The following is a 97,031-nucleotide window of genomic DNA, read 5'->3' as shown; positions in this document are numbered from 1 at the left end:
AAACGCCCGGTTACATTCCGAACCCGGAAGCTAAGCCTTTCAGCGCCGATGGTACTGCAGGGGGGACCCTGTGGGAGAGTAGGACGCCGCCGAACAAATCTTCAACGCTGGTCCCTGAACTTTGGTTCGGGGGCCAGCGTTTTTTTGTGCCCGCTCACCTGGCGTTCATGTGGCAAGAGGACGATCCGCTGTCATGAGGATGACAGGAGCGCTCAGGTCTGCCGGTGTCGCGACCGGTGACGAGGTGATCGTGCCGGCCTACGACACCGGCGAGTTGGCCCGGGCCGTCGCCGCCGCCGGGGCGGTGCCGGTGTTCGCCGACATCGATCCGCTGACCTACTGCCTGGCCCCGGAGACCGTCGGCCAGGTCGTCACGACCAGGACCGCCGCTGTCATACTCGTACACCGCTTCGGGCATCCGGCCGAATCCGCGCGGTTCGCCGAACTGGCCGCCGGGCGTGGGATGTTGATCCTTGAGGAACAGGACCGTGCCGGTCTCGACGGGGAGGTGGCTCAACGGCGGGAGCGGGCCCGGTACTTGGACCGGCGGCTCGTCGGCGTGGAGACGCCCGCACCCGCCGAGGGGCATCGCTATCAGCGGTACGTCGTGCGGGTGCCCGGCAACGGGCGGCCCGACCGGGACGCGTTCGCGCGGCTCTTGCGGCGGCGCGGAGTTCAGTGCGAGGTGCCCGTGCCCATTCCCGTACATCGGATGAGGGAGTTCCGGCGGGGCGGGTGGGTGCTTGGCGAGACCGAGCGGGCTGTCGACGAGACGCTCGCGCTGCCTTCGCTCGACGGGCTTTCCGAGGCGGAATTGCGGCGGTTGGTGTCCGTCTGCAACGCGCTCGGCGGGCTGCTGCAACCCGCATAGCCGGAACCCACGACCGTGGTTCGGAACACCGTCTGATTCGGGGTATGCTTTATCTCGTTGGTGAGGGGGAAACCCCGAAACAACAACCGGCCCCTATAGCTCAGTCGGTAGAGCGTCTCCATGGTAAGGAGAAGGTCTGCGGTTCGATTCCGCATGGGGGCTCAGCAATCCGAAAGGCCCCGCCCATTGGGCGGGGCCTTTCGCATACCCTCTGGCGGTTATCGCTTGGCCTGCTCCGGGATGCGCATGGACAGGATCGCCATGTCGTCGGAGGCCGGTTCGGCGGCGAAGCGCTCGACCGCGCGCAGCACACGGGCCGCGACCGCGCCCGCCGTCAGGCCGGTGCACGAGGCGAGCACGTCGGTGAGGCCGTCGTCGCCGAGCATGCGGGTGCCCTCGCGGCGCTCGGTGATGCCGTCGGTCACGCAGAGCAGGACGTCGCCCGGGTCGAGGGTGATCGTCTGCTCGTACAGCTCCAGGTCCTCCATCACGCCGAGCAGGGGCTGCGGGTCCGCGGCCGGTTCGACGGAGCCGTCCTGGCGCAGGCGCAGCGGGAGCGGGTGGCCGGCGCAGACGATCTTCAGGATGGCGCTGCCGTCCTCCTGGGGCCACAACTCCCCGTAGAGGAGCGTAAGGAAGCGGCTGCGGGCGCCCTCGTCGAGGATCGCCGCGTTCAGGCGCTCCAGGACCGCCGGGCCGCCGAAGCCCTCGCGGGCGAGCAGACGCAGGGCGTGCCGGGCGAGGCCGGTGACCGCGGCGGCCTCCGGGCCCGTACCGCAGACGTCGCCGATGGCGAAGCCGTACGCGCCGTCCCGGATGGGGAAGAGGTCGTAGAAGTCGCCGCCGACCTCGTTGCCCTCGCCGGCCGCGCGGTAGATCACCTCGACCTCGACGCCCGGGATCTGCGGCAGGCCGGGCGGCAGCAGCGAGCGCTGGAGGGAGCGGCTGATGGCCATGCGCTCCGAGTACAGGCGGGCGTTGTCGAGGGCGAGGGCGGCCCGGCGGGACAGGTCCTCGGCAAGTTCGAGAATCTCCTGGCGGAAGTGGTCGTCCGACGGCTTGCCGAGTGTCAGCATGCCGATGACGCGGTTGCGGGCGACCAGCGGCAGTACGACGGTCTCGCCGCCCACCGCGGCCGCCGTCGACAGGGTGGTGCCGAGGCCGCCGCCCGTGTGGGGGCTGCCGGAGCGGCTGAGGTCGCGCATGGAGACGCGGAGCGCGGCCTGGTGGGCGGCTTCGCCGGGGGCGGTCCAGACGCGGGCGCCGGGGGTGGGCACCGGCTCCGGCGGGTTGATCTTGGAGAGGAGGGCCTTGAGGCCGTCGATGCGCTCCTCGTCCTCGTGGAGCACGTACGAGAGGTACGGGTCCGAGGCCTGGTCGGCGATCGTGTAGACGGCGCACCAGGTGGCCAGGGTCGGGACGGTCATCTGGGCCATGAGGGCCAGCGTCTGGTCGCGGTCCAGGGTGCCGGCGAGCAGGTCGGAGGCCTCGACGAGGAAGCTCAACGAGCCTCTGCGCAGGCGTTCCAGCTCGCCCAGGCGGGCCGATTCGACGGCGAGGGCGATGCGGTCGGCGGCGAACTGGAGGCGCAGGGCCTCCTCGTTGGAGTAGCGGCCGGGGGATTCGGCGGCGACGCCGAGCGAGCCGGTGAGGCGGCCCTCGACCTTGAGCGGGACGGTGACGACCGAGCGCATCCCGGTGCTTTCGAGCAGCGGTACGGCGCCGGGCACGGCCGCGAGATCCTCGTGGACGGCGGGCATCCGGGCCGAGCCGTACCGCCCGGTGCCGGCCTCGACGGGGACCCGGGCGAAGCGCTGGCGGGCCGAGGGGAGGCCGGTGGTGGCCCGCACCTCCAGCTCGGTCTCGTCGTCCGTGGCGAGCAGCAGGAAGGCGGAGTCGCCGTCCAGCATGTCGCGGGCGCGCTCCACGGTGCGCTGGAGCAGGCCGTCGAGGTCGTCGGGGGCGGGGGAGCCGATGAAGACCTCGAACGGGTCGACGTTGCGGCTCTCGCCCAGGGCGACCGGGTCCGTCGCGGGTTGGCGTACGGGGCTCTGCAGGACCGCCCGCTCGTCGTCGCGTACGAGCAGGCAGACCGTGGACGGCTCGCCCTCGGTGTCGCGGACCCTGAGGTGCGAGGCGTACACGGGGACGACGCGGCCGTCGGCTCCCCTTATCCCGTACGTGCCTTCCCAGCGCGAGAGTTGGAGGGCCTCGACGATGCCGGTGGAGGTGCCGGGGGTGTGCGGCCAGGCCGCGAAGTCGGTGAGTGCCTTGCCGGTGACCTGCTCGGCGGGGTATCCGAAGAGCTCCTCGGCGTCCTCGTTCCAGGCCCGGACGGCGCCGGCTCGGTCGATCTGGACGACCGCGACGCGGACTCTGCCGTCGGTGACGGGGAGGAGCGCGGTCGGCAGGGCCGGGCCGGCGGAGCGGGTGCCCACGGGGCGGTTGGGGAGGTCGAGTTGGAACCAGACATTTTTTCTGGTTGGCGTGTACTCGACGCCCCAGCGGGAGGCGAGGGCGGCGCAGAGCAGCAGGCCGCGGCCGTTCTCGCGGTCGGGTCCGGCGATGTCGGCGGGGGAGCCGAGCAGCGGAACCTCACGTTCGGGGTAGCGGTCGGCCACTTCGACGCGTACGCCGTCGTCGGAGCGCAGGCACAGGACGTCCGCCTTGGTGCCGGCGTGGACCACCGCGTTGGTGACGAGCTCGCTGGTCAGGACCACGGCGTCGTCCACGACGTCCGCATAGCCCCACCCCTGGAGGGTGTCCCGGACGAAGGCGCGGGCGGTCGCGACCGACCGCCCGACAGGGTCGAAGCTGGCTGCCGCCCGCGCGGTGATCACAGAACTCCTCGTACGCGTCTGGTCGCCCGGATTTCCTTGCCGGGGCTCCGGAACGTGCTCTCCGGGAATCAACAGTCCCATGTCGGCCCGCCCCCTCCGGTGTCCCGTGGTCGTCCTTTGTGCCGCCCTCCCCCAAGCTTTACCGAGCAGAAGGGTACGAACCGCCCCCATGCCGGGCGGACCGGGGCGGTTGGACAGCCGGAAGCCAGGTTACTTACCTTCGCTGTCCGAGCGGATGCCGGTCACCAGTGTTTCCGCCCTCCGTGGGCGGGGACGGATATGCGAAGCTGCCGAACTGTTATGGCCTGGTTCGGCCATGGTGAAACACTGGGCATGCTTCCGGAGACAGCCCGGGCAGTGCGGTCAACCCTTGCGGGAGGGACACGGTGGAGTCTGGCGCAGCAGCGCGGGGCGTAAGCACGCGCGCGAAAGACGATCAGTCCCGGACTCAACAGGCCCGGAGTCACAAGCGTGGAAGTAACGGTACGACCGAGGTGGACACGGCGGCGCTGCAGCGGCTGCTCGCGGCCCTCGCGTCGATGCGGGACGGGAATTTCCGCAAACGCCTGACGGTGTCCGGCGACGGTTTGATGACGGAGATCGCGGCCGTCTTCAACGAGGTCGCGGACCGCAATCTGCATCTGACCGGCGAGATCGCCCGGGTGCGCAGGATGGTCGGGCGCGAGGGAAAGCTGACCGAGCGGCTTGAGAACGGCGCCTGTGAGGGCTCCTGGGCGGCCGCGATCGACGCTTCCAACGCGCTGGTGGACGATCTCGCGCGGCCGGTCTCGGAGGTCGGGCGGGTGCTCTCGGCGGTGGCCGAGGGCGATCTGGAACAGCGGATGGACCTGCGGTCGCACGGCAGTGACGGCGCGGAGCGGCCGTTGCGCGGGGAGTTCCTCAAGGTCGGGCGGACCGTCAACAACCTGGTCGACCAGCTGTCCGCCTTCACCGATGAGGTGACGCGGGTCGCCCTTGAGGTCGGCACGGAGGGCAAGCTCGGCGGTCAGGCCCAGGTGCGCGGTATGTCCGGTTCCTGGAAGGATCTGACGGATTCCGTCAACACGATGGCGTACCGATTGACGGCACAGGTACGTGACATTGCTCTCGTCACCACCGCTGTCGCCAAGGGCGATCTGTCGCGCAAGGTCACCGTGCACGTGGCCGGCGAGATGCTCCAGCTGAAGAACACCGTCAACACGATGGTCGACCAGCTCTCCTCCTTCTCCTCGGAGGTGACCCGCGTCGCGCGCGAGGTGGGCACGGAGGGCGAGCTCGGCGGGCAGGCGCAGGTGCCGGGCGTGGCCGGGGTGTGGAAGGACCTCACCGACTCCGTCAACGTGATGGCGACGAACCTGACCGCCCAGGTGCGCGGCATCGCCCAGGTGACGACGGCCGTGGCGAGCGGCGACCTGTCGCAGAAGGTCACGGTCAACGCGCGCGGCGAGGTCGCGCAGCTCGCGGAGACCATCAACCAGATGACCGAGACGCTGCGTACGTTCGCGGACGAGGTCACCCGCGTCGCCAACGAGGTCGGCGCCGAGGGACTGCTCGGCGGGCAGGCGCAGGTGCCCGGTGCCGCCGGGACGTGGAAGGACCTGACGGATTCCGTCAACACCGTGTTCCGCAACCTGACGACCCAGGTGCGGGACATCGCGCAGGTGACGACGGCGGTCGCCAGTGGTGACATGACCCAGAAGGTCACCGTCGACGTGGCCGGCGAGATGCTGGAGCTGAAGAACACCGTCAACACGATGGTGGACCAGCTCCAGTCGTTCGGTTCCGAGGTGACCCGGGTCGCCCGCGAGGTCGGCATCGAGGGCCGGCTCGGCGGGCAGGCGGAGGTGCCGGGGGCCGCCGGGACGTGGAAGGACCTGACGGATTCCGTCAACACCGCGTTCCGCAACCTCACCGGGCAGGTGCGGGACATCGCGCAGGTGACGACGGCGGTCGCCAACGGTGACCTGTCGCAGAAGGTCACCGTCGATGTCGCGGGCGAGATGCTGGAGTTGAAGAACACCGTCAACACGATGGTGGCGCAGCTGTCGTCGTTCGCCGACCAGGTCACGCGCATGGCGCGGGACGTGGGCACCGAGGGCCGCCTCGGTGGCCAGGCGCGCGTCGACGGCGTCTCGGGCACCTGGAAGGAACTCACCGACTCCGTCAACTTCATGGCGGGAAACCTGACTTCACAGGTGCGACAGATCGCCCAGGTGACGACGGCGGTGGCCCGGGGTGACCTGTCGCAGAAGATCGACGTGGACGCCCGTGGCGAGATGCTGGAGCTGAAGAACACCATCAACACGATGGTCGACCAGCTCTCCGCCTTCGCCGAGCAGGTCACCCGCGTCGCCCGCGAGGTCGGCACCGACGGCCGCCTCGGCGGCCAGGCGCAGGTGCCCGGCGTCGCCGGGGTGTGGCGCGATCTGACGGACTCCGTGAACGGCATGGCCGGCAACCTCACGGCCCAGGTGCGCAACATCGCCCAGGTCGCCACGGCGGTGGCCCGGGGTGACCTGTCGCAGAAGATCGACGTGGACGCCCGCGGCGAGATCCTGGAGCTGAAGAACACGCTCAACACGATGGTCGACCAGCTCTCCAACTTCGCCGAGCAGGTCACCCGGGTGGCCCGTGAGGTGGGCACGGAGGGCATCCTGGGCGGCCAGGCCGAGGTGCAGGGCGTGTCCGGCACCTGGAAGGACCTCACCCAGTCCGTCAACTTCATGGCCAACAACCTGACTTCGCAGGTGCGCAACATCGCCGAGGTGACGACGGCGGTCGCCGAGGGCGACCTCTCCAAGAAGATCACCGTCGACTCCAAGGGCGAGATCCTGGAGCTCGTGACGACCGTCAACACCATGGTCGACCAGCTGTCCAACTTCGCCGACGAGGTCACGCGCGTGGCCCGTGAGGTGGGCACCGAGGGCATCCTGGGCGGCCAGGCGCGGGTGCGCGGGGTCACCGGCATCTGGAAGGACCTCAGCGACAACGTCAACCTGATGGCCGCGAACCTGACGACCCAGGTGCGCAACATCTCCCGGGTCTCGGCGGCGGTCGCCAACGGAGACCTCACCAAGAAGGTGACGGTCGAGGCGCGCGGCGAGGTCGCCGAACTCGCCGACACCGTCAACACGATGGTGACGACACTTTCCTCGTTCGCCGAGCAGGTCACCAAGGTGGCCCGCGAGGTGGGCACGGACGGCATCCTGGGCGGTCAGGCCCGGGTGCCCGGCGTCTCGGGGACGTGGAAGGACCTGACCGAGTCGGTGAACTCCATGGCCGACAACCTCACCGGACAGGTGCGCCAGATCGCCACCGTCACCACCGCCATCGCCCAGGGCGACCTCACCAAGAAGATCGACATCGATGCGCGCGGCGAGATCCAGGAGCTGAAGAACACCATCAACACGATGGTCGACCAGCTGTCCTCGTTCGGCCAGGAGGTCACCCGGGTCGCCCGCGAGGTGGGCACCGAGGGCCAGTTGGGCGGCCACGCCCGGGTGCGCGACGTCGACGGGACCTGGCGCGATCTGACCGAATCGGTGAACGAGATGGCCGGGAACCTGACCCGGCAGGTCCGTGCCATCGCGGCCGTCGCGACCGCGGTGACCCGGGGCGACCTCAACCTGAAGATCGACGTGGACGCGGCGGGCGAGATCCAGGCCCTCCAGGACAACATCAACACCATGATCGCCAACCTGCGCGACACCACCGTCGCCAACAAGGAGCAGGACTGGCTCAAGGGCAACCTGGCCCGCATCTCCGGCCTGATGCAGGGCCGCCGAGACCTCGACGACGTCGCCTCGCTGATCATGACCGAGCTGACGCCGGTCGTCTCCGCGCAGCACGGCGCGTTCTTCCTGGCCATGCCCACGGGCGGCGCTCCGGAAGTCAGCGCGGAGGGCGACGGCTCGTACGAGCTGCGGATGCGCGGGAGTTACGGGTACTCGGCCGGGTCCATGCCGACCTCCTTCCGGCCCGGCGAGACGCTGATCGGGACGGCCGCCGAGGAGAAGCGGACGATCCTGGTGGAGAACGTGCCGCCGGGCTATCTCAAGATCTCCTCCGGGCTCGGCGAGGCGCCGCCCGCGCATGTGATCGTGCTGCCGGTGCTCTTCGAGGGGAAGGTCCTCGGGGTGATCGAGCTGGCCTCGTTCCAGCCGTTCACGCACATCCAGAAGGACTTCCTCAACCAGATCGCCGAGATGATCGCGACCAGCGTCAACACCATCTCGGTCAACTCCAAGACCGAGGTGCTGCTCAAGCAGTCGCAGGAGCTCACCGAGCAACTGCGCGAGCGGTCGGCCGAGTTGGAGAACCGGCAGCGGGCCCTTCAGGCCTCCAACGCCGAGCTGGAGGAGAAGGCCGAGCTGCTCGCCCAGCAGAACCGTGACATCGAGGTGAAGAACACCGAGATCGAGGAGGCCCGGCAAGTTCTGGAGGAGCGCGCCGAACAGCTCGCCGTCTCCATGCGCTACAAGTCCGAGTTCCTCGCGAACATGTCGCACGAGCTGCGTACGCCGCTCAACTCCCTCCTCATCCTCGCCAAGTTGCTCGCCGACAACGCGGAGGGCAACCTCTCGCCGAAGCAGGTCGAGTTCGCCGAGACGATCCACGGGGCCGGCTCCGATCTGCTCCAGCTGATCAACGACATCCTCGACCTCTCCAAGGTCGAGGCGGGCAAGATGGACGTCTCGCCGACCCGGATCGCCCTGGTCCAGCTGGTCGACTACGTGGAGGCCACCTTCCGTCCGCTCACCGCGGAGAAGGGCCTCGACTTCTCGGTACGGGTCTCGCCCGAGCTGCCCGCGACGCTGCACACCGACGAGCAGCGGCTGTTGCAGGTGCTGCGCAACCTGCTGTCCAACGCGGTGAAGTTCACCGACAGCGGGGCCGTCGAGCTCGTCATCCGCCCGGCCGGCTCCGATGTCCCGCACGCCATCCGGGAACAGCTCCTGGAGGCGGGCTCGCTGCGCGACGCAGACGCCGACCTGATCGCGTTCTCGGTCACCGACACCGGCATCGGGATCGCGGCCAGCAAGATGCGGGTCATCTTCGAGGCGTTCAAGCAGGCGGACGGCACGACCAGCCGCAAGTACGGCGGCACCGGCCTCGGCCTCTCCATCAGCCGTGAGATCGCGCGGCTGCTCGGCGGCGAGATCCACGCGGCGAGCGAACCGGGCCGCGGCTCCACGTTCACGCTGTATCTCCCGCTGCACCTGAGCGAGTTGCCCCCGCAGGGCTATCCGCAGCTCGCCCCCGGCAGCATGGAGGGCGCGGCCGGGCTCGCCATCGAGGCCGCGCGGCCCGAGTTCGCACAGCACAACGGGGGGCCGCAGGCGGCGGAAGTCTCCCAGCCGGGTACGGCCGGTCTCTTCCGGCGTCGCCGCAAGGCGCTCGGCTCGGACGGGCAGAAGGAGGCCGCGAGGCCCGGGCAGTCCGTCGCCACCGGCGAGAGCTGGGAGGCGACCGAGCCGGAGCGGGCCGCCGCGCGGACGTTCCAGTTCGCCGGCGAGAAGGTCCTGATCGTCGACGACGACGTACGCAACGTCTTCGCGCTCACCAGCGTCCTTGAGCAGCACGGGCTTTCGGTGCTGTACGCGGAGAACGGGCGGGAGGGCATCGAGGTCCTCGAACAGCACGAGGACACCGCGGTCGTCCTGATGGACATCATGATGCCCGAGATGGACGGCTATGCGACGACTTCGGCGATTCGCCGGATGCCACAGTTCGCCGGTCTGCCGATCGTCGCTCTCACCGCGAAGGCGATGAAGGGGGACCGCGAGAAGGCCATCGAGTCCGGCGCTTCCGACTATGTGACGAAGCCGGTGGACCCGGACCATCTGCTCTCCGTCATGGAGCAGTGGATGCGAGGGAAGTGATCGTCGGCTGTACGAATGACCGGGCGTTGCTGACTGACTGTGGCCGAAGGCGTGTGAGGCCGCGGTATTCGGGGAACCTTCTGGTCTCCCACTGCGTTTCTGCTACGTGCACAGTGACATCGCGGTGACAGGGTGTGGCGACAGGCGGGGTGCGGCTACCATGACCGGCACAAGGACGGGCGACACAAGGGAGTCGTCCCCTGGGGCGGCGCCCGGTGCACTGCCGGGGCGAGGAGGACGGGCCATGGTGCAGAAGGCCAAGATCCTCCTGGTCGATGACCGGCCGGAGAATCTGCTGGCGCTGGAGGCCATCCTCTCTGCGCTCGATCAGACACTGGTGCGGGCATCGTCAGGGGAGGAAGCGCTCAAAGCGCTGCTTACGGACGATTTCGCGGTCATTCTGCTGGACGTCCAAATGCCCGGAATGGACGGGTTCGAAACCGCCGCGCACATCAAGAGGCGTGAGCGGACGCGGGACATCCCGATCATCTTCCTCACGGCCATCAACCACGGCCCCCATCACACGTTCCGCGGTTACGCGGCGGGCGCCGTGGACTACATCTCGAAGCCGTTCGACCCCTGGGTGCTGCGCGCCAAGGTGTCGGTCTTCGTCGAGCTGTACATGAAGAACTGCCAGCTGCGCGAGCAGGCGGCCCTGCTGCGGCTCCAGTTGGAAGGCGGCGCCCAGGGCGGCGCGGCCAAGGAGTCGGCGGGTCTGCTCGCCGAACTGTCCGCGCGGCTCGCGGCAGTTGAGGAGCAGGCCGAGGCGCTCTCCAAGCAGCTCGACGACGAATCCGCCGACGCCGCGGCGGTCGCCACCGCCGCCCACCTGGAGCGCAAGCTCACCGGTCTGCGGCGGGCGTTGGACGCGCTGGAGCCCGGCGCCGGCGGCGCGCCCACGCTCCCTTCGCAGAACTGACGACCGGGATCTGACGTCGCGTCCGGCTGACGTGGCGTCAGATCCCTTGGGGTGTACGACACGGACGGGTGAAGCCGTAGGCACACGTGTCCACCGCCGCCGACCCAGGTAACCTCAGCACCATGGCCTCACGTACGTCCGGCAAGGGTTCCCAGGGCACGGCGGGCACCGCGAAGCGCACCGGCCGTACCCCGGCGAAGAAGGCTGCGCCCGCGAAGAAAGCCGCGGCCCCCAAGGCACCCGCGAAGAAGACCGCCGCGAAGAAGGCGGCGCCCAAGCCCGCACCCAAAGCGGCGCCCTCCCCGACCGGGGGCGTGTACAAGCTCGTGCGCGCCGTCTGGCTCGGCGCGGCCCACGGGGTGGGCGCGATGTTCCGCGGAATAGGCCGCGGCGCCAAGGGACTCGACCCGGCCCACCGCAAGGACGGCGTGGCCCTGCTGCTGCTCGCCCTCGCGCTGATCGTCGCCGCCGGCACCTGGTCGAATCTGCGCGGCCCGGTCGGCGACCTCGTACAGATGCTGGTGACCGGCGCGTTCGGCCGGCTCGACGTCGTCGTGCCGCTGCTGCTCGGCGCCATCGCGATCCGGCTCATCCTCTACCCCGAGAAGCCCGAGGCCAACGGACGGATCGTCATCGGCCTGTCCGCGCTCGTCCTCGGCGTCCTCGGCCAGGTCCACATCGCGTGCGGCTCACCCGGCCGGAACGACGGCACCGACGCCATGCAGGACGCTGGCGGCCTGATCGGGTGGGCCTCGTCCAAGCCGCTCGAATTCACGCTGGGCGACGTGCTCGCCGTGCCGATGCTCGTGCTGCTCACCGTCTTCGGACTGCTCGTGGTCACCGCGACGCCGGTCAACGCCATCCCGCAGCGGCTGCGGCTCCTCGGCGTCAAGCTCGGCGTCCTCGAACCGCTCCCGGACGAGGCCGGCGACGAGGAGCCGTACGACGACGAGTGGCGCGAGACCGAGCCCGCGCCGCGCACCCGCCGCCGCTCCGCCACCCCTGTCGAGCGGGCCCCGGAGCGGGCCGAGGAGGAGGCGCTCTCGCGGCGCCGCAAGCCCCGGCGGGCCTCGGTGCAACCGGCGTTCGAGAACGGCCTCGACCCGGTCGACGTGGCCGCCGCCGCGGCCGCGGCGCTGGACGGCGCCGTACTGAACGGCCTGCCCCCCTCGCCCGTCGTCGCCGACCTCACGCAGGGCGTCTCCGTCGAGCGGGACCACGAGCAGGCCACCCCGCTGCCGATCGCCCGGGCCGCCGAGCCCGAGGCACCGGCTGAGCCCACAGCCCCGAAGCCCACGGCGCCGAAGGCCACGCCGGGCGCCCTGCCCGTCGTGCCGGATCTGACGAAGTCCGCGCCCTCGGCCGCCGAGCCGCTGCCCCCGCGCGCCGAGCAGCTCCAGCTCGCCGGCGACATCACCTACGCGCTCCCCACCCTGGACCTCCTGGAGAAGGGCGGGCCCGGCAAGACCCGCAGCGCCGCCAACGACGCCGTCGTCGCCTCGCTGCAGAACGTCTTCATGGAGTTCAAGGTCGACGCCAACGTCACCGGGTTCACGCGCGGCCCGACGGTCACCCGGTACGAGGTCGAGCTCGGGCCGGCCGTGAAGGTCGAGCGGATCACCGCCCTCGCCAAGAACATCGCGTACGCCGTCGCCAGCCCCGACGTGCGGATCATCTCGCCGATCCCGGGGAAATCGGCGGTCGGCATCGAGATTCCCAACACCGACCGCGAGATGGTCAACCTCGGCGACGTGCTGCGCCTCGCGGACGCGGCCGAGGACGACCATCCGATGCTGGTGGCGCTCGGCAAGGACGTCGAGGGCGGCTACGTCATGGCCAACCTCGCCAAGATGCCGCACGTCCTGGTCGCCGGAGCCACCGGTTCCGGAAAGTCCTCCTGCATCAACTGCCTCATCACCTCCGTGATGGTGCGGGCCACGCCCGAGGACGTGCGCATGGTGCTCGTCGACCCCAAGCGCGTGGAGCTGACGGCGTACGAGGGCATTCCGCACCTCATCACGCCGATCATCACCAACCCGAAGCGGGCCGCCGAGGCGCTCCAGTGGGTCGTGCGCGAGATGGACCTGCGCTACGACGACCTCGCCGCGTTCGGTTTCCGCCACATCGACGACTTCAACGAGGCGATCCGCAACGGCAAGGTGAAGCTGCCCGAGGGCAGTGAGCGCGAGCTGACGCCGTATCCGTACCTCCTGGTGATCGTCGACGAGCTCGCCGACCTGATGATGGTCGCGCCGCGCGACGTGGAGGACGCGATCGTCCGCATCACCCAGCTGGCGCGCGCTGCCGGCATCCACCTGGTGCTCGCCACCCAGCGGCCCTCGGTCGACGTCGTCACCGGCCTGATCAAGGCGAACGTGCCCTCGCGGCTCGCGTTCGCGACCTCCTCGCTCGCCGACAGCCGGGTCATCCTCGACCAGCCGGGTGCCGAGAAGCTGATCGGCAAGGGCGACGGCCTGTTCCTGCCGATGGGCGCGAACAAGCCGACCCGGCTTCAGGGCGCCTTCGTCACCGAGGACGAGATCGCGGCCGTCGTCCAGCACTGCAAGGACCAGATGGCCCCGGTCTTCCGGGACGACGTCACCGTCGGCACCAAGCAGAAGAAGGAGATCGACGAGGAGATCGGCGACGACCTGGACCTGCTCTGCCAGGCGGCCGAGCTGGTCGTGTCCACGCAGTTCGGCTCCACCTCGATGCTCCAGCGCAAGCTGCGCGTCGGCTTCGCCAAGGCGGGCCGGCTGATGGACCTGATGGAGTCGCGGAGCATCGTCGGCCCCAGCGAGGGCTCCAAGGCGCGCGACGTTCTGGTCAAGCCTGACGAACTCGACGGAGTGCTGGCGGTGATCCGGGGAGAGGCTCCCTGAGTTTGGCGGGGGGTGAATTGGGGTAGATAGGTGGGCTATCAGAGGGCAGAATCTGTCGGCTGACAGCCGACCGGCCCAAACAGCACTCGTACGGGATCCCCGAGCAACCGTTTCCCTTGGCCGTACGTCAAGTTGAGGGGGACGTGAAAGCAAGTGTGGTCAGTGTTCCGCCGTCAGGGGCGCGGCCATACCGATGGCGTACAAACTCCGCTCTCCCGGTTGCCCCACTCTTTCGTACCCCCCCTAGACTGAACACCCAGCAGGTGGCTCACGCTCGAAAGGCGCCCCCGTGTCCATCGGCAACTCTCCCGAAGACGACCGGCCTCCGATCGAAGACGACGGGCCATCGATCGGCCGCGCACTTCAGCAGGCCCGAATCGCCGCCGGACTGACGGTGGACGAGGTCAGTTCCACCACGCGGGTGCGCATCCCCATCGTGCACGCGATCGAGCAGGACGACTTCTCGCGCTGCGGCGGTGACGTGTACGCGCGCGGACACATCCGTACGTTCGCCCAGGCCGTCCACCTCGACCCCGACCCGTTGGTCGCGCGGTACGACGCCGCTCACGGCGGCCGTCCCGCGCCCACCCCCGCGGCCCCCCTGTTCGAGGCGGAGCGCATCCGGCCCGATCCGCGTCGGCCCAACTGGACCGCCGCCATGGTCGCCGCGATCGTCGTGGTCGTCGGCTTCGTCGGATTCACGATGTTCAGCGGCGGCGACAAGAGCAAGGGCGGCACCTCCGTCGCCGAGGGCCCCGCCCAGCAGAAGCTGCCCACGTCGTCGGCCAGCCCCGCCCCGGCCAAGCCCCCGGCCCCCAAGCCGACGCCGACCGACAGCGCCATCGCCGCGGTCCCGGCCGACAAGGTCACCGTCAAGGTCACCGCGATCAACGACAAGAGCTGGATCTCGGCCAAGGACCACAACGGCAAGATGCTCTTCGACGGCCTGCTCCAGAAGGGCGAGGCCCAGACGTTCCAGGACGGCCAGCAGGTCGACCTGATCCTGGGCAACGCCGGGGCGATCGAGCTCTACGTCAACGGCAAGAAGATCGACAGCAAGTTCGAGGACGGCCAGGTCGAGCGCCTGAGCTACACCAAGGGCGACCCCCAGGCCGGCTGACGCCCCGGGCCCACGACCCTCGCGGCGGGGGCGTGGGCCAGGACAAAGTAGTCTTGAGTCCATGCCCGAACGCCGCACCGTCGCCCTTGTCACTCTTGGCTGCGCCCGTAACGAGGTGGACTCGGAGGAGCTCGCAGGCCGCTTGGCAGCGGACGGCTGGGAGCTCGTCGAGGACGCATCGGACGCGGACGTCGCCGTCGTCAACACCTGCGGATTCGTCGAAGCCGCCAAGAAGGACTCCGTCGACGCCCTCCTCGAAGCCAACGATCTCAAGGATCACGGCAAGACCCAGGCCGTCGTCGCGGTCGGCTGCATGGCCGAGCGGTACGGCAAGGACCTCGCCGAGGCGCTGCCCGAGGCCGACGGAGTGCTCGGCTTCGACGACTACGCCGACATCTCCGACCGCCTCCAGACCATCCTCAACGGCGGCATCCACGCCTCGCACACTCCGCGCGACCGGCGCAAGCTGCTGCCGATCAGCCCGGCCGAGCGCCAGGACGCCCCCGACGTGGCGCTGCCCGGGCACGCCCAGGACAGCGCCCCCGAGGACCTCCCCGACGGTCTCGCGCCCGCCTCCGGGCCGCGCGCCCCGCTGCGCCGCCGGCTCGACACCAGCCCGGTCGCCTCCGTGAAGCTGGCCTCCGGCTGCGACCGGCGCTGCTCGTTCTGCGCCATCCCGTCCTTCCGCGGCTCGTTCATCTCGCGCCGCCCCAGCGACGTGCTCGGCGAGACCCGCTGGCTGGCCGAGCAGGGCGTCAAGGAGGTCATGCTGGTCTCCGAGAACAACACCTCGTACGGCAAGGACCTCGGCGACATCCGGCTGCTCGAAACGCTGCTCCCGGAGCTCGCCGCGGTCGACGGCATCGAGCGGGTGCGGGTCAGCTACCTCCAGCCCGCCGAGATGCGGCCGGGCCTCATCGACGTACTGACGTCGACCGAGAACGTCGTGCCGTACTTCGACCTCTCCTTCCAGCACTCGGCGCCCGGCGTGCTGCGCGCGATGCGGCGCTTCGGCGACACCGAGCGGTTCCTCGAACTGCTCGACACGATCCGCGCGAAGGCGCCGACGGCCGGTGTGCGGTCCAACTTCATCGTCGGCTTCCCCGGTGAGGCCGAGGAGGACTTCAAGGAGCTGGAACGCTTCCTCACGGCCGCCCGCCTCGATGCCATCGGCGTCTTCGGCTATTCCGACGAGGAGGGCACCGAAGCGGTCGGCTACGAGGGCAAGCTGGACGCGGACACCATCGCCGAGCGGCTCGCGCACCTGTCAAGGCTTGCCGAGGAGCTCACGGCGCAGCGCGCCGAGGAGCGCATCGGCGACACCGTGCGGGTCCTGGTCGAGACCGTCGACGAGGAGGACGGGGCGGTCGGCCGGGCCGAGCACCAGGCGCCCGAGACCGACGGCCAGGTGATCTTCACTGAGAGCGCCGGTCTTGCGCCCGGCCGTATCGTCGAGGCCAAGGTGGTCGCTACCGAAGGTGTCGACCTCGTGGTCGAGCTGCTTGACGGGGTTGAGGAGGCGGGCAGATGACCGGAGTCCCGGCATCGGCGGCGGGCGGTACCGGCCGGACGCCGGCGCCCGGCGGCAAGCTGGGCGCTGCGGCCGTCAACCAGGCCAGCCTCTGGAACATCGCCAACATCCTCACGATGATCCGGCTCGTGCTCGTGCCGGGCTTCGTCATGCTGCTGCTCGCGGACGGCGGGTACGACCCGGCGATGCGGGCCTGGGCCTGGGCGGCCTTCGCCGTCGCCATGATCACCGACATCTTCGACGGGCACCTGGCGCGCACGTACAACCTGGTCACCGACTTCGGGAAGATCGCCGACCCGATCGCCGACAAGGCGATCATGGGCGCCGCGCTGATCTGCCTCTCGCTGCTCGGCGATCTGCCGTGGTGGGTCACCGGGGTCATCCTGTTCCGGGAACTCGGGATCACACTCATGCGTTTCTGGGTCATCCGGCACGGAGTGATTCCGGCCAGTCGCGGCGGAAAGCTCAAGACCCTGGCCCAGGGCACCGCGACCGGAATGTACGTCCTGGCGCTGACGGGTCCGCTGGCCACCCTGCGCTTCTGGGTGATGGCCGTCGCGGTGGTGCTCACGGTCGTCACGGGGCTCGACTACGTGCGCCAGGCGATCGTGCTGAGGCGCAAGGGACTTGCCGCGCAGCGCGCCGCCGGGGGATCCGCGTTGTGAGCGAGGCGGCCCGGGTTCTGCGCCTACTCACGGAGCGTGACCAGACGCTCGCGGTGGCGGAGTCGCTGACGGGCGGCCTGGTGGCCGCCGAGCTGACCTCGGTGCCCGGCGCCTCGCGTGTTTTCCGCGGTTCGGTGACGGCGTACGCGACCGAGCTGAAGCGGGACGTCCTGGGTGTGGACGGGACCCTTCTGGCCGAGCGCGGGGCGGTCGATCCCGAGGTCGCGCTGCAGATGGCGGCGGGGGTGCGCGAGGTGCTCGGGTCGAGCTGGGGGATCGCGACCACGGGCGTCGCGGGACCCGAACCACAGGACGGCCAACCGGTCGGGACGGTATACGTTTCGGCCGTTGGTCCGGCGGGAGCCAAGAAAACCGTCGCATTGCGGTTGAACGGCGACCGGGCGGAAATTCGTATGGAGAGTGTACGCAGCGTGCTCGAACTGCTCTCCAGTGAACTCCGCAAGGATGGGCGGGCACAGGATACGGAACAGAACGGGGGGATTTGATGTTTGCAGCCCTGAGTGAACACGACATCGCTCCCCGCACGGCCGCGGCGCGAGGCGGTACGGTGGGGCGTGAAGGATGCGGCTACGCGGTCCGAGGAGGGAGCCACCGATGATTCTGCTCCGTCGCCTGCTGGGTGACGTGCTGCGTCGGCAGCGCCAGCGCCAGGGCCGTACTCTGCGCGAAGTCTCCTCGTCCGCCCGAGTCTCACTCGGCTATCTCTCCGAGGTGGAGCGGGGGCAGAAGGAGGCATCCTCCGAGCTGCTCTCCGCGATCTGCGACGCGCTTGACGTACGGATGTCCGAGCTCATGCGGGAAGTGAGCGACGAGCTGGCACTCGCCGAGCTCGCTGCCTCTGCGGCAGCGAGTGACCCGGTGCCGGTGCGTGCGCCGGTACGTCCGATGCTCAATTCGATCTCCGTGACGTCGGTGACTGGTGTGCCGACGGAGCGGGTGACGATCAAGGCGCCCGCGGAAGCGGTGGACGTCGTCGCGGCCTGATCTTCAGGCTCGCGCCCAGGCTTGTACTGAGCCCCGGTTGGTCACTTGGTGACCGGCCGGGGCTCAGCCCTTTTCCGCCGCGCCCGTTTTAGGGCTTCTGTGGCAGGGTGGTAGGAGATCGCGCAAACGTCCGCATGGTTCGCACGGGAGTTCCCCTCGTTCTGCTTCCGCGGGCGTTCCGTCCGGAGTGGAGGAAATGCATGTCCTACATCAAGAGCCCGCTGTCCGACGCCGACCTCAAGGTGGTCGGTGACGCTCTCCAGGGTGCGCTGGTGGATCTCGTGGACCTCTCGCTGGTGTCCAAGCAGGTGCACTGGAACGTGGTCGGCCCGCGGTTCCGGTCCGTACACCTCCAGCTCGACGAGGTCGTCGACACCGCGCGGCTCCACTCGGACACGGTGGCCGAGCGGGCCTCCGCCGTCGGCGTCAGCCCGGACGGGCGCTCCGCCACGGTGGCGAAGTCCAGTGCGATCGACACCGTGCCGGACGGCTGGATCAAGGACACCGAGGCGGTGAAGGTCCTGGTCGCCGCGCTCGGCGTGGTGATCGGCCGGATGCGCGAGCGCATCGAGGCGACCGCCGACCCGGACCCGATCAGCCAGGACATCCTCATCGGGCTCACGGCCGACCTCGAAAAGCATGCGTGGATGTTCCAGGCGGAAACCGTCTGAACCGCTGCACGCGACCACGCGCCGCCGCGCACGGATACACGGTGCACGGGCCGGGTCGTACGCGGTGAAGCGCGGGCGACCTGGAGCGCTCCGGGCCTGCCCCCGGTGCGCCCTCCCGGCGGGATTGCCGGCGGTCTAGCGTCGGCCCGAGGAGGCGGCCCATGGCGGTGGCGGTGCGTTGGGTGCCCGCGCTGGTCGTAGCGGCGCTGTGGTGGTGGGCCGTGCTGCGCGTGGTGCTGGTGCCCGGCCAGACGGGATTCGTCGAGGGGGCGATGGTCGCGGGCGGCTGGGGGCTGAGCCTGCTGCCGGTCCACGTGGCATCCGAGCCGCGTGCACGGTCCGGCTCTACCAGGGCATCGAGACGCCGCCGTTCGGACGGATGATCTGGCCTGTCGTGAACGCCGAGGCGTCCGCGGCGAGATGCAGTACGGCGTGCGCGATGTCCTCGGGTTCGCCGAGCCGCGCGAGCGGGGAGAGCCGCAGCATCGTCGACTCGATCTGCTCCTGCTGCTCGGCGGCGTGCTGGTCGGTCATGGGGGTGCGGACCCAGCCGGGGGCGATGGCGTTCACGCGGATCCCGTGCGGGCCCAGTTCGCAGGCGAGCGTCCGGGTGAGCTGGACGACCGCGACCTTCGAGACGCTGTAGCAGAACAGGCCCGGCCGCGAGGAGTCCACGGCGCCCGAGGCCATGGTGACGATGGAGCCGCGGATGCCGTGGGCGATCATCGTGCGGGCCGCCTCCTGGCAGGCGTGGAGCACGCCCCGGAAGTTGACGGACAACACCCGGTCGAGGTCGGCGTCCTCGGTGTCCAGGACCGAGCTGGTGTGCATGATGCCCGCGATCGCCGCCACGATGTGGACCGGTCCGGCGGCTTCCAGAGCCGCCTTGACCTGCGCGCGGTCCGAGACGTCGAGCGGGTGGACATGGGCGGTGCCGCCCGCCTTGGTGATCAGTGCCCGGGTCTCCGCCAGGCCCGCCTCGTCGCGGTCCGCGCAGTGCACCGTGGCACCCGCCTCCGCGAGGAGCAGGGCACTGGCGCGGCCGATCCCACTGGCTGCGCCGGTAATGAAAGCCGTGCGGTCGCTGAGGTCGTACGCCGTGAGGGGCATGCCGGGACGGTACGACTGAATCTGACAGGTCGTCAATAAGTTTGGTGGTGTTTGACGGTGCGTCAAAGGGCGGGCGCTGGCTGGCACTTGGGGCACCAGTAGGTGGGGCGCTCGCGGCCCGCGGGGTCGCGCTGGGTGGTGGTACGGATGGGGGTGCGGCAGCGCGGGCATGGCCGGCCGGGACGGCCGTAGACGTATGCCTGGCGGACCGGGCGGTCCTTGTTGGCCTCCAGGAGCCGCTTCGCGGTGGCCACGAGGCGCTCGGGGGAGGGGAGTTCGCCGATCGGCAGCCAGGCGACGGCCCGGATCGCGAAGCAGATCTCCGACTTGTACACGTTGCCGACCCCGGCGAGGTTGCGCTGGTCGAGCAGGGCGTCGCCGATGGTGCGGGCAGGGTCCTGGAGGAGGTTGCGCAGGGCGGAATCGGCGTCCCAGTCGGGGCCGAGGAGATCGGGGCCCAGGTGGCCGACCGCCTTGGACTCGTCCTGGGTGCGGAGCAGTTCGAGCACGGGCAGCCGATAGCCGACGGCCGTGTGCCCGGCGTTCCCGAGAATGGCCCGGATCTGGTGGGCGGGCCCGCCGCCCCAGCGCTCGCCCGGCGCGTAGATCCGCCAGGACCCGTCCATCCGGAGGTGGGAGTGCAGGGTGAGCCCACCCTCGATCCTGGTCAGCAGATGCTTGCCGCGCGGGGTCACGTCGAGGACGGCCCGCCCGGTGAGATCCGCCGTGGCGAACCGCGGCACCCGCAGATCGGACCGGGTCAGGACCTGCCCGGCCAGCGCCGCGTGCAGCCGCCGCGCGGCCTGGTAGACGGTGTCACCTTCGGGCATGAGTCCATTCTGCCGGGGGTGGGAGTGGGGTGCCCCTGGGGTGTTCGGCCTGGTTCGGGCAGCGCCGGCGGGACGGCAGCCGTGCCTCGGCCCGGAGCCGCGTCAGGGTCTCAGGCGCAACCCCCTCGGGGTCGGGACGAAGCCCGCCGTTTCCAGGGGGCGGGCCAGCGGGGACGTCAGAGCGGGGTCGCCGTTGGCCCGCTCCACGGTGATCGTGCCGAGCCGGCCCGCCCGCGCCGCCCCCGCGAGGGCCCCGCAGGCCACGGTCAGTGCCGGATCGTCCGGCTCGGCCGCCCAGGCGAGCAGGGACTTGCCGCCGCGCTCCAGATACAGCACGAGCTCGCCGTCGACCAGAACGACCATGGAACCCGCCTTGCGGCCCGGCTTGTGACCGGCCCCGCCCGGCGGCTCGGGCCAGGGCAGCGCCGCGCCGTAGGCATTGGCCGGGTCGGCGGCCGCCAGGACGACCGCCTGTGGGGCGGTGTGCGCGTCGGCGCTCCGGTCCCGGGCGGTGGCAGCTGCCCGCAGCCGGTCCACCGCGCCGTCCATCGCGAACTGGGCCGCGCCGAGCCCCTCGACCACGTAGCCGCGCCGAGCCTGCCCGCTGTCCTCGAACGCGGCCAGGATCCGGTACGTCGCGGAGAAGCCGCCCTCGACGCCCTCTGCCTGCACCGCACCCCGGGTGACCACGCCGTGCCGGTCCAGGAGGGTGCGGGCCAGGGCGTGGGCGCGGTGGGTCGGGTCGGGCTCGCGGGGCGGGAGCAGGGACCAGCGGCCCGAGACCGTCGGCGGTCCGGTCCGCGAGACCGGGCGGGCCGCGGCGGTCAGGGTGCCGTAACGGCCGCGCGGGACGGGCCGCTTGGCGCGGTGGGCGGTGGAACCCGCGGTGCGCCCGGAGCCGAGCAGGGAACGCAGCGGCGCCAGGGTGTCGTTGGTGAGCCGCCCGGACCACGCCAAGTCCCATACCGCGTCGGCCAGTTGGGGGTCGGTGGCCTCCGGGTGGGTGGTGGCGCGGACCTGGTCGGCGAGCTGGCGGAAGAACAGGCCGTAGCCAGGGGCCAGCGCGGTGAGCACCGACTCGTGGAGCGCGGTCAGTTCGAGCGGGTGCGGGGGCGGCAGGAGCAGCGGGGCCGCGTCGGCCACGTACAGGGAGATCCAGCCGTCCTTGCCGGGCAGTGCGCCCGCCCCGGCCCAGACGACCTCGCCGGTCGTGGTGAGCTCGTCCAGCAGGCCCGTGCTGTAGTCGGCGACCCGGGACGGCAGGATCAGCTTCTCCAGGGCGGAGGCCGGGACGGCGGCGCCCTGCAACTGCTCCACGGCGCGGGCCAGCCCGTCGATGCCGCGCAGGCCGTTGCTGCCCAGGTGCTGCCACTGGGGGAGGAAGGTGGCGAGCGCGGCGGGCGGCACCGGCTCCAGCTCCTGGCGCAGCGCGGCCAGGGAGCGGCGGCGCAGCCTGCGCAGGATCGTCGCGTCGCACCACTCCTGGCCGATGCCCGCCGGATGGAACTCGCCCTGGACGACCCGGCCCGACGCCGCGAGGCGGTGCAGCGCGCCGTCCGTGACCGCGGTGCCCAGGCCGAACCGGGCCGCTGCGGTGGCCGAGGTGAACGGGCCGTGGGTGCGCGCGTAGCGCGACAGCAGGTCGCCGAGGGGGTCCTTCACCGGCTCGGTGAAGGCTTCGGGGACGCCGACCGGCAGCGCCGTGCCCAGCGCGTCGCGCAGCCGGCCCGCGTCCTCGATCGCCGCCCAGTGGTCGGTGCCGGAGACGCGGACCCGGATGGCGCGGCGCGCGGCGCCCAGCTCCGGCGCCCAGCCGGGCTCGGCGCCGCGGGCCGCCAACTCGGCGTCGGTGAGCGGCCCGAGGACCCGCAGCAGGTCGGCGACGCCCTCGGCGTCCTTGATGCGGCGGTCCTCGGTGAGCCACTGGAGCTCCCGCTCCAGCTCGGTCAGGACCTCGGCGTCCAACAGCTCGCGCAGCTCGGCCTGGCCCAACAGCTCGGCCAGGAGGCGGGAGTCGAGGGAGAGCGCGGCGGCCCGTCGCTCGGCGAGCGGCGAGTCGCCCTCGTACAGGAACTGCGCGACATAGCCGAACAGGAGGGAGCGGGCGAACGGGGACGGCTCGGGTGTGGTGACCTCGACCAGACGCACCCTGCGGGCTTCGAGGTCTCCCATCAGCTCGGTCAGGCCGGGGACGTCGAAGACGTCCTGAAGGCACTCGCGGACCGCTTCGAGGACGATCGGGAACGACCCGAACTCGCTTGCCACCTGGAGCAGTTGAGCCGCCCGCTGGCGCTGCTGCCACAGCGGGGTGCGCTTGCCCGGATTGCGCCGGGGCAGCAGCAGGGCGCGGGCGGCGCACTCGCGGAAACGGGAGGCGAACAGCGCGGAACTGCCGACCTGGTCGGTGACGATCTGCTCGATCTCGCCCTTGTCGAACACCGTGTCCGCGGCCCCCACGGGGGCCTGCTCGCTGTCGTACGTCGAGTCGAGGTGCGCCGGGTCCCGGTCGAGGAGGTCGAGGCCCATCAGGTCGGCGTCGGGCAGCCGCAGCACGATGCCGTCGTCGGCGTGCATGACCTGGGCGTCCATGCCGTACCGCTCGGCGAGGCGGGCGCCGAGCGCGAGTGCCCAGGGGGCGTGCACCTGGGCGCCGAAGGGGGAGTGGATGACCACGCGCCAGTCGCCGAGCTCGTCCCGGAAACGCTCGACCAGGATCGTCCGGTCGTCCGGGATGTGGCCGCAGGCGCGGCGCTGCTCGTCGAGATAGCCGATCACATTGTCCGCGGCCCAGGCGTCGAGGCCTGCGCTCAGCAGGCGCAGCCGGGCGTCGTCGGGGGTGAGCGAGCCGACCTCGCGCAGGAACGCGCCCAGCGCGCGGCCCAGTTCGAGCGGACGGCCCAGCTGGTCGCCCTTCCAGAACGGCAGCCGGCCGGGCACCCCGGGAGCGGGCGAGACCAGGACCCGGTCGCGCGTGATGTCCTCGATCCGCCAGGAGGTGGTGCCCAGGGTGAACACGTCGCCCACCCGTGACTCGTACACCATCTCCTCGTCGAGCTCACCGACCCGGCCACCGCCCTTCTTCGGGTCGGCCCCGGCCAGGAAGACGCCGAACAGGCCGCGGTCGGGGATCGTGCCACCCGAGGTGACGGCCAGCCGCTGGGCGCCGGGGCGGCCGGTGACCGTGCCCGCCACCCGGTCCCACACCACGCGCGGCCGCAGCTCCGCGAAGGCGTCGGACGGATAGCGGCCTGCCAGCATGTCCAGGACTGCCGTGAACGCCGACTCGGGGAGCGCGGCAAAGGGCGCGGCCCGGCGCACCAGCGCCATCAGGTCGTCCACCTGCCACGTGTCGAGCGCGGTCATCGCGACCAACTGCTGGGCCAGCACGTCCAGCGGGTTGGACGGAATGCGCAGCGACTCGATCGCCCCCGAGCGCATCCGCTCGGTGACCACCGCCGACTGGACCAGATCGCCGCGGTACTTGGGGAAGACCACCCCGGTGGAGACGGCGCCCACCTGGTGACCCGCCCGGCCCACGCGCTGCAGCCCGGAGGCCACCGACGGCGGCGACTCGACCTGGACCACCAGGTCCACCGCGCCCATGTCGATGCCCAGTTCGAGACTGGACGTGGCCACCACCGCCGGAAGGCGGCCCGCCTTCAGGTCCTCCTCCACGAGCGCCCGCTGCTCCTTGGAGACCGAGCCGTGGTGCGCCTTGGCGAGCAGAGCGGGGGCGCCGGCGGCGGCGCCCGAACCGCCCATCAGATCCGCCGGGGAGTGCGCCTCGGGCAGCGGCGCGCCCATGGCGCGCTCGTACGCGATCTCGTTGAGCCGGTTGCACAACCGCTCCGCCAGACGGCGGGAGTTGGCGAACACGATGGTCGAGCGGTGCGCCTGCACCAGGTCGACGATGCGCTCCTCGACATGCGGCCAGATCGACGGCTTCTCGGCCCCCTCCTGGGCATCGGCCGCAGGTGAGCCGGCCAGCTCGCCCAGGTCCTCCACCGGCACCACCACCGACAGGTCGAACTCCTTGGCGGAGGGCGGCTGGACGATCTCGACCTTGCGCTGCGGGGACAGATAGCGCGCCACCTCGTCGACCGGGCGCACCGTCGCGGACAGGCCGATCCGGCGGGCCGGCTTGGGGAGCAGCTCGTCCAACCGCTCCAGGGAGAGCGCCAGATGGGCGCCCCGCTTGGTGCCCGCGACCGCGTGCACCTCGTCCAGGATCACCGTCTCGATGCCCGCGAGCGCCTCGCGCGCGGCGGAGGTGAGCATCAGGAACAGCGACTCGGGCGTGGTGATCAGAATGTCCGGCGGCCGGCTGATCAGAGACCGCCGCTCGGCGGGCGGGGTGTCTCCGGACCGGATGCCGACCCGCACCTCCGGCTCGGGCAGCCCAAGGCGCACCGACTCCTGGCGGATCCCGGTCAGCGGGGAGCGCAGATTGCGCTCCACATCGACCGCGAGAGCCTTCAAGGGAGACACGTACAGGACCCGGCAGCGCTTCTTCGGCTCGGCGGGCACCGGCGTGGCCGCCAGCCGGTCGAGCGCGGCGAGAAACGCGGCGAGCGTCTTGCCGGACCCGGTCGGGGCGACGACCAGGACGTCCGAGCCCTCCGCGATCGCCCGCCAGGCGCCCTCCTGCGCCGCGGTGGGCGCGGTGAAGGCCCCCGTGAACCAGCCGCGCGTCGCGGGAGAGAAGGAGTCCAGCGCTGTCCTTGCCATGGTCCCCATCGTGCACCCACCCACTGACAATGGCCCGGACCTGCGAGAATGAGGGTATGAACGGGGTCGAGGAATGGGCGCGGCACTGGCAGTACTCCGAGCTGCCCGGCCTCGATCTGCTCCGGGCCCGCTACGTGAGCCACTCCTTCCCCCGGCACGCCCACGAAGGCTTCGTCTTCGGAGCGGTGCGCAGCGGCATCGAGAACGTGATCATGCCCGGCGGGACGATCCCGGCACACCCCGGCACCGTCGTAATGATCAACCCCGAGGTTCCACACGCGGCCCACGCCGGGGTCCCCGAGGGCTGGACGTACGCCACGCTCTACCCCTCGGCGCAGCTGGTCACCGACATAGCGGCCGAAACCACCACGCTGCGCGGCACCGCCGGATTCGCCGAGACCATCGTCGAGGACCCGGACACCGCACTGCTCATCCAGGAAGTGCACCGGGCGGCCGAGCAGGGCAACGCACTGGCCGCCGACAGCGTGTTCCGCATCGCCGTCGCCCGGCTGCTACGCCGCCACGGCTGCGCCCTGCCCGAGCGGACACCCCGGTCGGCGGGTGCGCGCACCGCGACCGCGGCGCGATACCTCCTGGTGGAGCGGCTCGCCGCCCCGCCGTCCCTGGAGCAGCTGGCCAAGGAGCTCGACACGAGCCCGTTCGCGCTGCTGCGAGCCTTCAAGGCGGAGTACGGGCTGCCTCCGCACGCCTGGCTGACGGGCGAGCGCGTACGCCGGGCCGCCCGCCTCCTGGACGGCGGAACCCCGCCCGCCGAGGCCGCCGTCGCCGTGGGCTTCACCGACCAGCCGCACCTCAACCGCCACTTCACCCGGATCGTCGGCGTCACGCCCGGCGCATATCGCCGCGAGCGCGCCAGAACGTAGGCGCGGGCGTGCGCGAAGGCAGCCCTGCGAGGGCGGCGGCGTGGAAGAGCCGAGGCGGGCGAGAGCAACGGCGTGCAAGAACGTACAAGAACCGAAGCGCCGTCTTCTCCTAACGTCCATGGCGTGGCAGCAGAACAGACAGCACCCCCAGAGATACGCCCCGATGCCGAGAAAAAGCCCGATGCGGCCGTCGTCCGCGACGCGCTGGGCGTCGGCGTCGCCGTCGGGCTCTCCGGCTTCGCCTTCGGAGTGACCTCGGCCGGATCGGGACTCACCCTCCTGCAGACGTGCGCGCTCAGCCTGCTCGTCTTCACCGGAGCCTCGCAGTTCGCGCTCGTCGGCGCGCTCGCGGCCGGCGGAAATCCGTTCACCGCGGCGGCCGGCGCCTTCTTCCTCGGTACCCGAAACGCCTTCTATGGGCTGCGCCTGTCCCAACTGCTCGCGCTACCAAGGGCGTTGAGGCCGCTGGCCGCCCAATGGGTGATCGACGAGACCACGGCGGTCACCCTCGCCCAGCCCACCCGGCGGGCCGCTCGGATCGGCTTCACCGTCACCGGCCTCACCCTCTACGTGCTGTGGAACCTGACCACGCTCGCCGGAGCTCTGGGCGCGCAGGCCTTGGGCGACACCGACGCCTGGGGACTCGACGCCGCGAGCCCCGCCGTCTTCCTCGCGCTCCTCGCGCCGATGCTCAAGACCTCCACCGAGCGCATCACGGCCGCCTTCGCCGTCGTCCTGGTCCTGGGTCTGCTGCCGGTGCTGCCGGCCGGTGCGCCCGTCCTGGTCGCCGCACTCGCCGCGCCCGTCGTGCTCTTCCTGAAGGGCCGCGGCGCGCCGGGCGGGACGGGGCCGGGCACCGGGTCCGAGGGGGCCGGCACCCAGGACACCGCCGACCCGGGGCCGTCCGAAGGGGTCGGGAACTTCACGAAGGGAGAAGCGCGTTGAACGTCTGGATCGCCATCGCGGCCACCGCCGTCGGCTGCTACCTAGTCAAGCTCATCGGCCTGCTGGTCCCGGCAGGCGCCCTGGAGCGCCCGCTGGTCAAGCGGCTCGCAGCGCTGCTGCCGGTGGCACTGCTGGCCGCGCTCACCGCACAGCAGACCTTCAGCACCGGCCACCAGGTGTTGCTCGACGCCCGGGCGGCCGGGCTCGCCGCGGCGGCCGTCGCGCTGGTGCTGCGCGCCCCCTTCCTGGTGATCGTCGGCGCAGCCGTACTCGTCACGGCGGGCATACGGGCCCTGGGCGGCTGAGCAGCGGGTGCTCGGGCGGGGCGGGCTCGTACGCCGCCCCGTCCGCCCCTCCAGCCGTCTGTGAGGCGCCGCCGGGGTCACCCGATGGCGCGGCCGTGGGCGCGCAGCGTGCGCAGCGCCTCGATCGTCACCATGGGGCGGCACTCCAGGGCAGTGCCGGGCGCCCACGCACGCCAGTGGATCGGCCAGCCGCCGTCCTCCTCCTGCTCCGCCTCCAGATGATCGAGCGAGCGCTGCATCTCCTGGTCGGTGAACCAGCGGCGGGCCAGTGACTCGGGCACGGCCGCGTAGTGGTGCGGAAAGTGGCGCTCGCCGAGGGCGTACCCCTTGGCGACCGGATAGTCGGCGATCCGGGCCGGATCGAGCACCGCGAGGCCCTGCTCCCTGACGAGCCGGCCGAGCCGGTCCGCGGCCGCCTCGGCCCGGGAACGGTCGGGGGCGCCGTCCAGGAAGGCGACGGCCGCCTCGACCTCATAAGGATGCGACGTCTCCAGCGAGTCGACCATGGCCCAGCAGAAGTCGGTCGCCCGGAAGAGCCACGCGTGCCACACCTGGTTGCGGTGCAGCAGCCCGACCACCGGGCCGGTGGTCAGCAGGGCGCTGGGCGGGTCGTCGACGATCGGGACGAACGGCGCCGCCGGATAGCCGTGCTGCGAGGGGTGCAGTGCGGGCAGCGCGCCGTCCTTCGTGGAGATGTCCGTCAGGTAGCGGCACATCCGCTCCACGCGCTGACCGCCGAGCCGGCCGACCGAGTCCAGGACCCGCAGCGCGTGCGCGGTGTGCAGGGGCTGGCTGACGGGCCCGCGCAGATCGGGTTCGAGGGCGTGGCCGTAGCCGCCGTCGTCACCCTGATAGGCGGAGAGCGCCGCCTCGACGGCGTCGGCGTCCTTGCCGAGGAAGTGGTAGGCGAACCGGCGCTGTTCGAGCACCCTGGCTGTCAGCCAGACGAAGTGTTCGGCGCGTGCCAGCGGTGAGTCGGGGGAGTGGGGGGATGCCCCGGAACCAGCCATGTTTCAGACGGTAGGGCCCACAGAGCCGCGAGCAGGCCCGACCGCCGGGGCTGCACTCTCAGGGGCGGGATACTTGAGTCATGCGGTTGACGATTTTCTGGGAGCGGATGGCCGACCACTTCGGCGCCGGGTACGCGGACTCCTTCGCGCGTGACCATGTGATGACGGAACTGGGCGGGCGCACCGTGCACGAGGCCCTCGACGCGGGCTGGGAGGCGAAGGACGTCTGGCGGGCGGTCTGCGCCGCCATGGACGTACCCGCCGACAGGCGGTGACGGCGGCCCCTCCGGGGGCGTACGGGGTGCCGCCTTTCGGGTGAAGGGCGCGGTTCCGGGTGACGGGGCGGTCACCGCCAGGCGGCAGGAACCGGTGTGGCGGCCCGCTGTCGGACACATGGGCGAGACTTGCTCCGTGGCACCGACTGATGAGATCAACACTGACGACCGCGAAGCCGACCGGGCGGACGACCGCGAAACCCGGCAGGCGAGCGGCCCGCGCGACGACTCGCCCGCCTCCGGCGAACCTCCGACGAGCCCCCTCAGGCTCGCCGCCACCGCACGCATGCCCCGCTGGCTGCCGCGCGCCGCAGTGCTCGTGCTCGCCCTGTACGCCTGTTTCCAGCTGGGCAGTTGGGCCTTCCACCAGCTCATCGGTCTGCTGATCAACATCCTGATCGCGTTCTTCGTCGCGCTCGCCATGGAACCCGCCGTCGGCCGGATGGCGGCCCGCGGAATGCGCCGGGGCGTGGCCACGTTCCTGGTCTTCCTCGCCCTGACGATCGCGACGATCGGCTTCGTCGTGCTGCTCGGCTCGATGCTGGCGGGGCAGATCGTCGACATGGTCGAGCAGTTCCCCAAGTACCTCGACTCGGTGATCAACTGGGTCAACCACACCTTCCACACGGAGCTCTCGCGGGTCGAGGTGCGCGACAGCCTGCTGCACTCCGACTGGCTGCAGAAGTACGTCCAGAACAGCGCGACCGGCGTGCTCGACGTCTCCGCGACCGTCCTCGGCGGCCTCTTCCGGCTGTTGACGATCTTCCTGTTCTCGTTCTACTTCGCCGCCGACGGGCCCCGGCTGCGCCGGGCGATCTGCTCCGTGCTGCCGCCGGCCCGGCAGACGGAGGTGCTGCGGGCCTGGGAGATCGCGGTCGACAAGACCGGCGGCTACCTCTACTCGCGCGGCCTCATGGCGCTCGTCTCCGGCATCGCGCACTACGTCCTGCTGCAGATCCTCGGCGTTCCCTACGCTCCGGCGCTGGCGGTCTGGGTGGGCCTGGTCTCCCAGTTCATCCCCACCATCGGCACGTATCTGGCCGGCGCGCTCCCCATGCTGATCGCCTTCACCGTGGACCCCTGGTACGCGGTGTGGGTGCTCGGATTCGTGGTGATCTACCAGCAGTTCGAGAACTACATGCTGCAGCCCAAGCTCACCGCGAAGACCGTGGACATCCACCCCGCCGTCGCGTTCGGCTCGGTGATCGCGGGCACGGCCCTCATGGGCGCGGTCGGCGCCCTCATCGCGATCCCGGCGGTCGCGACGCTGCAGGCGTTCCTCGGCGCCTACGTGAAGCGGTACGACGTGACGGACGACCCGCGGGTGCACGGCAGGCACCAGTCGCGCGGCCAGGGCCCCACGGTGGTGCCCGAGGCGGGGTCGTAGGCTGGAATTTCCTATTTGTCGCGATTGATGGGCGAGTGGGAACGAAGCGCTCCGCCTCGCGCGGTGTGCTTGACAGTAAAATCGAACATCCATTCTCATGGGAGTCCGGCCCTGTGTTTGCGCGGGTTCCACCGCGTTTCCGGTGGAGTTATCCACAGGCTGGAAGGACGTCGGGGCCCATTGTCAGTGGCAGGGGTTAGCGTCTTTGACGTGAAGCGATCGACTCAAGCAAATCGGGTGGAACCCATGGCAGGAACTGACCGCGAGAAGGCGCTCGACGCCGCGCTCGCACAGATTGAACGGCAATTCGGGAAGGGCGCGGTGATGCGCCTGGGCGAGCGGCCGAATGAGCCCATCGAGGTCATCCCCACCGGGTCGACCGCGCTCGACGTGGCGCTCGGCGTCGGCGGCCTGCCGCGCGGCCGTGTGGTGGAGGTGTACGGCCCGGAGTCCTCCGGCAAGACGACCCTGACCCTGCACGCGGTGGCGAACGCGCAGAAGCTCGGCGGTTCGGTGGCCTTCATCGACGCCGAGCACGCCCTCGACCCCGAGTACGCGAAGAAGCTCGGCGTCGACATCGACAACCTGATCCTGTCGCAGCCGGACAACGGCGAGCAGGCGCTGGAGATCGTCGACATGCTGGTCCGCTCCGGCGCGCTCGACCTGATCGTCATCGACTCCGTGGCGGCCCTGGTGCCGCGCGCGGAAATCGAGGGCGAGATGGGCGACTCGCACGTGGGTCTGCAGGCCCGCCTGATGAGCCAGGCGCTCCGGAAGATCACCAGCGCGCTCAACCAGTCGAAGACGACCGCGATCTTCATCAACCAGCTCCGCGAGAAGATCGGCGTGATGTTCGGCTCCCCCGAGACCACGACCGGTGGCCGGGCGCTGAAGTTCTACGCCTCGGTACGTCTCGACATCCGCCGGATCGAGACGCTCAAGGACGGCACGGACGCGGTCGGCAACCGCACCCGCGTCAAGGTCGTCAAGAACAAGGTCGCGCCGCCCTTCAAGCAGGCCGAGTTCGACATCCTCTACGGCCAGGGCATCAGCCGCGAGGGCGGCCTGATCGACATGGGCGTCGAGCACGGCTTCGTCCGCAAGGCGGGCGCCTGGTACACGTACGAGGGCGACCAGCTCGGCCAGGGCAAGGAGAACGCCCGCAACTTCCTGAAGGACAACCCCGACCTCGCCAACGAGATCGAGAAGAAGATCCTTGAGAAGCTGGGCGTCGGTGTCCGGCCGGAGGAGCCGACGGCCGAGCCCGGCAAGGACGCCGCCGAGACCGCCCCGGCGGCTGACGCGGCCGCGGTTCCGGCCCCGGCCACCAAGGCCAAGACGGCCAAGGCCGCCGCTGCCAAGAGCTAGCGGTGACCCGCAGGACCGAATGGGCCGACCCCGAGGAGCCGGGCCCCGGGCGGGCTCGCTCCCGACGGGGCGGCCCGGATGGAGCGGGCGACGGCACCGACTCGTCGAGGGCCGAGAAGGAGCCGCCGCCGCAGGACCCGGCTGAGCGGGCGCGGGCAATCTGCCTGCGCCTGCTCACCGGGACCCCCCGGACCCGTAAACAGCTCGCCGACGCCCTCAAGAAGCGGGAGATCCCCGACGAGGTCTCCGAAGAGGTCCTCTCCCGCTTCGAAGAAGTCGGACTGATCAACGACGCGGCATTCGCCGACGCCTGGGTGGAGTCCCGCCACCACGGGCGCGGGCTCGCCCGCCGAGCGCTGGCCCGCGAACTGCGCACCAAGGGCGTCGACTCGTCGGTCATCGACGAGGCCGTCGGCCAGCTCGACTCCGACCAGGAGGAGGAGACCGCGCGCGAACTGGTGGCGCGCAAACTCCGCTCCACGCGCGGCCTCGACCGCGACCGCCGGCTCCGCCGCCTCGCCGGCATGCTCGCCCGCAAGGGCTACCCGGAGGGCATGGCCCTCAGAGTGGTCCGCCAGGCACTGGAGCAGGAGGGCGAAAACGCGGACGACCTGTACGAGATGTGAGTCGCCGGTCAGGCGGTGGCGGCCGTGACCGGCAGCCCCGCTGTGCGCCACGCCTGGAAGCCGCCGATCAGGTCGGTCGCCCGGTGCAGCCCCAACTGCCGCAGCGACCCTGCCGCGAGGGACGACGCGTACCCCTCATTGCAGATCACCACCACCCGCAGATCGTGGCCGGTCGCCTCGGCGGCGCGATGGCTGCCCTGCGGATCGAGCCGCCACTCCAGTTCGTTGCGCTCGACGACCAGGGCGCCAGGAATCAGCCCGTCCCTGTCGCGCAGCGCCGCATACCGGATGTCCACCAGGAGCGCCCCGTCGGCGGCCTCGGCGAAGGCCTCCTCGGCCGTCACCCGGTCCAAGCCGACCCTGACCCGGTCGAGGAGGTCGTCGATCCCCACCGGTCGCGTACGCTCCGCACTCACTGCCAGTCCTCCGGACGCTCGACCTGCTCGATGCGGAGCACCGCGCCCGTCCGGCTGTAACGCCGGATCAGAGGCAGCGGCGGATAGTAGGCGTGCACCGAGATCGCGTGCTCGGCCCCCGACTCGTTCCTCACCTCGTGCACATGGTGCGGCCCGAAGGCCCGGCTGCTTCCCGTCCCCAACTGCCGTGAACGGTCGATCCCTTCGGCGAGTTCCAGGGTCTTCCAGCCCTCCGTGGGCAGCCGGGCCGCCAGCGAGTCCTCACGCAGCGCGCCGGCCGCGGTGGCGAAGGCGCCGTGGGAACCGCCGTGATCGTGCCAGCCCGTACCGGTGCCGGGCGGCCAGCCGATCAGCCAGGCCTCACTGCCGCCCGGCCCGTCGAGACGAATCCAGGTGCGCCCCTCTTCGTCGAGGGGCAGTGAGGCGACCAGTGCGGCGTCGGCGGCGGTACGGAGGGCGAAGTCGAGCAGGTCCGCCTCGGTCGGCGCGGAGCCGGATCCGGGTGTGGCGGCGGGAGCGGGCACGGATGTAGTGACAGATGTGCTTACGGAAAGAGACACGGAGGACCGTCCTGAGGAAGTTCGCGAATGCGCGCGTACGGCAACAGCGCCTCAAGGGCGCGGCGGCACGGCGCGAAGGAAAAGGCGAATCAGCAGGACGGACGACACACGCAGCCCGCATAGCGGACGAGGTCCATATGGACCCTCCGCCACAGGCGCACATCGGTGTCGGTCACGTTCCGGAGTAGACCATGTGCGCCTGCGTCGGTCAATCAGTGCTCGGATGACGGATGACGGACGGCAGCCGGTAGGCAGTCGACGACGCGGGCACCCCCAACGTCAGCCGTCACTCGGCGGATCGCGGCTGACAGATTTCAGCTGACAGATTTCAGGCGGCCAACTCCAGGCAACAGCCGACAGACATCACTTGATGTCAGCCGTCCGCCCCTCCGTCTCCTCAACCCCCACCCCAGCACCAGCATCAGCCCCCGCACCCCCGGCACCCGCACCCGCCCCGGCACCCGGCTGGCCCCGGCCGGCCTCTCCCCGCACAGCCTCGGCCGCGGCGTACAACTGCGTGGGCTGTACCCCGTTGAACGCGGCGGCCAGGTGCCCGTCGGGGCGTACGAGAAGGACGGCGTGGGCGGGGGCGCCGGGATAGTCCTCGGCGACCAGCAGTTCCGCGTCCAGCGGCAGCGCCGACACCGCGGCGGCCAGGCGGGGCATGACCCCGGCCGTGAGCCAGTGGCGGCGGTCCCAGACGCCGGTGCCCGGGGCGACCAGGACGACCAGGAGCCTGCCCTTGCCGAGCCGGTCCCGCAGGGAGGCGGTCGAGCCGTCGGGGGCCGTGACGCAGATGTCGGCGGCCGGTGCGCCCAACCCCGTGCCGACCGGGATGTGCGACTCGGTGTACGGGGGCGTGAGGGGGGAGTGCGGGTACGCGGGGGGCGCGCCGAGCGGGCCCCGCCCCAAGTGTCCGTCGGTCACCAGGGCGTCGTGGCCGCGGGTGGTCCCGGGGATCCAGCCGCGCGGCCCCGCACCACCGCGCAGGATCGGCAACGACTGGTCGGCCGCGCGCAGCCGCGCCGCGACCGCCGACCGCCGTTCCGTCTGATAGCTGTCCAGGAACACCTCTGAAGCCCCGTGGTGCCAGGCCTGGGCCAGCTTCCAGGCGAGGTTCTGGGCGTCCCGCAGGCCCTCGTCCAGGGCCTGTGTGCCGAGCGCGCCCAGCAGGTGCGCGGCGTCCCCCGCGAGGAACGCGCGGCGCACCCGCCAGCGCCGGGCCAGGCGGTGGTGCACGGTGTGGACGCCGGTGTCGAGGAGTTCGTACGGCGGCGTCGGCCCGCACCAGCCCGCGAGCGTGTCCCGGATCCGGCCCATCAGAGCGTCGGGCGTGACCAGTTCGGCGCGCGGCGGAAGCAGCCAGTCCAGCCGCCAGATGCCGTCCTGGAGGGGGCGGGCGGTCACCTCGTCGCCACTGGCCCGCCAGGGCGGCAGCCGGTGCAGCAACGCCTCGCCCGGCCAGGGGAGTTCGGTGCGCAGGGCCACGACTGCCTGACGCTCCACCGCCGTACGGCCGGCGAAACGGACGTCGAGGAGCTTGCGAACGGTGGACCGGGCACCGTCGCAGCCCACCACATAGCTGCCGCGCCACCAGGTTCCGCCGGGCCCCGAGGTGTGGACGGAGACGCCCTGCGCGTCCTGTTCCAGCGTGTCCAGGCGGCTGTCCGTGACCACCCGTACGAGACCGGACGCGGCAAGGGCGTCGTGCAGCCCGCGGGTCAGGGCGTGCTGCGGGATGTGCACCGGCGAGGGGCCGTCGTCCAGGGACTCGCCGAACCTGACGTGGCGCACCAGCCGACCGCGCCTCATGGACCGCCAGGCGACCCAGCGCGCACCCTCGTCGCGCACCGTCGTACAGCCGAGGCCCGCCACGAACGAGGCGATGTCCGGGCGCAGGACGACCGTGCGGACCTGGCGGGGCTCGTCCTTGCCCGGGCCCTCGTCGAGGACCACCGACGGCACGCCCTGGGCCGCGAGCGAGAGGGCCAGCGCCAGTCCCACCGGACCGGCGCCGACGACGATCACCGGGTCCACGGCGTGGCTCCCGAGGCGGGTCGGGACGGCTTGCAGGTGGCGCGGGGAACCCGGTGCACGATCACAGAACGTATGCAACCCACTGCGCGTGCTTGCGTCAAGTGACGGAGGCAGCGACGGAGTCGTCGCTGCCTCATATGCCGTCAGTTCGTCGTAGCAGGCGCCACGTCGGGACCATCGGTCCCCTCGGCAACGAGAACGGCGCCCGGGCCGGCGGCCGCGATCGGAGCAGCGGCCGCCCCCATCGCGATGCCGGTCTTCGCCCTGCGCCCCCTCTTCTCGATCCAGGTCGCGAGCGCGGAGAGCACCAGACACATCGCCACGTAGATGGAGCCGATGACGACAATGGTCGAGACGTACGGGTACTGGCCGTTGACCTGGGTGTTGCTCGCGATCAGACGCGCCGTCTGGAGCAGCTCCGGGTACAGGATGATGAAGCCGAGCGACGTGTCCTTGAGGGTGACGACAAGCTGGCTGATGATCGTCGGCAGCATCGCCCGGACAGCCTGCGGCATGAGCACGCTCATCATGACCTGCGACTTGCTCATGCCCAGCGCGTACGCCGCCTCGCGCTGCCCCTTGGGCACGGAGTTGACGCCCGCGCGGAGCACCTCCGCCTGCACACAGCCGTTGTAGATCGACAGGCCGAGAGCCAGCGCCCACATCGAGTAGTCGGTCAGGAAGCCGACCCAGACCGCGTAGATCGTGATGAGCAGCGGGATGGAACGGAACAGCTCTACGAAAGCGGTGGCCGCCCAGCGGACCGGCTTGTGGTCGGAGAGCCGGGCCACGGCCAGCACCAGCCCGAGCACCAGCGAGCCGATGGCGGCGAGACCGAACGCCTTGAGGGTGGCGAGCACCGCGTCGGCGATGTTCTGCCGGATGCCCGCGTAGTTGAAGATGTCCCACATCTCGTAGTCGAGGTTGCCCTTGTCCGCGAGGCGGACGATCGCGACGGCGATCAGCGCGATCAGCGCGAGGGAACCGACGACGGCGTAGATCCGGTTGCGTACGACAGCCTTCGGGCCGGGGGCGTCGTAGAGAACGCTGGCACTCATCGGGCGACCTCCATGCGGCGCTCAAGAAGACGGAAGAGACCGCTCATCGCGAAGGTGACGATCAGATAGCCCAGGGCGACCCAGATGAACACGGGGACGATGTCGTACCCGTCCTCGCTCAGCAGCTTCTGCCAGCCGAACAGTTCGGTGACGCTGAAGGCGCCCGCGATCGCGGAGTTCTTGGTGAGCGCGATGAAGATCGAGCTCAGCGGCGGGATGACCGTCCGGGTGGCCTGCGGCAGCACGATCAGGCGCAGCGTCTGCGTGAAACTCATGCCGATCGAACGGGCGGCCTCGGCCTGCCCCAGCGGCACCGTGCTGATGCCGGACCGCACGGCCTCGCAGACGAAGGACGCGGTATAGAAGCCGAGCGCGAGCGAACCGAGCAGGAACGGGCTCATGCCGGGGAAGAAGATCTCCGGCACGACGAAGAAAAAGACCAGGAAGAGCAGCGTCAACGGGGTGTTGCGCAGCAGCGTCACCCAAGCGGTGCCGAAGAAGCGCAGCGGCGGCACGGGAGAGACCCGGAAACCGGCGAGCAGCAGTCCGAGGACCAGGGCGATGACCGAACTGACGGCGGTGATCTCCACAGTGCCTATGAAGCCGTCGCGGAACTCCGCGAAATGGTCGAGCAGTACGTTCATGGGGTCTCCGCGTCGGCGGGCAGCGGCTGGGGGATCGGGCGGGGCGGGGCCGTGGCGCCCCGTACTGCGTACGGGGCGCGTCGAGCGGGGTCGATCAGTAGCGGACGACGGCCGGCGGGGCCTGGTAGTTGGAGCCGGAAAGGCCGAGCGTGGCGTCGTAGATCTTCTTGTAGGTGCCGTCCTGCTCGTGCTTCTCGATCGAGGTGTTGATGAAGTCGCGCAGCGCCTTGTCGTCCTTGTTCATGCCGATGCCGTACGGCTCCTCGGTGAACGGCTTGCCGACCACGCGGAGCTTGCCGGAGTTCTTGGCGGCATAGCCCTTGAGGATCGCGTCGTCGGTGGTGACCGCGTCGACCTGCTTGGACAGGAGCTGCTGCACGCAGTCCGAGTACTTGGACAGCTCGACGACGGACGCGCCGTACTCGGGCTTCTTGATCTCCTGGAGCGGCGTGGAGCCGACGATCGAGCAGACCTTCTTGCCCTTGACGGTGTCCTTGCCGGTGATCGAGGTGTCGTCCTTGCGGACGAGCAGGTCGGCGCCGGCCTTGTAGTACGGACCCGCGAAGCCGACCTGCTTCTTGCGCTTGTCGTTGATCGTGTAGGTGCCGACGTAGTAGTCGACCTGGCCCTTGGAGATCGCGGTCTCGCGGACGCCGGAGTCAACCGTCTTCCACTCGATCTGGTCGGGCTTGAAGCCCAGGTCGGCGGCGACCATCTTGGCGATCTCGACGTCGAAGCCGGAACGCTCCTTGGTCGACTGGTCCTCGAAGCCGAGGTAGGGCTGGTCGGCCTTGGAGCCGATGACCAGCTTGCCGCGCGCCTTGGCCGCCTTGAAGGTCGGCGAGTCAAGGGTGACGTTGGAGGCGACGGTGTACGTCGGCAGCTGCGGTGCGCCGCTGGAGCCCGGCTGGGCGGACTGCTTGTCACCGGCGGAGCCGGACTTGCCGCCACAGGCGGTCGCGGTCAGGGCGAGCACGGCGATCGCCGCGACGGCGGCGGACTTGCGGAGCATCATGGCGAACATTCCTTGCGTCGTTGGTCGTTGGTCGTCATCGGTCGGCCGGCAGGCGTCACCGGGCGATGCCGACCATCGGGCGGCACACGCCAGTCGACTGCCGGCCGGCTCTCGTCAGTGGTGCAGGATCTTCGACAGGAAGTCCTTGGCCCGGTCGCTGCGCGGGTTGCTGAAGAACTGGTCCGGCGTGGCCTCTTCGACGATCTTGCCGTCGGCCATGAAGACGACCCGGTTCGCGGCGGAGCGGGCGAAGCCCATCTCGTGGGTGACGACGACCATCGTCATCCCGTCCCGCGCCAGCTGCTGCATGACCTCGAGAACCTCGTTGATCATCTCCGGGTCGAGCGCCGATGTGGGCTCGTCGAAGAGCATCACCTTCGGGTCCATCGCCAACGCCCGTGCGATCGCGACGCGTTGCTGCTGACCGCCCGAGAGCTGCGCCGGGTACTTGTCGGCCTGGGTGCCCACGCCGACCCGGTCGAGCAGGGCGCGGGCCTTCTGCTCGGCGGCCTGCTTGTCGGCCTTGCGGACCTTCACCTGGCCCAGCATGACGTTCTCAAGGACCGTCTTGTGCGCGAAGAGGTTGAACGACTGGAAGACCATGCCGACATCGGCACGCAGCCGCGCCAGCTCCTTGCCCTCCTGGGGCAGCGGCCGGCCGTCGATCGAGATCGCCCCGGAATCGATCGTCTCCAGGCGGTTGATGGTGCGGCACAGCGTGGACTTCCCGGACCCCGAGGGCCCGATGACGACGACTACCTCGCCACGGGCGATGGTCAGGTCGATGTCCTGGAGCACATGCAGCGCGCCGAAGTGCTTGTTGACGTTGTTCAGCACGACCAGGTCACCCGACGCTGGTACGGCGTCCTCGGTCCCCCTGGCCACTGATACTCCGCTCATCGGCTTCTTGCTCCGTCCTCCTCGGTTGGGGAGGAACGTAGTGGTGAGTTGTGACCAGCGTCATTACATCTGAGCGGAACTTGAGCATAACGATCCGGTTGCGTGGAAGCACTCTGGGTGAGCGCACACCCCGGCGGAATACCGGCTCCGTAACGGATGATGCGCAGGGGCGGGCGCCCCCTTGACCGGAGTGGCGACCATGGGCGTGGATTCGGGGGTACATGCCGTGAAGCGGCCGATGAACGTTCGGACCGAAAGGCCACAAGGGCCCGAAAGGCCCAGGAACATCCAGGGAGGGGGGCCATGAGACTGCTGCTCGTCGAAGACGACGACCACGTCGCCGCCGCCCTGTCCGCCGTGCTGTCCAAGCATGGTTTCGAGGTGAAGCACGCCCGCAACGGGGAAGAGGCGCTGCAGGCCCTCCTTCCTGACGAGCGCTGCGCCAAACCACCCTTCGGGGTGGTCCTGCTCGACCTAGGACTGCCCGACCAGGACGGCTACGAGGTCTGCGGCAAGATCCGCAAGCGCACCTCCATCCCCGTGATCATGGTGACCGCCCGCGCCGACGTCCGTTCACGCATCCACGGGCTGAACCTGGGCGCCGACGACTACGTGGTCAAGCCGTACGACACCGGTGAGCTCATCGCCCGTATCCACGCGGTCATCCGGCGCCCGCCGCCGGGCGCGCGCCCCGAGTCGGCCGAGGCCGAACTGCGCCTGGGCCGCGTGCAGATCGAACTCCCCACCCGCCGGGTCAGCGTCGACGGCGAGAGCGTCCAACTGACCCGCAAGGAGTTCGACCTGCTCGCACTCCTCGCCCAGCGCCCCGGGGTCGTCTTCCGCCGGGAACAGATCATCAGCGAGGTGTGGCGCACCAGTTGGGAAGGCACCGGCCGCACCCTCGAAGTGCACGTCGCCTCCCTGCGCTCCAAACTGCGCATGCCGGCACTGATCGAGACCGTGCGCGGCGTCGGCTACCGCCTCGTCGCGCCGGCCGCCATCTGAGGCCCGAGAAGCCCGGTGCGCACCCGACTCCTCCCGCTGCTCATCTTCCTGCTCGCGCTCGTCCTGGTCGCGTTCGGCTTCCCGCTCGCCCTGAGCGTGGCCCACGCCCAGCAGCAGCGGGTGGTCATCGACCGCATCGACGACACCGCGCGCTTCGCGGCGCTGGCCCAGTTCGTCACGGCCCCCGACGGCAACGACACCAACAGCGCGGAACGGCTGACCACCCTGGAGGAGGAACTCACCCGCTATTCGACCCTGTACGGGATCAGAGCGGGCGTCTTCTTCCGCAACGGCACCGCCATGGCGAGCGCCCCCACGGGCTGGAGCGTGCCCGCCAAGGGCGAGGGACACATGGCCTTCCAGGAGGCCCTCGCCGGGCGCCGCAGCCACGACCCGGCCCAGGTGTGGCCGTGGCAGCGCGGCCGCCTGGTGGTGGCCTCGCCCGTCGTGCGCGAGGGCGACGTGATCGCGGTCGTGGTCACCGACTCGCCCACCGGCAGCATGCGTTCGGGCACCCTGCACGGCTGGCTCCTCATCGTGACGGGTGAACTGGCGGCCATGCTCCTCGCGGTCGGCGCCGCGTTCCGGCTCACCGGCTGGGTGCTCAGGCCCGTACGCGTCCTGGACGCCGTCACCCACGACATCGCGACCGGCCGCATGAAATCGCGCGTCGCTGCCGCCGGCGGGCCCCCGGAACTCAGAAGGCTGGCCCACTCGTTCAACGAGATGGCCGACAACGTCGAAGAGGTGCTCGAACAGCAGCGCGCCTTCGTCGCCGACGCCTCGCACCAACTGCGCAACCCGCTGTCCGCCCTGCTGCTGCGCATCGAGCTCCTCGCGCTCGAACTCCCCGAAGGGAACGAGGAGATCGCCTCGGTCCGCACCGAGGGCAAGCGCCTCGCCCAAGTACTCGACGACCTCCTGGGCCTGGCGCTGGCCGAGCACGCCGCGGCCGACCTCCAACTCACCGACGTGGGGGCGCTCGTGACGGAGCGGGTCGCCGCGTGGCGGCCGCTCGCCGAGGACAAGGGCGTACGGCTGATCGCGGACGGCTCGACCGCCGCCACCGGCTGGGCGGACCCGGTGGCGCTCTCCAGCGCGCTGGATGCCGTGATCGACAACGCGCTGAAATTCACCCCCGAAGGCGAGGACGTGCGGGTCACCGTCGCCGTCGACGGCCCCCGGGCCACCGTGACGGTGACCGACCGGGGCCCGGGCCTCTCCGACGAGGAACTGGGCCGCATCGGCGACCGCTTCTGGCGCGCCGGCCGCCACCAGAACATCAAGGGCTCCGGCCTCGGCCTCTCCATCTCCCGCGCCCTGCTCGCGGCAGGCGGCGGCACCATCGCCTACGCCCACCACGACCCGCACGGCCTGCGCGTGACGGTCACCGTGCCGCGTACGCGACCGGGGGCGTGAGGGCCGGGGGCGGGCGGTTGACGGCGGTCAGCGGCCACGGGGTGACCGACACCTGACGGCTGACAGATTTCAGCTTTCAGATTTCAGCTCTTGGTCTTCGGGTTTCAGGGTTCAGCGGTCAGCAGTCAGATTCTGACCGCCACCGGTCGTCAGGGCTTGACCGACCGGTAGTAGTTCCGCGCCCCGTCGTGCAACGGCAGCGGATCCGTATAGATCGCCGTCCGCAGATCCACCAGCTGTGCCGCGTGCACCTCACGCCCGATGCGGTCGCGGCTGTTTATCACCGTGCGCGTGAACCCCTCGGTCAGCGCCGCGTCCGTGCGGTCCGTGGTGACCAGCAGGTTGGCCACGGCGATCGTCGGCACCGGGACGCCCCGCTGCGCCTTGGGATAGGCGTCGGCGGGCATCGTCGCCGCCCGGTAGTACCCGGTGCTGCCGTCCGCCTTGTGCAGGGCCGACACCAGGTCGGCGAGCGGGACAAGCCGGATGGGGTACGCCTCGGACAGTTTGAGGACGGCCGTGGTAGGCAGCCCACCGGACCAGAAGAAGGCGTCGATCTGCTTGTTCCGCAGCAGGTCGGGCATGGTGTCGATGCCCGCGGGGACGGGAGTGATGTCCTTCTGCGGGTTCAGCCCGGCGGCCGGCAGGAGCCGGTCGGCGAGCAGCCGGACCCCGGAGCCCTCCTGCCCGACGGCGACCCGCTTGCCGCGCAGATCCGCCACCGAGCGCACGGGCGAGTCCTGGGGCACCACCAGCTGCACGTAGTCGTCGTACAGCCGCGCGCAGCCGCGCAGCCGGTCCGCGCCCGGCTTGTTGTCCTTGCGGAACTTGTCGACGGAGTCGGCCGTGGCGATGGTGAAGTCGGAGATGCCGTCGGCCAGGCGCTGGAGGTTCTGCTGCGAACCCTGGCTCGTGCGGAGGTTGACGTGCACGTCCGGCAGATCACTGGCCAGCGCCTGCTGGAGCAGCTCGCCGTACCGCTGGTAGACCCCGGTGCGGACGCCCGTACTGAAGTCGATGTTTCCCGCGGGCGACCGGCTGCCGAACGGCATCAGCCACCACAGGAGCAGCCCGACGGCCACCACGGCGGCCGCGGACCCTTGCAGGACGCGACGGCGGCCGAGCCGGGACAGAACGGGGAGCATGGCTGGATCCTGCCAGTTCATCGCCCGCGAGGACCAGGGGGCGGCGGGCCCCGTACCCTGGTGTACGAGATGAGTGCGAAGACCTACGAGGTGCGCACCTACGGGTGCCAGATGAACGTCCACGACTCCGAGCGGCTGTCCGGCCTCCTTGAGGGGGCCGGATATGTCCGCGCGCCCGAGGGCGCCGACGGTGATGCCGATGTCGTCGTCTTCAACACCTGCGCGGTGCGGGAGAACGCCGACAACAAGCTGTACGGCAATCTCGGCAGGCTCGCCCCGATGAAGACGAAGCGGCCCGGCATGCAGATCGCCGTGGGCGGCTGCCTCGCCCAGAAGGACCGCGACACCATCGTGCAGCGGGCCCCCTGGGTCGATGTCGTCTTCGGCACGCACAACATCGGCAAGCTGCCGGTGCTGCTCGAGCGCGCCCGCATCCAGGAGGAGGCTCAGGTCGAGATCGCCGAATCCCTGGAGGCGTTCCCGTCCACGCTGCCGACCCGCCGCGAGTCCGCGTACGCGGCCTGGGTGTCCATCTCGGTGGGCTGCAACAACACGTGCACCTTCTGCATCGTCCCGGCGCTGCGCGGCAAGGAGAAGGACCGCCGTCCCGGCGACATCCTGGCCGAGATCGAGGCGCTGGTCGGCGAGGGCGTCTCCGAGATCACGCTGCTCGGGCAGAACGTCAACGCCTACGGTTCGGACATCGGCGACCGCGAGGCCTTCAGCAAGCTGCTGCGCGCCTGCGGCAACATCGAGGGCCTGGAGCGGGTCCGGTTCACCTCGCCGCACCCGCGTGACTTCACGGACGACGTGATCGCCGCCATGGCCGAGACGCCGAACGTGATGCCGCAGCTCCACATGCCGCTTCAGTCGGGCTCGGACACGGTCCTCAAGGCGATGCGCCGCTCGTACCGGCAGGAGCGTTTCCTCGGGATCATCGAGAAGGTGCGCGCCGCCATTCCGCACGCCGCCATCTCGACCGACATCATCGTGGGCTTCCCCGGCGAGACCGAGGAGGACTTCGAGCAGACCATGCACACGGTCCGCGAGGCCCGCTTCGCGAACGCCTTCACCTTCCAGTACTCCAAGCGCCCCGGAACGCCCGCGGCGACCATGGACGGACAGATTTCCAAGGACGTCGTTCAGGATCGCTACATGCGCCTGTCCGCCCTCCAGGAAGAGATCTCCTGGGAGGAGAACAAGAAGCAGGTCGGCCGCGTTCTGGACGTCATGGTCGCCGAGGGCGAGGGCCGCAAGGACGGCTCCACCCAGCGCCTCTCCGGCCGCGCCCCCGACAACCGTCTGGTCCACTTCACCAAGCCGGATCAGGAGGTGCGCCCGGGCGACGTGGTGACCGTCGAGATCACCTACGCGGCCCCGCACCACCTGCTCGCCGAGGGTCCGACGACCTCGGTGCGCCGTACCCGGTCGGGCGACGCCTGGGAGAAGCGCAACGCGGCCCCCGCCGAGAAGTCGGCCGGCGTGATGCTCGGCCTGCCGTCGATCGGCGCCCCGGCCCCGCTGCCGGAGCCCACGGGCGGTTGCTCGGTCCTCTGAGCCCGCACGGTCCCCGCCGCCGAGTCCGGACGGCGGGGCCGGGCCGCCGCAACGGGGCTAGGCTGCGGATCATGCTCGTAGCCGCAGCAGTCTGCCCCTGCCCGCCCCTCCTGGTACCCGAGGTCGCCGCGGGCGCCGCGCCGGAACTCGACGCGGCACGCGACGCCTGTGCCGACGCGGTCGGCGTCCTCGCCGCGTCCCGGCCCGACCTCCTGGTCGTGGTCGGCCCGGCGGAGCAGGGAGGCACCTTCCGGCAAGGGGCGGTCGGCTCCTTCGCCGGGTTCGGCGTGGACGTTTCCGTACGCCTCGGGCCGGGTGAAGCCGGCGGACAGCGGCTTCCGTTGTCGCTGACGGTCGGCGCCTGGCTCCTGGAGCGGGCCGGCTGGGCGGACGCCCCCGTCGAGGGGCTCGCCGTCGCCGAGCAACTGGAACCGGGGCCCTGCATCGGCACCGGAAGGGACCTCGCGGCCAGGGCCGCCCGCGTCGCCCTGCTCGTCATGGGCGACGGCAGCGCCTGCCGCACCCTCAAGGCGCCCGGCTACCTGGACGAGCGGGCCGCGAGCTTCGACCAGGTCGCGTCGGCCGCCCTCGGCGCGGCCGACACCAGCACCCTGATGGGCCTCGACGACCGGCTGGCGTACGAGCTGAAGGTGGCGGGACGCGCACCCTGGCAGGTGCTCGCCGGCGCGGGCGGCGACGCCCGTCTCGCCGGACGGCTGCTCTACGAGGACGCGCCTTACGGAGTCGGCTACTTCGTCGGCGTCTGGTCCTGAAACCCAGAATTCCCAAGAGGACACGGCGGAGGGCCGTGGAGCAGGCAGCTCCACGGCCCTCCGGCGCGCGCGGTTCAGGAGGCGGACGTCGGCGGCGTGCCGCCACCGTCCCTGTGGGAGATGCGGTCCAGGGCTTCCTTGGCCTTTCCCGTACCCGACTCGATCTTGTCGCTGTACTTGCCCTTGGTCTTTTCGTCGACCAGCTTGGCGGCCTTGTCCAGGCCGTGGTCGATCTTGTCCCCGTGCTGCTGCGCGAGGTCCGAGACCTTGTCCTTGGCCGGGGCCAGCTTGGCTTTCAAAGTGTCCAGGAAACCCATGGGGCACCTTCCCTCGTGGGACTACTTGCGGGCGCCTTCGCCGGCCTCGCTGTCCGCGGCCTCCTCGGCCGACTGCTGCTTGGGGATCTCGACCCCCTCGGCGGCGGCGGGCTCGGCGGGCTCCGCCGCTTCGGTCTCCTCGGATGCTTCGGACACCTCGGAAGCCTCGGCGGCCGTGCAGTCCGCCGAGGTGTCGGTGCCACTCTCAGTCTCCGGCTCCGCCGTCGGCGTGGCGGCCTTCACTTCCTCGGTCGACTCCGCGACAGCCGCATCGGCCTTACGGCGAAACCTTGAAAAAACGCCCATATCTACTCCATAGCGTACTCGTGTGGGCGAAATCCCGCGCCAACCGGAGCGCCTCATTGCGTCGCCCGGCGGCACCGGTCAACAAACCGGCGCTCGGAACCTCGCAACAGGCAACGAAGCCAGCGGCGCCCCGTCACGTAGCTCGTTCGAGGAGGGCCGGGGAGGTTTGCGAGACTGTGACCGTGAGAAGTGCAGCTCCCGCACCGCGGGTCATCGCCGTCGTCGGCCCGACAGCGGCCGGAAAGTCCGATCTGGGCGTCTTCCTCGCCCAGCAGCTGGGCGGCGAGGTCGTCAACGCCGACTCCATGCAGCTCTACCGGGGGATGGACATCGGTACCGCCAAGCTGACGCTCGACGAGCGCGGCGGCATCCCGCACCACCTCCTCGACATCTGGGACGTGACGGAACCGGCCAATGTCGCCAGCTACCAGAAGCTCGCCCGCGCCGAGATCGACCGGCTGCTCGCCGAAGGGCGCACCCCCGTCCTCGTCGGCGGATCCGGACTCTATGTGCGCGGAGCGATCGACGTGCTCGACTTCCCGGGCACCGACCCCGAAGTGCGCGCCCGTCTGGAGAGCGAGCTGGAGGTGCGGGGCCCCGGCGCCCTGCACGTCCAGCTGGCGGCCGCCGACCCCGAGGCGGCCCGCGTGATCCTGCCCAGCAACGGCCGCCGCATCGTCCGCGCCCTCGAAGTGATCGAGATCACCGGCCGGCCGTTCACGGCCAATCTCCCCACGCACGAATCGGTGTACGACACCGTCCAGATCGGCGTCGACGTCGGCCGCCCCGAGCTCGACGAGCGGATCGCGCTGCGCGTCGACCGGATGTGGGAAGCGGGACTGATCGAAGAAGTGCGGGCGCTGGAGGAAAGCGGACTGCGCGAGGGGCGTACCGCGTCACGGGCGCTCGGCTACCAGCAGATCCTCGCGGCGTTCGCCGGCGAGTGCACCGAGGACGAGGCGCGCGCCGAAACCGTGCGCGCCACCAAGCGCTTCGCGCGCCGCCAGGACTCCTGGTTTCGGCGCGATCCACGCGTCCACTGGTTGAGCGGCGCCGTGGAGCACCGCGAGGAACTCCCGCACCAGGCGCTGGCGTTGGTCGAACGAGCGGTTACAGCCTGATCACGTGATGGCATCGGGACGCTCCGCCGGTCATTGCGGCACTCTCGCGCGTGCCATCATCAATCGTCGATCGACCAGTGGAGTCCGAGTTGGGAGGGCGCGTGGCGATGGAGGCCGGCCCTCGGGACAGAGAGCAAGGATCGCGGGACGACACCGCGCGCCAGCGCTCGACGGATCACGGTTCAGCGACCCCGAACACCGCGCAAGCGGAATCCGCCGAAGGCGCGGACGACACCGCGCGCGCCCCGGAAGCGACCTCGTCCGCGCTGGGTTCCGCGGTGCTCGGCGCCTCGGGACTGAGCCCGGACGGGCCGGAGGACGGCTCCGTCGGAGCGGTCTCCGACGGTGGTGAGGTCGAGGTCGAACTGCGCCCACAGCGCCGGTTGAGGATCTGGCAGCTCGCCCCCATCGTGATGCTCGCGGCGCTCGGCTCGCTCATGTTCGCGTTCCCCCTGGCCTTCGAGTTCGGCGACGGCGGACCGGTCGTGGCCATGCTCGGACTCCTCATCAGCTGCTGCGCCGCGGGCTGGGGCATGATGGCCGCGCGCCGCGTCGGCCACACCTGGCCGGGGCTGCCCACCCGGGGCTCCAAGGAGCGGCCGGACTGGCGGGTCCTCGCCCTGTACGTGGGTGTCGCCGGCGTCGTCGTCGCGCTCGCGGTCTGGCGCGTGGCCCGGCTCCGCTGAGCCCGCCTCAGGTCGGTAACCGCAGTTCACGACCGCCGTCCCGGCCCGCTGTCAGTGCGTCCCCGTACGATTGACGCGTGAACACTTCGCCGATCGCCTTCCTCAAGGGCCACGGGACCGAGAACGACTTCGTGATCGTCCCCGACCCGGACAACGCCCTCGACCTGCCCGCGCCCGTCGTGGCCAGGCTCTGCGACCGCCGGGCCGGAATCGGCGGCGACGGCCTGCTCCACGTGGTGCGCAGCGCGGCCCACCCGGAGGCGAAGGCCATGGCCGGCGAGGCCGAATGGTTCATGGACTACCGCAACGGCGACGGCTCGATCGCCGAGATGTGCGGCAACGGGGTGCGCGTCTTCGCCGGCTACCTGGAGCGTGCCGGGCTCGTCGAGGAGGGCGACCTTGCCGTCGCCACCCGCGGCGGGGTCAAGAAGGTGCACGTCGCCAAGGGTGGTGAGATCACCGTCTCCATGGGGCGCGCCCTGCTCCCCGAGGCCGGGGTCACGGTCAGCGTGGACGGCCGCAGCTGGCCCGCGCGCAACGTGAACATGGGCAACCCGCACGCGGTCGCCTTCGTGGCCGACCTGGAGCACGCGGGAGAGCTGCGCTCGGTGCCCCCGTTCAGCCCGGCGGAGGTCTACCCGGACGGCGTGAACATCGAGTTCGTCGTGGACCGGGGCCCCGCACACGTCGCGATGCGGGTCCACGAGCGGGGCGCGGGCGAGACCCGCTCCTGCGGCACCGGCGCCTGCGCGGTCGCCGTCGCCGCCGCACGCAGGGACGGGGCGGACCCGGCGGTCACCGGCACCCCGGCCACGTACACGGTCGACCTTCCCGGCGGCACCCTGGTCATCACCGAGTACCCGGACGGTGAGATCGAGATGACCGGACCCGCGGTGATCGTCGCCGAAGGCGTCATCGACCCGTCGCTGCTGACCGCCTGACCCGGCATCCGAAGGCGTTTGCCGCACCATGATCGGCCCCGCCGGGATCGAAACGGCCGTGTCCTGAACCTTCGCTCGAATGGGTGATCCGGTTCACGCTGAGCGAGAGCGGGACTGCGCCACGTGGTGGGGTCGGTAGCATCAAGCACCGGTCCGGAGGGGCACGCCGGTCCCTCCACCACCGGTCGATGCTGCCGGAGGTGCCCCATGAGTGCAGAGGCCACAAATCCTGGTGCTCAGAGCCGCCGACGCGGCCGCCCCAGGATCGACCTCCGCCGGCTGGGTCGCGCGGCACTGCTCGGCCCGGTCTCCCGGGACCGGCTGCCCGACGCCATCGGCCATGTGGCCGACGCGCACCGGGCCCACCACCCCGACGCCGATCTGGCCGTGCTGCACCGGGCGTACGTCCTTGCCGAAACGTCCCACCGCGGCCAGTTCCGCAAGAGCGGCGAGCCCTACATCACGCATCCGCTGGCCGTGACGCTGATCCTCGCCGAACTGGGTGCAGAGACCACCACCTTGACCGCGTCGCTCCTCCACGACACCGTCGAGGACACCGAAGTGACACTCGATCAGGTACGGGCCGAATTCGGCGAGGAAGTCACCTATCTGGTGGACGGCGTCACCAAACTGGAGAAGGTCGACTACGGAGCCGCGGCCGAACCGGAGACCTTCCGCAAGATGCTGGTCGCCACCGGCGACGACGTACGCGTGATGTCGATCAAACTGGCCGACCGGCTGCACAACATGCGCACCCTCGGTGTGATGCGGCCCGAGAAACAGGCCCGGATCGCCAAGGTCACCAGGGACGTTCTGATCCCCCTCGCCGAACGCCTCGGCGTGCAGGCCCTCAAGTCCGAACTGGAGGACCTGGTCTTCGCGATCCTGCACCCCGAGGAGTACGAGCGCACCCGGATCCTCATCGCGGCCAACTCCGGCACCGTCGACCCGCTCACCGGCATCGCCGACGGCGTGCGCGGGGTGCTGCGCGAGGCCGGGATCAGCGCCGAAGTCCTCATCCGGCCACGCCACTTCGTCTCCGTGCACCGGGTGCAGCTCAAACGCGGCGAACTGCGCGGAAGCGACTTCGGCCGGCTGCTCGTCCTGGTCGCCGAGGACGCCGACTGCTACGCGGTCCTGGGCGAACTGCACACCTGCTTCACGCCGGTCGTCTCCGAGTTCAAGGACTTCATCGCCTCGCCCAAGTTCAACCTGTACCAGTCGCTCCACACGGCGGTCGTCGGCCCGGGCGGCGAGGTCGCCGAAGTCCTCATCCGTACGCACCAGATGCACAAGGTCGCCGAGGCCGGCGTCGTCGCGCTCGGCAACCCCTACGCGGGCGGCCCCGGCGACGGGGCGCAGCAGGCGGGCGACGAACGCGAGGACCCCACGAGGCCCGGCTGGCTCTCCCGCCTCCTCGACTGGCAGCAGAACGCCCCCGACCCGGACACGTTCTGGTCCTCCCTGCGCGAGGAACTGGCGGGGGACAGCGAGATCACGGTCTTCTGCGCCGACGGCCACACCCTGGTCCTGCCGGCCGGCGCGAGCTGTGTGGACGCCGCGTACGCGCAGTACGGCGAGGACGCCCACAGCTGCATCGGCGCCCGCGTCAACGGCCGCCTGGCGACGCTCAGTACGGTCCTGAACGACGGCGACACCGTGCAGCCCCTGCTCGCCCAGGACGCCGCCTCCGGCCCCTCCGCCGACTGGCTCGACCACGCCAGGACCCCGGGCGCGCGGATCGCGATCAGCGGCTGGCTCGCGGTCAACCCGGAGGGCGTCAAGGTGCCGGCCGCGGCGCCCCGGCCGCAGGTCAACGTCCCGGCCGACCGGCGCGCGGCCGCCAACGCGGTGACCGACCTGCCCGATGTGACGGTACGTCTCGCCGGCTGCTGCACCCCCGTGCCGCCCGATGTGGTCACCGGGTTCTCGGTACGCGGCGCGGCGGTGACCGTCCACCGCCAGGAGTGCCCGGCCGTCGCCCGCATGAAGGCCGTGGGCCGCGCGCCCGTGGAGGTGCGCTGGGGGGACGTCGCGGAGTGCAGGGTCACCCTGGTCGCCGAGGCCTTCGGCCGCCCCCGGCTCCTCGCCGACCTGACGGAGGCCATCGCCGGCGCCGACGCGGCCGTCGTCTCGGCCACGGTGGAACCCCCCAGCGAACAACGGGTGCGCCACACCTACACCCTCCAACTCCCGGACGCCGCCGGGCTGCCCGCCCTCATGCGGGCCATGCGCGACGTGGCGGGGGTGTACGACGTGAGCCGGGCGCAGCATCCGGCGGCCGCGGGGTGAGCAGCACGCCCCTCGTTCGAGTGGCCCCCATGCGAGTCGGCTGAGCTGATGACCATCGCGCTGGTAGCGGTAGGGCATGTCGCTGACCCCGCGCCGCCCCCGTTCCCGCCGACTGCGTGCCGTGCTGCTTGGCGCGGCCGCGGCATCCGTAGTCGCCGCGGCCCTGCCCGCCCCGGTGCCGCTCGGGATCGGGGATCCGCTGTTCCCGCATCTGGGCAACCCCGGGTACGACGTGCTCTCGTACGACATCGGGCTCACCTATCTGGGTGACAACAGCAAGCCGATGGAGGCCGTCACCACCATCGATGCCGTCGCCACCGACGGTCTGGAGCGGATCAACCTCGACTTCGCCCGGGGCACGGTACACGGGGTCGAGGTCAATGGGCGGCCGGCGGAGTTCGCCAGCGTCGACGAGGACCTGGTGGTCACTCCGCAGAGCCCGGTCCACGCCGGTGAGCCGGTGCGGATCACCGTGCGGCACACCAGCGACCCGAACGCGGCACGTGACGGCGGCTGGGTGCGCACCACCGACGGTCTGGTGATGGCCAACCAGGCCGACGCCGCCCACCGGGTGTTCCCCTGCAACGACCACCCTTCCGACAAGGCGTTCTTCACCTTCCACGTGGCCGCCCCGGCGGATGTGACCGTCGTCGCCAACGGGCTGCCGATCGCGCGGGAGCGCCAGGGAGGCCGCGTCGTCTCCACGTACCGCACCAGTCACCCCATGGCGACCGAGCTGGCCCAGGTGTCGATCGGGCACTCCGTGGTGCTGCACCGGGAGGGGCCGCACGGGCTGCCCATCCGCGACGTGGTCCCCGCCGCCGACAAGGCCGTCCTTGAGCCCTGGCTGAAGAAGACGCCCGGGCACATCGCGTGGATGGAGCGGCAGGTCGGGCGGTACCCGTTCGAGACGTACGGGGCGCTGATCGCGGGCGCCGACACCGGCTTCGAGCTGGAGACGCAGACCCTGACCCTGTTCGAGCGGTCCCTCTTCGTGCGGCCGGAGTTCCCCGAGTGGTACGTGGACGCGGTCATGGTGCACGAGCTGGCCCACCACTGGTTCGGCGACAGCGTCTCGCCCCGCCGCTGGGCGGACGTCTGGCTGAACGAGGGGCACGCCACCTGGTACGAGGCGAAGTACGCCGAGGAGTTCGGCAAGCGGTCCATGGACCAGCGGATGAAGGCCGCCTACGGCCTGTCCGACGGCTGGCGCGCCGCCGGCGGGCCGCCCGCCGCGCCCAGGGCGTCCGCCCCCGGACAGAAGATCGGGATCTTCCGGCCGATCGTCTACGACGGCAGCGCCCTCGTCCTGTACGCCCTCCGCGAGGAGATCGGCACGAAGGCCTTCGACCGCCTGGAGCGACGCTGGGTGCGGGACCACCGGGACTCCACCGCCACGACCGCCGACTTCTCCGCGCTCGCCTCCCGGATCGCGGGCCGTGACCTGTCCGGCTTCTTCAAGGCGTGGCTGTACGGGGAGAAGACGCCGCCGATGCCGGGCCACCCGGACTGGCACACCCAGAAGCCGAAGCACGCCTGACCGGTCACCGGGCCGGGGCCAGGGCCGGAAAACCGGGGTGACGGCCCTGGCGGCACCGTGCGACCATCGTTCACGTCGGCGGCGCTGCCGGGGCCGGATTCCGTCCGGGAATCATTCGGACCCATTACGCGTTGTGACCGACACAGCCGGAATTCCCTCGGGGACTCCGGTCCGGAATTCCAACGACGTAAAGGATCCAATGACCTCCTCTTCATCCCCTTCCCAGGACGAGCAGAGCTTCGCGGACACGCACCGCACCGAGAGCCTTCGGGCCGATGCCCTGATGGAAGAGGACGTCGCCTGGAGCCACGAGATCGACGGAGCGCGGGACGGCGACCAGCTGGACCGCTCCGAGCGTGCCGCGCTGCGGCGCGTGGCGGGCCTCTCCACCGAGCTTGAGGACGTCACCGAGGTCGAGTACCGGCAGCTGCGCCTGGAGCGCGTGGTGCTGGTCGGCGTATGGACCACGGGGACGCTCCTGGACGCGGAGAACTCGCTCGCGGAGCTCGCGGCCCTCGCCGAGACGGCGGGCGCCCTGGTGCTCGACGGCGTCTACCAGCGCCGCGACAAGCCCGACCCGGCCACCTACATCGGCTCCGGCAAGGCGCAGGAGCTGCGGGACATCGTCCTTGAGACCGGCGCGGACACGGTGGTCTGCGACGGTGAGCTCAGCCCGGGCCAGCTGATCCATCTCGAAGACGTCGTCAAGGTCAAGGTGGTCGACCGGACGGCCCTGATCCTCGACATCTTCGCCCAGCACGCCAAGTCCCGTGAGGGCAAGGCGCAGGTCTCGCTGGCGCAGATGCAGTACATGCTGCCGCGGCTGCGTGGCTGGGGGCAGTCGCTGTCGCGTCAGATGGGCGGCGGCGGGTCCAGCGGTGGCGGCGGCATGGCCACCCGTGGTCCCGGTGAGACCAAGATCGAGACGGACCGGCGGCGGATCCGCGAGAAGATGGCGAAGATGCGCCGTGAGATCGCGGAGATGAAGACCGGCCGCGAGATCAAGCGCCAGGAGCGGCGCCGCAACAAGGTGCCTTCGGTCGCCATCGCGGGTTACACCAACGCCGGAAAGTCCTCGCTGCTCAACCGCCTCACGGGCGCGGGCGTGCTGGTGGAGAACTCGCTGTTCGCCACCCTCGACCCGACGGTGCGCCGGGCCGAGACGCCCACCGGGCGGCTGTACACGCTGGCCGACACCGTCGGATTCGTACGGCATCTGCCGCACCACCTCGTCGAGGCGTTCCGCTCCACCATGGAAGAGGTCGGCGACTCCGATCTCATCCTGCACGTGGTGGACGGGTCGCACCCCGCGCCGGAGGAGCAGCTCGCCGCCGTGCGCGAGGTCATCCGCGATGTGGGCGCAGTCGACGTGCCCGAGATCGTGGTGATCAACAAGGCGGACGCGGCGGACCCGCTCGTGCTGCAGCGGCTGCTGCGGATCGAGCGGCACTCCATCGCGGTCTCGGCCCGCACCGGCGAAGGCATCGAGGAGCTGCTCGCGCTCATCGACGCCGAGCTGCCGCGCCCCTCGATCGAGATCGAGGCGCTGGTGCCCTACACGCACGGGCAGCTGGTCGCCCGGGCGCATGCCGAGGGCGAGGTGATCTCCGAGGAGCACGTCGCGGAGGGCACCGTGCTCAAGGCCCGGGTGCACGAGGTGCTCGCCGCCGAGCTGGCTCCGTACGTACCGGCCGCGCACTGAGCGTACGGACGGTGAACTGCCGCTGGGCAGGCGGTAGTTCGCGAGGCTGAAAGACGCAAGGCCCGCCCCCTCGCAGGAGGGGGCGGGCCTTGCGTCGTATCCGGTGCTCGGGCGTTCCGGTGTTCCGGGGTTACTGGCCGCCGTACTTCGCGCTCATCGAGTCGAAGAGGGCCTTCGCGCCGGCGCCGAGCTGCGGGCCGGCCAGCCAGCCCGAAGTGACCGGGCCGATCGAGGTGTTGGAGACCAGCTGGGCCTTGCCGTCGGGGCCGTTCATGAACCAGCCGCCGCCCGAGGAGCCACCCGTCATGGTGCAGCCGATGCGGTACATCGGCGGCGTGCCGGGGCTGATGGAGAGCTGGCCGGGCCGGTCGAGGCACTTGAACATCTGCAGACCGTCGTACGGCGGCGCCGCCGGGTAGCCCCAAGCGCCCATCGTGGCGACGGACTTGGCCTGCGGGGCGGAGAAGTTGACCGTCAACGCGTTGCCGACGGTCTCTTCGAGGGACTTGCCGCCGTTCTCCGGCTTCACGTGAAGGACCGCGTAGTCGTACGGGGCGCCGGTGCCGCCGGTCGGGCCGCCGTCCTTGATCCACTCGCCGGAGGTCGAGGCCCAGTCGGCCCAGTACACGCCGTAGGGCGCGATCTCCTGCGGCTGCGCGTTGTTCAGGGCCGCGGCCGACTTGCCCTTGTCGTTGTACGAGGGAACGAAGGCGATGTTGCGGTACCAGCCGCCGGAGCCGCCCTGGTGGACGCAGTGGCCCGCGGTCCACACCATGTTGGACTTGCCCGGGTGGGCCGGGTCCTTCACGACGGTGCCCGAGCAGACCATGGGGCCCTCGGGGGAGTCGAAGAACACCTTGCCGACCGGAGCCGCGAAGTCGTGGTAAGGCAGCTTCTCCTGGACGGCCTTGACGGGCGCGGGTTCGGGGTCCGAGATGCCCGTACCGCCGTTGACGTCACCGGCCGCCATGGTCTTCTGCGGGTCCTTGGCGGACTTCATCCGGTCCGGCTTCCACAAGCCGTCGATCACCGGGTTGACGAAGTCCTTGGCGTCACGCAGCCACTTGTCCTTGTCCCAGTTCTTCCAGCCGCCGTTCTTCCACTTGTCGAGGTCGACCCCGTGCTTCTTGAGGGTGTCGGCCAGGTCGGCGGGACCGGCGGAGTCGCCCTTGGCCTGGGCGGAGCCGGAGGCGGACGGCTTGCTGTCTGCGTCGCTGCCGCCCGGGCCGCACGCGGTGGCGGTCAGTGCGAGAGCCGCGGCGAGGCCGGAAGCGGCCAGCAACGGACGTATGGATCGCATGAAAACGATTCCCCCTGATGAGCCTGCCCGTCGAGAGCAGGTCTTGCCATGTACTTGTCAGTCCGGTGGGCGGACGTGCGTCTGGTCGCCCACCGTGCAGCCCCCTACTATGCCCGCTCGGCACGGGGGGTACGAACGGGGGCCCCGGCGTTCACAGGACCCCCGCAAAGCGCTTACTGGCCCGCGTACTTGGTGCTCACCGAGTCGTACACGCCCTTGGCCTCCTTGCCCAGGCGCGGGCCGGCCAGCCAGCCCGCGGTGACCGGGCCTATCGAGGTGTTGGACACGAGCGACGGCTTGCCGTCCGAACCCGTGGCGATCCAGCCGCCGCCGGAGGAACCGCCGGTCATGGTGCAGCCGATGCGGTACATCGTCGGCAGGTTCGCCTCAAGGGAGAGCCGGCCCGGCTTGTCCTTGCACTGGTACAGCTTCTGGCCGTCGTAAGGAGGCGCGGCCGGGTAGCCGTTGGCCGTCATGGCGCTGATCTTCGGCACGGCCGGCGCGTCGAAGTCCACCGGAAGCGCGCCGCCGACGGTCTCCTCCAGGGACTTGCCGTTCGAGCCCTTCTCCGGCGTCACGTGCAGCACCGCGAAGTCGTACGGCGCGCCGGTGCCGCCGGTCGGGCCGCCGCCCTCGATCCACTGCTGCGAGGTCTGCGCCCAGTCGGCCCAGTAGACGCCGTACGGAGCGATCTGCGCCTTGGTGGCCTTCTGCAGCTGGGCCGTCGGCAGGTTGGCGTTGTTGTACGAGGGGACGAAGGCGATGTTGCGGTACCAGCCGCCCTTGGCGCCCGCGTGCACGCAGTGGCCCGCGGTCCACACCATGTTGGACTTGCCGGGGTGCGCCGGGTCCTTCACGACGGTCGCCGAGCACACCATCGAACCCTCGGGGCTGTCGAAGAACAGCTTGCCCAGCTCCGGCAGGTTCTGGTGGTACGGAGCCTTCACCGCGGCGGCCTTGACGGGCGCCGGCGTCGGGTCTGTCACGCCCTTGTCGCCGGAGATGTCATTGGGGACGGCCTTCTCCGGGGGCTTGTCCGCCTTGCGCAGCCGGTCCGGGTCCCACAGGTCCTGGATGATCGGGTTGACGTAGTCCTTGGCCTCACGCAGCCAAGTGGCCTTGTCCCAGTTCTTCCACTCGCCGTTCTTCCACTTGTCCAGGTCGATGCCGTGCTTCTTGAGCTGGTTCTTGACGTCGTCCGGGATCTGGAGCTTGTCGGCATCGCCCGTGGCCGCCGCCGAGGCCGTCGGCTTGCTGTCGGCGTTGGAACCGCCGGGTCCGCAGGCGGTCGCGGTCAGCGCCAGCGCGGCCGTGAGGCCGAGGGCGGCCAGCACGGGGGAGACCCCGCGACGGGCTCTGTCTCCCGTGCGCTCGGCGCTGGACGGGCGTATCGGTCGCATCTCGAATTCCCCCTGGAACTTCGTCATCAAAGCGTCTTCGTCTTCTTCGTCTTCTGAACTCGTGAACAAACTCGTCAACAGCGGCACCGCGAGCCGGTGCCCGAGTGCGGGCCCCACTATGCCGGTGCCGGTGGGGACGGTGCGCGGCAGGGCCGCGGTTCCACCCGCCGGACCGCTCCGCCGCGCCGGTTAGGCGAACCTTGCCTGGAGGCAAGGAAGTTCCCGTTTGGCCGTGCTCCCGCGGTGCCGGCGTCGTTGGTACGTACGGGGGACATCAGGACAGCGTTCAGCGTGGGGGTACGCGCCGCGCAACGGACGCGATACGGAACCGTCACAGCGGGAGGACCAGCAGTCGTGGCCGTGACCGAACCAGCTCCGACGGCGCTGCTCAGCACTCATGAGGGGATCCTGCGAAGGCAGTCCCTGAGGGAGTCGGCGGCCCGCACCTATGCCCGTTCGCTGCCCATCGTGCCCGTGCGGGCGCGCGGGCTGACGATCGAGGGCGCGGACGGGCGGCGCTATCTGGACTGCCTCTCGGGGGCGGGGACACTGGCGCTCGGGCACAACCATCCCGTCGTGCTCGAAGCGATCCGCAAGGTCCTCGACTCGGGGGCGCCGCTGCACATCCTTGACCTCGCGACACCGGTCAAGGACGCCTTCACCACGGAGCTGTTCGCCACCCTGCCGCGCCAACTCGCCGAGCACGGAAGGATCCAGTTCTGCGGACCGGCCGGCACGGACGCGGTCGAGGCCGCGCTGAAGCTGGTCCGCACCGCCACCGGGCGCACCGGAATGCTCGCCTTCACCGGTGCCTACCACGGCATGACCGCGGGCGCCCTCGCCGTCTCCGGCGGCGCCCGGGACGCCGGGGTGACCCGGCTGCCCTACCCGCAGAACTACCGCTGCCCGTACGGACTCGGCGGCGAACGCGGGGCCGAGACCGCCGCCCGCTGGACCGAGAACCTCCTCGACGACCCCAAGGGCGGCGTCCCCGCACCGGCCGGGATGATCCTCGAACCGGTGCAGGGAGAGGGCGGCGTGATCCCGGCGCCCGACGCCTGGATGCGCCGGATGCGCGAGATCACCGCGAGCCGCTCCATCCCGCTGATCGCCGACGAGGTGCAGACGGGCGTCGGCCGCACCGGCACGTTCTGGGCCGTCGAGCACAGCGGGGTGGTGCCCGACGTGATGGTGCTCTCCAAGGCCATCGGCGGCTCGCTGCCGCTGGCCGTGATCGTGTACCGGGACGGCCTCGACGCGTGGGAGCCCGGCGCGCACGCCGGTACGTTCCGCGGCAACCAGCTCGCCATGGCGGCAGGCAGAGCCACCCTCGCGTACGTCCGCGAGAACCGGCTCGCCGACCGGGCGGCCGTCCTCGGGGCCCGCATGCTCGGCCAGTTGCAGGGCCTCGCCGCCGACCACCCCTGCATCGGCGACGTGCGCGGCCGGGGCCTGATGATCGGCGTCGAACTCGTCGACCCGGAGCGCGAGGACCTCAGCTCCGGCAACCCTCCGCCGCCCGCGCCCGCCCTGGCCGCCGCCGTGCAGCAGGAGTGCCTGCGGCGCGGGCTCATCGTCGAGCTCGGCGGCCGCCACTCCAGCGTCGTACGCCTGCTGCCCCCGCTCACCCTCACCGACGAGCAGGCCGTGGCCGTCCTCGACCGGCTCGCCGACGCCCTGTCGGCCGCCGCGCGCGCCTCGCACCAGCGCGCCGACTCGGGGACCGGCGTCGCGCACCACCGGGCCGAGACCGGACCGTCCCACTGATCCCGGACCACCCCACGAGCTCGCAAGGAAGACCGCCGTGAATCCCACTCCCGCACCCGATGCGCACGAGGCCGACGGCCCTGTCACCGCCCACCGCGGCCCGCTGGTGGCCGAGCCGACGACGGTGCCGCGCCAGAAGGCCGGGATCCACGGCGAACGACTGACCACCCCAACCGATCCGGACCCGCTCGACGCTCCCGACCCCGGGGCCGCGGCAGAAGCGGCCGCCGTCGAGAACCTGCTGCGCTGCTGGGTGCGGGAGAACGACCTGACCGCGCCGGCCGGTCCGGTCCTGCGCATCCCGCTCCCGGCCAGCGGAACCGCGCTGGCCGTGCCCGTCCTGTACTGGTCGGCCACCGGCTGGCACCGGTTCGCCAGGCCCACCCTGGAAGGCGGCTCCCCGGGCGCCCCGCCCGCCGACGCCGTCACGGTCGCCGCCCTGCTCGGCCGCGAGGCCGGCCAGAGCGAGGGCGCCGACCTGGTGGGCCGGGTCGCCGACTCCGTGCGCCGCACCGCGGACTTCATCGCCGACCGGCGCACCCGCCCCGGCCCCCACGACACCGCCGATCTCTTCCTCACCGCCGAACAGTCCCTCCTCCTCGGCCACCCGCTGCACCCCACCCCGAAGAGCCGCGAGGGCCTCTCCGAGACGGAAGCGCGCCGCTACTCACCCGAGTTGTACGGCTCCTTCCCGCTGCACTGGATGGCCGTCGACCCCCGCGTCCTCGCCACCGACTCGGCATGGACCGAAGGCGGCCGCGCCATCGACGCCGCACAGCTGGCGCACCGGCTCGCGGACGGCATCCAACTTCCGCCCGGCGCCGTCCCGTTGCCCTTGCACCCCTGGCAAGCCCGCGACATCGCCCAGCGCCCCGCCGTCGCCGCACTGCTCGACGCCGGGCTCCTGCACGACCTCGGCCCGCACGGCGAGGACTGGCACCCCACGTCCTCCGTCCGCACCGTCCACCGCTCCGGCGCCGACGCCATGCTCAAGCTGTCGCTCGGCGTACGCATCACCAACTCCCGTCGTGAGAACCTCCGCAAGGAACTCCACCGCGGTGTGGAGGTCCACCGCCTGCTGCGGGCCGGTCTCGGCGAGGAGTGGCAGTCCGCGCACCCCTGCTTCGACATCGTCCGTGACCCCGCCTGGCTCGCCGTCGACACCCCGGACGGCGAACCCCTGCCGGGCCTTGACGTCATGGTCCGCCACAACCCCTTCGCGCCCGGCGACGACGCCGTCTGCATCGCCGCACTCACCGCCCCGCGCCCCATGCCGGGCCGTCCCGGGATGCTGTCGCGCCTCGCCGACGTCGTGGGCCGGCTCGCCGCCCGCACCGGCCGGCCCATCACGGCCGTCTGTGCCGAGTGGTTCCTGCGCTACCTCGACCAGGTCGTACGCCCGCTGCTCTGGCTGGACGGCACGGCAGGCATCGCCCTGGAGGCCCACCAGCAGAACACCCTGGTCCTGCTCGACCCCGACGGCTGGCCCGTGGGTGGCCGCTACCGCGACAACCAGGGCTACTACTTCCGCGAGTCGCACCGCGCCGCCCTGGAGCGGCGGCTGCCCGGCATCGGCGCCACCAGCGACACCTTCGTCCCCGATGCCGTGACCGACGAGCGCTTCGCCTACTACCTCGGCATCAACAACGTCCTCGGTCTCATCGGGGCCTTCGGCGCCCAGCACCTCGCCGACGAACGCGTCCTGCTCGCCGCCCTGCGCCGGTTCCTCGCCAAGGCCACCGACCTCGGCTCGCCCCTGCCCGCCCAGTTGCTGGACAGCGCGACGCTGCGCTGCAAGGCCAACCTGCTGACCCGGCTGCACGGCCTCGACGAACTCGTCGGCCCGGTCGACACACAGTCCGTCTACGTCACGATCACCAACCCCCTTCACACCAACGGAACTTGACCCGTACGAACTGCTGAGAGGAGCGTCGCCGTGCCTCCCACCGATGCGAGCACCGACGCCGAAGCCGACCCGGCCCCCCACCAGGGGGAGGCGGCCGACGACACCCTGGACCTGGAGCTGCCCGACGAACTGGTCGCCCTGTTCGGCGACAGCCCTGACGGGCCGGGCGGTTCGGTCCCGGACGGGCTCGGGTCCGGGCTCTGCGGGCCGGGCGCGGATTCCGCTCCCTCGGGCTCAGGACTCGCGGCCCCGGAACCTCTCCCGGACGGCGTGGCCCAGCAGTGGGCCGGTACCGACCTGCTGCCGCAGTCCGGCAGCGCTGCCCGACGGGCCTGCCCCGTCATGGACGACCTGCTCGATTCCCCCGGCGACTGGGCGCCGGTCACCACCCCGCTCGGCGTGTTCCAGCTCGTCCCGGTACGTCCCGAACGCGACCTCGCTCTCCTCGCCCAGTGGATGAACGACCCTGCCGTGGCCGCCTTCTGGGACCTGGCGGGACCCGCGTCGGTCACCGCGGCCCATCTGCGCAACCAGCTAGACGGCGACGGCCGCAGCGTGCCCTGTGTGGGCGTCCTCGACGGAACTCCCATGAGCTACTGGGAGATCTACCGCGCGGACCTGGACCCGCTGGCCCGCCACTATCCGGCCCGCCCGCACGACACCGGTCTCCATCTGCTCATCGGCGGCGTCGCCGACCGCGGCCGGGGCGTCGGGACCACCCTGCTCAGGGCCGTCGCCGACCTGGTCATCGACAACCGTCCCAACTGCCCCCGTGTGATCGCCGAACCCGATCTGCGCAACACCCCCTCCGTCTCCGCGTTCCTCAGCGCCGGCTTCCGCTTCCACGCGGAGGTCGACCTGCCCGACAAGCGAGCCGCCCTGATGGTCCGCGACCGCGCGCTCAGGAACCTGCTGTGAACGCCCCGCCGCTCCGCATACACCCCTAGCCCCGAATCGGTTCGACCCCGAGGAGTCCCCATGCCGAACCCTCCTTCTCCCGATGAATCCCGCGGCCTCCTCGACCGCCAGGCCCCGCCCGGGCTGCTGGCCCCACCCGAGCTGAACCGCGAGGCCTGGGACCGTGCGGGACGTCTCCTCCTCGCGAAGATGATCGGTGCCTTCGCCTACGAGGAAATCGTGCAACCAACGGTAGGGCCCACCACTGACAATGCCGGTCCGGACGAAAAAAGCGCAGGTCAGTACGGGTTCACGCTGGACGACGGCAGCACTTTGACCTTCCTGGCGCGGCGCGGCGCGTACGGCGGCTGGCAGGTGGACCCCGACTCCGTCCGGCGCACCGCGCAGCGCGCCCGGAGCGCGGGGGAGCCCGGCGAACAGAGCGCCCCAGACCACCCGCTCCCGTCCCCCGAGGCCTTTGGCGACCCCATTCGCTTCCTCGCGCTCGCCCGCCGGACCCTCGGCGTCGACGGCGCCACCTTCGGACACCTCGTACGGGAACTCACCGCCACCCTGGCCGCCGACAGCCGCCTGCGCGCCACCGCACTGCCCGCCGCCCAGCTCGCCGACCTCGGCTACGCGGAGCTGGAGGGCCACCAGACCGGTCACCCCTGGCTCGTGCTCAACAAGGGCCGGCTCGGGTTCTCCGCCGACGACGCCGCGCGCTGGAGCCCGGAGGCCCGCACGCCGGCCAAGCTGCCCTGGATCGCGGTCCGCACCGACCTCGCGAGCTACCGAGGTGTCGAGACGCTGGCCACGCCGGACCGGCTCTACGACCGCGAGCTCGACGCCCCCGTCCGCGAGGCGTTCGCCGCGGCGCTACGGGCCCGCGGCCTGGATCCGGCGGCGTACCTGTACCTGCCCGTCCACCCCTGGCAGTGGACGGAGATGATCCTTCCGCTGTTCGCCCCGGCCGTCGCCGACAACGCCATCGTGCCGCTGCCCACCGACGGCGACGTACGGCTGCCGCAGCAGTCCATCCGCACCTTCCTGAACCTTTCACGGCCCGAGCGCCACACGGTGAAACTGCCGCTGTCCATCCTCAACACCCTGGTCTGGAGGGGCCTTCCGACCGAGCGCACCGTGGCCGCGCCCGCCGTCACGGCCTGGGTACAGGGCCTGTGCGAGCGGGACGCCTTCCTGCGGGACGAGTGCCGGGTGCTCCTGCTCGGCGAAGTCGCCTCGGTTGCCGTGGAGCACCCGGTGTACGACCGCATCGGCGAAGTCCCCTACCAGTACAAGGAGTTGCTCGGGGCGATCTGGCGCGAGCCCCTGCCGCAGCGGCTCGCGGCGGGCGAACGGGCCCGCACCCTTGCCGCGCTGCTCCACACCGACCCCGAGGGGCGCGCCTTCACGGCCGAGCTGGTCGCCCGCTCGGGGCTCGCGCCCCAGGTGTGGCTGCGCCGGCTCTTCAGCGCCCTGCTGCCGCCGCTGCTGCACTTCCTCTACCGCTACGGCACCGTCTTCTCGCCGCACGGAGAGAACGCCATCGTCGTCTTCGACGACCAGGACGTGCCGGTACGCCTGGCGATCAAGGACTTCGTCGACGACATCAATGTGAGCGCCGAGCACCTTCCCGAACACGACTCGATGCCCGAGGACGTGCGGAACATCCTCCTTACGGAGGCGCCCTCCTTCCTCACGCAATTCATTCATTCGGGGCTCTTCGTGGGCGTCTTCCGCTTTCTGGCCCCGCTCTGCGAGGACCAACTTGGCGTCCCCGAGGCCGACTTCTGGGCTCTGGTGCGCGACGAGATCCTGCGCCACCAGGCCCGCTTCCCCCACGAGAAGGACCGCCACGAAACGTTCGACCTGCTCACGCCCCGGATCGACCGGCTCTGCCTCAACCGGAACCGGCTGCACACGGACGGCTACCGGGACCGCCCCGAGCGGCCGCACGCCGCCGTGCACGGCACCGTGGCGAACCCTCTCGCAGCGGCTGAGTGATCCGATTGTCAGTGGCGAGCCTTAGGGTGGTCTGGCTATGACAAAGCCTTCACTCCCCGAGCTCCTGCACGCCGCCGTCACCGCCGTCGGCGGCGTGGAGCGGCCTGGCCAGGTCACCATGGCCACGGCTGTCGCCGATGCCGTCGACGACAGCTCCCACCTGCTGGTCCAGGCCGGGACGGGCACCGGAAAGTCCCTCGGCTACCTGGTGCCGGCCCTCGCGCACGGGGAGCGCGTCGTGATCGCCACGGCCACGCTGGCGCTCCAGCGCCAGCTAGTGGAACGCGACCTGCCGCGCACCGTGGACGCACTGCACCCGCTGCTGCGGCGCCGCCCGCAGTTCGCGATGCTGAAGGGCCGCTCCAATTACCTGTGCCTGCACCGCCTCCACGAGGGCGCGCCGCAGGACGAGGACGAGGGTCTCTTCGACCAGTTCGAGTCGGCCGCGCCCACCAGCAAGCTGGGCCAGGACCTGCTCAGGATGCGGGACTGGGCGGACGAGACCGAGACCGGCGACCGCGACGACCTGACGCCGGGCGTCTCGGACAGGGCGTGGGGGCAGGTCTCCGTGTCCTCCCGCGAGTGTTTGGGCGCCACGAAGTGCGCCTATGGGGCGGAGTGCTTCGCGGAGACGGCCCGCGAGCGCGCCAAGCTCTCCGATGTCGTCGTCACCAACCACGCACTGCTCGCCATCGACGCGATCGAGGGCGCCCCGGTGCTCCCGCAGCACGAGGTGCTGATCGTCGACGAGGCTCATGAGCTGGTCTCCCGGGTCACCGGCGTCGCGACCGGCGAGCTCACCCCCGGCCAGGTCAACCGGGCCGTGCGGCGCAGCGCCAAGCTGGTCAACGAGAAGGTGGCCGACAGCCTCCAGACCGCCGCGGAGGGCTTCGAGCGGGTGATGGAGCTGGCCCTGCCGGGCCGCCTGGAGGAGGTCCCGGAAGACCTCGGCTATGCGCTGATGGCGCTGCGCGACGCCGCCCGCGAGGTGATCTCCGCGCTCGGCTCCACCCGCGACAAGTCCGTCCAGGACGAGGACGCGGTGCGCAAGCAGGCCCTCGCCATGCTGGAGACGGTGCATGGTGTGGCTGAGCGCATCACCAACGGCTCCGAGTGGGACGTCGTCTGGTACGAGCGCCACGACCGTTTCGGCGCCTCGCTGCGGGTGGCCCCGCTCTCGGTGTCCGGCCTGCTCAGGGAGAAGCTCTTCACGGACCGCTCGGTGGTCCTGACCTCCGCGACGCTCAAGCTGGGCGGGGACTTCAACGGGGTGGGCGCCTCGCTCGGCCTCTCCCCGGAGGGCACCGGCGGCGAGGACGTGCCGCAGTGGAAGGGCCTCGACGTCGGCTCGCCCTTCGACTATCCCAAGCAGGGCATCCTCTACGTCGCGAAGCACCTGGCCACCCCGGGCCGGGAGGGTTCGCGCGGCGACATGATGGACGAGCTGGCCGAACTGGTGGAGGCGGCCGGCGGCCGCACGCTCGGCCTGTTCTCCTCGATGCGGGCCGCTCAGGCCGCCGCCGAGGAGTTGCGCGGCCGCCTGGAGAATCCGATCCTGCTCCAGGGCGAGGAGACGCTGGGCGAGCTGATCAAGGCGTTCGCGGCCGACCCGAAGACCTGCCTGTTCGGCACGTTGTCCCTGTGGCAGGGCGTCGACGTGCCCGGCCCGAGCTGCCAGCTGGTGGTGATGGACCGGATCCCGTTCCCGCGTCCCGACGACCCGCTGATGAGCGCCCGCCAGAAGGCGGTCGAGGAGGGCGGCGGCAACGGTTTCATGGCCGTGGCGGCGACGCATGCCGCGCTTCTGATGGCCCAGGGCGCGGGCCGCCTCGTCCGGGCGACGGGCGACCGGGGCGTGGTCGCGGTGCTCGATCCGAGGCTGGCCAACGCCCGCTACGGCAGCTATCTGCGGGCCTCGCTGCCCGACTTCTGGTACACCACGGACCGTAACCAGGCGCGTCGCTCGCTCGCGGCCATCGACGCGGCGGCCAAGGCGGACGGCAAGTAGGACGGATGCTGTTCCCCCGCCGGCAGCACGCGGGCGGGGGTGACGGGCACAGCAGGGCCCCGGGACCGGCGCAGGGGGTCCCGGGGCCCGGTCAGAGCCGGCGGAGGGGTCAGACCCGCCGGAGCACCGCCACGACCTTGCCCAGAATGGTCGCGTCGTCGCCGGGAATCGGCTGGTAGGCGGCGTTGTGCGGGAGCAGCCAGATGTGGTTGTCCTCGCGCTTGAAGCGCTTGACGGTGGCCTCGCCGTCCAGCATCGCGGCGACGATGTCGCCGTTCTCGGCGACGGGCTGGCGGCGCACCGTGACCCAGTCGCCGTCACAGATCGCGGCTTCGATCATCGAGTCGCCGACGACCTTCAGGACGAAGAGTTCGCCGTCGCCGACCAACTGGCGGGGGAGGGGGAAGACGTCCTCGACCGACTCCTCGGCGAGGATCGGGCCACCGGCGGCGATCCGGCCCACCAGCGGCACGTACGAGGCGGCGGGCTTGCCCGCGGTGTCGGTGGGCTGGCTGCTCGGCTGGTCGGAGCCGCGGACCTCGTACGCGCGGGGGCGGTGCGGGTCGCGGCGCAGGAAGCCCTTGCGCTCCAGGGCCATCAGCTGGTGGGCGACGGACGAGGTGCTGGAGAGGCCGACGGCCTGGCCGATCTCCCGCATCGACGGCGGGTAGCCACGCCGCTGCACGGAGTCCCTGATGACTTCGATGACCCGCCGCTGCCGGTCGGTGAGCCCGGAGCTGTCCGCCCTGATCCCTGGAGGTCGGCCGGGCAGCGAACGGGCGCGCCCGGCGTCCGCCCCCTGGTTCGTGACTGCGTCATTCATGGCATGCACCGGCTCAAGTCGGGTCTGGGAGCGGTCCTGGGCAGTGATGGTGGCACTGTCTGCGGTGGTGGTCACGTCGGCCCCTCTCGAAATGGTCTCCCTAGCTGGACAACGGTAGTTGCTTTCGAAAGGTTGCGCCAAACACACGTTCGAGTGAAAAATCGCAGAACGCGCTACGTGGTCCTGCGGGTGGGTGTATGTGCGAGTCCCGATTGGGGGCCCGTCGAACGTCAATTCGGTCCATTACGGTACCCTTCACCGCTGAGGTGGATGCCTGGCGACCACCCCCTGGGGGGACCGTTCCGGCGGCCGCCGCGTGTCGCTCGCGACGGCGGCGTACCGGCGCACAGTCTGTCATCCAGCACCCCGCAATCCAGCGCTGCGACGCGCTTCCCGTAGCCTCTTGGGCGGCCGGATAACGCCGGGCCGCAGCCGGGGTTCCACGACACGCGGCAGGGCCGGGTAACCGACCAAACCCTAGATCTAGTGGTTGGATTGGTGCAGCCACCCAGAAGTTGTGTTCCGTGGTCCTTCAAGACCCTGGCCATCGCCTATGCTTGTGGTCGCTTCGCGGGGGGTTTCTGGGCCCGCTGAGGCTATTCAGTCGTGCTGTGAAGGAGGGTTGGGAACCATGCACTGCCCCTTCTGCAGGCACCCCGACAGCCGTGTCGTCGACAGTCGTACGACCGACGACGGCACGTCGATCCGCCGGCGCCGCCAGTGCCCCGACTGCTCCCGTCGCTTCACGACGGTGGAGACGGCCTCGCTGATGGTCATCAAGCGTTCCGGCGTGACCGAGCCCTTCAGCCGCACCAAAGTCATCTCGGGCGTCCGCAAGGCATGCCAGGGACGGCCCGTCACCGAGGACGCCCTCGCCAAGCTCGGCCAGCGGGTCGAAGAGGCGGTGCGCGCCACCGGCAGCGCCGAGCTGACCACGCACGACGTGGGGCTTGCCATACTCGGCCCCTTGCAGGAGCTCGACCTCGTCGCGTACCTGCGCTTCGCGTCCGTTTACCGAGCTTTCGACACGCTCGAAGACTTCGAGGCCGCCATCGTGGAACTCCGCGTGCGGCGGCCTCCCGCAGACCAATCAGACGAGTGCGTGGCCGGAGTGACCCCCGAGGTCCCCGCGCCCGCCACCGCTGCCGACTGACCGAGGGGCCCGCACGGGCCCGCGGTCGCCGATCGGCGGCATCCAGGACCTGCCAGGGGTGAGCTTCCGCTGCGCCCGTGGCAACAGACAAACACCGTGCCTTGGGAACATTCAGGCACTTTTGGGCGTTTTTGCCCGCGTATGGGAGGCGGCAATGACAGAGACGGCGAGCGGCCCGGCACGAGGCTCCCGAGCCAAGGGATCCAAGGCCACCAAGGGGCTGCGTATCGAGCGCATCCACACCACCCCCGGCGTGCATCCGTACGACGAGGTGTCCTGGGAGCGCCGTGACGTCGTCATGACCAACTGGCGCGACGGCTCGGTCAACTTCGAGCAGCGTGGCGTCGAGTTCCCCGACTTCTGGTCGGTGAACGCGGTCAACATCGTCACCAGCAAGTACTTCCGCGGGGCCGTCGGCACCCCGCAGCGCGAGACCGGTCTCAAGCAGCTGATCGACCGGATCGTGAAGACGTACACGAAGGCCGGCGAGGACTACGGCTACTTCGCCTCGCCCGCCGACGCCGAGATCTTCGAGCACGAGCTGGCGTACGCGCTCCTGCACCAGATCTTCAGCTTCAACTCGCCGGTGTGGTTCAACGTCGGCACGCCCCAGCCGCAGCAGGTCTCGGCCTGCTTCATCCTGGCCGTCGACGACTCCATGGAGTCGATCCTCGACTGGTACAAGGAAGAGGGCATGATCTTCAAGGGCGGCTCCGGCGCCGGCCTGAACCTCTCCCGCATCCGCTCCTCCAAGGAGCTGCTTTCCTCCGGCGGCAACGCCTCCGGCCCGGTCTCCTTCATGCGCGGCGCGGACGCGTCGGCCGGAACCATCAAGTCCGGCGGCGCGACCCGCCGCGCGGCCAAGATGGTCATCCTCGACGTCGACCACCCCGACATCGAGAACTTCATCGAGACCAAGGTGAAGGAAGAGGAGAAGATCCGCGCGCTGCGCGACGCGGGCTTCGACATGGACCTGGGCGGCGACGACATCACGTCCGTCCAGTACCAGAACGCCAACAACTCGGTCCGCGTGAACGACGAGTTCATGAAGGCCGTCGAGCAGGGCGGCAAGTTCGGCCTGCGCGCCCGCATGACCGGTGACGTCATCGAAGAGGTCGACGCCAAGTCGCTCTTCCGCAAGATGGCCGAGGCGGCCTGGGCCTGCGCCGACCCGGGCATCCAGTACGACGACACCATCAACCACTGGCACACCTGCCCCGAGTCCGGCCGCATCAACGGCTCGAACCCGTGCAGCGAGTACATGCACCTGGACAACACGTCCTGCAACCTCGCGTCCCTGAACCTGATGAAGTTCCTCAAGGACGACGGCAAGGGCAACCAGTCCTTCGAGGTCGAGCGCTTCGCCAAGGTCGTCGAGCTCGTCATCACCGCGATGGACATCTCCATCTGCTTCGCGGACTTCCCGACCCAGAAGATCGGCGAGAACACCCGCGCCTACCGCCAGCTGGGCATCGGCTACGCCAACCTCGGCGCCCTGCTGATGGCCACCGGCCACGCGTACGACTCCGACGGCGGCCGCGCGCTCGCCGGCGCCATCACCTCCCTGATGACCGGCACCTCGTACAAGCGCTCCGCCGAGCTCGCCGCGGTCGTCGGCGCGTACGACGGTTACGCCCGCAACGCCGAGCCGCACCAGCGCGTCATGAAGCAGCACGCCGACGCCAACGCCGTGGCCGTGCACGTGGACGACCTGGACAACCCGATCTGGGCCGCCGCCACGGAGGCGTGGCAGGACGTGATCCGGCTCGGCGCGAAGAACGGTTTCCGCAACGCGCAGGCCTCGGTCATCGCGCCCACCGGCACCATCGGTCTCGCCATGTCGTGCGACACCACCGGCCTGGAGCCCGACCTCGCCCTGGTCAAGTTCAAGAAGCTGGTCGGCGGCGGCTCGATGCAGATCGTCAACGGCACGGTGCCGCAGGCCCTGCGTCGCCTCGGCTACCAGGAGGAGGCGATCGAGGCGATCGTCGCCCACATCGCCGAGAACGGGAACGTCATCGACGCCCCGGGCCTGAAGACCGAGCACTACGAGGTCTTCGACTGCGCCATGGGCGAGCGTTCCATCTCCGCGATGGGTCACGTCCGCATGATGGCGGCCATCCAGCCGTGGATCTCGGGCGCGCTGTCCAAGACGGTCAACCTGCCGGAGACGGCGACCGTCGAGGACGTCGAAGAGGTCTACTTCGAGGCGTGGAAGATGGGCGTCAAGGCGCTCGCCATCTACCGCGACAACTGCAAGGTCGGCCAGCCCCTCTCCGCCAAGACCAAGGAGAAGGAGAAGGAGGCGGTCACCGCCAAGGCCGAGGAGACCATCCGCACCGCGGTCGAGAAGGTCGTCGAGTACCGCCCGGTCCGCAAGCGCCTCCCGAAGGGCCGCCCGGGGATCACCACCTCGTTCACGGTCGGTGGCGCCGAGGGCTACATGACCGCCAACTCGTACCCGGACGACGGTCTGGGCGAGGTCTTCCTGAAGATGTCCAAGCAGGGCTCGACCCTCGCGGGCATGATGGACGCCTTCTCCATCGCCGTCTCGGTCGGCCTCCAGTACGGTGTGCCGCTTGAGACCTACGTCTCGAAGTTCACCAACATGCGCTTCGAGCCGGCCGGCATGACGGACGACCCGGACGTGCGGATGGCGCAGTCGATCGTCGACTACATCTTCCGCCGCCTGGCGCTGGACTTCCTGCCGTTCGAGACCCGCTCGGCCCTCGGCATCCACTCCGCCGAGGAGCGTCAGCGTCACCTGGACACCGGTTCGTACGAGCCGACCCTGGAGGACGAGGAGCTGGACGTCGAGAGCCTGGCCCAGTCGGCCCCGCGCCAGACGGAGACCCTGAAGGCCGTCGCCGCACCGAAGCCGGCCGCGGTCGAGGCCCCCAAGGTCGCGCACAACTCGGCCGAGCTCGTCGAGATGCAGCTCGGCGTCAGCGCGGATGCCCCGCTCTGCTTCTCCTGCGGTACGAAGATGCAGCGGGCCGGCTCCTGCTACATCTGCGAGGGCTGCGGCTCGACCAGCGGTTGCAGCTGACACCACCGCCGTACGTGGGACGGACTGTCCGACGTGACCCGCGGGTTTAGCTGAGCAGAAGTGCACTGAGGGGACCGGCAATCGCCGGTCCCCTCAGTCGTGCGCAGGGGGTCAGGTTGTCGCGGCGCCCATGGCGGCGATGAAGTCGTCCGGGTCAAGGGCGAAGCCGCGGATGTCCTCGCGAAATGCCCACACGCCGGACTCGGCGCGGGTGAACTCCGCGACGGTCGCTGCCCGGGAGTCCGCCACCTGCGCGAAGCCGTGGTTCGACAGTTCGGTGTAGCCGTCCCGGATGCGGACACCGGGGTTCGCCACCTTGCCGAAGACGAGGCGTCCGGCCCGCTGCTGGATGATCACGCCGACCACCACGCGGGCGTGTTCCGCGGGCATGCGGCCGAGGTCCAGGGTCATGACCTCGTCGTACCCGAGGCCCTGGCCGGTCCGGCTGTCGCGGTTCAAATAGATGGTGCCGTCGGGGGAGCGGCTGTCGAAGTACACCCAGTAGTCGGGCGGTCCGTACGGGGCGGCTGCCGGATAGACCCCCGCCACCACGTCCAGGTCGTGGGCGGCGGAGCCGAGCGGGCTGGGGTCCCATCTCAGTGCCACCTCGACCGTGCCGAGCCCTTTGCTGATGCCGCTCATTCAAACCCCTCCCCGTGCCTGACCTGCCGCCCCCGCACGCCTCCCATGCTGTCACGCCCGTACTTGTGAAGTCGTTCGAAGAATGGTTTGGCGCGCGGCGTCCCGGGTGGTGATCATTGTGTGCTGCGGGGCCGCGGGGGCCTTCGGGTTTTCGCCGGGGGATCATGATGTGGAACGGCCAAGACATCGACCTGGACGCCTACTTCGCGCGGATCGGCTACGACGGTGATGCCTCGCCCACGCTCAAGACCCTGGGGGAACTGCACCGGGCGCACGTGGCGGCGATCCCTTTCGAGAACCTGGACGTGGCCCTCGGCCGACCCGTCCCGCTGGATGTGAAGAGCCTCGCCGGCAAGCTCGTCGCACAGGCGCGTGGAGGCTACTGCTACGAGCAGAACTCGCTGTTCGCCGCCGTGTTGGAGCGCCTGGGCTTCGAGTTCGGCGGGCGCGGGGCCCGCAACCGGACCCGCGGGGCCTGGCTCCCACCGGTCACCCAGGTTCTGCTCGCGGTCACGGTCGAGGGCCAACTCCCGCTGTGCGACGCGGGGTTCGGGGGTCAGGGCCCGCTGGAACCGGTGCCGCCCGACTTCACGGTCATGGACCACTACAGCTCCTCGCACCCCCAATCCCGTTTCGTGGGCCAGGTCGTGGCGCAGCGGACGGCGCCCGGAATGCGCCGGGCGCTGGTGCGGGACGAGTTCACCACCGTTCGTACGGACGGCACCGAGGAGCGCAGCACGGTGCCCGCCGGCGAGCTCGGACGGGTGTTGTCAGAGGTCTTCGATATCGTGATGGAGCGTGAAGAACTCGCACAACTGGGCGCATTGGGGGGTGGGTTGAATGGCCGGTGATTTCGTCCCGGTGTTCGGCGGTGAACTGGGATTCGAGGCGCACGGCATATTCCCGCGGAAGTACTCCGCCGGAGCCTGACCGGGGCATGGCGGTGCGCCGTACGATGGCGCGGTGCTGGTCAAGTGGATTCGCTGCACCGTGGTGGACCGCCGCGGTTTCGAGCGGGGGCAGCGGAAATGGGCGGGGTTGCTGGGCGAGCCCGGTTTCCGGGGGCAGGGCGGCGGCTGGAGCCGGAGGCGGCCCGAAGTGGCGCATGTCTTCGGCTTCTGGGAGAGCCGCGCGTTCTACGACTCCTTCATGGCGCGGGCGCACGACCGGCTCGCCGCCGCGCAGTCCGGCACGTACAAGGACATCGAGGTGAAGCTCTTCGACCACCGCTTCGACGTGAAGACCGGCTTCGAGCCGCGCTTCACCGACGCGGACGTGGTCCGCGTCGCGCACTGCCGGGTGCACGAGGAGCGGGTCGAGCACTTCGCGCTGATGCAGGAGAAGGTGTGGAACCCGGCGATGGCGGGGTCCCCGGGCATGCTGCGCGGGGTGTTCGCCGAGGCGCCAGGCCATGAGTTCCTGGTGCTCTCCATGTGGCAGTCGGCCGCCGAGCACGGCAAGTACCGGGCCGACCGGGTGGAGCGGCTCTCGCTGCGCGCGCAGACCGAGACCGATGTCGCCGCCCTGACCGGCGACGTCGTCCGGCTCGACGCGGACTGGACGGTCTGAGGCGGCTCCCGGGGCGCCTACGCCGGATGGAGGCCGGACAAGTGCTCGATCGTGGCGCGGGCGATCTAGGGTTTGGGCATGGCAAGACCGCGACGCATCGTCCTCGTCCGGCACGGCGAGTCGGAGGGCAACGCCGACGACACCGTGTACGAGCGCGAGCCCGATCACGCGCTGAGGCTCACCGAGACCGGCCTGCGCCAGGCCGAGGCGACGGGGGAGCGGCTGCGTGCGATGTTCGGGAGCGAGAAGGTCAGCGTCTACGTCTCGCCCTACCGGCGCACCCACGAGACGTTCCGGGCGTTCGGCCTCGACCCGGAACAGGTGCGGATCCGGGAGGAGCCGCGGCTGCGCGAGCAGGACTGGGGGAACTGGCAGGACCGGGACGACGTCAAGCTGCAGAAGGCGTACCGGGACGCGTACGGGCACTTCTTCTACCGGTTCGCGCAGGGCGAGTCCGGGGCCGACGTCTACGACCGGGTGGGGGCGTTCCTGGAGAGCCTCTACCGGAGCTTCGAGGCACCCGACCATCCGCCCAACGTGCTGCTCGTGACGCACGGGCTCACCATGAGGCTGTTCTGCATGCGCTGGTTCCACTGGAGCGTGGCGGACTTCGAGTCGCTGTCCAACCCGGGGAACGCCGAGACCAGGACGCTGCTGCTCGGCGCCGACGGGCGGTACTCGCTGGACCGGCCGTTCCAGCGGTGGCGTGCCCCGGAACCGTACGGGATCACCGGATAGAGTGGAGCCGAGATGACCGCTGACCCCTCCACCGAATCACTCGACCCGCGTTTCGTACGCGCGCTGGGCAGCCTGCGTGGCCTGTCCGTCGGCGACGCACTGGGCTCCCAGTTCTTCGTCCCCGTCAACTACCCCCGCCTCAAGCGCCGGGAACTGCCCGAAGGTCCCTGGCAGTGGACCGACGACACCGAGATGGCTTGCTCGGTCCTCGCCGTGCTCGCCTCGCACGACCGGATCGACCAGGACGCGCTCGCGCTGTCCTTCGCGCACCACCACGACTTCGACCGGGGCTACGGCCCGGCGGTCAACCGGATGCTCCGCCTGGTCAGGGAGGGCGGGGACTGGCGCGAGCTGGCCTCCGCGCTGTTCAAGGGCCAGGGCTCCTGGGGCAACGGCTCCGCGATGCGGATCGCGCCGCTCGGCGCCTGGTACGCGGGCGATCCCGAGCAGGCCACCCACCAGGCCGAGATCTCCTCGTACACCACTCACCAGCACCGCGAGGCCGTCGTCGGTGCCATGGCCGTCGCGGCGGCCGCCGCCCTGGTCGCCGACCCCGAAGGGCCTCCCGGGCCGGGCGAGCTGCTCGACTCGGTGATCGCGCTCGTGCCGCGCAGCGCGGTCGGCGCCGGGCTGCGGCGGGCGCGGGACATGCTGGACTACGACGACGCGGCGACCGTGGCCGCGGTGCTCGGCTCCGGGCGGCGCACCAGCGCGCACGACACGGTGCCGTTCGCCCTCTGGTCGGCGGCGCGCGGGCTCGGCGCCTACGAGTCGGCGTTCTGGACGACCGCGCAGGTGGGCGGCGACGTCGACACGACCTGCGCGATCGTGGGCGGGGTGATCGCGGCCGCACCGGCCGGGGCGCCGCCCGCCGCCTGGCTGGAGCGCACCGAGCAGCTGCCGGACTGGGTCCCGGCGGCCCCGGTCGGCTGACGCGCCCCATCGCGTACAGGAGCCGCCCCGCCCGCTCGCCGCGGACGTGGCGGCTCCTTCACGGTCAGAGCGCGGCGCCGGCGCTCTTGCCGCTCAGGGCCTCCAGGTCGCTCTTGCGGACCTGGATGACGAAGACGGCGGTCAGGATCGCCAGGGCGACCAGCGCGACGGCCGCGATGAACGCGATGCCGATGCCGTGCGCGAGGACCGCGTCGCTCCAAGGGGCGGGCAGCTGATGGGACTTGAGGAACGCCGCCTTCTGCTCGGGCGAGCCGTTGGCGAGGAAGTCCTTGACCTGGGCAGTGGCCTCGTGGCGGCTCGCGGTGCCGAACACCGTGGTCAGGATGGACAGGCCGAGCGCGCCGCCGACCTGCTGGGTGGTGTTCAACAGGCCCGAGGCGGCGCCCGATTCCTTGTCGGCGACACCGGAGACGGCGGTCAGGGTCAGGGTGACGAAGTTGAGGCCCATGCCGGTGCCGAACATCAGCATCGGGCCGAGGATCCCGCCCGCGTACGAGCTCTCCGGGTCGATCTGGGTCAGCCAGGCCATGCCGAGGCCGGTGAGCGTGGTTCCGGTCACCATGAAGGGTTTGGGGCCGAGCTTCGGCAGAAGGTTGGAGGAGATTCCGGCGCCCGTGACGATCGCGACCGTCACAGGAAGGAAGGCCAGGCCTGCCTTGATAGGGCTGTAGTGCAGCACGTTCTGCACGAAGAGCACGATGAAGAAGAACATGCCGAACATCGCGGCGGCCAGGCTGAGCATCATCACGTACGTACCGGAACGGTTGCGGTCGGCGAACATCCGCAGCGGCGTGATGGGTTGGGCCGAGCGGCGCTCCACCGCGACGAACACGAGGAGCAGCAGCACGGCCGCGGCGAACGAGCCCAGCGTGAGCGAGTCGCTCCAGCCGTCCGACGAAGCCCGGATGAACCCGTAGACCAGCGCCGCCATGCCCAGCGTGGACGTCAGCGCGCCGGTGAGGTCGAAGCGGCCCGGATGGCGCTCCGACTCCTTGATGAAGCGGGGCGCGAGGAAGGCGATGAAGAGGCCGATGGGTACGTTGACGAACAGCACCCAGCGCCAGTTCAGCCAGTCGGTGAGCATGCCGCCCGCGAGCAGGCCGATCGCGCCGCCACCGGCCGAGACGGCGGCGAACACGCCGAACGCGCGGTTGCGTTCCGGGCCTTCGGGGAACGTCGTCGCGATCAGCGCGAGCGAGGTCGGCGAGGCGATGGCGCCGCCGATGCCCTGGAGGGCGCGCGCCGCGAGCAACTGCCAGGGCTCCTGGGCGAATCCGCCGAGCAGCGAGGCGAGCGTGAAGGCCAGGATGCCGGTGATGAACATCCGGCGCCGGCCCAGCAGGTCACCGGCCCGGCCGCCGAGCAGCAGCAGCCCGCCGAAGGTGAGCGCGTAGGCGTTGATGACCCAGGTGAGGTCGTTGGTGGAGAAGCCGAGCGCGGTCTGGATGTGGGGCAGAGCGATGTTGACGATGGTGGCGTCGAGCACCACCATCAGCTGGCACGCGGCGATGACGGTCAGGGCTATGCCGGGCCGGGCCGGTCGGTCCTCGGGGCCGGGGCGGGTTTCTGTGGGCTGGGCCGTGCCTATTCGATTGGGCGTCACTGAGATCCCCCTGAAAGCTGTAGTGAACGCTTCCGTTCACTAATGGCTGACGATAGTGACTGGCCGGGAACGAACACAAGCCCTTCCCTTGGGAGTTGGGCCCGAGCCGGCCGTGGGCCGGGGCCGGTTCCGGGGGTCGATGGGGCCTGGCGGCGTCTGGAACATCCGGTGACGCGGGGTCACCATGGGAGGCCGGGCGCCGCCGCCCACGTACGCTTCAACCCCCGTCCCCAAGGGTGGAACACCGTCCCCAACAGGGGATGTCCGCCCCCGCGGAGTCCCCAACGGAGAGAAGAAGATGGCTACTTCGCGCTGGACCGACACCGGGGTGCGGCCCGTCTCGCTGCGCCGCCGGGGCCCCGTCCTGGAGCGGGCGATCCTGGACGCCGCGCTGGAACAGCTGAGCACGGTCGGCTGGAGCGGCCTCACCATGGAGGGGGTGGCCGCCGGCGCGCAGACCGGGAAGGCCGCGGTCTACCGCCGCTGGCCCTCCAAGGCGGAGCTGGTCGCGGACGCGTTGCGGTCCGGCTTCCCCGGCCTCGACGACGCGCCGGACCACGGTTCCGTACGCGAGGACCTCTACCAGCTGTGCCGAAGGGTCCGCGGGACCATGTACTCGCGGTCCGGCCACGCACTGCGGTCGGTCCTTTACGAATGCGACAGCGCCTCGGCCGACCGGTTCCACGAGCTGATCCTGCAGCGGGTGATCGAGCCCGCCAACAAGCTCTTTCGTGAGGTGGTGCGCCGTGGAATCGAGCGGGGTGATGTGCGCCCCGACGCCACCGGCGAGCTCGTCTTCGATGTGATCCCGGGGCTGATGATGTACCGGCAGAAGGTGTGCGGAAGCGAATGGAGCGACGAGGACATCGCCGCGATGATCGACCAGGTCATGGTGCCGCTGCTGCGTCCCCGCAAGGGCTGACCGCGGCCTCGGGGCGGCCCGTGGGTGATCGGCGCGGACCTGGGTGTCGCGGGCGGTCCCCGGCGGCGTAACCTTGCAAGCGCCATGCCGTACGAACCACCCACCCACACCGTCGAGCGCTCGATCCGCGCCACGACCGGGGCCAAGATCGTCGCCGGTGTCGACGAAGTCGGACGCGGGGCGTGGGCCGGTCCCGTCACGGTGTGCGCAGCCGTCACCGGGCTGCGCCGCCCGCCCGCCGGACTCACCGACTCCAAGCTGATCACGCCCAAGCGCCGCACCGAGCTCGCAGCGGTCCTTGAGGGCTGGGTCACCGCCTACGCGCTCGGCGACGCCTCACCCGAGGAGATCGACGAGCTGGGCATGACGGCGGCCCTGCGGCTTGCCGCGGTGCGCGCCCTGGAGGCGCTGCCGGTCCGGCCGGACGCGGTGATCCTGGACGGGAAGCACGACTACCTCGGCCTTCCCTGGCGGGTCCGTACGGTGATCAAGGGCGACCAGTCCTGCATCGCGGTCTCCGCCGCCTCGGTGATCGCCAAGGTGCGCAGGGACGCGATGATGGCCCAACTCACGGGCGCCCAGGGCCAGTACGCCGGATTCGGCTTCGCCGAGAACGCCGGCTACCCCTCGCCCGTGCACAAGGCGGCGCTGGAGGAACTGGGGCCGACGCCCTACCACCGGCTGTCCTGGTCGTATCTGGACGCGCTGCCACGGTGGCGGCATCTCAAGAAGACGCGGCTGTCCGCGGAGGCGGCCGCACTCGAAAGCGGGGGACAGCTCGGCTTCGACTTCTGACCCGGATCACCCGCGGATTCCGGACGATTTCCGGAGGTTATCGGTCCGTTATCCGGATGGTGTGACCCCGTTCCCGGAGCCTTCCGGTCCGCTTCGCGGACGTGGGAAAGTGCCGGGCCGCATCCCGAAATCCCTGGACTTTCCCGCCCAGTTGCGAGGAGACTCCGCCCCGATCGCACCTTTGTGCCCACCCGCCGGTGACGCCTTCACCGGCATTTGATAGACATCAACTCATGCCTCTCATCCCCGAGGAGCCTCAGATTCACGAGAGTGCCCAGGGTCCCCGCGTCAGCCCGGCCGCCGGCCGCACCGCGCAGACCCCTCGCCCCGTACCCGGTCCGCGTCCCGCGGCCGCACCGCGTCCCGGACGCCCGGGCCCCGGCCCGGCCCGGCCCACGCCCCCCGCGCAGCGGACGCACGGCGCCGCCGCGCAGACCCCGCCGAATCGGCCACCGAGCCCTGCCGGCCCGCAGATTCAGCTGATCCCCGCTCCGGCCGACGGCGCGCTCGACGCCGCGGGCGAAGCGGTGGACCTGCTGCTCGACACCGGCCGCGCGCCGGGCGACATCCTGGTCCTCACCACTGGTGAGGCGCACCCGTGGGCGGCGCACGAGCTGTCCTTCGGCGAGGACGCCTACTGGGCCCAGCACGACGCCCGCGACGACGTCTTCTACGCCGGTGCCGCCGCCGTGGAACGGGCCTCGGCCCGGCCCGTGGTCGTCGTCGCCGTCAACGCCGACGCGGCCGATGACGCCGACGCCCGCACGCTGCCGCTCGCCCTGGCCCGCGCCGAGGCGCTGCTCATCGTGTGCGGCGACCCGCAGCGGATCAACGCGGCGCTGGGCGCCGGAGTCTGAGCTCCGGCCCAGGAGCTCAGGCCCTCGCGCGGCATCGTCACGGACGCGCGGGCCGAGTCGGGAATCCGGGGCGAGCGCTCCGGAGCCCGAGGCCCAGAGGCCGTGCCGCCATGCCCCTGGCCGGATCCGTCCGGCGGGGCGGCGGCCGGGCTCGGAACCAGGCCGGCTCCCATGCCGGACCACCTCTCAGACCGGACGAGCGCTCATAGCGGTCCACGGCCGTGTCCCGGCCGTGCCGGAACGGTTCAGCGCGCGGCGGTGCGCCGCAGCATCTCCACCGCGCCGGCGCCCGAGCGCAGCGGCAGTGGCTCGGCCAGCTCGTTCTCGGCGTCGGCCAGCGAATCCGGCCCGGCGATGGAGCTCGGACGGCGGCCTCCGCGGCCCTCGCCGAGCACCTGCCAGCCACCGCGCGTCAGCGTGATGTACGCGCCGCAGCGCAGCCCGTGCAGCGTGCAGGCGTCGCGCAGACCCCACAGCCAGGCGCCGTCCTCCTCCGTCCAGCGCTCGTCGCCGTCGCGGCAGTAGAGCAGCACGGCGGTGCGCACCGGAGCCCGGCGGCGCAGATCGTGCGGGATCACCCGGCGCAGGTGCGCGAGCAGCGCGTTGCGGAACTCCCAGCCGTCGGCCGGAGCCGCGCGGCGGGTGAACGACGCGCTGGCCGCGAGCCGTTCCTCGTGGTCGAGGACCGCGACGACGGCGGTCGTGGGCGTCGGCCGGTGCCGGGCGTGCAGCCCGCTGACGACCTCACGGGGATTGCGCAGCAGCGGAATGCCGGCCGCGGCCCACTCGGCGGGCTCCAGGATCCGGCCGAAGCGGTTCGTGGAGTCGGCCGGCATGGGGGTGGACGCTGCGGACGGAGAGAATCCGAAGGTCACGGTCCTCCCTTCCGGATACGCGCCCACAGTGCGGGCAGGGTCGGGTGAGGGCGCACCACGGCACAGCCCTTCCGGACCACAGGGGGACCGTGCGGGGGCGGCTCCAATTCTTGCCGCCGCGAGGTCAGGCGGCAACGAGCAATTGACGCCGCTGACCTGAATCGACGGGTATGGCACTCATATCCCTGCCCAGCGGCACCCCCGGTCACCCCTGCCGTCACGACTGGACCGCGAGGACCAGCGGGAACACCCCCTTGGCTCCGGAGCGGCGCAGCAGCCGGGCCGCCACCGCCAGCGTCCATCCCGTGTCGGACGCGTCGTCGATCAGCAGCACCGGGCCCTGGGTCTCGGCGAGCGCGGCCGACAGGGCGTCCGGAACGACGAAGGCGTGGTGCAGCGCGCGCACCCGCTGGGCGCTGTTGGACTGGGCGATCCGCTCGCCCGCCGGGCCCTCGGCGTACTCCAGCGAGCCGAGCAGGGGCATCCGGCCGATCTCACCGATCCGTGCGCCGAGCGAGGAGACGAGCGCGGGCCGGGTGCGCGAGGGCACCGTCACCACGCCGGCCGGCCGCTGCGGCGCGTCGGGACGGCCCGAGGCCCAGCCGCCCGGGCCCTTCGCCCAGTCGGCGAGCACGCTCACCACGGCCTGCACCACGTCGTCCGGCACCGGCCCGTCCGGGGTGCCCGGCGCGAGCATCGGGCGCAGCCGGTTGCCCCAGCCGATGTCCGAAAGCCGCCCCAACGCCCTTCCGGGGAAGGCCAGTTCGCCCGCGGGGATGCGCCCCTTCAGGTCGATGCCGATCGCCGCGAGGCCCGTGGGCCACATCTTGCGGGGCTCCACCTCCACGCCCGGCCTGGTCAGCTCGCCGCGCGCCTCGTCCAGGGCCGCGCCCGAGACGTCCGCGGTGAAGCGGGCGCCCGCGCAGTTGTCGCAGCGCCCGCACGGCGCCGCCTGCTCGTCGTCGAGCTGACGGCGCAGGAACTCCATGCGGCAGCCCGTCGTCGACGCGTAGTCGCGCATCGCCTGCTGCTCGGCGGAGCGCTGCCGGGCGACCCACGCGTACCGCTCGGTGTCGTACGTCCAGGGCTCGCCCGTGCTCGTCCAGCCGCCCTTGACCCGGTGCACCGCGCCGTCCACGTCGAGCACCTTGAGCATCGTCTCCAGGCGTGTGCGGCGCAGCTCCACCAGGGGTTCCAGGGCGGGCAGCGACAGCGGGCGGCCGGCCTCGGCGAGGACGTCGAGGGTGCGGCGGACCTGCTCCTCGGGCGGGAAGGCCACCGACGCGAAGTACTTCCAGATCGCCTCGTCCTCGCGGCCCGGGAGCAGCAGCACTTCCGCGTGGGCCACGCCGCGGCCCGCGCGGCCGACCTGCTGGTAGTAGGCGATGGGGGAGGAGGGCGAGCCCAGATGGACCACGAAGCCCAGGTCCGGCTTGTCGAAGCCCATGCCGAGCGCCGAGGTGGCGACCAGGGCCTTGACCCGGTTGGCGAGCAGATCGTCCTCGGCCTGCTGGCGGTCCGCGTTCTCCGTCTTGCCCGTGTACGAGGCGACCGTGTGCCCGCGCCGGCGCAGATAGGTGGTGATCTCCTCGGCCGCCGCGACGGTGAGCGTGTAGATGATTCCCGAGCCCGGCAGCTCGTCGAGGTGGTCGGCGAGCCAGCCGAGCCGGTGCGCCGCGTCCGGTAGCGCGAGCACGTTGAGGCTGAGGCTCTCGCGGTCCAGGGGGCCGCGCAGCACCAGCGCGTCCGAGCCGCCGCCGGTGCCGAGCTGCTCGGCCACGTCCGCCGTCACCCGGGCGTTCGCGGTCGCGGTGGTGGCCAACACCGGGACGCCCGGCGGCAGTTCGGCCAGCATGGTGCGCAGCCGGCGGTAGTCGGGCCGGAAGTCGTGGCCCCAGTCGGAGATGCAGTGGGCCTCGTCCACCACGAGCAGCCCCGTGGCCGCGGACAACTTCGGCAGCACGTTGTCCCGGAAGTCCGGGTTGTTCAGGCGCTCCGGCGACACCAACAGCACGTCCACCGCGCCCGCCGCGACCTCTTCCTGGACGGTGTCCCACTCCTCGGGGTTCGCCGAGTTGATCGTCCGGGCGGTGATGCCCGCCCGGGCCGCGGCATCCACCTGGTTGCGCATCAGCGCGAGCAGCGGCGAGACGATCACGGTGGGGCCCGCGCCCTGGGCCCGCAGCAGCGCGGTCGCCACGAAGTACACCGCGGACTTGCCCCAGCCGGTGCGCTGCACGACGAGCGCCCGCCGCTTGTCGGCGACCAGCGCCTCGATCGCCCGCCACTGGTCCTCGCGCAGCCGCGCGGTGCCGGTGGCGTCCCCGACGAGACGGGCGAGGACCGTATCGGCCTCGGTGCGCAGTTCCGCGTTGCTCGTGTGCTCCATGCCCCCATACAACAGGACACCTCTGACAATCGCGGAACGAACCGTTCCTGATCGGCCATTCCCGCTGGTCATCGAGGCGCGCGGCAGCCCGCCCCGGCCGGGCGTGGCCGGCTTGAACCCACCTTGAAGACGGCTTGAAGACGGCTTGAGCCCGCCACGCGAAGCTCCCTCACGTCGCCCGGAGAACGCCCCGGGCAGATGCCGCCGAGCAGGGAAAGAGGGTGCTGGCCGTGCTGGATGTCGCTGTCGTCGGGGGAGGTCCCGGAGGGCTGTTCCTCGCCAGGCTGCTGATGCTGCGGGGAACCGCCCGGCAGGTCACCGTCCACGAGCGCAACGCCCCCGACGCCACGTTCGGATTCGGCGTCGTCTTCTCGGACCGTACGATGTCCGCCTTCGAGCGGGCCGACCCCGCCACCCACCGCCGGATCGTCGAGGCCAGCGTCGCCTGGACCGACATGGAACTGCGGTACGGCGGGCGGTCGTTGCGCTACGGCGGGTACGGATTCACCGCCATCGCCCGCAAGACGCTGCTCGCCATCCTTCAGGATCAGGCCGCAGAGGCCGGGGCCGACCTGTGCTTCGAGGACCCGGCCGACGCCCTGGAGCTCACCTCCGCACACGACGTGGTGGTGGCGGCCGACGGCGTCAACTCGGCCACCCGCAACGCCCTTCCGGACCGCTTCGGCACCCTGGCCCGGCCCGGCGCCGGCAAGTACGTCTGGTTCGGCACCCGGGCCCCCTTCGAGGTGGTGACCTTCCCGTTCGTGCGGACCGCGTTCGGCGCCTTCGCCGCGCACGCCTATCCGTACGGAGAGGGGCTGCACACCTTCATCGTCGAGACCGACGAGACCACTTGGCGGGCGGCGGGACTCGAAACCTCCACCGAGCGGTCCGCCGCCCCCGGCATGAGCGACACCTACGCCCAGGAGCTCATGGAGCAGGTCTTCGCCGAACAGCTCCAGGGCCACCCGCTCCTGGTGAACAACAGCAAGTGGGCCAACTTCCTGCACGTGAGCAACCGCTCCTGGTCGCACCGCAATCTCGTCCTCCTGGGGGACGCGGCGCACACCGCGCACTTCTCCGTGGGCTCGGGCACCAAGATGGCGATGGAGGATGCCATAGGGCTCGCCGCCGAACTGGCGTCAAGAGGCGCGGAAGACCCCGTCGAGGGCGCGCTGCGCCGCTACGAGGCGCGGCGCCGCCCGGAGACCGAGCGCACCCAGCGCTGGGCGCTGCCCAGCATGCGCTGGTGGGAGACGTTCGGCTCGCGCATGGACCGGGACCCCGACCGCTTCGGATTCCACTTCCTGACCAGGACCAGCGCGATCGGCCTCGCGGGCCTGCGCCGCCGCCACCCCGAACGCATCGCCGCCGCCGAGGAGGCCTACGCCCACGACGCGCCGCGCACCGCGGCAGCCGTTCCCGGCGGGCACGCGCTCGGCGCGCCGCTGCGGCTCGGCGGCACGCTGCTGCGCAACCGGCTCGTCACGGTCGTCGCGGACCGGGCCGAGCGGCAGATCCGCGCCTGTGAGGCGTACTCGGTGGCCGGCAGCTCCCTGGTGCTCGCCGACTGGCGGCGCCCGGTCGGCACCGGTGAGAGCGACGCCTGGCGCGCCGCCCTGGAGCGCGTCTCCTTCGACGCCACCGTGCTCGGCGTGGTCCTGCGCGCCCTGGACACGGCGGCGGCCGACCGGGCCGAAGCCGTCGGCTTCCCCGTCGTCGAGGTCGTCCTCGACGACATCGGCCACTGCGACGAGGCCGAGGCCGCCGAACACGGGCTCCTGGAACGGAAGTTCCTCGGCTCGCTCCCCGCGGGGGCCGCGCTGATCGCCGGTCTCGGCTGCCCCGGGACCGGGGCGTACGAGAACGACGCTCTGGTCGAGCGGGCCCTCGGGGCGGCCGAGGCGGGCGCCTGCGCCCTGCATCTGCGAGCGCCCGACGGCACGGGCCTCGCGCACGCCCTGGAGCACGCCGACCGGATCCGTACCGCCACAGGGCTGCCCGTGGTGCTCGCGTGCACCGACGGCTGGGCGCTGGAAACGCCCGCCGACCGCGCCGAAGGACAGCACGCGCTGCTGCACACCGCCCTGGTCGCCGGACGGATCGACGCCGTCTCCGGCTGGCCGCTCACCGGGGCCAGCCGCTGACCGCGGCCCCGCGACTTTCCCTCTTCCACCCGCACGGCACTTCTTTCCACCCGCACGGCACATCCCCCGTCAACCGCAAAAAGCTGCCCCCATGGAGGAGCACGTGAACACCCCGATCGAAGGTCCCCGCGACATCCGGTCCGGTTCCGAGCCCATCGCCGTCATCGGCATGGGTTGCCGTTTCGCCGGCGGCGTGGATTCGCCCGAGTCGTTCTGGAAGCTGCTGACCGCCGGCACGGATGCGATCTCCGAGGTGCCGCCGGAGCGTTGGGCGGCTTATGAGGCCGCGTCGCCGCAGAACGCCGCGGCCCTGCGCCGCACCACCCGCAACGGTGGATTCCTCGACGACATCGAGGGGTTCGACGCGGAGTTCTTCGGGATCACCCCGCGCGAGGCCGAGCTCATGGACCCGCAGCAGCGGATCGTCCTGGAGGTGTCGTGGGAGGCTCTTGAGCACGCGGGTATCGCCCCGCAGTCCCTGGCCGGGACGGATGCCGGGGTGTTCATCGGCGTCGGCTCCGACGACTACGGCCGGCGCATGCTGGAGGACCTGCCGCGCATCGAGGCCTGGACGGGGATCGGTGCCGCGTTCTGCGCGGTCGCCAACCGCGTCTCCTACACCCTGGACCTGCGCGGCTCCAGCCTCGCTGTCGACACCGCCTGCTCGGCCTCCCTGGTCGCGTTCCACCTAGCCGTCCAGGCGCTGCGCGACGGTGATGTTCCGGTGGCGCTGGCCGGTGGCGTCAACATCATGGCGGGCCCGGGCCTGACCATGGTCCTGGACGCGGCGGGCGCCGTCTCGCCGGACGGGCGCAGCAAGTCGTTCGACGCGGCCGCCGACGGTTACGGACGCGGTGAGGGCGCCGGTGTGGTGGTGCTCAAGCGGCTCGCCGACGCCCGCCGCGACGGCGACCGCGTCCTCGCCGTCATCAAGGGTACCGCCGTCAACCAGGACGGCCGTACCAACGGCATCATGGCGCCGAGCTCCGAGGCCCAGGCCCACCTCCTGCGCCAGGCCTACCGCAGCGCCGGTGTGGACCCGCTCACCGTCGACTACATCGAGGCGCACGGCACCGGAACGCGGGCCGGCGACCCCATCGAGACCACCGCGATGGCCGAGGTGTTCGGCGCCGGACGCCCCGCCGACCAGCCTGTCCTGATCGGTTCGGTGAAGCCCAACATCGGCCACCTGGAGGCCGGAGCGGGCGTGGCGGGCCTGATCAAGGCCGTGCTGGCCCTGCACCACGCGCACATCCCGCCGCAGGCCAACTTCCACTCGCCCAACCCGGCCATCGACTGGGAGGCGTCCCGTCTCAAGGTCGTCGCCGAGCCGACGCCCTGGCCGGTGACGGGCCGCCCGCGCCGCGCCGGGGTCTCCGGCTACGGCTACGGCGGCACCATCGGCCACATCGTCCTGGAGCAGGCCCCCGAAGACGAGGGGGCGGCCCTTGCCGGGGCCCAGGCCGCCGAGGACGGCGTACGCCTGTTCCCGCTGTCGGGTGCGACCGAGGCCGGCACTCGTGCCCAGGCGGCGGCCCTCGCCGACTGGCTGGACGCCGAGGCGGGCGGGACGCCGCTCGACGACGTCGCCCGCACCCTGGCCGTGCACCGCGGCCACGCCGCGAGCCGCGCGGTGGCCGCCGCGTCCGATGCGGCCCAGCTCGCCACCCGGCTGCGGGCGTTCGCGGGCGGGGAGGGCGAGGACGGCATCGAGACGGGCGCCGTGGTGTCCGGCGCTGCCCGCGGCGCGGTGTGGGTGTTCTCCGGTCACGGCTCGCAGTGGGCCGGCATGGGCCGCGAACTCCTGGCCGAGGAGGCCGAGTTCGCCAAGGTCCTCGACGAGATCGACCCCGTCTTCCTGGCCGAGATCGGCTTCTCGCCCCGCCGGGTGCTGCTCGACGGCGACCTCACCGACGTCGACAAGATCCAGCCGATGATCTTCGCCATGCAGGTCGGCCTGGCCGCCGTCTGGCGCGAGCGCGGCCTGGAGCCCGCCGCCGTCATCGGCCACTCCGTGGGCGAGATCGCCGCCGCGGTCGTCTCCGGCATCCTCTCGCTGGCCGACGGCGCCCGCCTCATCTGCCGCCGCTCGGCGCTGCTGAGCCGGGTCGCGGGCAAGGGCGCCATGATCATGGTCGCGCTGCCCTTCGACGAGGTCGCCCACCGCCTGCACGGCCGCACCGATGTGACCGCGGCCATCTCCGCCTCGCCCGGCTCCACCGTCGTCGCCGGTGACACCGACGCCGTCGAGGAGCTCGCCGCGGCCTGGGAGGCCGAGCCGCTCGTGGTGCGCCGCGTCGCCTCCGACGTCGCCTTCCACAGCGCCCACATGGACCCGCTGCTCGCCGAACTGAGCGCCGCCGCCCACGACTTGACGATCAGGGAGCCCGCGCTGCCCGTTTACAGCACCATGCTCGCCGACCCGCGCGGCGACACCCCGCGTGACGGCGCCTACTGGGCCGGGAACCTGCGCAACCCGGTCCGCTTCACCCAGGCCGTCACCGCCGCCGCCGAGGACGGCTTCCGCGCCTTCGTCGAAATATCCGGGCATCCCGTGGTCGCCCACTCCATCGGCGAGATCCTGGACGGGCTCGGCATCGAGGACGCCGTCGTCGCGCACAGCCTGCGCCGCGACAAGCCCGAGCGGGACATCCTGCTCGCCAACGTCGCGGCCCTGCACTGCCACGGCGTGTCCCTCGACTGGGCGGCCGTCACCCCGGGCCGCCTCGCCGACCTGCCGCACACCGTCTGGCAGCACCGGCGCTACTGGTACGAGTCGGCCGGGAACGTCGGCGGCGGCACCCAGCACGACGTGGAGAGCCACACCCTGCTCGGCGGCCAGACCGCCGTAAACGGCCACACCCCGGCCCGCCTGTGGCAGACCTACCTCGACGAGTCGTGCCGCCCCTACCCGGGCGACCACCCCGTCCAGGGCGTCGAGATCATCCCGGCCACGGTGCTGCTCAACACCTTCTTCACGGCCGCCGCCCACGAAGGCGAGCGCCCCGGCCTCGCCGACGTCACCCTCAAGGTGCCGGTCGCCGTGTCCACCCCGCGCGAGCTCCAGGTCGTCCACCAGGAGGGCACGGTCCGCCTCGCCTCGCGCATCATCGGCGACGGCGCTGCCGACGACACCGACGCGTCCTGGCTGACCCACACCACCGCCGTCGTCTCGCCCGGCACCGCGGTCGGCCAACGCACCCTGGACGCCGAACAGTTGCGTACCACCTGCGCCGAAGTGCTCGACACCGCGTTCACCATCGACCGGCTCGCCGGCATCGGTGTCGCCGCGATGGGCTTCCCGTGGGAGGTCAAGGAGATGCGGCGCGCGGAGGACGAGATCTTCGCCGTCGTCGCGGCCCAGCCGGACGGTCAACTGCCCAGCTCCTGGGCCTCGGTGCTGGACGCGGCGCTGTCCATCGCCTCCGTCGTCTTCCCGGGCGAACCGATCCTGCGGATGCCCGCGCACATCCGGGAGGCCGCCGTGGCGGGCGACTGCCCCGCCGAGGTGCTCCTGCACGTCGCGACCGTCGAGGGCGCGGCCGCCGTGGACACCGTCGACGTCTCCATAGCCGCCACCGACGGCCGCCTCCTGGCCCGCCTCACCGGCCTGCGCTACGGCGTCCTCGACGGCGACCCCGGCGCCACCGCCAGCCCCCGGCGCCTGGTCAGCGAACTGGCCTGGCGGCCCCTCGAACTGCCCGCCGAACCCGCCCGCGAGCGTGCCGCGGTGACCGCCGCCGTGATCGTCGGCGACCGCAAGACCGGCCTGCGCATCGGCGAGGCACTGTCCGCGACCGGCCTGCCCTGGACGGCCATCGACACCCCGGACGACCTGACCGCGCTCGCCGAGCCGCTCACCTCCACCACCGCCGTCCTCGTGGTGCCCGAGCGGGCAGGCGCCGCCGCCAGCGTCAGCGGCGCCGCCGTGGACGCCGCCTGGCTGGTCACCCGCACCGCGCAGCAGCTCGCCGCGGCGGGGCCCGACGCGCACCCCGGCCTGTGGTGCGTCACCCGGGGCGTGCGCGAGTCCCTGACCACCGAGTCCCTGGGCGACGCCCCGCTGTGGGGACTTGGCCGGGTCATCGGCGGCGAGCACCCCGAACTGTGGGGCGGCACCGTCGACCTGGCCGACGACACCGACCCCGAAGCCCTGGCCGCACTCGTCGACGTCGTACGTGCCCAGCCCGGCGAGGACCTCGTCTCGGTGCGCGGCGCCTCGATCGAGACCGCCCGCCTGGTGGCCATCGAGCGCGAGCCCGTGCGGGCCGCCCTGGAATGCCGGCCCGACGGCACCTACCTGATCACCGGAGGACTCGGCGTGCTCGGCCTGGAGGTCGCCACCTGGCTCGCCGGACGCGGCGCCCGCCGCCTGGTCCTGGCCGGCCGGCGCGGCCTGCCGCCGCGCACCGCCTGGGACGAGATGACCGACACGACGACCCGCCGCCAGATCGAGGCGGTCCGCGCCCTGGAAGGACTCGGCGTCAGCGTCCGCGTCGTCTCCGTCGACATCACCGACGCCCAGGCCGTCGCCGCGGCCCTCTCCCCGGCGGCCCTCGACCTGCCGCCGATCCGCGGCATTGTGCACGCCGCCGGTGTCCTCGACAACCGGATGGCCGCGGGCGTCGACGAGGACTCGCTCGCCCACGTCATGGGCCCCAAGGTGGCCGGAGCAATGGTCCTGCACGACCTGTTCGCCCCGGGCAGCCTGGACTTCTTCACCCTGTTCTCCTCCTGCGGCCAGCTCCTCGGCCTGCCCGGCCAGGCCAGCTACGCCTCCGGCAACGCCTTCCTGGACGCGCTCGCCGCCCACCGCGCGGCCCTCGGCGACACCAGCACCGTCAGCTACGCCTGGACCTCCTGGCGGGGCCTGGGCATGTCGACCTCCTCGGAGCTCATCGACGCCGAACTCGCCGCCCGCGGCACCGCCGACATCTCCGCCGCCGAGGCGTTCCGCAGCTGGGAATTCGCCTCCCGCTACGACGCCCCCTACTACGCCGTGCTCCGCACCATCGAACTGGAGCCCTCCGCCGTCCGCCCGCCCCTGCTCGACGAACTCACCGTAGAAATAGCCGAGTCCACCACCGACCAGGGCGAGGCCGCCTGGGCCACGCTTGAGCCCGAGGAGCTGCACGCCCACCTGGTCGACGCGGTACGCGGCCTGGTCGCCGCCGAAATGAAATGGGCCCCCGACTCCTTCGACGTGCGGCGCCCGCTCATGGAAATGGGGCTCGACTCGGTGATGACCCTGGTCATCCGGCGCCGCCTGGAGAAGCTCTTCCGGCTCGCGCTGCCGGCCACGCTCCTGTGGGACCGCCCCACCGTGACCGCCATCGCCGACTTCCTCGCCGAGCGGCTCGCCGCCTGAGACCGCGGCCCGGCCCCCGTCCGAAAGAGGTCGGGGCCGGGCCGCCCCCTGCACGGATCAACCCGATCGAGCGAAGGAGGAGAAGATGAAGCGCGCCGGTACCGTCCCGTGGCCCGAGCACGAGGCCGAGCGCTACACCGCGGCCGGCCACTGGCGCGGCCGCCCGCTGGGCGACTGGATGTGGAGCTGGAGCGAGAGCTACGGATCCCGTACGGCACTGGTGGACGGTCGGACCAGGATCGGCTACCGCGAACTGGCCGTCCGCGCCGACGCGTTGGCGGAGCGGCTCGTATCGCTGGGCCTCGGCGACGGGGACAACCTGCTCGTCCAGCTCCCCAACCGCTGGGAGTTCGTGGCACTGTTCCTGGCCTGCCAGCGCATCGGCGTGGCACCGGTCCTGGCCCTCATGCCGCATCGCGAGCACGAGCTGGAGTACCTGGCCGAACTCGCCGACGTCGCGGCGATCGCCGTCCCCGACACCTGCCGCGACTTCGACCACCAGGCGCTCGCCGCCAAGATCGCCGGGACCCGGCCGCGCCCCGTCCCCGTCCTGGTCGTCGGCGACCACGTCGAGCCGGGCCACGTGGACCTGCGGGCCGCCCTGCGCGTCGAGGGGGACGCCGAGGGGCGCCGCCGCCGGCTCGACGAACGGGCCCCGGACGCCGGGGAGGTGGCGCTGTTCCTGCTCTCGGGCGGCACCACCGGACTCCCCAAGATCATCGCTCGGACGCACAACGACTACGAGTACAACTTCCGGCGCAGTGGCGAGGTCTGCGGCTTCACCGCCGAAACCACCTATCTGGCCGCCCTTCCCCTCGCGCACAACTTCCCGCTCGGCTGCCCGGGCGTGCTGGGCACCCTCGCGGTGGGCGGCCTGGCCGTCCTGTCGCCCTCGCCGCACCCCAGGACCGCGTTCGCCGAGATCGCCCGCGAGCGCGTCACCGCCACCTCGGTGGTGCCCGCCGTCGCCCACCGCTGGCTGGAACACGCCGCCGGCACCCCGTACGACCTCGGCAGCCTGGAACTGCTCCAGGTCGGCGGCTCCGTCCTGCCCGCCGAGCTCGCCCGCGAGCTCGGTCCGGGCCTGGGCTGCACCCTCCAGCAGGTGTACGGAATGGCCGAAGGCCTGCTCAACTACACGCGGCCGGACGATTCTCCGCAGGTCCTGCGCGAGACCCAGGGCCGGCCGATCTCCGAGGCGGACGAGATCCTCGTGGCCGACGCCGAGGGCCGCCCGGTGCCGACCGGCGCCACCGGTGAGCTGCTCACCCGGGGCCCGTACACGCCCCGCGGCTACTACCGCGCCCCGCAGCACAACCAGCGCGCCTTCACCGCCGACGGCTGGTACCGCACGGGCGATCTCGTGCGGTGGCACCCCAGCGGCAACCTCGTCGTCGAAGGACGGCTCAAGGACCTGGTCAACCGCGGCGGCGAGAAGGTCTCCATCGACGAGGTCGAAGACCTGGTGCGGGCGGTGCCCGGCGTCGCGGACGCGGCGGCCCTGGCCCTGCCCGACCCGGCGCTCGGCGAACGCGTCGGTGTCTGCGTGATCCCGGGGGACGGGCCGCGGCCCACCCTGGAAACCATCCACGCCTTCTTCGCGGCACGCGGCGTAGCGGCCTTCAAAACCCCCGAACTCCTCCAGCTGGTGGACGAGTTCCCCCTGACCCCGGTCGGCAAGGTGGACCGCCGCACCCTGCGCGAGCGGGTCCTGGCGCTCACCCGGGTGAGCGTGCCCACCCAGCCGAAGGCGCAGCCGAGCCAGGCCCCGGCCCCCGCCTGACACACCAGTTGAACCCCCGACTTCCGCCGCTCCACGCTCCACAGCGAAAGGAACAAGCCATGTCGCAGATCCCGGCGGCCGGTGCGCCGCTCGACACCGGATCGCTGCGCCTCAAGGGCGTCGACCATCTCGCGCACGTCACCTGGAAGCCCGAGGAGACCCTGCACTTCTACCGCGACGTGCTCGGCCTGCCGCTGGTCCACGCCATCACCGCGACCGGCTGGGTCACCGAGGACTTCCCCGACTTCGTGCACTTCTTCTTCGCCCTCGGCAAGGGCAACCACTTGGCCTTCTTCTACTACTTCGGGCTGCCCGAGGAGGAGGACCCGGGCGACCTCATGCACCGCTCGCGCCACCTGGCGCTGCACGTCGACACCGAGGAGGAGCTGACCGCCTGGCGCGTCCGCCTCAAGGAGCACGGCGTACGGGTCACCCCGCCGCTCGCCCACGAACTCCTGGAATCCCTCTACTTCGACGACCCCAATGGAATCCAGCTGGAGATCACCCGCCCGCTGCGCGCCTTCGCCGAAGTCGACGCGCGCGACGCCGAGTTGACGCTCCGGGCCCTGAGCGACATCGCGAAGGGCGAGCGCCCCACCGTCGAGGACATGTGGCGCCGCAAGGGCGAACTCGCCCGCGACCACGCCGAGCAGGCCGCCCCGGCCGAGGAGAAGGTGAGCACCCGATGACCACGCTGTACGTACTGGACATCCCCGAGTTCGACGACCTGGTCCGCGTCGCCCGGGACACCGGGTACGGCATCCGCTCCGCGGGCGACTACGTCGAGGTGACCGCGGACGGGCCCCTGGTGCTCGCCCGGGACGCGGTCGGCGCCCGCCCCGCGATCTGGTTCGCCGCGCTGACCGGCGGCTACAGCGGCCGGCTCGTCCACCTCGACGAGGACGAACTCTGCCTGGACGAGGGCTGAGACCGCCCCGGTGCGGCAGGCGTCGCCGCACCGGGGCGGGCGGCTACAGGGCCGGACTGCCGAGCAGTTCGCGCGCGGTGTCCAGGAACGGGCGAAGGCCCGGCGACTCGGCGCCCTGCGCACGCCAGGAGACCTGCACCTCCGTCTCCCGCCGGGCGTTGGTCCACGGCACCGTCTCCAGGGCGCCCCGCGCCAGGTCGGCCGCCACCGCGATCCCAGGGAGCAGCGCGCAGCCCATCCCCTCGGCGACGCAGCTGCGCAGCGCCCCGATGCTGGTCAGTTCGGCCACCACGTTCGGCCGGGGGCCCCGTACGGAGCCCAGCGTCTCGTCGTACATCCGGCGGTAGCTGCAACCGGGCTCGGTCACCAGGAAGTCCACACCGGCGAGTTCGGCCGTGGTCACTTCCTTCATCCTGGTCAGCGGGTGCCCGGGGGGAGCCACCACGACGACGGTCTCGGGAGCCAGCGCCATGCTCTCGAACTCCGGCTCCGTGGGCGGCGGTCCGAACGTGAAGCACAGATCCAGAGTTCCCTCGCGCACCCCGCCCCGGGACTCCGACCGGTTGCCCGGACGCAGCACGACCCGGACCTTCGGATGGGTTTCCCGGAACCGGGTCAGCAAAGAAGGCAATCGGTAGACGCAGAGCGTTTCCGGTGCGCCGATGGTGAGTTCGCCGGCCGGGTCCGCCATTCCGGACACCGCGGCCCTCGCCTCCTCGGCGAGCTGGAGCATGCGCTCGGCGTACTCGACCAGACGGTTGCCCGCATCGGTGAGCCGTATCCGGCGGCCGGAACGGTCAAAAAGGGCCACCCCCAGATCCGCTTCGAGCGACTGGATCTGCTCGGTGACACTCGACTGGGCATAATTCAGACGCTCGGCCGCCCGTGTGATATTGAGGGTTTCGGCAACGGTGCGGAACGTGTTCAACTGACGGAGCTGCATCTTTCGGCCTCCCCCGATCCATCGGCGCTTCCGATGGTGCAATCGGAATTTCCCGTTTCTCTTTCGCCCGGGCTCCCGCCAGGCTGTAACAGCCGCAGGTTCTCGACCCCGGCCGCCTCGAATTCAAATTTCCGCATCAGCGATTCCACATCAGTAATGGAGAAGGGAACAACTATGTCCTCGCAGTCATCGACGGTGACGGCCGCACAAGGGGGGAGCGCTTCGGCGGGCGTCAAGCCCGAGGCCGGGGTCCGGCGCAAGGGGCTTCTGCTTCTGGGCCTTTCGCTCGGCTACTTCATGGTGCTGCTCGACACCAGCGTGGTGAACGTGGCACTGCCCGCCATCCGCGATGATATCGGCGGCGGCCTCTCCGGGCTCCAGTGGGTGGTCAACGGATACACCCTCACCTTCGCCGCGCTGCTGCTCACCATGGGTGCGCTGTCCGACCGGTTCGGCGCCCGCAAGGTGTTCCTGACCGGCACCTGGGCCTTCCTCATCGCCTCCGGACTCACCGCCGCGTCCCCGAACCTGGGCGTTCTGATCGGCATGCGCGGTGTCCTCGGCATCGCGGGCGCCGCCCTGCTGCCGGCCTCGATGGCCGTCATCGCGACCACCTACACCGATCCCGCCCAGCGGGCCCGCGCACTCGGATCGTGGGCTGCCATCACCGGTGTCGCGCTCGCCGCGGGCCCGGTCGTCGGCGGTGTCCTCACGGACACGCTGGGCTGGCGCTTCATCTTCGTCATCAACGTGCCGGTCGCCCTGCTCAGCGTGCTGATCACCCGCGCCTTCGCGCCGCAGGTGCCCCGCAATCCGAACCGCGCCATCGACCTGCCCGGCCAGCTGCTCGCCGTACTCGCCCTGGCGGGCCTCACGTTCGGCGTCATTCAGAGCGAGCCCGAGGGCTGGACGTCCGCGCCGGTGCTCATCGCGCTGGCCGTCGGTATCGCCGCCGCGATCGGCTTCATCATGGTGGAGCGCCGCGAGCCCGGTGTGCGCGGCCCGATGCTGCCGCTCCAGCTCTTCCGCAAGGCCACCTTCTCGGTCGGCCTGCTCAACGGACTGCTCGTCAACTTCGGCCTCTCCGGCGTCCTGTTCGTCATGTCCCTCCACTTCCAGCAGGGCCTCGGCTACACCGCCATGGCCGCCGGCCTCGCCTTCCTGCCGCTGACCCTGCCCACCGCGTTCAACCCGATCTACACCGGGCGCCTGGTCGCCAGGAAGGGCCCGCGCATCCCCTCGATCCTCGGCTTCTCGCTGATGACGGTGGGCGCGCTCATCCAGCTGCTCTTCGTGGGCGGCGACGGCGCGGGCCAGTACGCGCTGACCGCGGTCGGCCTGCTGATCTTCGGGTTCGGTGTCTCCTTCGCCATCCCGTCCCTGGTCACCACCCTTGTCTCCTCGGTGCCCAAGGAGCAGGCCGGCATCGCGTCGGGCGCCCTCAACTCGGCCCGCCAGACCGGCGCCGTGGTCGGTGTCGCGGTCCTCGGCTCCGTGCTCCAGGCCTCGCCCGGCGACAGCGGCACCAAGGTCGCCCTGTCGGTCGCCGCGGCGGCCCTCGCGGTGGGCGCCCTGCTCGCCGTCGGCTACATCGGCCGGCGCACCGCCCAGTGAGCGAGCGGCGGGCGAGCCGGTTCACCGGCGCCGGACTGCCCCGGGGCAGCACCGGCGCGGGCTCCCCGCCTGTCCTGCGGGGCGATGCGCACCGCGGCGACGAAACCATCCACAAGGTGCGGGCGGTCATCCGCTCCCACGGGCTGCCCACCGTGGAGCGCGGCTGGCCGCCACCCCCGGCGCCGCACCCGCCGACGGCCGCCCAACTGGCCGCCTCCTTCAAGGAGAACGGACGCCTGGTCCTGGCAGTTCCCGGCCCGGACGACAATCGGCGGCCGTACGGAGACGGTACGGATCCGGTGGACACCCGGGTCAGCACAGGCCAGTCGTCCGCGGCCGACGCGGACCCGGACACCCGGGTCTGGCTCACCGTCCCGAGCTGCGCGGCCGACGGGCACGAGACGGGCTGCCGCTGCGACCCGGAGCTGGCGGGGGCGTTCGTACGCACCGTGTTCCCGGGCTGGCTCGTGGCCGCCGCCGACACCCGGCTGCGCACCGCGGTGCGGGCCTACCAGGAGCACTACGCGCCCGTGGACGACCTGTCCGCGGTCGGGGCGCTCGCCGGGTCCTTCGCCGACGTACTGCTCGCCGACTGCGTGGTCGGCGCCGCGACCGACGCACTGCGCGCCGGGACCGGGAGGCGGGCCCTGACCGCCGTGTGCGGACACCTGGTGCCGCGACTGCTGCGAGAGGGCGCGGAGGAAGTGATTCCGTTGAACGCGCGGCGCCGGGACGGCAGCCTCGCCCGGTCCGCGTACGACTTCTCGGCCGCCCGCGAGGGCGAGGCCCTGATGGCGGCGGCCGGCCCCGTCGGCGCCCGGCTGCCGCAGCTCCTCGCCGAGTTCCAGCCCGGATCAACCGGCCGCGAACTGCGCCTGCTCGGCCGGGAGTTCCGCGACTTCTCCGGTCTTCCGGACGGACGCGACCCGGTCGGCGGAAGCTTCCGGGAGGTCATCCGGATGCTCAACCGGGAACTGCGCGGCCTGGAACGGCGCCGCTCCTACCTCGGCCGCCCCACGCCCGGCGGGCCCGACCCGGCTGCCCTCGCGGTCGCCGACCGGCTCGCGCTGCTCACCGCGGCGGCCTGCGGCCTCGGCAGACTGCGGTTCACCGGCGAGGACACGGACCGTGCCTGGCTGCTGCTGGCCCTCACCAGGGTGCTGCGGCGCCTGGGCCACTCGACGCCGAGACTGCCGAGGGGCCAAGTGGGGCTCGTCCTCAAGGAATTGATTGTCCGTGACCGCGAGGCATTGGCCTACGACCTGTCCCGGGAACGGATCGACCTGGAGATCGGGAGCACGGCTTGACACGAGGGCCGACACCCGTGCTGTACGCGGCGCGGGGCCCGGACGACCTGGAAGTGGCAAGGATCAGAAAGGAGTTGGAGGAGAGCCGGTGCATCGTCGTGGCGGGCCGGACCGAGGACTGGTGGCCGCGCGAGACCGGGCCCGACGCGGAGGACATCCGGGTGCTGCTCGGCGCGGACCGCGCCCGGGCCGACCGGCAGCCCACACCGGAGCGGCGCATCCGCTTCATCGTGTCCCGGCTGATGCTCAGAGCCACCGCCGGCGCCCTCCTCGGCGCCGACCCCGCACTCTTCGAGGTCGCCTACACCGCGACCGGGCGCCCTTATTTAAGAGGCTGTGACGAGCTGGACATCAGCGTCGGCGACTGTGAAGGACTGGTCGCCGTGGGCCTGATGGACGGCGGCCGGGTCGGCGTGGACGTGGCACCGCTGCAACCGCCGCCGCTGCGGCTGCCGTCCGTGGAACACCTGCTCACCCGGCACGAGCTGGACCGCCTGCACGCGGCCCGGCCGTCCGCGCGCCACCCGCTGCTGCTCCGCTTCCTGACCCTGAAGAATTCCTATGCCAAGGCGATGGGGAGCGGACGGAGGATTCCCTACGCCGATTTCGGATTGGCGACGGACCGCGATGGGTGCCACCTCATGGGGAAGGACGGGCGCTTTTACGTGCCCGGCCTCGGGGCGGCCTCCAATAATTTTGGTTCCACTCATCTGATTTCCGCGACAGGCGTTGCCAAATCTGGGTAGCCTGCACCCCATCCGTGCAGGTCGGACGTGGGGTGGGGTCCCCGGAATTAAACCGTTCGGTACGTTCGGAAAATTGACGAGACAGAGCAATCAACGCTCAGGGGGAGTTGTCTTGGATATCGGAGTGCTCGGTGACGTCCAGATAATGGACGGCGAACTGGGCTGGGGACCGACGGCGCCGAAGCAGCAGCAGCTGCTCGCCACCCTGGCCCTCGCCGTCGGTCATGTGGTGACCATGTCGAGCCTGATCGACGAGCTCTGGTTCGGGGCGGTGCCCCCGCGCAGCGCGGTGACCGCGGTCCAGACGTACGTCCTGAACCTGCGTTCGCTGATGACCTCGCGGTCCTCGCACGGGCGGCTCGACCCGAAGGACGTCCTGATCACCTCGCGCGGCGGCTACCGGCTCGATCTGGGCACCGGCACCGTGGACGCCGACCTCTTCGAGCAGGCCGTCGACGAGGGCTGCCAGTCGCTCAGCGAGGGCGACAACGCCGAGGCGGCCCAGGCCTTCCAACGCGGTCTCGCCCTCTGGCGCGGCGCGGCACCACTGGACGGCGTCCCGCTCGGCCCGCGCCTTTCCCTTGAGGTCTCCCGCCTCGAAGAGCTCCGGCTCACCGCCCTTGAGGGCCGCATCGAGGCGGACATCCGCATCGGCCGCCACCGTCAAGTCCTGGGCGAGCTCCGGTACTTAACCGAGAACCACCCGCTGCACGAGGGATTCCACGCCCAGCTGATGCTCGTCCTGCACCGGACCGGCCGCCGCGGCCAGGCCCTGGAGACCTTCACCCGGCTGCGCACCGCCCTGCGCGAAGAGCTCGGCATCGACCCGATGCCCGAACTGCAGGACCTGCAAAGGGAGATCCTGCACGGCGCCAGCGAGAAGCGCTGGGCCGCACAGGGCGCCGGCTGGGGCGGCATGACCGTTGTCGGGCGGGTGGGCTGATGAGCGTTGTACGTGACCTGCGCGCCGTACGTGACCTGCGCAATGAAGCCGCACGCACAGGGGCCACCCGGTTGGGGGCCGCGAGAAACGAGAGGGATCCGGCATGAACACACCGCAGCCGACGGCGACCCGCAACCGGGTCACCGAGCTTCTTGCGTTGCGTGCGGAGGCGTGTCGTGGGCCGAGCGAGCGGGCGACGCAGGCGCAGCATGCGAAGGGCAAGCTGACGGCGCGTGAGCGTATCGACCTGCTGCTCGATCCCGGTTCGTTTCACGAGGTGGAGCAGTTGCGTCGGCATCGTGCGGTGGGT

At 71.2% G+C, this 97,031-nt stretch carries 76 protein-coding genes, 1 tRNA gene and 1 rRNA gene; 54 read left to right on the top strand and 24 right to left on the bottom strand.

What is annotated here, in order from left to right; all coding sequences use genetic code 11:
- The 3 genes from rrf to ADK54_RS16630 form a co-directional block, all read left to right on the top strand.
- A 5S ribosomal RNA gene (gene rrf / locus ADK54_RS16640) occupies positions 1 to 95 on the top strand; the annotation flags it as partial.
- Between the two features lie 98 nt (positions 96 to 193).
- Positions 194 to 871, top strand: a complete 678-nt coding sequence (locus tag ADK54_RS16635) for a DegT/DnrJ/EryC1/StrS family aminotransferase (RefSeq protein ID WP_053726419.1) — start codon at positions 194 to 196, stop codon at positions 869 to 871.
- A gap of 89 nt (positions 872 to 960) precedes the next feature.
- Positions 961 to 1,033, top strand: a tRNA-Thr gene (locus ADK54_RS16630).
- A gap of 56 nt (positions 1,034 to 1,089) precedes the next feature.
- Here ADK54_RS16630 and ADK54_RS16625 read toward each other — a convergent pair.
- Positions 1,090 to 3,792 carry a SpoIIE family protein phosphatase gene (locus ADK54_RS16625; RefSeq protein ID WP_078966430.1) on the bottom strand — a complete coding sequence of 901 codons (2,703 nt, stop codon included), beginning with the start codon at positions 3,790 to 3,792 and terminating at the stop codon, positions 1,090 to 1,092.
- 305 nt (positions 3,793 to 4,097) lie between these two features.
- On the opposite strand from ADK54_RS16625, the gene ADK54_RS16620 reads away from it, so the two are divergent.
- From ADK54_RS16620 to ADK54_RS43445, 10 genes are all read left to right on the top strand, one after another.
- Complete coding sequence (locus ADK54_RS16620) at positions 4,098 to 9,593, top strand: HAMP domain-containing protein (RefSeq protein ID WP_420717320.1); 5,496 nt, start codon at positions 4,098 to 4,100, stop codon at positions 9,591 to 9,593.
- A gap of 244 nt (positions 9,594 to 9,837) precedes the next feature.
- Entirely contained in the window at positions 9,838 to 10,512 is a 675-nt protein-coding gene (locus ADK54_RS16615; protein ID WP_053726416.1) for a response regulator, read from the top strand.
- 122 nt (positions 10,513 to 10,634) lie between these two features.
- Complete coding sequence (locus ADK54_RS16610; RefSeq protein WP_053726415.1) at positions 10,635 to 13,394, top strand: DNA translocase FtsK; 2,760 nt, start codon at positions 10,635 to 10,637, stop codon at positions 13,392 to 13,394.
- Positions 13,395 to 13,683: 289 nt separating this feature from the next.
- The gene (locus ADK54_RS16605; RefSeq protein WP_053726414.1) at positions 13,684 to 14,514 is read left to right on the top strand and encodes a helix-turn-helix domain-containing protein; all 831 of its coding nucleotides are present in this window, start codon (positions 13,684 to 13,686) and stop codon (positions 14,512 to 14,514) included.
- 61 nt (positions 14,515 to 14,575) lie between these two features.
- Positions 14,576 to 16,045, top strand: coding sequence for a 30S ribosomal protein S12 methylthiotransferase RimO (gene rimO / locus ADK54_RS16600; RefSeq protein ID WP_053726413.1), 1,470 nt, complete (start codon positions 14,576 to 14,578; stop codon positions 16,043 to 16,045).
- Complete coding sequence (pgsA, locus tag ADK54_RS16595; RefSeq protein ID WP_053726412.1) at positions 16,042 to 16,710, top strand: CDP-diacylglycerol--glycerol-3-phosphate 3-phosphatidyltransferase; 669 nt, start codon at positions 16,042 to 16,044, stop codon at positions 16,708 to 16,710. The genes rimO and pgsA overlap by 4 nt, the downstream gene beginning before the upstream one ends.
- A complete protein-coding gene (locus tag ADK54_RS16590; protein WP_053726411.1) occupies positions 16,707 to 17,216 on the top strand; it encodes a CinA family protein in 510 nt (169 codons plus the stop codon). Before pgsA ends, ADK54_RS16590 begins: the two co-directional genes overlap by 4 nt.
- 109 nt (positions 17,217 to 17,325) lie before the next feature.
- Positions 17,326 to 17,715, top strand: coding sequence for a helix-turn-helix domain-containing protein (locus tag ADK54_RS16585; RefSeq protein WP_053726410.1), 390 nt, complete (start codon positions 17,326 to 17,328; stop codon positions 17,713 to 17,715).
- A 200-nt stretch (positions 17,716 to 17,915) separates the two neighbouring features.
- Positions 17,916 to 18,386: a Dps family protein gene (locus ADK54_RS16580; protein ID WP_053726409.1), complete on the top strand. Its 471-nt coding sequence runs from the start codon at positions 17,916 to 17,918 to the stop codon at positions 18,384 to 18,386.
- A gap of 167 nt (positions 18,387 to 18,553) precedes the next feature.
- Entirely contained in the window at positions 18,554 to 18,769 is a 216-nt protein-coding gene (locus ADK54_RS43445) for a hypothetical protein (RefSeq protein ID WP_107090549.1), read from the top strand.
- On the opposite strand, the gene ADK54_RS16575 is transcribed toward ADK54_RS43445, so the two are convergent.
- From ADK54_RS16575 to ADK54_RS16565, 3 genes are all read right to left on the bottom strand, one after another.
- Positions 18,732 to 19,496: an SDR family NAD(P)-dependent oxidoreductase gene (locus ADK54_RS16575; RefSeq protein WP_053726408.1), complete on the bottom strand. Its 765-nt coding sequence runs from the start codon at positions 19,494 to 19,496 to the stop codon at positions 18,732 to 18,734. The genes ADK54_RS43445 and ADK54_RS16575 overlap by 38 nt on opposite strands.
- 62 nt (positions 19,497 to 19,558) lie before the next feature.
- A complete protein-coding gene (locus ADK54_RS16570; RefSeq protein WP_053726407.1) occupies positions 19,559 to 20,326 on the bottom strand; it encodes a DNA-formamidopyrimidine glycosylase family protein in 768 nt (255 codons plus the stop codon).
- A 102-nt stretch (positions 20,327 to 20,428) separates the two neighbouring features.
- Positions 20,429 to 25,054 carry an ATP-dependent helicase gene (locus ADK54_RS16565; RefSeq protein ID WP_053726406.1) on the bottom strand — a complete coding sequence of 1,542 codons (4,626 nt, stop codon included), beginning with the start codon at positions 25,052 to 25,054 and terminating at the stop codon, positions 20,429 to 20,431.
- Positions 25,055 to 25,110: 56 nt separating this feature from the next.
- Here ADK54_RS16565 and ADK54_RS16560 point away from each other — a divergent pair, with 56 nt between their 5' ends.
- From ADK54_RS16560 to ADK54_RS16550, 3 genes are all read left to right on the top strand, one after another.
- The gene (locus tag ADK54_RS16560) at positions 25,111 to 25,938 is read left to right on the top strand and encodes a helix-turn-helix transcriptional regulator (protein WP_107090548.1); all 828 of its coding nucleotides are present in this window, start codon (positions 25,111 to 25,113) and stop codon (positions 25,936 to 25,938) included.
- A 123-nt stretch (positions 25,939 to 26,061) separates the two neighbouring features.
- Positions 26,062 to 26,883, top strand: a complete 822-nt coding sequence (locus tag ADK54_RS16555) for an AzlC family ABC transporter permease (protein ID WP_234392099.1) — start codon at positions 26,062 to 26,064, stop codon at positions 26,881 to 26,883.
- Positions 26,880 to 27,188, top strand: coding sequence for an AzlD domain-containing protein (locus ADK54_RS16550; protein WP_053726404.1), 309 nt, complete (start codon positions 26,880 to 26,882; stop codon positions 27,186 to 27,188). Before ADK54_RS16555 ends, ADK54_RS16550 begins: the two co-directional genes overlap by 4 nt.
- Positions 27,189 to 27,265: 77 nt before the next feature.
- On the opposite strand, the gene ADK54_RS16545 is transcribed toward ADK54_RS16550, so the two are convergent.
- Positions 27,266 to 28,198 (bottom strand): hypothetical protein, encoded by a 933-nt coding sequence (locus ADK54_RS16545; RefSeq protein WP_053726403.1) that lies wholly within the window; start codon positions 28,196 to 28,198, stop codon positions 27,266 to 27,268.
- An 80-nt stretch (positions 28,199 to 28,278) separates the two neighbouring features.
- Here ADK54_RS16545 and ADK54_RS16540 point away from each other — a divergent pair, with 80 nt between their 5' ends.
- The 4 genes from ADK54_RS16540 to recX all read left to right on the top strand — a co-directional run bounded on the left by ADK54_RS16540 (position 28,279) and on the right by recX (position 31,854).
- A complete protein-coding gene (locus ADK54_RS16540) occupies positions 28,279 to 28,473 on the top strand; it encodes a DUF3046 domain-containing protein (RefSeq protein WP_053726402.1) in 195 nt (64 codons plus the stop codon).
- Between the two features lie 286 nt (positions 28,474 to 28,759).
- A complete protein-coding gene (locus tag ADK54_RS16535) occupies positions 28,760 to 29,860 on the top strand; it encodes an AI-2E family transporter (RefSeq protein ID WP_053726425.1) in 1,101 nt (366 codons plus the stop codon).
- A gap of 246 nt (positions 29,861 to 30,106) precedes the next feature.
- Positions 30,107 to 31,228 (top strand): recombinase RecA, encoded by a 1,122-nt coding sequence (gene recA, locus ADK54_RS16530; RefSeq protein ID WP_053726401.1) that lies wholly within the window; start codon positions 30,107 to 30,109, stop codon positions 31,226 to 31,228.
- Between the two features lie 2 nt (positions 31,229 to 31,230).
- Positions 31,231 to 31,854: a recombination regulator RecX gene (gene recX, locus ADK54_RS16525; RefSeq protein ID WP_078966428.1), complete on the top strand. Its 624-nt coding sequence runs from the start codon at positions 31,231 to 31,233 to the stop codon at positions 31,852 to 31,854.
- A gap of 8 nt (positions 31,855 to 31,862) precedes the next feature.
- Here the strand turns inward: recX and ADK54_RS16520 are convergent, their stop codons facing one another.
- From ADK54_RS16520 to ADK54_RS16490, 8 genes are all read right to left on the bottom strand, one after another.
- Positions 31,863 to 32,270 (bottom strand): rhodanese-like domain-containing protein, encoded by a 408-nt coding sequence (locus ADK54_RS16520; RefSeq protein ID WP_078966427.1) that lies wholly within the window; start codon positions 32,268 to 32,270, stop codon positions 31,863 to 31,865.
- Positions 32,267 to 32,794: a cysteine dioxygenase gene (locus ADK54_RS16515; protein ID WP_234392097.1), complete on the bottom strand. Its 528-nt coding sequence runs from the start codon at positions 32,792 to 32,794 to the stop codon at positions 32,267 to 32,269. The genes ADK54_RS16520 and ADK54_RS16515 overlap by 4 nt, the downstream gene beginning before the upstream one ends.
- A gap of 125 nt (positions 32,795 to 32,919) precedes the next feature.
- Positions 32,920 to 32,991 carry a putative leader peptide gene (locus ADK54_RS48555; RefSeq protein ID WP_309544753.1) on the bottom strand — a complete coding sequence of 24 codons (72 nt, stop codon included), beginning with the start codon at positions 32,989 to 32,991 and terminating at the stop codon, positions 32,920 to 32,922.
- 202 nt (positions 32,992 to 33,193) lie between these two features.
- Positions 33,194 to 34,867, bottom strand: a complete 1,674-nt coding sequence (locus tag ADK54_RS16510) for an FAD-dependent monooxygenase (protein WP_078966426.1) — start codon at positions 34,865 to 34,867, stop codon at positions 33,194 to 33,196.
- A gap of 143 nt (positions 34,868 to 35,010) precedes the next feature.
- Positions 35,011 to 35,925, bottom strand: a complete 915-nt coding sequence (locus ADK54_RS16505; protein ID WP_053726398.1) for an amino acid ABC transporter permease — start codon at positions 35,923 to 35,925, stop codon at positions 35,011 to 35,013.
- Entirely contained in the window at positions 35,922 to 36,569 is a 648-nt protein-coding gene (locus ADK54_RS16500; protein WP_053726397.1) for an amino acid ABC transporter permease, read from the bottom strand. Before ADK54_RS16500 ends, ADK54_RS16505 begins: the two co-directional genes overlap by 4 nt.
- A gap of 94 nt (positions 36,570 to 36,663) precedes the next feature.
- Positions 36,664 to 37,584, bottom strand: a complete 921-nt coding sequence (locus ADK54_RS16495; protein WP_053726396.1) for a glutamate ABC transporter substrate-binding protein — start codon at positions 37,582 to 37,584, stop codon at positions 36,664 to 36,666.
- Positions 37,585 to 37,698: 114 nt separating this feature from the next.
- Positions 37,699 to 38,484 carry an amino acid ABC transporter ATP-binding protein gene (locus tag ADK54_RS16490; protein WP_053726395.1) on the bottom strand — a complete coding sequence of 262 codons (786 nt, stop codon included), beginning with the start codon at positions 38,482 to 38,484 and terminating at the stop codon, positions 37,699 to 37,701.
- 303 nt (positions 38,485 to 38,787) lie between these two features.
- On the opposite strand from ADK54_RS16490, the gene ADK54_RS16485 reads away from it, so the two are divergent.
- Both ADK54_RS16485 and ADK54_RS16480 read left to right on the top strand, forming a co-directional pair.
- The gene (locus ADK54_RS16485) at positions 38,788 to 39,489 is read left to right on the top strand and encodes a response regulator transcription factor (RefSeq protein ID WP_053726394.1); all 702 of its coding nucleotides are present in this window, start codon (positions 38,788 to 38,790) and stop codon (positions 39,487 to 39,489) included.
- Positions 39,490 to 39,504: 15 nt separating this feature from the next.
- Positions 39,505 to 40,908 (top strand): sensor histidine kinase, encoded by a 1,404-nt coding sequence (locus ADK54_RS16480; RefSeq protein ID WP_053726393.1) that lies wholly within the window; start codon positions 39,505 to 39,507, stop codon positions 40,906 to 40,908.
- A gap of 149 nt (positions 40,909 to 41,057) precedes the next feature.
- On the opposite strand, the gene ADK54_RS16475 is transcribed toward ADK54_RS16480, so the two are convergent.
- The gene (locus ADK54_RS16475) at positions 41,058 to 42,053 is read right to left on the bottom strand and encodes a TAXI family TRAP transporter solute-binding subunit (RefSeq protein WP_053726392.1); all 996 of its coding nucleotides are present in this window, start codon (positions 42,051 to 42,053) and stop codon (positions 41,058 to 41,060) included.
- Between the two features lie 69 nt (positions 42,054 to 42,122).
- On the opposite strand from ADK54_RS16475, the gene miaB reads away from it, so the two are divergent.
- Together miaB and ADK54_RS16465 are read left to right on the top strand one after the other, a co-directional pair.
- The gene (gene miaB, locus ADK54_RS16470; RefSeq protein ID WP_053726424.1) at positions 42,123 to 43,610 is read left to right on the top strand and encodes a tRNA (N6-isopentenyl adenosine(37)-C2)-methylthiotransferase MiaB; all 1,488 of its coding nucleotides are present in this window, start codon (positions 42,123 to 42,125) and stop codon (positions 43,608 to 43,610) included.
- A gap of 71 nt (positions 43,611 to 43,681) precedes the next feature.
- A complete protein-coding gene (locus tag ADK54_RS16465) occupies positions 43,682 to 44,383 on the top strand; it encodes a class III extradiol dioxygenase subunit B-like domain-containing protein (protein ID WP_053726391.1) in 702 nt (233 codons plus the stop codon).
- Positions 44,384 to 44,457: 74 nt separating this feature from the next.
- Here ADK54_RS16465 and ADK54_RS16460 read toward each other — a convergent pair whose 3' ends face one another.
- Both ADK54_RS16460 and ADK54_RS16455 read right to left on the bottom strand, forming a co-directional pair.
- The gene (locus ADK54_RS16460; RefSeq protein WP_053726390.1) at positions 44,458 to 44,700 is read right to left on the bottom strand and encodes an antitoxin; all 243 of its coding nucleotides are present in this window, start codon (positions 44,698 to 44,700) and stop codon (positions 44,458 to 44,460) included.
- A gap of 21 nt (positions 44,701 to 44,721) precedes the next feature.
- A complete protein-coding gene (locus tag ADK54_RS16455; protein WP_063801991.1) occupies positions 44,722 to 45,006 on the bottom strand; it encodes a hypothetical protein in 285 nt (94 codons plus the stop codon).
- A 182-nt stretch (positions 45,007 to 45,188) separates the two neighbouring features.
- Here ADK54_RS16455 and miaA point away from each other — a divergent pair, with 182 nt between their 5' ends.
- The 6 genes from miaA (at position 45,189) to hflX (ending at position 53,288) form a co-directional block, all read left to right on the top strand.
- Positions 45,189 to 46,127, top strand: a complete 939-nt coding sequence (gene miaA / locus ADK54_RS16450) for a tRNA (adenosine(37)-N6)-dimethylallyltransferase MiaA (RefSeq protein ID WP_053726423.1) — start codon at positions 45,189 to 45,191, stop codon at positions 46,125 to 46,127.
- Between the two features lie 107 nt (positions 46,128 to 46,234).
- Positions 46,235 to 46,813: a hypothetical protein gene (locus tag ADK54_RS16445; RefSeq protein WP_420717321.1), complete on the top strand. Its 579-nt coding sequence runs from the start codon at positions 46,235 to 46,237 to the stop codon at positions 46,811 to 46,813.
- Positions 46,814 to 46,890: 77 nt separating this feature from the next.
- A complete protein-coding gene (gene dapF / locus ADK54_RS16440) occupies positions 46,891 to 47,754 on the top strand; it encodes a diaminopimelate epimerase (protein WP_053726388.1) in 864 nt (287 codons plus the stop codon).
- A gap of 207 nt (positions 47,755 to 47,961) precedes the next feature.
- Positions 47,962 to 50,046 carry a RelA/SpoT family protein gene (locus ADK54_RS16435; protein ID WP_053726387.1) on the top strand — a complete coding sequence of 695 codons (2,085 nt, stop codon included), beginning with the start codon at positions 47,962 to 47,964 and terminating at the stop codon, positions 50,044 to 50,046.
- A 76-nt stretch (positions 50,047 to 50,122) separates the two neighbouring features.
- Positions 50,123 to 51,586, top strand: a complete 1,464-nt coding sequence (locus ADK54_RS16430) for a M1 family metallopeptidase (RefSeq protein WP_053726386.1) — start codon at positions 50,123 to 50,125, stop codon at positions 51,584 to 51,586.
- Positions 51,587 to 51,785: 199 nt separating this feature from the next.
- Positions 51,786 to 53,288, top strand: a complete 1,503-nt coding sequence (gene hflX, locus ADK54_RS16425; RefSeq protein ID WP_053726385.1) for a GTPase HflX — start codon at positions 51,786 to 51,788, stop codon at positions 53,286 to 53,288.
- 130 nt (positions 53,289 to 53,418) lie between these two features.
- Here the strand turns inward: hflX and ADK54_RS16420 are convergent, their stop codons facing one another.
- Both ADK54_RS16420 and ADK54_RS16415 read right to left on the bottom strand, forming a co-directional pair.
- Positions 53,419 to 54,588 carry a trypsin-like serine peptidase gene (locus ADK54_RS16420; protein ID WP_053726384.1) on the bottom strand — a complete coding sequence of 390 codons (1,170 nt, stop codon included), beginning with the start codon at positions 54,586 to 54,588 and terminating at the stop codon, positions 53,419 to 53,421.
- A 173-nt stretch (positions 54,589 to 54,761) separates the two neighbouring features.
- The gene (locus tag ADK54_RS16415) at positions 54,762 to 55,988 is read right to left on the bottom strand and encodes a trypsin-like serine peptidase (protein WP_053726421.1); all 1,227 of its coding nucleotides are present in this window, start codon (positions 55,986 to 55,988) and stop codon (positions 54,762 to 54,764) included.
- A 354-nt stretch (positions 55,989 to 56,342) separates the two neighbouring features.
- Between ADK54_RS16415 and ADK54_RS16410 the strand changes: the two genes are divergently transcribed.
- From ADK54_RS16410 to ADK54_RS16390, 5 genes are read left to right on the top strand one after another with little or no spacing between them, the layout of a single operon-like run.
- The gene (locus tag ADK54_RS16410) at positions 56,343 to 57,755 is read left to right on the top strand and encodes a diaminobutyrate--2-oxoglutarate transaminase family protein (RefSeq protein ID WP_053726383.1); all 1,413 of its coding nucleotides are present in this window, start codon (positions 56,343 to 56,345) and stop codon (positions 57,753 to 57,755) included.
- 37 nt (positions 57,756 to 57,792) lie between these two features.
- On the top strand, positions 57,793 to 59,661 hold the full coding sequence (locus ADK54_RS16405; protein ID WP_053726382.1) for an IucA/IucC family protein: 1,869 nt from the start codon (positions 57,793 to 57,795) through the stop codon (positions 59,659 to 59,661).
- 30 nt (positions 59,662 to 59,691) lie between these two features.
- A complete protein-coding gene (locus ADK54_RS16400; protein WP_053726381.1) occupies positions 59,692 to 60,579 on the top strand; it encodes a GNAT family N-acetyltransferase in 888 nt (295 codons plus the stop codon).
- Positions 60,580 to 60,639: 60 nt separating this feature from the next.
- Positions 60,640 to 62,565 (top strand): IucA/IucC family protein, encoded by a 1,926-nt coding sequence (locus tag ADK54_RS16395; RefSeq protein WP_053726380.1) that lies wholly within the window; start codon positions 60,640 to 60,642, stop codon positions 62,563 to 62,565.
- A 37-nt stretch (positions 62,566 to 62,602) separates the two neighbouring features.
- Complete coding sequence (locus tag ADK54_RS16390; protein ID WP_053726379.1) at positions 62,603 to 64,573, top strand: ATP-dependent DNA helicase; 1,971 nt, start codon at positions 62,603 to 62,605, stop codon at positions 64,571 to 64,573.
- Between the two features lie 109 nt (positions 64,574 to 64,682).
- Here ADK54_RS16390 and lexA read toward each other — a convergent pair whose 3' ends face one another.
- Positions 64,683 to 65,471, bottom strand: coding sequence for a transcriptional repressor LexA (gene lexA, locus ADK54_RS16385; RefSeq protein ID WP_053726378.1), 789 nt, complete (start codon positions 65,469 to 65,471; stop codon positions 64,683 to 64,685).
- Positions 65,472 to 66,027: 556 nt separating this feature from the next.
- On the opposite strand from lexA, the gene nrdR reads away from it, so the two are divergent.
- Both nrdR and ADK54_RS16375 read left to right on the top strand, forming a co-directional pair.
- A complete protein-coding gene (gene nrdR, locus ADK54_RS16380; RefSeq protein ID WP_053726377.1) occupies positions 66,028 to 66,549 on the top strand; it encodes a transcriptional regulator NrdR in 522 nt (173 codons plus the stop codon).
- Between the two features lie 154 nt (positions 66,550 to 66,703).
- On the top strand, positions 66,704 to 69,598 hold the full coding sequence (locus ADK54_RS16375; protein WP_053726376.1) for a vitamin B12-dependent ribonucleotide reductase: 2,895 nt from the start codon (positions 66,704 to 66,706) through the stop codon (positions 69,596 to 69,598).
- A 111-nt stretch (positions 69,599 to 69,709) separates the two neighbouring features.
- Here ADK54_RS16375 and ADK54_RS16370 read toward each other — a convergent pair whose 3' ends face one another.
- Positions 69,710 to 70,240: a TerD family protein gene (locus tag ADK54_RS16370; protein WP_053726375.1), complete on the bottom strand. Its 531-nt coding sequence runs from the start codon at positions 70,238 to 70,240 to the stop codon at positions 69,710 to 69,712.
- Positions 70,241 to 70,404: 164 nt separating this feature from the next.
- Here ADK54_RS16370 and ADK54_RS16365 point away from each other — a divergent pair, with 164 nt between their 5' ends.
- The 4 genes from ADK54_RS16365 (at position 70,405) to ADK54_RS16350 (ending at position 73,480) form a co-directional block, all read left to right on the top strand.
- Positions 70,405 to 71,091, top strand: a complete 687-nt coding sequence (locus ADK54_RS16365) for an arylamine N-acetyltransferase family protein (RefSeq protein WP_053726374.1) — start codon at positions 70,405 to 70,407, stop codon at positions 71,089 to 71,091.
- 112 nt (positions 71,092 to 71,203) lie between these two features.
- Positions 71,204 to 71,809, top strand: a complete 606-nt coding sequence (locus ADK54_RS16360) for a YdbC family protein (protein WP_053726373.1) — start codon at positions 71,204 to 71,206, stop codon at positions 71,807 to 71,809.
- A gap of 78 nt (positions 71,810 to 71,887) precedes the next feature.
- A complete protein-coding gene (locus ADK54_RS16355) occupies positions 71,888 to 72,547 on the top strand; it encodes a histidine phosphatase family protein (RefSeq protein WP_053726372.1) in 660 nt (219 codons plus the stop codon).
- Between the two features lie 12 nt (positions 72,548 to 72,559).
- Positions 72,560 to 73,480: an ADP-ribosylglycohydrolase family protein gene (locus tag ADK54_RS16350; protein WP_053726371.1), complete on the top strand. Its 921-nt coding sequence runs from the start codon at positions 72,560 to 72,562 to the stop codon at positions 73,478 to 73,480.
- Between the two features lie 64 nt (positions 73,481 to 73,544).
- Here ADK54_RS16350 and ADK54_RS16345 read toward each other — a convergent pair whose 3' ends face one another.
- Positions 73,545 to 75,089: an MFS transporter gene (locus ADK54_RS16345; RefSeq protein WP_234392100.1), complete on the bottom strand. Its 1,545-nt coding sequence runs from the start codon at positions 75,087 to 75,089 to the stop codon at positions 73,545 to 73,547.
- Between the two features lie 313 nt (positions 75,090 to 75,402).
- On the opposite strand from ADK54_RS16345, the gene ADK54_RS16340 reads away from it, so the two are divergent.
- The 3 genes from ADK54_RS16340 (at position 75,403) to ADK54_RS16330 (ending at position 77,678) form a co-directional block, all read left to right on the top strand.
- Positions 75,403 to 76,026, top strand: a complete 624-nt coding sequence (locus tag ADK54_RS16340; RefSeq protein WP_053726369.1) for a TetR/AcrR family transcriptional regulator — start codon at positions 75,403 to 75,405, stop codon at positions 76,024 to 76,026.
- A gap of 84 nt (positions 76,027 to 76,110) precedes the next feature.
- Complete coding sequence (locus tag ADK54_RS16335; protein ID WP_053726368.1) at positions 76,111 to 76,821, top strand: ribonuclease HII; 711 nt, start codon at positions 76,111 to 76,113, stop codon at positions 76,819 to 76,821.
- Positions 76,822 to 77,054: 233 nt separating this feature from the next.
- On the top strand, positions 77,055 to 77,678 hold the full coding sequence (locus ADK54_RS16330) for a hypothetical protein (RefSeq protein ID WP_053726367.1): 624 nt from the start codon (positions 77,055 to 77,057) through the stop codon (positions 77,676 to 77,678).
- Between the two features lie 245 nt (positions 77,679 to 77,923).
- Here ADK54_RS16330 and ADK54_RS16325 read toward each other — a convergent pair whose 3' ends face one another.
- Together ADK54_RS16325 and ADK54_RS16320 are read right to left on the bottom strand one after the other, a co-directional pair.
- Entirely contained in the window at positions 77,924 to 78,553 is a 630-nt protein-coding gene (locus ADK54_RS16325) for a hypothetical protein (RefSeq protein WP_053726366.1), read from the bottom strand.
- 217 nt (positions 78,554 to 78,770) lie between these two features.
- Positions 78,771 to 80,942, bottom strand: coding sequence for a RecQ family ATP-dependent DNA helicase (locus tag ADK54_RS16320; protein WP_053726365.1), 2,172 nt, complete (start codon positions 80,940 to 80,942; stop codon positions 78,771 to 78,773).
- A 230-nt stretch (positions 80,943 to 81,172) separates the two neighbouring features.
- On the opposite strand from ADK54_RS16320, the gene ADK54_RS16315 reads away from it, so the two are divergent.
- The 5 genes from ADK54_RS16315 to ADK54_RS16295 all read left to right on the top strand — a co-directional run bounded on the left by ADK54_RS16315 (position 81,173) and on the right by ADK54_RS16295 (position 91,168).
- Positions 81,173 to 83,089 (top strand): FAD-dependent monooxygenase, encoded by a 1,917-nt coding sequence (locus ADK54_RS16315; RefSeq protein WP_159047784.1) that lies wholly within the window; start codon positions 81,173 to 81,175, stop codon positions 83,087 to 83,089.
- Between the two features lie 91 nt (positions 83,090 to 83,180).
- The gene (locus ADK54_RS16310; RefSeq protein ID WP_053726363.1) at positions 83,181 to 88,457 is read left to right on the top strand and encodes a type I polyketide synthase; all 5,277 of its coding nucleotides are present in this window, start codon (positions 83,181 to 83,183) and stop codon (positions 88,455 to 88,457) included.
- 85 nt (positions 88,458 to 88,542) lie between these two features.
- Positions 88,543 to 90,240 carry a (2,3-dihydroxybenzoyl)adenylate synthase gene (locus ADK54_RS16305; RefSeq protein ID WP_053726362.1) on the top strand — a complete coding sequence of 566 codons (1,698 nt, stop codon included), beginning with the start codon at positions 88,543 to 88,545 and terminating at the stop codon, positions 90,238 to 90,240.
- Positions 90,241 to 90,299: 59 nt separating this feature from the next.
- Positions 90,300 to 90,929 (top strand): VOC family protein, encoded by a 630-nt coding sequence (locus tag ADK54_RS16300; protein WP_053726361.1) that lies wholly within the window; start codon positions 90,300 to 90,302, stop codon positions 90,927 to 90,929.
- Entirely contained in the window at positions 90,926 to 91,168 is a 243-nt protein-coding gene (locus tag ADK54_RS16295) for a hypothetical protein (protein ID WP_053726360.1), read from the top strand. The genes ADK54_RS16300 and ADK54_RS16295 overlap by 4 nt, the downstream gene beginning before the upstream one ends.
- Positions 91,169 to 91,211: 43 nt before the next feature.
- On the opposite strand, the gene ADK54_RS16290 is transcribed toward ADK54_RS16295, so the two are convergent.
- Positions 91,212 to 92,111, bottom strand: coding sequence for a LysR family transcriptional regulator (locus tag ADK54_RS16290; RefSeq protein ID WP_053726359.1), 900 nt, complete (start codon positions 92,109 to 92,111; stop codon positions 91,212 to 91,214).
- A 174-nt stretch (positions 92,112 to 92,285) separates the two neighbouring features.
- On the opposite strand from ADK54_RS16290, the gene ADK54_RS16285 reads away from it, so the two are divergent.
- The 5 genes from ADK54_RS16285 to ADK54_RS16265 form a co-directional block, all read left to right on the top strand.
- Positions 92,286 to 93,725 (top strand): MFS transporter, encoded by a 1,440-nt coding sequence (locus ADK54_RS16285; protein ID WP_078966425.1) that lies wholly within the window; start codon positions 92,286 to 92,288, stop codon positions 93,723 to 93,725.
- Positions 93,722 to 95,032: a hypothetical protein gene (locus tag ADK54_RS16280; RefSeq protein WP_053726358.1), complete on the top strand. Its 1,311-nt coding sequence runs from the start codon at positions 93,722 to 93,724 to the stop codon at positions 95,030 to 95,032. The genes ADK54_RS16285 and ADK54_RS16280 overlap by 4 nt, the downstream gene beginning before the upstream one ends.
- A 53-nt stretch (positions 95,033 to 95,085) precedes the next feature.
- A complete protein-coding gene (locus ADK54_RS16275; protein ID WP_159047783.1) occupies positions 95,086 to 95,778 on the top strand; it encodes a 4'-phosphopantetheinyl transferase family protein in 693 nt (230 codons plus the stop codon).
- A gap of 112 nt (positions 95,779 to 95,890) precedes the next feature.
- Positions 95,891 to 96,721: an AfsR/SARP family transcriptional regulator gene (locus tag ADK54_RS16270; RefSeq protein WP_063801990.1), complete on the top strand. Its 831-nt coding sequence runs from the start codon at positions 95,891 to 95,893 to the stop codon at positions 96,719 to 96,721.
- Positions 96,722 to 96,824: 103 nt separating this feature from the next.
- Positions 96,825 to 97,031 (top strand): carboxyl transferase domain-containing protein (locus tag ADK54_RS16265; protein ID WP_324610162.1); only part of this gene is annotated, 207 nt, incomplete at its 3' end.

It is taken from the genome of Streptomyces sp. WM6378 (assembly GCF_001279695.1).
GTDB lineage: Bacteria > Actinomycetota > Actinomycetes > Streptomycetales > Streptomycetaceae > Streptomyces.
This window is presented reverse-complemented; position numbering and strand designations above follow the sequence as displayed.

Coding starts and splice junctions, on each gene's coding strand:
- ADK54_RS16635 (WP_053726419.1), top strand. CDS start 194: ATGAGGATGACAGGAGCGCTCAGGTCTGCCGGTGTCGCGACCGGTGAC.
- ADK54_RS16625 (WP_078966430.1), bottom strand. CDS start 3,792: ATGGGACTGTTGATTCCCGGAGAGCACGTTCCGGAGCCCCGGCAAGGA.
- ADK54_RS16615 (WP_053726416.1), top strand. CDS start 9,838: ATGGTGCAGAAGGCCAAGATCCTCCTGGTCGATGACCGGCCGGAGAAT.
- ADK54_RS16610 (WP_053726415.1), top strand. CDS start 10,635: ATGGCCTCACGTACGTCCGGCAAGGGTTCCCAGGGCACGGCGGGCACC.
- rimO (WP_053726413.1), top strand. CDS start 14,576: ATGCCCGAACGCCGCACCGTCGCCCTTGTCACTCTTGGCTGCGCCCGT.
- pgsA (WP_053726412.1), top strand. CDS start 16,042: ATGACCGGAGTCCCGGCATCGGCGGCGGGCGGTACCGGCCGGACGCCG.
- ADK54_RS16585 (WP_053726410.1), top strand. CDS start 17,326: ATGATTCTGCTCCGTCGCCTGCTGGGTGACGTGCTGCGTCGGCAGCGC.
- ADK54_RS16580 (WP_053726409.1), top strand. CDS start 17,916: ATGTCCTACATCAAGAGCCCGCTGTCCGACGCCGACCTCAAGGTGGTC.
- ADK54_RS16575 (WP_053726408.1), bottom strand. CDS start 19,496: ATGCCCCTCACGGCGTACGACCTCAGCGACCGCACGGCTTTCATTACC.
- ADK54_RS16570 (WP_053726407.1), bottom strand. CDS start 20,326: ATGCCCGAAGGTGACACCGTCTACCAGGCCGCGCGGCGGCTGCACGCG.
- ADK54_RS16565 (WP_053726406.1), bottom strand. CDS start 25,054: ATGGCAAGGACAGCGCTGGACTCCTTCTCTCCCGCGACGCGCGGCTGG.
- ADK54_RS16560 (WP_107090548.1), top strand. CDS start 25,111: ATGAACGGGGTCGAGGAATGGGCGCGGCACTGGCAGTACTCCGAGCTG.
- ADK54_RS16545 (WP_053726403.1), bottom strand. CDS start 28,198: ATGGCTGGTTCCGGGGCATCCCCCCACTCCCCCGACTCACCGCTGGCA.
- ADK54_RS16540 (WP_053726402.1), top strand. CDS start 28,279: ATGCGGTTGACGATTTTCTGGGAGCGGATGGCCGACCACTTCGGCGCC.
- ADK54_RS16535 (WP_053726425.1), top strand. CDS start 28,760: ATGCCCCGCTGGCTGCCGCGCGCCGCAGTGCTCGTGCTCGCCCTGTAC.
- recA (WP_053726401.1), top strand. CDS start 30,107: ATGGCAGGAACTGACCGCGAGAAGGCGCTCGACGCCGCGCTCGCACAG.
- ADK54_RS16505 (WP_053726398.1), bottom strand. CDS start 35,925: ATGAGTGCCAGCGTTCTCTACGACGCCCCCGGCCCGAAGGCTGTCGTA.
- ADK54_RS16500 (WP_053726397.1), bottom strand. CDS start 36,569: ATGAACGTACTGCTCGACCATTTCGCGGAGTTCCGCGACGGCTTCATA.
- ADK54_RS16495 (WP_053726396.1), bottom strand. CDS start 37,584: ATGATGCTCCGCAAGTCCGCCGCCGTCGCGGCGATCGCCGTGCTCGCC.
- ADK54_RS16490 (WP_053726395.1), bottom strand. CDS start 38,484: ATGAGCGGAGTATCAGTGGCCAGGGGGACCGAGGACGCCGTACCAGCG.
- ADK54_RS16485 (WP_053726394.1), top strand. CDS start 38,788: ATGAGACTGCTGCTCGTCGAAGACGACGACCACGTCGCCGCCGCCCTG.
- ADK54_RS16475 (WP_053726392.1), bottom strand. CDS start 42,053: ATGCTCCCCGTTCTGTCCCGGCTCGGCCGCCGTCGCGTCCTGCAAGGG.
- miaB (WP_053726424.1), top strand. CDS start 42,123: ATGAGTGCGAAGACCTACGAGGTGCGCACCTACGGGTGCCAGATGAAC.
- ADK54_RS16465 (WP_053726391.1), top strand. CDS start 43,682: ATGCTCGTAGCCGCAGCAGTCTGCCCCTGCCCGCCCCTCCTGGTACCC.
- ADK54_RS16460 (WP_053726390.1), bottom strand. CDS start 44,700: ATGGGTTTCCTGGACACTTTGAAAGCCAAGCTGGCCCCGGCCAAGGAC.
- ADK54_RS16455 (WP_063801991.1), bottom strand. CDS start 45,006: ATGGGCGTTTTTTCAAGGTTTCGCCGTAAGGCCGATGCGGCTGTCGCG.
- ADK54_RS16445 (WP_420717321.1), top strand. CDS start 46,235: ATGGAGGCCGGCCCTCGGGACAGAGAGCAAGGATCGCGGGACGACACC.
- ADK54_RS16435 (WP_053726387.1), top strand. CDS start 47,962: ATGAGTGCAGAGGCCACAAATCCTGGTGCTCAGAGCCGCCGACGCGGC.
- ADK54_RS16430 (WP_053726386.1), top strand. CDS start 50,123: ATGTCGCTGACCCCGCGCCGCCCCCGTTCCCGCCGACTGCGTGCCGTG.
- hflX (WP_053726385.1), top strand. CDS start 51,786: ATGACCTCCTCTTCATCCCCTTCCCAGGACGAGCAGAGCTTCGCGGAC.
- ADK54_RS16420 (WP_053726384.1), bottom strand. CDS start 54,588: ATGCGATCCATACGTCCGTTGCTGGCCGCTTCCGGCCTCGCCGCGGCT.
- ADK54_RS16415 (WP_053726421.1), bottom strand. CDS start 55,988: ATGCGACCGATACGCCCGTCCAGCGCCGAGCGCACGGGAGACAGAGCC.
- ADK54_RS16395 (WP_053726380.1), top strand. CDS start 60,640: ATGCCGAACCCTCCTTCTCCCGATGAATCCCGCGGCCTCCTCGACCGC.
- ADK54_RS16390 (WP_053726379.1), top strand. CDS start 62,603: ATGACAAAGCCTTCACTCCCCGAGCTCCTGCACGCCGCCGTCACCGCC.
- nrdR (WP_053726377.1), top strand. CDS start 66,028: ATGCACTGCCCCTTCTGCAGGCACCCCGACAGCCGTGTCGTCGACAGT.
- ADK54_RS16375 (WP_053726376.1), top strand. CDS start 66,704: ATGACAGAGACGGCGAGCGGCCCGGCACGAGGCTCCCGAGCCAAGGGA.
- ADK54_RS16370 (WP_053726375.1), bottom strand. CDS start 70,240: ATGAGCGGCATCAGCAAAGGGCTCGGCACGGTCGAGGTGGCACTGAGA.
- ADK54_RS16365 (WP_053726374.1), top strand. CDS start 70,405: ATGATGTGGAACGGCCAAGACATCGACCTGGACGCCTACTTCGCGCGG.
- ADK54_RS16355 (WP_053726372.1), top strand. CDS start 71,888: ATGGCAAGACCGCGACGCATCGTCCTCGTCCGGCACGGCGAGTCGGAG.
- ADK54_RS16350 (WP_053726371.1), top strand. CDS start 72,560: ATGACCGCTGACCCCTCCACCGAATCACTCGACCCGCGTTTCGTACGC.
- ADK54_RS16340 (WP_053726369.1), top strand. CDS start 75,403: ATGGCTACTTCGCGCTGGACCGACACCGGGGTGCGGCCCGTCTCGCTG.
- ADK54_RS16335 (WP_053726368.1), top strand. CDS start 76,111: ATGCCGTACGAACCACCCACCCACACCGTCGAGCGCTCGATCCGCGCC.
- ADK54_RS16330 (WP_053726367.1), top strand. CDS start 77,055: ATGCCTCTCATCCCCGAGGAGCCTCAGATTCACGAGAGTGCCCAGGGT.
- ADK54_RS16320 (WP_053726365.1), bottom strand. CDS start 80,942: ATGGAGCACACGAGCAACGCGGAACTGCGCACCGAGGCCGATACGGTC.
- ADK54_RS16310 (WP_053726363.1), top strand. CDS start 83,181: ATGGAGGAGCACGTGAACACCCCGATCGAAGGTCCCCGCGACATCCGG.
- ADK54_RS16305 (WP_053726362.1), top strand. CDS start 88,543: ATGAAGCGCGCCGGTACCGTCCCGTGGCCCGAGCACGAGGCCGAGCGC.
- ADK54_RS16300 (WP_053726361.1), top strand. CDS start 90,300: ATGTCGCAGATCCCGGCGGCCGGTGCGCCGCTCGACACCGGATCGCTG.
- ADK54_RS16295 (WP_053726360.1), top strand. CDS start 90,926: ATGACCACGCTGTACGTACTGGACATCCCCGAGTTCGACGACCTGGTC.
- ADK54_RS16290 (WP_053726359.1), bottom strand. CDS start 92,111: ATGCAGCTCCGTCAGTTGAACACGTTCCGCACCGTTGCCGAAACCCTC.
- ADK54_RS16285 (WP_078966425.1), top strand. CDS start 92,286: ATGTCCTCGCAGTCATCGACGGTGACGGCCGCACAAGGGGGGAGCGCT.